The 111286-nt window shown below is 71.8% G+C and carries 92 protein-coding genes, 1 tRNA gene and 11 pseudogenes (1 of these 104 cut by a window edge); 61 read left to right on the top strand and 43 right to left on the bottom strand.

The genetic code is table 11. The features are described from left to right. The 5 genes and pseudogenes from A0130_17075 to A0130_17095 all read left to right on the top strand — a co-directional run. Positions 1-561, top strand: the 3' portion of a protein-coding gene (locus A0130_17075) for a transcriptional regulator (GenBank protein ANF33512.1). It extends 417 nt beyond the left edge of the window; 561 of the gene's 978 nt are visible here — the last part of the coding sequence; its start codon lies off the left edge, out of view; its stop codon occupies positions 559-561. A gap of 11 nt (positions 562-572) precedes the next feature. Further along, positions 573-1610, top strand: a complete 1038-nt coding sequence (locus A0130_17080; GenBank protein ID ANF33147.1) for a 2-deoxyribose-5-phosphate aldolase — start codon at positions 573-575, stop codon at positions 1608-1610. A gap of 18 nt (positions 1611-1628) precedes the next feature. After that, on the top strand, positions 1629-3125 hold the full coding sequence (locus A0130_17085) for a betaine-aldehyde dehydrogenase (GenBank protein ANF33148.1): 1497 nt from the start codon (positions 1629-1631) through the stop codon (positions 3123-3125). Continuing rightward, positions 3122-3981 (top strand): annotated as a pseudogene (locus A0130_17090) (aldehyde dehydrogenase). Before A0130_17085 ends, A0130_17090 begins: the two are co-directional and overlap by 4 nt. 136 nt (positions 3982-4117) lie before the next feature. Then, complete coding sequence (locus tag A0130_17095; GenBank protein ANF33149.1) at positions 4118-4711, top strand: hypothetical protein; 594 nt, start codon at positions 4118-4120, stop codon at positions 4709-4711. Between the two features lie 4 nt (positions 4712-4715). Here the strand turns inward: A0130_17095 and A0130_17100 are convergent. The 3 genes and pseudogenes from A0130_17100 to A0130_17110 form a co-directional block, all read right to left on the bottom strand. Then, positions 4716-5989: pseudogene (locus A0130_17100) on the bottom strand (acetylornithine deacetylase). A 56-nt stretch (positions 5990-6045) separates the two neighbouring features. Beyond that, a pseudogene (locus tag A0130_17105) lies at positions 6046-6575 on the bottom strand (RNase III inhibitor). Between the two features lie 4 nt (positions 6576-6579). After that, the gene (locus A0130_17110) at positions 6580-6858 is read right to left on the bottom strand and encodes a hypothetical protein (protein ANF33150.1); all 279 of its coding nucleotides are present in this window, start codon (positions 6856-6858) and stop codon (positions 6580-6582) included. 171 nt (positions 6859-7029) lie between these two features. On the opposite strand from A0130_17110, the gene A0130_17115 reads away from it, so the two are divergent. The 3 genes from A0130_17115 to A0130_17125 all read left to right on the top strand — a co-directional run bounded on the left by A0130_17115 (position 7030) and on the right by A0130_17125 (position 10246). Continuing rightward, entirely contained in the window at positions 7030-7458 is a 429-nt protein-coding gene (locus A0130_17115; GenBank protein ID ANF33151.1) for a hypothetical protein, read from the top strand. 173 nt (positions 7459-7631) lie between these two features. Continuing rightward, positions 7632-7916, top strand: coding sequence for a hypothetical protein (locus tag A0130_17120; protein ID ANF33513.1), 285 nt, complete (start codon positions 7632-7634; stop codon positions 7914-7916). A gap of 170 nt (positions 7917-8086) precedes the next feature. Next, positions 8087-10246 carry a helicase gene (locus A0130_17125; GenBank protein ID ANF33152.1) on the top strand — a complete coding sequence of 720 codons (2160 nt, stop codon included), beginning with the start codon at positions 8087-8089 and terminating at the stop codon, positions 10244-10246. 16 nt (positions 10247-10262) lie between these two features. On the opposite strand, the gene A0130_17130 is transcribed toward A0130_17125, so the two are convergent. Beyond that, entirely contained in the window at positions 10263-10451 is a 189-nt protein-coding gene (locus tag A0130_17130; GenBank protein ID ANF33153.1) for a hypothetical protein, read from the bottom strand. Positions 10452-10495: 44 nt separating this feature from the next. Further along, complete coding sequence (locus A0130_17135; protein ANF33154.1) at positions 10496-10888, bottom strand: hypothetical protein; 393 nt, start codon at positions 10886-10888, stop codon at positions 10496-10498. Positions 10889-10964: 76 nt separating this feature from the next. Between A0130_17135 and A0130_17140 the strand changes: the two genes are divergently transcribed. From A0130_17140 to A0130_17155, 4 genes are all read left to right on the top strand, one after another. Next, a complete protein-coding gene (locus tag A0130_17140; GenBank protein ANF33155.1) occupies positions 10965-11588 on the top strand; it encodes a CYTH domain-containing protein in 624 nt (207 codons plus the stop codon). A gap of 96 nt (positions 11589-11684) precedes the next feature. Next, on the top strand, positions 11685-12713 hold the full coding sequence (locus A0130_17145) for a 6-phosphofructokinase (protein ANF33156.1): 1029 nt from the start codon (positions 11685-11687) through the stop codon (positions 12711-12713). Positions 12714-12787: 74 nt separating this feature from the next. Beyond that, positions 12788-13711, top strand: a complete 924-nt coding sequence (locus A0130_17150) for a zinc-binding dehydrogenase (GenBank protein ID ANF33157.1) — start codon at positions 12788-12790, stop codon at positions 13709-13711. Positions 13712-13741: 30 nt separating this feature from the next. Beyond that, on the top strand, positions 13742-14149 hold the full coding sequence (locus A0130_17155) for a hypothetical protein (protein ANF33158.1): 408 nt from the start codon (positions 13742-13744) through the stop codon (positions 14147-14149). A gap of 58 nt (positions 14150-14207) precedes the next feature. Here A0130_17155 and A0130_17160 read toward each other — a convergent pair whose 3' ends face one another. Both A0130_17160 and A0130_17165 read right to left on the bottom strand, forming a co-directional pair. Then, the gene (locus tag A0130_17160) at positions 14208-15506 is read right to left on the bottom strand and encodes a lactate 2-monooxygenase (GenBank protein ID ANF33159.1); all 1299 of its coding nucleotides are present in this window, start codon (positions 15504-15506) and stop codon (positions 14208-14210) included. Positions 15507-15609: 103 nt separating this feature from the next. After that, positions 15610-16230 carry a LysR family transcriptional regulator gene (locus A0130_17165; GenBank protein ID ANF33160.1) on the bottom strand — a complete coding sequence of 207 codons (621 nt, stop codon included), beginning with the start codon at positions 16228-16230 and terminating at the stop codon, positions 15610-15612. Between the two features lie 33 nt (positions 16231-16263). Here A0130_17165 and A0130_17170 point away from each other — a divergent pair, with 33 nt between their 5' ends. Then, the gene (locus A0130_17170) at positions 16264-16653 is read left to right on the top strand and encodes a hypothetical protein (GenBank protein ANF33161.1); all 390 of its coding nucleotides are present in this window, start codon (positions 16264-16266) and stop codon (positions 16651-16653) included. Positions 16654-16670: 17 nt separating this feature from the next. On the opposite strand, the gene A0130_17175 is transcribed toward A0130_17170, so the two are convergent. Continuing rightward, positions 16671-17099 carry a hypothetical protein gene (locus A0130_17175; protein ANF33162.1) on the bottom strand — a complete coding sequence of 143 codons (429 nt, stop codon included), beginning with the start codon at positions 17097-17099 and terminating at the stop codon, positions 16671-16673. 29 nt (positions 17100-17128) lie between these two features. Between A0130_17175 and A0130_17180 the strand changes: the two genes are divergently transcribed. Next, positions 17129-18631, top strand: coding sequence for a short-chain dehydrogenase (locus A0130_17180; protein ID ANF33163.1), 1503 nt, complete (start codon positions 17129-17131; stop codon positions 18629-18631). Positions 18632-18692: 61 nt separating this feature from the next. Next, positions 18693-20657 (top strand): amino acid transporter, encoded by a 1965-nt coding sequence (locus tag A0130_17185; GenBank protein ANF33514.1) that lies wholly within the window; start codon positions 18693-18695, stop codon positions 20655-20657. A gap of 9 nt (positions 20658-20666) precedes the next feature. Here the strand turns inward: A0130_17185 and A0130_17190 are convergent, their stop codons facing one another. The 3 genes from A0130_17190 to A0130_17200 are packed head-to-tail and all read right to left on the bottom strand — an operon-like array spanning position 20667 to position 22197. Next, entirely contained in the window at positions 20667-20933 is a 267-nt protein-coding gene (locus tag A0130_17190; GenBank protein ID ANF33164.1) for a hypothetical protein, read from the bottom strand. Then, the gene (locus A0130_17195; protein ANF33515.1) at positions 20930-21655 is read right to left on the bottom strand and encodes an oxidoreductase; all 726 of its coding nucleotides are present in this window, start codon (positions 21653-21655) and stop codon (positions 20930-20932) included. The genes A0130_17190 and A0130_17195 overlap by 4 nt, the downstream gene beginning before the upstream one ends. Positions 21656-21693: 38 nt before the next feature. Further along, the gene (locus A0130_17200; protein ANF33516.1) at positions 21694-22197 is read right to left on the bottom strand and encodes a molybdopterin-binding protein; all 504 of its coding nucleotides are present in this window, start codon (positions 22195-22197) and stop codon (positions 21694-21696) included. Between the two features lie 137 nt (positions 22198-22334). Here A0130_17200 and A0130_17205 point away from each other — a divergent pair, with 137 nt between their 5' ends. Together A0130_17205 and A0130_17210 are read left to right on the top strand one after the other, a co-directional pair. Further along, positions 22335-23420 (top strand): cyclic pyranopterin phosphate synthase MoaA, encoded by a 1086-nt coding sequence (locus A0130_17205; protein ID ANF33165.1) that lies wholly within the window; start codon positions 22335-22337, stop codon positions 23418-23420. Then, entirely contained in the window at positions 23413-23658 is a 246-nt protein-coding gene (locus tag A0130_17210) for a molybdopterin synthase sulfur carrier subunit (GenBank protein ANF33166.1), read from the top strand. Before A0130_17205 ends, A0130_17210 begins: the two co-directional genes overlap by 8 nt. 72 nt (positions 23659-23730) lie before the next feature. Here A0130_17210 and A0130_17215 read toward each other — a convergent pair whose 3' ends face one another. The 9 genes and pseudogenes from A0130_17215 to A0130_17255 all read right to left on the bottom strand — a co-directional run bounded on the left by A0130_17215 (position 23731) and on the right by A0130_17255 (position 32195). Then, the gene (locus tag A0130_17215) at positions 23731-24750 is read right to left on the bottom strand and encodes a molybdenum ABC transporter ATP-binding protein (protein ID ANF33517.1); all 1020 of its coding nucleotides are present in this window, start codon (positions 24748-24750) and stop codon (positions 23731-23733) included. Next, a complete protein-coding gene (locus A0130_17220; protein ANF33167.1) occupies positions 24747-25574 on the bottom strand; it encodes a molybdenum ABC transporter permease in 828 nt (275 codons plus the stop codon). The genes A0130_17215 and A0130_17220 overlap by 4 nt, the downstream gene beginning before the upstream one ends. Next, positions 25571-26365: a molybdate-binding protein gene (locus tag A0130_17225; GenBank protein ANF33168.1), complete on the bottom strand. Its 795-nt coding sequence runs from the start codon at positions 26363-26365 to the stop codon at positions 25571-25573. The genes A0130_17220 and A0130_17225 overlap by 4 nt, the downstream gene beginning before the upstream one ends. After that, on the bottom strand, positions 26362-26766 hold the full coding sequence (locus A0130_17230) for a MerR family transcriptional regulator (GenBank protein ID ANF33169.1): 405 nt from the start codon (positions 26764-26766) through the stop codon (positions 26362-26364). Before A0130_17230 ends, A0130_17225 begins: the two co-directional genes overlap by 4 nt. Positions 26767-26821: 55 nt before the next feature. Beyond that, entirely contained in the window at positions 26822-27235 is a 414-nt protein-coding gene (locus A0130_17235; GenBank protein ANF33170.1) for a molybdenum cofactor biosynthesis protein MoaE, read from the bottom strand. After that, positions 27232-28236, bottom strand: coding sequence for a molybdenum cofactor biosynthesis protein (locus A0130_17240; GenBank protein ANF33171.1), 1005 nt, complete (start codon positions 28234-28236; stop codon positions 27232-27234). Before A0130_17240 ends, A0130_17235 begins: the two co-directional genes overlap by 4 nt. Further along, positions 28233-29462: a molybdopterin molybdenumtransferase MoeA gene (locus tag A0130_17245; GenBank protein ANF33172.1), complete on the bottom strand. Its 1230-nt coding sequence runs from the start codon at positions 29460-29462 to the stop codon at positions 28233-28235. The genes A0130_17240 and A0130_17245 overlap by 4 nt, the downstream gene beginning before the upstream one ends. A 33-nt stretch (positions 29463-29495) precedes the next feature. Next, positions 29496-30628: pseudogene (locus A0130_17250) on the bottom strand (molybdopterin biosynthesis protein MoeB). A 40-nt stretch (positions 30629-30668) separates the two neighbouring features. Beyond that, positions 30669-32195 (bottom strand): oxidoreductase, encoded by a 1527-nt coding sequence (locus A0130_17255; protein ANF33173.1) that lies wholly within the window; start codon positions 32193-32195, stop codon positions 30669-30671. Between the two features lie 151 nt (positions 32196-32346). Between A0130_17255 and A0130_17260 the strand changes: the two are divergent. The 3 genes and pseudogenes from A0130_17260 (at position 32347) to A0130_17270 (ending at position 36574) form a co-directional block, all read left to right on the top strand. Further along, a pseudogene (locus A0130_17260) lies at positions 32347-34886 on the top strand (DEAD/DEAH box helicase). A 144-nt stretch (positions 34887-35030) separates the two neighbouring features. Continuing rightward, a complete protein-coding gene (locus tag A0130_17265; protein ANF33174.1) occupies positions 35031-36245 on the top strand; it encodes a phosphate transporter in 1215 nt (404 codons plus the stop codon). Beyond that, entirely contained in the window at positions 36242-36574 is a 333-nt protein-coding gene (locus A0130_17270) for a peptidase (protein ID ANF33175.1), read from the top strand. Before A0130_17265 ends, A0130_17270 begins: the two co-directional genes overlap by 4 nt. A 78-nt stretch (positions 36575-36652) precedes the next feature. Here A0130_17270 and A0130_17275 read toward each other — a convergent pair whose 3' ends face one another. Beyond that, the gene (locus tag A0130_17275) at positions 36653-37930 is read right to left on the bottom strand and encodes a nitrate reductase (protein ID ANF33176.1); all 1278 of its coding nucleotides are present in this window, start codon (positions 37928-37930) and stop codon (positions 36653-36655) included. Between the two features lie 211 nt (positions 37931-38141). Here A0130_17275 and A0130_17280 point away from each other — a divergent pair, with 211 nt between their 5' ends. The 5 genes from A0130_17280 to aspA all read left to right on the top strand — a co-directional run bounded on the left by A0130_17280 (position 38142) and on the right by aspA (position 43918). Beyond that, positions 38142-39497: an MFS transporter gene (locus tag A0130_17280; GenBank protein ANF33177.1), complete on the top strand. Its 1356-nt coding sequence runs from the start codon at positions 38142-38144 to the stop codon at positions 39495-39497. A 68-nt stretch (positions 39498-39565) separates the two neighbouring features. Next, positions 39566-39859 (top strand): hypothetical protein, encoded by a 294-nt coding sequence (locus A0130_17285; GenBank protein ANF33178.1) that lies wholly within the window; start codon positions 39566-39568, stop codon positions 39857-39859. A gap of 135 nt (positions 39860-39994) precedes the next feature. After that, positions 39995-40678 (top strand): tRNA (guanine(46)-N(7))-methyltransferase, encoded by a 684-nt coding sequence (locus A0130_17290; protein ANF33179.1) that lies wholly within the window; start codon positions 39995-39997, stop codon positions 40676-40678. Positions 40679-40851: 173 nt separating this feature from the next. After that, a complete protein-coding gene (locus A0130_17295; GenBank protein ANF33180.1) occupies positions 40852-42231 on the top strand; it encodes an aldehyde dehydrogenase in 1380 nt (459 codons plus the stop codon). Positions 42232-42406: 175 nt separating this feature from the next. Further along, positions 42407-43918, top strand: coding sequence for an aspartate ammonia-lyase (aspA, locus tag A0130_17300; GenBank protein ID ANF33518.1), 1512 nt, complete (start codon positions 42407-42409; stop codon positions 43916-43918). 5 nt (positions 43919-43923) lie between these two features. On the opposite strand, the gene A0130_17305 is transcribed toward aspA, so the two are convergent. From A0130_17305 to A0130_17325, 5 genes are read right to left on the bottom strand one after another with little or no spacing between them, the layout of a single operon-like run. Continuing rightward, complete coding sequence (locus A0130_17305; GenBank protein ANF33181.1) at positions 43924-44208, bottom strand: hypothetical protein; 285 nt, start codon at positions 44206-44208, stop codon at positions 43924-43926. 60 nt (positions 44209-44268) lie between these two features. Continuing rightward, complete coding sequence (locus A0130_17310; GenBank protein ANF33182.1) at positions 44269-45183, bottom strand: alpha/beta hydrolase; 915 nt, start codon at positions 45181-45183, stop codon at positions 44269-44271. Between the two features lie 37 nt (positions 45184-45220). After that, on the bottom strand, positions 45221-46096 hold the full coding sequence (locus tag A0130_17315) for a 2-hydroxyhepta-2,4-diene-1,7-dioate isomerase (protein ANF33183.1): 876 nt from the start codon (positions 46094-46096) through the stop codon (positions 45221-45223). Between the two features lie 37 nt (positions 46097-46133). Next, positions 46134-46898: a hypothetical protein gene (locus A0130_17320; GenBank protein ID ANF33184.1), complete on the bottom strand. Its 765-nt coding sequence runs from the start codon at positions 46896-46898 to the stop codon at positions 46134-46136. A gap of 9 nt (positions 46899-46907) precedes the next feature. After that, positions 46908-48440: an AraC family transcriptional regulator gene (locus A0130_17325; protein ID ANF33185.1), complete on the bottom strand. Its 1533-nt coding sequence runs from the start codon at positions 48438-48440 to the stop codon at positions 46908-46910. 76 nt (positions 48441-48516) lie between these two features. Here A0130_17325 and A0130_17330 point away from each other — a divergent pair, with 76 nt between their 5' ends. Beyond that, entirely contained in the window at positions 48517-49911 is a 1395-nt protein-coding gene (locus A0130_17330) for an FAD-linked oxidase (GenBank protein ANF33186.1), read from the top strand. A gap of 202 nt (positions 49912-50113) precedes the next feature. Further along, entirely contained in the window at positions 50114-50488 is a 375-nt protein-coding gene (locus A0130_17335) for a peptidylprolyl isomerase (GenBank protein ANF33187.1), read from the top strand. Positions 50489-50555: 67 nt separating this feature from the next. On the opposite strand, the gene A0130_17340 is transcribed toward A0130_17335, so the two are convergent. Then, positions 50556-50996, bottom strand: a complete 441-nt coding sequence (locus A0130_17340) for an alkylhydroperoxidase (GenBank protein ID ANF33188.1) — start codon at positions 50994-50996, stop codon at positions 50556-50558. Between the two features lie 79 nt (positions 50997-51075). Between A0130_17340 and A0130_17345 the strand changes: the two genes are divergently transcribed. The 4 genes and pseudogenes from A0130_17345 to A0130_17360 all read left to right on the top strand — a co-directional run bounded on the left by A0130_17345 (position 51076) and on the right by A0130_17360 (position 55729). Then, entirely contained in the window at positions 51076-52530 is a 1455-nt protein-coding gene (locus A0130_17345; GenBank protein ANF33519.1) for a GntR family transcriptional regulator, read from the top strand. Between the two features lie 52 nt (positions 52531-52582). Continuing rightward, complete coding sequence (locus tag A0130_17350) at positions 52583-53350, top strand: hypothetical protein (GenBank protein ANF33189.1); 768 nt, start codon at positions 52583-52585, stop codon at positions 53348-53350. Between the two features lie 122 nt (positions 53351-53472). After that, a complete protein-coding gene (locus A0130_17355; GenBank protein ID ANF33190.1) occupies positions 53473-53742 on the top strand; it encodes a 30S ribosomal protein S15 in 270 nt (89 codons plus the stop codon). A gap of 208 nt (positions 53743-53950) precedes the next feature. Next, positions 53951-55729, top strand: a pseudogene (locus tag A0130_17360) (arabinan endo-1,5-alpha-L-arabinosidase). Positions 55730-55971: 242 nt separating this feature from the next. On the opposite strand, the pseudogene A0130_17365 reads toward A0130_17360, so the two are convergent. Beyond that, positions 55972-57194: pseudogene (locus tag A0130_17365) on the bottom strand (low temperature requirement protein A). Between the two features lie 6 nt (positions 57195-57200). On the opposite strand from A0130_17365, the gene A0130_17370 reads away from it, so the two are divergent. From A0130_17370 to A0130_17380, 3 genes are all read left to right on the top strand, one after another. Beyond that, the gene (locus A0130_17370) at positions 57201-57617 is read left to right on the top strand and encodes a hypothetical protein (GenBank protein ANF33191.1); all 417 of its coding nucleotides are present in this window, start codon (positions 57201-57203) and stop codon (positions 57615-57617) included. Then, positions 57614-58372 carry a fructosamine kinase gene (locus A0130_17375; GenBank protein ID ANF33192.1) on the top strand — a complete coding sequence of 253 codons (759 nt, stop codon included), beginning with the start codon at positions 57614-57616 and terminating at the stop codon, positions 58370-58372. The genes A0130_17370 and A0130_17375 overlap by 4 nt, the downstream gene beginning before the upstream one ends. A 295-nt stretch (positions 58373-58667) precedes the next feature. Next, positions 58668-60956, top strand: coding sequence for a polyribonucleotide nucleotidyltransferase (locus A0130_17380; GenBank protein ID ANF33193.1), 2289 nt, complete (start codon positions 58668-58670; stop codon positions 60954-60956). Positions 60957-61011: 55 nt separating this feature from the next. On the opposite strand, the gene A0130_17385 is transcribed toward A0130_17380, so the two are convergent. Then, positions 61012-61476, bottom strand: a complete 465-nt coding sequence (locus A0130_17385) for an AsnC family transcriptional regulator (protein ID ANF33194.1) — start codon at positions 61474-61476, stop codon at positions 61012-61014. A gap of 182 nt (positions 61477-61658) precedes the next feature. Between A0130_17385 and A0130_17390 the strand changes: the two genes are divergently transcribed. The 3 genes and pseudogenes from A0130_17390 to A0130_17400 all read left to right on the top strand — a co-directional run bounded on the left by A0130_17390 (position 61659) and on the right by A0130_17400 (position 65137). Next, on the top strand, positions 61659-62810 hold the full coding sequence (locus A0130_17390) for a pyruvate dehydrogenase (acetyl-transferring) E1 component subunit alpha (GenBank protein ID ANF33195.1): 1152 nt from the start codon (positions 61659-61661) through the stop codon (positions 62808-62810). After that, positions 62807-63817 carry a 2-oxoisovalerate dehydrogenase gene (locus A0130_17395; GenBank protein ID ANF33196.1) on the top strand — a complete coding sequence of 337 codons (1011 nt, stop codon included), beginning with the start codon at positions 62807-62809 and terminating at the stop codon, positions 63815-63817. Before A0130_17390 ends, A0130_17395 begins: the two co-directional genes overlap by 4 nt. Further along, positions 63817-65137: pseudogene (locus tag A0130_17400) on the top strand (branched-chain alpha-keto acid dehydrogenase subunit E2). The gene A0130_17395 and the pseudogene A0130_17400 overlap by 1 nt, the downstream one beginning before the upstream one ends. Before the next feature lie 199 nt (positions 65138-65336). Here A0130_17400 and A0130_17405 read toward each other — a convergent pair. Then, a complete protein-coding gene (locus A0130_17405) occupies positions 65337-66317 on the bottom strand; it encodes a 2,3,4,5-tetrahydropyridine-2,6-dicarboxylate N-succinyltransferase (GenBank protein ID ANF33197.1) in 981 nt (326 codons plus the stop codon). Positions 66318-66334: 17 nt separating this feature from the next. On the opposite strand from A0130_17405, the gene A0130_17410 reads away from it, so the two are divergent. Next, complete coding sequence (locus A0130_17410; protein ID ANF33198.1) at positions 66335-67432, top strand: succinyl-diaminopimelate desuccinylase; 1098 nt, start codon at positions 66335-66337, stop codon at positions 67430-67432. Next, entirely contained in the window at positions 67401-68675 is a 1275-nt protein-coding gene (locus A0130_17415) for a hypothetical protein (GenBank protein ANF33199.1), read from the top strand. The genes A0130_17410 and A0130_17415 overlap by 32 nt, the downstream gene beginning before the upstream one ends. A gap of 309 nt (positions 68676-68984) precedes the next feature. On the opposite strand, the gene A0130_17420 is transcribed toward A0130_17415, so the two are convergent. Then, positions 68985-69617, bottom strand: coding sequence for a methyltransferase (locus A0130_17420; protein ID ANF33520.1), 633 nt, complete (start codon positions 69615-69617; stop codon positions 68985-68987). Between the two features lie 97 nt (positions 69618-69714). Between A0130_17420 and A0130_17425 the strand changes: the two genes are divergently transcribed. From A0130_17425 to A0130_17435, 3 genes are read left to right on the top strand one after another with little or no spacing between them, the layout of a single operon-like run. Next, entirely contained in the window at positions 69715-70092 is a 378-nt protein-coding gene (locus A0130_17425; GenBank protein ANF33521.1) for a translocase, read from the top strand. A 43-nt stretch (positions 70093-70135) separates the two neighbouring features. Continuing rightward, complete coding sequence (locus A0130_17430) at positions 70136-71503, top strand: MFS transporter (protein ANF33200.1); 1368 nt, start codon at positions 70136-70138, stop codon at positions 71501-71503. Further along, positions 71490-72974, top strand: coding sequence for a pyridoxal-dependent decarboxylase (locus A0130_17435; GenBank protein ANF33201.1), 1485 nt, complete (start codon positions 71490-71492; stop codon positions 72972-72974). Before A0130_17430 ends, A0130_17435 begins: the two co-directional genes overlap by 14 nt. Before the next feature lie 160 nt (positions 72975-73134). On the opposite strand, the gene A0130_17440 is transcribed toward A0130_17435, so the two are convergent. From A0130_17440 to A0130_17450, 3 genes and pseudogenes are all read right to left on the bottom strand, one after another. Then, positions 73135-74286: a sodium:proton antiporter gene (locus A0130_17440; protein ANF33202.1), complete on the bottom strand. Its 1152-nt coding sequence runs from the start codon at positions 74284-74286 to the stop codon at positions 73135-73137. Beyond that, positions 74279-74803 (bottom strand): hypothetical protein, encoded by a 525-nt coding sequence (locus A0130_17445; GenBank protein ID ANF33203.1) that lies wholly within the window; start codon positions 74801-74803, stop codon positions 74279-74281. Before A0130_17445 ends, A0130_17440 begins: the two co-directional genes overlap by 8 nt. Then, positions 74790-76111: pseudogene (locus tag A0130_17450) on the bottom strand (magnesium transporter). Before A0130_17450 ends, A0130_17445 begins: the two are co-directional and overlap by 14 nt. Before the next feature lie 78 nt (positions 76112-76189). Between A0130_17450 and A0130_17455 the strand changes: the two are divergent. After that, a complete protein-coding gene (locus A0130_17455) occupies positions 76190-76813 on the top strand; it encodes a hypothetical protein (protein ID ANF33204.1) in 624 nt (207 codons plus the stop codon). Positions 76814-76889: 76 nt separating this feature from the next. On the opposite strand, the gene A0130_17460 is transcribed toward A0130_17455, so the two are convergent. Beyond that, on the bottom strand, positions 76890-78404 hold the full coding sequence (locus tag A0130_17460; protein ID ANF33522.1) for a Xaa-Pro aminopeptidase: 1515 nt from the start codon (positions 78402-78404) through the stop codon (positions 76890-76892). Positions 78405-78437: 33 nt separating this feature from the next. On the opposite strand from A0130_17460, the gene A0130_17465 reads away from it, so the two are divergent. Continuing rightward, positions 78438-79310, top strand: coding sequence for a phosphatase (locus A0130_17465; protein ID ANF33205.1), 873 nt, complete (start codon positions 78438-78440; stop codon positions 79308-79310). Between the two features lie 52 nt (positions 79311-79362). Continuing rightward, positions 79363-80490: a hypothetical protein gene (locus tag A0130_17470; protein ID ANF33206.1), complete on the top strand. Its 1128-nt coding sequence runs from the start codon at positions 79363-79365 to the stop codon at positions 80488-80490. Between the two features lie 80 nt (positions 80491-80570). On the opposite strand, the gene A0130_17475 is transcribed toward A0130_17470, so the two are convergent. Beyond that, positions 80571-82067, bottom strand: a complete 1497-nt coding sequence (locus A0130_17475) for an RNA helicase (GenBank protein ID ANF33207.1) — start codon at positions 82065-82067, stop codon at positions 80571-80573. A 125-nt stretch (positions 82068-82192) separates the two neighbouring features. On the opposite strand from A0130_17475, the gene A0130_17480 reads away from it, so the two are divergent. Then, positions 82193-82906: a hypothetical protein gene (locus A0130_17480; protein ID ANF33208.1), complete on the top strand. Its 714-nt coding sequence runs from the start codon at positions 82193-82195 to the stop codon at positions 82904-82906. A gap of 15 nt (positions 82907-82921) precedes the next feature. Here A0130_17480 and A0130_17485 read toward each other — a convergent pair whose 3' ends face one another. Together A0130_17485 and A0130_17490 are read right to left on the bottom strand one after the other, a co-directional pair. Further along, positions 82922-83224, bottom strand: a complete 303-nt coding sequence (locus A0130_17485; protein ANF33209.1) for a hypothetical protein — start codon at positions 83222-83224, stop codon at positions 82922-82924. 9 nt (positions 83225-83233) lie between these two features. Then, positions 83234-83458 (bottom strand): ATP-binding protein, encoded by a 225-nt coding sequence (locus A0130_17490; protein ID ANF33210.1) that lies wholly within the window; start codon positions 83456-83458, stop codon positions 83234-83236. A gap of 125 nt (positions 83459-83583) precedes the next feature. Between A0130_17490 and A0130_17495 the strand changes: the two genes are divergently transcribed. Together A0130_17495 and A0130_17500 are read left to right on the top strand one after the other, a co-directional pair. After that, positions 83584-86751 carry an ATP-dependent DNA helicase gene (locus tag A0130_17495; protein ANF33211.1) on the top strand — a complete coding sequence of 1056 codons (3168 nt, stop codon included), beginning with the start codon at positions 83584-83586 and terminating at the stop codon, positions 86749-86751. Continuing rightward, complete coding sequence (locus tag A0130_17500) at positions 86748-90116, top strand: ATP-dependent DNA helicase (GenBank protein ANF33212.1); 3369 nt, start codon at positions 86748-86750, stop codon at positions 90114-90116. Before A0130_17495 ends, A0130_17500 begins: the two co-directional genes overlap by 4 nt. Here A0130_17500 and A0130_17505 read toward each other — a convergent pair. Continuing rightward, positions 90047-91120, bottom strand: coding sequence for a macrolide 2'-phosphotransferase (locus tag A0130_17505; GenBank protein ID ANF33213.1), 1074 nt, complete (start codon positions 91118-91120; stop codon positions 90047-90049). The genes A0130_17500 and A0130_17505 overlap by 70 nt on opposite strands. 61 nt (positions 91121-91181) lie before the next feature. Between A0130_17505 and A0130_17510 the strand changes: the two genes are divergently transcribed. Both A0130_17510 and A0130_17515 read left to right on the top strand, forming a co-directional pair. Continuing rightward, positions 91182-92201: an NADH pyrophosphatase gene (locus tag A0130_17510; protein ANF33214.1), complete on the top strand. Its 1020-nt coding sequence runs from the start codon at positions 91182-91184 to the stop codon at positions 92199-92201. A 5-nt stretch (positions 92202-92206) separates the two neighbouring features. Next, positions 92207-94000 (top strand): ATP-dependent DNA helicase, encoded by a 1794-nt coding sequence (locus A0130_17515; GenBank protein ANF33523.1) that lies wholly within the window; start codon positions 92207-92209, stop codon positions 93998-94000. On the opposite strand, the gene A0130_17520 is transcribed toward A0130_17515, so the two are convergent. Then, positions 93945-94829 (bottom strand): hypothetical protein, encoded by an 885-nt coding sequence (locus A0130_17520; GenBank protein ANF33215.1) that lies wholly within the window; start codon positions 94827-94829, stop codon positions 93945-93947. The genes A0130_17515 and A0130_17520 overlap by 56 nt on opposite strands. Before the next feature lie 90 nt (positions 94830-94919). Next, positions 94920-96280 (bottom strand): annotated as a pseudogene (locus A0130_17525) (hypothetical protein). Positions 96281-96451: 171 nt separating this feature from the next. Between A0130_17525 and A0130_17530 the strand changes: the two are divergent. From A0130_17530 to A0130_17545, 4 genes are all read left to right on the top strand, one after another. Next, on the top strand, positions 96452-97591 hold the full coding sequence (locus A0130_17530) for an ATP-dependent serine peptidase containing a PDZ domain protein (protein ANF33216.1): 1140 nt from the start codon (positions 96452-96454) through the stop codon (positions 97589-97591). 150 nt (positions 97592-97741) lie between these two features. Next, positions 97742-100609 carry a hypothetical protein gene (locus A0130_17535; protein ANF33217.1) on the top strand — a complete coding sequence of 956 codons (2868 nt, stop codon included), beginning with the start codon at positions 97742-97744 and terminating at the stop codon, positions 100607-100609. Between the two features lie 149 nt (positions 100610-100758). Beyond that, a complete protein-coding gene (locus tag A0130_17540) occupies positions 100759-101928 on the top strand; it encodes a sugar kinase (GenBank protein ID ANF33218.1) in 1170 nt (389 codons plus the stop codon). After that, positions 101928-102401 (top strand): hypothetical protein, encoded by a 474-nt coding sequence (locus tag A0130_17545; protein ANF33219.1) that lies wholly within the window; start codon positions 101928-101930, stop codon positions 102399-102401. Before A0130_17540 ends, A0130_17545 begins: the two co-directional genes overlap by 1 nt. A 6-nt stretch (positions 102402-102407) precedes the next feature. Here the strand turns inward: A0130_17545 and A0130_17550 are convergent, their stop codons facing one another. Then, positions 102408-103562, bottom strand: a complete 1155-nt coding sequence (locus A0130_17550; protein ANF33220.1) for a hypothetical protein — start codon at positions 103560-103562, stop codon at positions 102408-102410. 202 nt (positions 103563-103764) lie between these two features. Here A0130_17550 and A0130_17555 point away from each other — a divergent pair, with 202 nt between their 5' ends. Continuing rightward, a complete protein-coding gene (locus A0130_17555) occupies positions 103765-104622 on the top strand; it encodes a hypothetical protein (GenBank protein ANF33221.1) in 858 nt (285 codons plus the stop codon). A gap of 76 nt (positions 104623-104698) precedes the next feature. Here the strand turns inward: A0130_17555 and A0130_17560 are convergent. Beyond that, positions 104699-104775, bottom strand: a tRNA-Met gene (locus tag A0130_17560). A gap of 119 nt (positions 104776-104894) precedes the next feature. Here A0130_17560 and A0130_17565 point away from each other — a divergent pair. From A0130_17565 to A0130_17590, 6 genes and pseudogenes are all read left to right on the top strand, one after another. Further along, entirely contained in the window at positions 104895-105974 is a 1080-nt protein-coding gene (locus A0130_17565; protein ID ANF33222.1) for a histidine kinase, read from the top strand. Continuing rightward, on the top strand, positions 105971-106984 hold the full coding sequence (locus tag A0130_17570; GenBank protein ANF33223.1) for a biotin carboxylase: 1014 nt from the start codon (positions 105971-105973) through the stop codon (positions 106982-106984). The genes A0130_17565 and A0130_17570 overlap by 4 nt, the downstream gene beginning before the upstream one ends. After that, the gene (locus A0130_17575; protein ANF33224.1) at positions 106981-107769 is read left to right on the top strand and encodes a histidinol-phosphatase; all 789 of its coding nucleotides are present in this window, start codon (positions 106981-106983) and stop codon (positions 107767-107769) included. The genes A0130_17570 and A0130_17575 overlap by 4 nt, the downstream gene beginning before the upstream one ends. Positions 107770-107916: 147 nt before the next feature. Continuing rightward, complete coding sequence (locus tag A0130_17580) at positions 107917-108318, top strand: AraC family transcriptional regulator (protein ANF33225.1); 402 nt, start codon at positions 107917-107919, stop codon at positions 108316-108318. After that, a complete protein-coding gene (locus A0130_17585; GenBank protein ANF33226.1) occupies positions 108315-110093 on the top strand; it encodes a PAS domain-containing sensor histidine kinase in 1779 nt (592 codons plus the stop codon). Before A0130_17580 ends, A0130_17585 begins: the two co-directional genes overlap by 4 nt. Further along, positions 110090-110880: pseudogene (locus A0130_17590) on the top strand (hydrolase). Before A0130_17585 ends, A0130_17590 begins: the two are co-directional and overlap by 4 nt. The last annotated feature ends 406 nt before the right edge of the window (positions 110881-111286 follow it).

The raw sequence follows: 111286 nt of genomic DNA on the forward strand, positions 1-111286 counted from the left end.
AACGGGAGTGTCTCGTCCACCCGTCAGGCCACCGCGGCCGCCGACACCGCCGTGGTCATCGCGCGCAAGGCGCAGGGCACGGCCACGCTGCTCCCCAGCCCCGCCATCTTCGAGCACGCCGCCACCCGCCGCGCGATCGAGGCCGATCGCTCGGTGCAGAGCGTGCTCGAACTCGCCCGCAACGCGAGCGCCTACCTGTTCAGCGCCGGAGTCGTCGACACCAGCTCGGTGCACGTCGACTCCGGCTACCTGTCGGTCGAGGATGTGGCCCGGCTCGCCGAGAAAGGCGCGGTCGGCGACGTCGTCGGCCGCTTCATCACCGACGACGGCCAGGTCGCTGATCCCGAGCTCGACGCGCGCACGCTGGGGCTCAGCCTCGACGAGCTCCGGGCAGCGCGCACATCCATCGCGGTCATCGCCGGGGAGGCGAAGCACCGGGTCGCGCACGCCGTCGTGGCGAGCGGCCTGTGCACCACCCTCATCACCGACGAGGCCACCGCCAACGATCTGCTCGGCCGCACCGCGCCGAGCGCCACGGCCGACCAGGTCGCGGCACAGTAATGGAGGACCACATGACCATCGAGACCACGCCGCCCGTGCGCACGCTCGCGCCGGCGGCCCGCGCCGTCGAGGTGCTCGGCGGCGACCTCACCGAGGGATCGCTGCGGCGCTACCTGGGCGGCATCCCGGGCGTGGACGCGGTCGGCCTGGAGCAGCGCGCCGCCGGCCTCGGCACGCGCTCGATCAAGACGACCAGCAAGAAGTGGGCCCTCGACACCGTCATCGAGCTCATCGACCTCACCACGCTGGAGGGCGCGGACACGCCCGGCAAGGTGCGCTCGCTCGTCGCCAAGGCGCTCACCCCCGACCCGTCGGACCTGACCGCTCCGCGTCCCGCGGCCGTCTGCGTCTACGGCGACATGGTCCCGTACGCGGTGGAGGCGCTCGGCGCGTCCCACGCCGGGGCGGTCCGCCGCGCCGGCGGCCAGGGTGGAATCAACGTCGCCGCTGTCGCCACCGCCTTCCCGAGCGGGCGCGCGTCCCTGAAGGTCAAGCTCGCCGACACGGCGGATGCCGTGGCCGCGGGCGCCGACGAGATCGACATGGTCATCGACCGTGGGGCCTTCCTCTCCGGACGCTACGGCCAGGTGTTCGACGAGATCGTCGCCGTGAAGGAGGCCTGCCGCCGCGAGGACGGCACGTACGCCCACCTCAAAGTGATCCTCGAGACCGGCGAGCTGAACACCTACGACAACGTGCGCCGCGCATCCTGGCTCAGCATCCTGGCCGGCGGCGACTTCATCAAGACCTCCACCGGCAAGGTGTCGCCCGCGGCGACCCTGCCCGTCACGCTGCTCATGCTGGAGGTCGTGCGCGACTGGCATCGGCTCACCGGCGAGGAGATCGGCGTGAAGCCCGCCGGCGGCATCCGCTCCTCGAAGGACGCCATCAAATACCTCGTCACCGTCGCCGAGACCGTCGGCGAGCACTGGCTGCAGCCGCACCTGTTCCGGTTCGGCGCGTCCAGCCTCCTCAACGACGTGCTGCTGCAGCGGCAGAAGCTGACGACCGGGCACTACTCCGGCGCCGACTACGTGACGATCGACTGACCCGAAACGAGAACTGACATGAGCTTCCTCGAATACGCCCCGGCTCCCGAGTCGCGGTCGATCCTCAACCTGCGCGACGAATACGGCCTGTTCATCGACGGCGAGTTCGTCGCCGGTCACGGCACGCCGTTCCAGACCATCTCCCCGGCCACCGAGGAGCGCCTGGCGACCATCGCGACCGCCGACGCGTCCGATGTGGACACCGCCGTCGCCGCCGCCCGCCGGGCCTACGACCGCGTCTGGTCGCGGATGAGCGGCAGCGACCGCGGCAAGTACCTGTTCCGCATCGCGCGGCTCATCCAGGAGCGCTCCCGCGAGCTCGCCGTCGCGGAGAGCCTCGACAACGGCAAGCCGATCAAGGAGAGCCGGGATGTCGACGTCCCGCTCGTCGCCGCCTGGTTCTTCTACTACGCGGGATGGGCGGACAAGCTGGAGCACGCCGGCCTCGGCCCCGCGCCCCGCGCGCTGGGTGTCGCGGCGCAGGTCATCCCGTGGAACTTCCCGCTGCTGATGCTCGCGTGGAAGATCGCCCCGGCGCTCGCAGCCGGCAACACGGTCGTGCTGAAGCCGGCCGAGACCACGCCGCTCACCGCGCTGCTGTTCGCGGAGATCGTGCAGCAGGCCGACCTGCCCGCCGGTGTCGTCAACATCGTCACGGGCGCGGGCGAGACCGGCCGCGAGCTGGTCGCGCACCCCGACGTGAACAAGGTCGCCTTCACCGGCTCGACCGCGGTCGGACGCGAGATCGCCCGCACGGTCGCCGGCACCTCCAAGAAGCTGACGCTGGAGCTCGGCGGCAAGGCCGCGAACATCGTCTTCGACGACGCGCCCATCGACCAGGCGATCGAGGGCATCGTCAACGGGATCTTCTTCAACCAGGGCCACGTCTGCTGCGCCGGCAGCCGCCTGCTGGTGCAGGAGAGCATCCACGACGAGGTCGTCGACCGGCTGAAGCGCCGCCTGTCGACACTGCGCCTCGGCGACCCCCTCGACAAGAACACCGACATCGGAGCCATCAACTCCGCCGAGCAGCTGCAGCGCATCCGCGAGCTGTCCGACATCGGCGAGGCCGAAGGCGCCGAACGCTGGACCGCCGACTGCGCCATCCCCGAGAACGGGTTCTGGTTCGCGCCGACGATCTTCGACAACGTCTCGACCAGCCACCGCATCGCCCGCGAGGAGATCTTCGGCCCGGTGCTGTCGGTGCTGACCTTCCGCACGCCGGCGGAGGCCATCGCCAAGGCGAACAACACGCCGTACGGCCTGTCCGCCGGCATCTGGTCCGACAAGGGCAGCCGCATCCTCGCCGTCGCCGACCAGCTTCGCGCGGGCGTCGTCTGGGCGAACACCTTCAACCGCTTCGACCCGGCGAGCCCGTTCGGCGGCTACAAGGAGTCGGGCTACGGCCGCGAGGGCGGCCGCCACGGTCTCGGCGCCTACCTGGTGCCCGGCCGATCGCTGCCCGCCGCGGCATCCATCCCCGCCCGCCTCGCTCGCAAGGGAGCATCCAAGTGACCCGGCTCGCCGTCCCCAAGACCTACAAGCTGTACATCGGCGGGAAGTTCCCGCGCAGCGAGTCCGGCCGCACCTACGAAGTCGTCTCGGCGAAGGGCGCGTTCCTGGCGAACGCCGCCAAGGCCTCCCGCAAGGACGCCCGCGATGCCGTCGTCGCCGCCCGCGCCGCGGTGTCGGGGTGGTCGGGTGCGACCGCGTACAACCGCGGCCAGGTGCTCTACCGCATCGCCGAGCTGCTGGAAGGGCGTCGTGCGCAGTTCGTCGACGAGATCCAGCAGGCCGAGGGCGTCTCATCCTCCGCCGCGACCGCCCAGGTGGACGAGGCGATCGACCGCTGGGTCTGGTACGCGGGATGGGCGGACAAGTTCGCGCAGGTCGCGGGCAACGCCAACCCGGTCGCCGGCCCGTACTTCAACATCTCCGTGCCGGAGCCGACCGGCGTCGTCGCGATCGTCGCGCCGCAGGACTCGAGCCTCGTCGGCTTCGTCAGCGCGGTCGCCCCGGCGCTCGTCGCGGGAAACACCGTCGTCGTGATCGCGAGCGAGCGGTTCCCGCTCTCTGCGATCAGCCTGAGCGAGGTGCTCGCGACGAGCGACGTCCCGGGCGGCGTGGTCAACATCCTGACCGGCTCCCCGGCCGAGATCGCGCCGTGGCTGGCGTCGCACGCCGACGTCAACGCGCTGGATCTGGTGGGCGCGGGCGACCTGGAGTGGATCGACCTGCAGATCGCCGCCGCGGACACCCTGAAGCGCGTGCTCACCCCGAGAACGGCCCCGACGCGGCCGCCCCCTCGCTCGACCGCATCGCGTTCTTCACCGAGACCAAGACGGTCTGGCACACCAAATCGCTGCTCTGACCCCGCGCGATTCGTGCCGAATGTGCGCTATTCGTGAGGAATGGCGCGCATTCGGCACGAATCATCGCTGGGGATTGCGTTTCTTCCGGTTCACAGGGTTGTGAGGGAGGATGGAAGGGACGAGACGGGAGGCGCCATGGGGGATGAGTGGAGACCGGAGCACGGTGAGCTGGCCCTCGTCGGCGACAGCCTGACGCAGGGCGGCGACTGGGATGCGCTGCTTCCCGGTGAGAGGGTCCGCAACTTCGGGATGGCCGGCGACACGACCGACGACGTGATCGCGCGCCTCGGCGACGTGATCGACGCGCGTCCGGCGACGGTGGCTCTACTCGTCGGGACCAACGACCTGGCCTGGCGCCGGTCGGTCGAGCACGTCGTCCGCAACATCGAGACCATGCTGGTGACGCTGCGGCGGGAGCTGCCCGACTCGCGCATCCTGGCCCAGTCCGTGATGCCGCGCGGGCACGAGTTCGCCGACCAGATCCGCGACATCAACCGCCACCTGTGGCAGTTCGCGCCGGGCGCGCATGCCGGCTGGCTCGACCTGTGGCCCGCGCTCGCGCTGGAGGACGGCGAGCTGAACCCCGCCTACACCGAGGACCGCCTGCACTTGAACGCGGAGGGCTACCGCGTCTGGGCCGGCGAGCTCGCCCCCGCTCTGGAGCGCATCCGCGAGCTGCCGCCGAACTCCCGCGCGATCACGCTCCCGTACCTCGGTACCGACTCCTGACGGTTCAGGAGGCGCGGAGCAGGCGCTCGTAGACGGCGATGCCGCGCAGCCAGGTTGCGACGTCGATGCGCTCGTCGCGTGCGTGCAGGGCGGCGCGTTCGTCCGCGCTCAGCTCGAACGGCGTGAACCGGTACACGGCCTGACAGATGCCGGTGAAGTGCCGGCTGTCGCTCGCGCCGAGCATGATGTACGGCGTCACCACCGCATCCGGATGCACCGCGGAAATTGCGCCGGCCAGCCGGTCCCACTGCGGTCCGTCGGAGGGAGAGACGGGCGACGGCTCGCTCGCGTCCACCGCCTCCACCCGCACGGCGTCGTCCCGGATCGCGCGGCGCAGGTGGTCCAGCGTCTCGGCGACCGACGAGCCGACCGCGATCCGGACGTTCACGGTCGCCTCCGCGGTCTCGGGCAGCGCGTTCGCCGCGAGGCTGCCGCGCAGCTGCGTGACCGCGGTCGTCGTGCGGACGATCGCCCGCGTCTCGTCGCTCAGCCTCCCGAACACCGTTCGCAGCACGGGCTGCAGGCGCCGGGCCCGCGTGAACACCGACCGCAGCGGGCCGGTCGCGTGCGCGCCCAGCGTCTCGACCATCCGCAGGTTCGTCTCGGACAACCGTGCCGGGAACGGGCGCGCGTTGAGCCGGGTGATCGCCCGCGCCAGCCGCACGGTGGCGGTCATCGGCGGGGGAGTGGATGCGTGACCGCCCTGCTGCTCGACCGTGAGCCGCACGCTGGTGATGCCCTTCTCGCTGACGCCGACCACGGCGATCGGCTTCGCGACGCCCGGGAAGATGCCCTCGACGACCGCACCGCCCTCGTCGAGCACGAGCGCGGGACGGATCCCGCGCTCGGCCAGCACCGCGGCGATCCGCGGGCGCCCGAGCCGACGGTCTCCTCGTCGTGCCCGAAACTCAGGTAGACGTCGTCGGCCGGCTGGAAGCCCGACCGCACCAGCGCCTCGACCGCCTCGAGGATGGCGACCACCGCGCCCTTGTCGTCGATCGCCCCGCGGCCCCACAGCAGCCGCTGCTCGCCGTCGCCGGTGAGCGTCGCGGCGAACGGGGGATGCGTCCATCCCTCGTCCGTGGCGGGGACGACGTCGAAGTGCGCCATCAGCACCGTCGGGGCACCCGATCCGCGGCCGCGCCAGCGGTAGAGGAGCGAGTGGCCGTGCCGCTCGCGTTCGAGGGTGTCGTGCAGCGCGGGGTACAGCCCGGGAAGCGCGTCCACGAACCGGTCGAACGCCTCCCAGTCGGTCTCCTCGACGGCGTTGCGCGACATGGTCGGGATGCGCAGCAGCGTCCGGAAGCGCTCCAACGCCTCGTCGTCGGCGCCGCTCACTCGCCGGCCGCTTCGCGGAAGGCGTCGAACGCCTCATCGTTGAACAGTACGAACCGCACGTGTTCGACCGACCCGACGCCGGACGACAGCACGGCGCGGACCGTGCTGATCGCGATGCGCGCCGCGTCGTCCATCGGCCAGCCGTAGATCCCGGCGGAGACCGCGGGGAACGCGACCGTGCGCGCGCCGAGCTCGCGCGCGACCCTCAGCGACGAGCGGTACGCGTTCTGCAGAAGGGGGTGCGGTCCTCGCGCGACGACCACACCGGCCCGACCGTGTGGATGACCCACTTCGCGGCGAGGTCGCCGGCGGTCGTGGCGATCGCCTGCCCGGTCGGAAGGCCGTCCGGCAGAGTCGTCGCGCGCAGCTCCTTCGTCGCCTGCAGGATGCTCGGGCCGCCGCGGCGGTGGATGGCGCCGTCGACGCCGCCTCCGCCGAGCAGCGAGCTGTTGGCGGCGTTGACGATCGCGTCCACAGACTCGTCGGTGATGTCGCCGCGGACGATGCGGATGAGTTCGTCGGCCATCCCCTCAGCCCCGGTTGTTCGAGAGCTCGTAGATCTTCAGGAGCTCGACGATCGCCTCGTCCGCCGCGTCGCCGCCCTCCTCGAACGCCTCGGTGACGTGCGTGCGGAGGTGGTTCTCCACCAGCAGGCGGTTGAGCGACCCGAGCGACTTCTGGATGGCGAGGGACTGCGTGATGATGTCGATGCAGTAGTCCTCGTTCTCGATCATCTTCTCGAGCCCCCGGAGCTGTCCCTCGAGGATGCGCGTCCGGTGCAGTGCGCGCTTCTTGATGTCGGCGATCATCCCCTCAGGATAAGCCCGTGGCCTTCATACCCCAGAGGGGTAGTTCGGCGCTCGCGGAACGAACGCAGTTCCCGGGATTGCCCCCGAACGGGGGATAGGGGTGGACATACAGCGGGGTCTATCCTCCAGGGAGGGGTTGAGAAATATTCGTTTAACAGGAAAGGCCCGACTTTGCTGAAGAACCTCAGCCCACTGCTGTCCGGCGCGCTCTTGAGCGCTCTCGACGCCATGAGAGATGGCGAGACGCTGACCCTCGTGGGCAGCGGCTATCCCGAAGACCGGATCACGTCGCCCGTCGTCCACCTCGGGGACGGCGTCACCACCGAGGCCGCCGCCGAGGCGATCCTCTCGGTGTTCCCGCTCGATCAGGAGGACGCCTCCCCGATCGTGTTCCTGGACCTCGCGGACGAGCCCTACGACGTACCCGACGTCGCGTTCGCGGTGAACGGGATCGCGTCGGACGCCGAACTCCGCCGCGTGCCCATGACCCGCCTGGAGCGCGAGCCGTTCCTCGAACTCGCGCGCGACTCCGCCGTCACGGTCCGCGTCGGCTCCGACGCGCCGCCGTGCGCGTTCCTCCTCCGCCGGGGGGTCCTCTGACCGGCAGCCTGCACCACAGCACCCGCACCACCACGTCGCCCGTCCGGGCCGGAGAGGACGTCTCCGATACCCGGGCGGGCGCACCATGTCCGGGCCGCGTAGAGTGGGATGCCGTGTCACGTCCCCACACCCCGCAGCAGCCCGCCTTCAACCGCGCGGCGCTCGCGCCCGGGATGCTCGGCGCGCTGATCCTGCTGTTCGGACTGGCACTCCCGGGGGATTGGTACCTCTACGTGCGCTACGCGGTCAGCATCCTCGCGCTCATCCTCTGCGTCTTCGCGGGGCAGGCGGGGCGCTGGTGGTGGCTGGCCGGCCTCATCCCGATCGCCGTGGTGTGGAACCCGGTCTGGCCCATCACCGCGATCGCAGGCGCGCTGCCGCTGTTGAGCCTCGCCGCGGCGGCCGTGTTCGTCGTCGCCGCGCTCACCATCAAGATCCCCGCCGACACTCGTCGCTGAACGGCCCCGCAGCCGGTAGAATGGATGCTGCGCGGCCTTCCTGTGTCGCGCTCCCGGCGTCACCGCGTCGAGCCCGGGCCACTCGGTTCCCGAAGCTCGCCGCCCCGCCGGCCTCATGACCAATGGCGTCGTGCCCGCAGTCCGCGCGCGGCGCCCTCCACTGGAGGACCATGTCTCGTTCCGGTCAGCGCACCAGTTCGACCAGACCGCAGCAGCGGAAGAACCGCCACGCCAACAACGACGGCCTCATCCCCGTCCTCGCCCGCAAGGTGCGCGAGGTCGAGGCGAAGGCCGCCGACGGCAAGAAGCTCGGGCCGACCAACCGCACCAAGTTCCAGGTGATCGCCTTCCTCATGCGCGAGGAGCGCGCCCGCGCGAAGGCCGACCCGGAGCTGAGCGACGCCGCCCGCGCCGAGCAGCTGAAGCGGCTCGACGGCATCGCCACCATCCTCGCCAAGACGGCGGCGCGCGACACGTCGCTCATCTCGCTGCTCGAGAGCGAGACCGCGTCGAGCGCCACCGCGCAGAAGATGCGACGCGACTGGCTGCTCGAGTCCGGCACGGAGCTGTCGCCGGACGACCTCATCATCACGATCGAGCGACCGACCCCGAAGCAGGACAGCGTCATCCCGCCGGAGCTGGCGGAGAAGCAGGTCGTGCCGCCGTCGGTGAAGGCGCGCCAGCTGTCCAACCCGTTCCTGGCGCCCGACCTCTCGCGTCTCACGCCCGCGGCGCCTACGCCGCGCCGCCGTCTGGACTCGTGGGAGCTGCTGGGCCCGCTGTTCAAGTCGTTCGAGTACGGCGCGGGCGGCCAGGCGGCCAGCATGGAGCTGCCGCCGGCGCCGCTGATCGACCGCTACTCGCCGAACGGCCTGGAGCTGATGCACCACCAGTCGCGCTTCATCGAGAGCGTGCGCCAGGGTCACCGCTCCTTCCTGCTCGCCGACGAGCCGGGCCTCGGCAAGACCGCGCAGTCGGTGCTCGCCGCCTCGGTCGCGGGCGCCTACCCGCTGCTCGCCGTCGTCCCGAACGTGGTCAAAATGAACTGGGCGCGCGAGGTCGAGCGCTGGACGCCGCACCGCCGCGCCACCGTCATCCACGGCGACGGAGAGGGACTGGACGCGTTCGCCGACGTCGTCATCGTCAACTACGAGGTCCTGGATCGGCACCTCTCCTGGCTGAGCACGCTCGGCTTCAAGGGGATGGTCGTCGACGAGGCGCACTTCATCAAGAACCTGCACTCGCAGCGGTCGCGGCTGGTGCTGGGACTCGCCGACGCCATCCGCCAGGCCACGCCCGACCCGCTGATGATCGCGCTGACCGGTACGCCGCTCATCAACGACATCGACGACTTCAAGGCGATCTGGCAGTTCCTCGGCTGGATCGACGGGAACAAGCCGACCGCACAGCTCATGGAGCACCTGGAGGAGACCGGGCTGACCCCGGCCGACTTCGGCTTCTACGCCGCCGCGCGCGAGTCCGTCATCGACATGGGCATCGTCCGCCGCCGCAAGATCGACGTCGCCGCCGATCTGCCGAGCCGGCGGGTCGTGGATCTGCCGGTCGAGCTGGACGACGAGCTCGGCCGCTCCATCCGCCAGGCGGAGAAGGAGCTGGCCGCGCGCCTGGTCGCGAAGTTCCACCGTGCCGCGGCCGCCGGTCGTCCGGACTCGTTCGAGGGCGACGACGAGGCGCACCGCCGCCACCTCATCCGTCTGGTCGCTCAGTCGGAGCTCGAGGAGTCGAAGTCGGCCAAGACCGGCGACAACGTCTTCACGATGGTCCGCAAGATCGGCCAGGCGAAGGCCGGGCTGGCCTCCGACTACACCGCCCAGCTGGCCCGCTCGGTCGGCAAGGTGGTGTTCTTCGCCAAGCACATCGACGTGATGGATGCGGCGGAGGAGGCCTTCGCCGCCCGCGACCTCAAGACGATCTCGATCCGCGGCGACCAGTCCGCGCTGGCCCGCCAAAAGGAGATCGACGCCTTCAACAACGACCCGGAGGTGGCGGTCGCGGTCTGCTCGCTGACCGCCGCGGGCGTCGGCCTCAACCTGCAGGCGGCCTCCAACGTGGTGCTCGCCGAGCTGTCGTGGACCGCCGCCGAGCAGACGCAGGCGATCGACCGCGTCCACCGCATCGGCCAGGAGGAGCCGGTCACCGCGTGGCGGATCATCGCCGCTCAGACCATCGACTCCAAGATCGGGGAGCTGATCGACGCCAAGCAGGGACTCGCGGCGCGCGCCCTCGACGGCAGCGATGTCGAGGTCGGCTCGGCCGACTCTGTGCAGCTCGACGCGCTCATCCGCCTGCTGGAGGATGCGCTGGCGTAAGCCGCGGCGGTAGCCGTCAGGCGATCTCGGCGTCGTCGGGGTCGAGCGGGACCGGGCGGTCGTCGTCGGGGAGCAGCTCGTCGTCCTCGTCGTCGACCACCGGGAGGTCTTCGGGGTCGTTAACGACGGGCTCGGGCTCGTAGTCGGTCTCCTGCGCCTCGCGGAAGTCGTCGAGGTCCTCGTCTCGTTCGGTCGGGTCGCTCATGCCCTGAGGGTACCGCCGGGCGGCGGACGCGTGAAGCGCCCGATTCAGTCGAGGTCGAACACGAAGAACGGCCCGCGCTCGTCGTGCACGATCCGCGCCGCGCCGCTGAATCCGGCGAAGTCGCCGGTGCCCGTTCCCGGCACGATGTAGGCGAATGCGCTGGGATCGTCGGGGTGCTGCAGCGCGCCGTGATGCACGGTGATCGAGCCCTCGCGTCCGTCGTCGAGCCGACCGGTGATCCTCTCGGCGGCGAGGTAGCCGCGGCCGCCCTCCTCGGTGCCCGACGAGACGAAGTGGGCGACGGACTCGCCGACCAGGCCCTCCGTGTACGTCTTGCGCATCACGACCGCGCCTACCCAGTCGCCGTCGATGCCGGGGAGCTCGGCCGGGTCCCAGCCGGTGACATCGAAGCGGGCGGTGATCGTCTCAGCAGTCATGCGTTCACCGTAGAGGAGTCCGCCGACAGCGCGCAGCGGATTTCGCGTCCGCGGAGATGTGGACTAGACAGGGTGGATGCCGGACCAGAACCACCATTCCCAGGTCGAGATCGAGCGCAAGTACGACGTGGAGGCCGACGCCCGGCATCCGCAGCTCGTCGGCGTGGGCGCGGTCGCCGTCCAGGGCGAGCCCGTCCGGCACGAGCTCGTCGCCACGTACTTCGACACCGCCGACCTGACCCTCGCGCAGCACCGGACAGCTCTGCGCGTCCGCCGCGGCGGCCACGACGCGGGCTGGCACGTCAAGGAGCCGGCCGACGAGGGCCGCACCGAGCGGCACTGGCCGCTGACCGACGACGACACGCCGCCCGCGGAGGTCCGCGAGCACCTGCGCCCGCTGGTCGGCGACGAGGCGCTCGTCCCGATCGCCCGGGTGACGAATCAGCGCGACAGCGTGGTGCTTCAGGATGCGGCCGGCTTCGACCTCGCCGAGCTGACCGACGACCACGTGCGCAGCGAGAACCTGCGCGCGGGCGGCGCACTGGAGTGGCGCGAATGGGAGGTCGAGCTGCTCGCCGGTGCGCCGGACAAGCGCGAGCGCCGGGAGGCGCTGCTCGACGCGATCGAGGAACGGCTGCTCGCCGCGGGCGCCCGCCCGTCCGAGAGCTCGTCGAAGCTGCAGCGCGCCCTCGGGCTCTGATCCGCCTACCACCGGTGGGCGTCATCCGTCCAGTGCGATTTTGTGCAGCCCGGCGCGGGCGGGCATGATTCAAGCACGGACTCGAAACGGAGCAGCATGAAGATCGGCATCCTCACTAGCGGCGGCGACTGCCCGGGCCTGAACGCGGTCATCCGCGGTGCGGTCCTGAAAGGCGACCGCGTGCACCACTCCGAGTTCGCCGGCTTCCGTTACGGCTGGCGCGGCGTGGTCGAGGGTGACATCATGCCGCTCGACCGGCACAGCGTCCGCGGCCTGTCCCGCCAGGGCGGCACCATCCTCGGCTCCAGCCGCACCAACCCGTTCGAGGGCGACAAGGGCGGCCCGGAGAACATCCAGCGCATGATGGACGAGAACGGCATCGACGCGATCATCGCGATCGGCGGCGAGGGTACGCTCACCGCGGCCCGCCGCCTCACCGACGCCGGCCTCAGGATCGTCGGCGTGCCGAAGACCATCGACAACGACCTCGCCGCCACCGACTACTCGTTCGGCTTCGACACCGCCGTCGAGATCGCCACCGAGGCCATCGACCGCCTGCGCACCACCGCCGAGTCGCACCAGCGCTGCATGGTCGTCGAGGTCATGGGCCGCCACGTCGGCTGGATCGCCCTGCACTCGGGCATGGCGGGCGGCGCGCACGCCATCCTCATCCCGGAGCAGCCGCAGTCCATCGAGCAGATCTGCGAGTGGGTGGAGTCGGTCCGAGACCGCGGCCGCGCGCCCGTCATCGTGGTGTCGGAGGGCTTCCACCTCGACACGATGGAGGAGGCGCACTCGCACAAGGGCCTGGATGCGTTCAACCGCCCGCGCCTGGGCGGCATCGGCGAGATGCTCGCCCCCATGATCGAGGAGCGCACCGGCATCGAGTCGCGCGCGACGGTCCTCGGCCACATGCAGCGCGGCGGCGTGCCGAGCGCTTACGACCGCGTGCTCGCCACGCGCCTCGGCATGGCCGCGGTCGACGCGGTCTACGAGGGCCGCTGGGGCTCGATGGTCTCGCTGCGCGGCACCGATGTGGTGAACGTCTCGATCGCCGACGCGACCGGCGGCCTCAAGACCGTTCCGGACGCCCGCTACGAGGAGGCAGCGCTGCTCTTCGGCTGAGCATCCGCTGCACCGCCCTGCCCGGCCGCGCCCGCCGGGGATAGGCTCCCTGGTACCAGAGGAAGGAGCCTGCAGTGCCGCGTTTCGTCCAGTTCGAGGAGTTCGGTTCCCGCGACTACCTGCAGGTGGTCGAGCGGGAGAGACCGTGGCCCGGCCCCGGCCAGCTCCTCGTGCGCGTGATGGCGGCGGGACTCAACCCGATGGACATCAAGGCCTACCGGTCGGAGCAGGCGGCGGCCCACATGGGCGTCACCCTGCCGAGCGGGATGGGGCAGGACTTCGCGGGCTTCGTCGAGGAATTGGGCGAGGGCGTCACGCGGTTCGAGATGGGGCAGGCCGTGCTCGGAACGGCGCCGTTCGCCGCGATCGCCGACTTCGTCGTGGTCCCGGAGGACGGCCAGGTGATCGCCAAGCCCGATCCGCTGACCTTCGAGGCGGCGGGGTCGCTGGGCGTCGTGGGGCGGACGGCGATGGCGACGGTGCGCGCGGCCGACATCCACGAGCGTGACACGGTGCTGGTGAGCGCCGCGGCCGGCGGAGTCGGCGTGCTGGCGGCCCAGCTGGCGGTGCGGTCCGGCGCCACCGTGATCGGCACAGCGGGGGAGGAGAACCACGAGTTCCTGGAGTCGCTGGGCGTCATCCCGGTGACCTACGGCGAGGGGCTCGCGGATCGGGTGCGCGACCTGATCGACGACGACCGCGTCACCGTCGTGCTCGACAACCACGGCGCGGACACCATCGAGGCGGCGCTCGAGCTCGGCGTGCCGATCGAGCGGGTGAACACCATCGCCGTCTTCGGGCCGGAGGCGCGCGGGGCACGAAGCGTCGGCGGCCGCGCCGCGGGCAACGACGAGCTGGCCGAGCTGGCCGACCTGCTCGCGGAGAACGAGCTGGTGCTGCCCATCGACTCCATCTTCCCGATCGAGCGGACGGTGGAGGCGTACGGGCGGTTGGAGGGCGGCCACGTGCGCGGCAAGGTCGTCGTCGTCACCGACTGAGCGCGGCCGCGGCCGCCGAGAGGAGCATCCATGATCGCAGAGGACATCGCCCGGCAGCTTCGGGCCGCGGGTCTGCGCTGGCAGCCCGCGTCCGGGGACACGTTCGCCATCGACCGGCCCGGGATGGAGGGCGAGCGGTTCACGGTCAGCGAGATGACCATCGAGCCGCACCACTTCGACACCGGCACGATCCTCGGGTTCAACGGGACGACCGAGTGGGCGCTTGACTCGCTGGCAGTGGAGGATGCGCTGTGGATCCCGCGCGAGGACCAGCTGCGCGAGCTGCTCGGCGGCAGCTTCCGCCACCTGGCGCGCACGCCCGACGGCTACCGCGTGACCGTGTTCTTCGGCGGCGAGGAGCGCTTCTACGAGCACGAGGACGCCGCGACGGCGTACGCGCAGGCGCTGCTGTCGCTGATCGGGGCGTCGGTCTCCTAAGCCTGCGTCTGGTTGACGCAACACGCCGCTCAGCCGGTGCCGGACGCGGCGTGTTGCGTCAACCAGGCACGGTGGCGACGGAGGCGGCGGCCAGGATGGACGCGTCCAACTGCTCCACGCTGCGGACGCCGGCGAGGCCGAGGGTGATGTCCAGCTCCGCGATCGTGTTGCGCAGGAGTTCGCGAACGCCCTCCTCGCCCGCCAGCGCGAGGGCGTAGGCGTAGGGCCGGCCGATCGCGACCGCGCGGGCGCCGAGCGCGAGCGCGACCACCGCGTCCGACCCGCTGCGGACGCCGCTGTCGAACAGCACAGGAAGGCGGCCGTCGACGGCCTCGACGATCGCGGGCAGCGCATCCAGTGCCGCGATCTCGCCGTCGATCTGACGTCCGCCGTGGTTCGAGACCTGCACCGCGTCCATCCCGGCGTCGATCGCCTGCCGCGCGTCGTCCGGATGCAGCACGCCCTTGAGCACGATCGGCAGGCGCGTGCGGTCGCGCAGGAAGGCGAGGTCGTCCCAGGTGAGGGACGGGTCGGCGAACACGTCGAGGAACGTCTCGACCGCGGCCAGCGGCTCGCCCGAGCGGAGGTTGTCCCGCAGCGTGCCGGGGTGGTGGCGCAGGATGCTCGCGAACGACGCGAGCGCGGCCGGCGTCGGGGTGGTGGCCGGGTGCCCGCCACGCGCCGCCCGCTCCTGGACCAGTTCCCGGAACACCTGGTCGCTGGTGTACTGCGCGATGCCGAGACCGCGGCTGAACGGCAGGTAGCCGAGGTCGAGGTCGCGCGGCCGCCAGCCGAGCACATGCGTGTCGAGGGTGACGACGATCGCCTCGCAGCCGGACCGCTCGGCACGGTCGACCAGGCTGGCGACGAGATCGCGGGACGAGCTCCAGTAGAGCTGGAACCAGCGCGAGGCGCCGGGCGCGACCGCGTCCATGGATGCGGCCACCTCCTCCATCGGCTGCGACGCCTGGGTGGAGAGCGTGACCGGGACGCCGAGAGAGGCCGCCGCCCGGGCTGCCGCCGCGTCGCCGCCGCGCCGGGCGAGCTCCAGCACCCCGATCGGGGCGAGCAGCAGGGGAGTGGGGCGGCGGACGCCGAACAGGTCGATCGAGAGGTCGCGGGTCGACACATCCCGCAGGACGCGCGGGACGATGCGGTGCCGCGCGAACGCGTCGAGGTTGGCCCGGGCGGTGCGCTCGAGCCCCGCAGAGCCGGCGATGTACGCGAAGGCCGCTCGGCTCATCCGCCGCTGGGCCCCGCGCTCCAGCTGCCGGAACCCGACCGGGATGCGGGGCCGCCGCCCGGAAACCCCCGCGCGATAGATCTCCGACTGGGCGTCTCTGCCGGCGCTGCTCATGCCCCCATTCTGCTCGCTGCGCATCGGCTCACCCGATCATCCAGGGACGCAACACGCCGTTATCCGCGCGGCATAACGGCGCGTTGCGACCCCTGGATGCGCGTCAGCGGCGGCGGGGCCGCTTGCCGCGGGCGCCGGGGGCGGGCTTGCGCGCGGGCGTCTGGCGGGGCGCGGACTCGCGGGCAGCGACCTCGGGGTTGCGGGAGGAGTGCGCGGTGCGGCCGCGCACGATCCCGATGAAGTCGTCGACCAGAGGATGCTGTCCCTCGCGCGGCCAGGTCAGGCCGATGCTGCTCGTCGGGGCGTCCTCGACGCGCAGGGCGACCACGTCCTTCCGGCGCAGCGCCTTCGCGACGGAGGCGGGGAGCAGCGCGATGCCGTCACCCGCCGCCACGCTGCGCATGAACGCCTCCGACGGCTCGCCGGTCACCCGCGGCTCGTCGGCCAGCTCCTCCAGGAACAGGTGCTCCTCCAGCGTCAGCAGGTGCTCGTGGTGCATGACCACGACCACGTCCTCCGCGTAGAGCGGGATGAGGTGCCGCTCGTCGTCGGCCGTGGCGTCGCGGGCGAACACCATGTCCGCGTCCCCCGCCGCGAGCATCCCCAGCGGGTCGTCGCTCGGCCGCACCACCAGCTCCACATCCGGAAAACGCTGCTCGAAGGTGCGCGTCCACTTTCCGACGGTGACGCCGAGCGGGAAGGCGAGCGAGAAGCGGGTGGACATCCCACGAGGGTAGCGAACGGTAGCCTGGAGGACATGAAGGCGCAGACCATGAAAGCGGCCACCGCGGCCAAGAAGCTCGGCATCTACCTGCCGGCGGCGCCCGACGACTTCCGCGACCGCGAGATCAGCCGCACCGAGCTGGACGAGCTGAATGCCGAACCGCTGGAGTGGCTGCAGTCCCTGCGGGCCGACGGGCCGCACCCGCGCGACGTCGTGGCGCGCAAGCTCGGGGTGTCCAACTCGGGGCTGGCCCGCGGCGGCGTCACGGAGGCGCTGACCACCTCCGAGATCAAGGCGCTGCTCGCCGACCCGCCGCAGTGGCTGGTCGACGAGCGGGCCACCCAGGCCGCGGTGCGCGCCGAGAACGCACGCGTCAAGCAGCGCGACGCCGAGCGCGCCGCCCGGCGGTCAGACGCCGAGTAGGGGCTGCACCCCTGGCGTCACACGCCGCTGGGCTGCTGGCCGCCGTCCGGCGTCCGCGTCGCCGAGCGGGCGGCGCGGGCGAGCGTCTGCGGTCCGTTGGTCAGCCGGGCGCGCTTCCAGGGAGCGACCCCGTCGATCTCGACCTGCAGCGAGAAGCTCAGGATGGTGCGGATCAGCACGATGATCGCCAGCACGATCGCGTCGGTCAGTGACGGCGTCGACGTGACCGTGCGGACCAGGTCCGCCGCGACCAGGATCTCGAGCCCGAGCAGGATGACGCCGCCGAAGCTCTCGCGCAGCGTGCGGAACGCCGCAGCCCCGCTGCGCTGACGCGTCCACGCGATGAGGGCCAGCGCGACGGCCACGAGCAGGCCGACGGCCATCACGGCCACCCCGGCGAACTCGAATGCCGTGCCGGTCGCCTCGAAGAACGCGTGCGCATCCATGGGTTCATCGTGCCACGTAGAATCTTCCGGTGCCTCCCGAAACCCCGGCCGCTCCCGGCCTCGATCCCGACGAGCTCGCCACGACCCTCCGCGTTCTGGAGCGGCTGCACGAGCTCGACAAGGACCACCCCGACTACGTGACCGTGCGCCGGGCGACCTCGCACATGTTCAAGGCGTCCAAGCAGGCGCGCCGCCGCGAGCTCCGCGCGCAGGAGCTCGCCGCCGACCGCGCCGTGATCGCCGCCACCGCGACGGGTGCGCCGGACCGCATCGACGACGAGACCCGGGGCCGCGAGCTGACCTCCAGCACCACCGGCTCGACCACCGCCGGCACCCTGCTCAACTCCCAGGCCTGCTACATCTGTAAGCAGCACTACACCGAGGTCGACTGGTTCTACCACCAGCTCTGCCCGTCCTGCGCGGCGTTCAGCCACGCGAAGCGCAACGCCCGCACCGATCTCACCGGCAAGCGCGCGCTGCTGACCGGCGGCCGCGCGAAGATCGGCATGCACATCGCGCTGCGGCTGCTGAGGGACGGCGCGCACCTGACCGTCACGACGCGGTTCCCGCGGGATGCGGTGCGCCGCTTCTCCCAGCTGCCGGACGCCGGCTCCTGGCTGCACCGGCTGCGCGTCGTCGGGATCGACCTGCGCGACCCCGCCCAGGTGATCGCGCTCGCGGACTCGGTCGCCGAGCGCGGCTCCCTCGACATCCTCATCAACAACGCGGCTCAGACGGTCCGCCGCTCGCCGGGCGCGTACTCGCTGCTCGCGGAGGCCGAGACGCAGCCGCTGCCCGACGGGCCGCTGCCCGAACTGGAGACGTTCGGCCACACCGCCGACCCGCATCCGCTCGCCCTGGAGCGTTCGGTCGCCGCCCATCCGCTGCTGTCGGCGGCGGACGTGCGCGGCACGATCGCCGAGCTGGCCGGAGCCGCGGCGCTCACCGCCGACGACCTCGCGACGGCCGCCATGAGCGCCGGGTCGTCATCGCTGGCGAAGCACGCCGACGGCACGGCCATCGACGCGGGCGGCCTCGTACCCGACGTCGCCCACGTCAACAGCTGGACGCAGGCGATCGGCAGCATCGACGCCCTCGAACTGCTCGAGGTGCAGCTCTGCAACCAGACCGCGCCCTTCATCCTGATCGACCGGCTGCGCCCGTCGCTCGCGGCCGCGGGACGTTCGTACGTCGTCAACGTGTCCGCCATGGAGGGCGTCTTCGGGCGCCGTTACAAGGGCGCCGGGCACCCGCACACCAACATGTCGAAGGCCGCGCTCAACATGCTCACGCGCACGAGCGCGGGCGAGCTGTTCGAGAGCGACGGCATCCTGATGACCAGCGTCGACACGGGATGGATCACCGACGAGCGCCCGCACCACACCAAGGTGCGGCTCGCCGAGGAGGGCTTCCACGCCCCGCTCGACCTGGTCGACGGCGCCGCGCGCGTTTACGACCCGATCGTCCGCGGCGAGGCCGGCGAGGACCTTCATGGGGTGTTCCTGAAGGACTACCGTGTCTCGGCCTGGTGAGAGCTACTCTGAGCACGTGAGTGAAGGCACGCCGCTGCCGCGGGTCACCCCGCGCGGCGAGATCACGGTCCCTGGGCAGGCCCGGCCCATCCCCTCGACGGCGAAGGGCGGCGCCCTCCGGCACTGGCTGCTCACCGGCCTGGTGGACGAGCGCGGCACCCAGCAGGGACCGCACGGCCGCAACCCCGAGCGCACGCACCCGTGGTGGCAGGTCATGTGCCTCACCGGTGTCGACTACTTCTCGACCCTCGGCTACCAGCCCGCCATCGCCGCGCTCGCCGCGGGCCTGATCTCGCCGTTCGCGACGCTGGTGCTTGTCGCACTGACGCTGCTCGGCGCCCTGCCGGTCTATCGCCGGGTCGCGCGCGAGAGCTTCAAGGGCTCGGGGTCGATCGCCATGCTGGAGCGGCTGCTGCCGTGGTGGGCGGGCAAGCTGCTGGTGCTCGTGCTGCTGGGCTTCGCGGCGACGGACTTCATGATCACGATCACGCTGTCGGCCGCCGACGCCTCGGCGCACGCGATCGAGAACCCGTTCGCGCCGGAGTGGTTCCACGGCAACAACGTCCTCATCACGCTGTTCCTGCTGGCGCTGCTCGGCGCGGTGTTCCTCAAGGGGTTCAAGGAGGCCATCGGCATCGCGGTCGTGCTGGTCGCCGTCTACCTCGCGCTCAACGTCGTCGTGGTCGGCGTCTCCATCGTGCAGGTGTTCGCGCATCCCACCGCGGTCACCGACTGGTCGGAGGCGCTGTTCCGGCAGAACGGCAATCCGCTGATCATCGTCGGCGTCGCGCTGCTGGTGTTCCCGAAGCTGGCGCTGGGCCTCTCCGGCTTCGAGACCGGGGTCGCGGTGATGCCGCAGATCAAGGGGCGCCCGGACGACGACCCCGCGTACCCGAAGGGACGCATCCGCGGCGCCGGCCGGCTGCTCACCACCGCCGCGATCATCATGAGCGTCTTCCTGATCACGTCGAGCTTCACCACCACGCTGCTCATCCCGCAGCGCGAGTTTCAGCCCGGGGGACAGGCGAACGGGCGCGCGCTCGCGTACCTCGCGCACGAGTACCTGGGCAACGGCTTCGGCACGGTCTACGACTTGTCGACCATCCTCATCCTGTGGTTCGCGGGCGCCTCGGCCATGGCGGGCCTGCTCAACCTGGTGCCGCGCTACCTGCCGCGCTACGGGATGGCGCCGCAGTGGGCGCGCGCGGTGCGTCCCCTGGTGCTGGTGTTCACCGCGATCGCCTTCCTGATCACGCTGGTCTTCGAGGCGAGCGTGGATGCGCAGGGCGGCGCCTACGCGACCGGCGTGCTGGTGCTCATCACGTCCGCATCCCTCGCGGTCACGCTCTCGGCGCGGCGCAAGCGGCAGCCGAAGCGCACGGTCGTTTTCGGCCTGATCACGGCGATCTTCGTGTACACGACCATCGACAACATCATCGAGCGACCCGACGGCCTGCGGATCGCGGCGCTGTTCATCCTGGGCATCCTCGTGGTGTCGATCGTGTCGCGCATCGGTCGGTCCTTCCAGCTGCGCGCCACCTCGGTGACCTTCGACGTGACGGCGCTCGACTTCATCCTGGAGGACGCGGAGGAGGGCGAGATCCGGATCATCTCGCACGAACCCGACGTCGACACGACCAAGGAGTACGAGCAGAAGAACAAGGACGAGCGGAAGTTCAGCCACATCCCGCAGCGGTCGCGGACCATCTTCCTCGAGGTGATGAAGTCCGACTCGTCGGACTTCGAGGAGGATCTGGTCGTGCACGGCGTCGTCAAGCACGGCTACCGGGTGCTGCAGGTGAAGAGCGGCAACGTTCCGAACACGATCGCGGCTGTGCTGATCGAGATGCGGGATGTGACGGGCGTCGTGCCGACGATCTACTTCGAGTGGACCGAGGGCAACCCGATCTCGAACATGTTCCGCTACCTGATCACCGGTGTCGGCGAGGTCGCTCCGGTCACCCGCGAGGTGCTCCGCGAGGCCGAGAAGGACGTCAAGCGCCGCCCCGCCGTCCACGTCTCCTGACGCGGCGGGCTACTCGACGGGGAACTCGAGCCAGGCGAGGCCGCGGAGGTCGAGGCAGAGGCGGCCGGCGCGTTCTGCGGCGACGGCGATGACGTCGCCGCAGACCGAGCAGCGGACCACGAGGCCGTGCTCGTCGACGTACACGCGGGCCCGCGCGACCACGGCCTCGTCGCCGCAGTTGGCGCAGCGTCCCACTGCGGTGGTGATGTCGGCGGCGAAGACCTCCGACAGCAGGCCGGCGGCCGCGTTGCCGTCGAGGTAGGTGAGATCGGTCATGGCGTGCCTCCGACTCCGCCGTAGCGCTCGGTGCGGACCCGGGCCGGGTCGTGGCCGGCGTCGACCAGCCAGCCTGAGACCGCCTCGACGAACGGCGTCGAACCGCAGATGAAGAAGGTGGGGGAGTCGGAGGCCGGCAGCACGCGCTGCATCAGGCCCTCGGCGGTCAGGCGGCCGGGCTTCGCGTCCGAGTCCGGCGGGGCCTGCCGCGTGTAGATGTAGTCGACCTCGAGCGGGGCCGCGTCGGTCGCCAGGGTCGCGAGCTCGTCCGTGTAGTACCGCGAGAACGGCGCGCGCACCGAGTACAGCATCCGGAACGGCGCCGTGCTCGCCGCGGCGGCGTGCGCCCGGGCCATGGACATCAGGGGCACGACGCCCGACCCGCCCGCGATGAGCTGCACGGGCGTCGTGTCGCCCGGCCGCCAGACGAACCAGCCGCCGACCGGTCCGCGCACCTCCAGCTGGTCGCCGTTCTGCAGGCCGCGGACGAGGTAGGGGGAGACCTCGCCGTCGGCGAGCTCCTCGACCGTCAGCTCCAGCTCGTCGTCGGGCAGCTCGTGCGGTTCGAGCGCGCCGCGGCCTCCGCCGGACGCGATCGAGTACGAGCGGACCGCCTGGTAGCCGTCCGGGGCCGTCAACCGGATGTCGACGTGCTGCCCCGCGAGGTGGCCGTGCAGGCCGGGGATGCGCAACCGGATGGTGCGGGCCGTCGGGGTCTCCATCCGCGTGTCGACGACGTCGGCCGCCCGCCATACGTTGCTCACCAGTAGCGCTGTTCCTTCCAGGGGTCGCCGTACATGTTGTAGCCGTTCTGCTCCCAGAAGCCCGGCTGGTCCTGCGGCAGCATCTGCAGCCCGTTGACCCACTTCGCGCTCTTCCAGAAGTACAGGTGCGGCACGAGCAGTCGGGCGGGGCCGCCGTGCTCCGGCTCGAGGTCTTTGCCGTCGAAGCTGTGCGCGACCCACGCCTTGCCGTTCAGCAGGTCGGCGAGCGGCACGTTCGTGGTGTAGCCGCCGTAGCTGTGCGCCATCGTGTACTCGAAGCTCGTGTCGACATCCTTGAACAGGGTGTCGAGGGCGACGCCGCGCCACGACGTCCCGAGCTTCGACCAGCTGGTGACGCAGTGGATGTCGGTGCTCACGTCCTCCTGCGGGAGGGCCATGAACTCATCCCAACTCCACCGGTGGACGTCGCCCTTCTCGGTGGTGATCGTGAACGCCCAGTCGTCCTTGGCGATACGGGGCGTGGGCCCGGCGCTGAGCACCGGGAAGCCCTCGGTCAGGTACTGACCGGGTGGGAGGCGGGGGTCGTCGGTCCTCCGACGGCCGAGGAAGCCGGACGAGATGATACCCATGTGCCGAAGCTTATCGACCTGTGCTCCGGCCGGTCTATGGTGAAGGCATGACCGCCGTGAATCTGGGACTCCCGTTTCGGGCGACCCTGCCGCCGGCGTCCCGGCCCGACACCTCCGACCGACCCGATGACGGGCGGCTGATCGACCGGTTCGGACGCGTGGCGCGCGACCTGCGCGTGTCGGTCACCGAGAAGTGCTCGCTGCGCTGCACGTACTGCATGCCCGCGGAGGGACTCCCCGCGATCCCGCGGGACGATCTGCTCTCGGCGGCGGAGATCGCCCGGCTGGTCGGCATCGGGGTGCGCGACCTCGGCGTACGCGAGGTGCGGTTCACGGGCGGTGAACCGCTGATGCGCGCCGACCTCGCCGAGATCATCGGCCTGTCCGCGGCCGCCGCGCCCGGCATCGACCTCTCGATCACGACGAACGGCATCGGGCTGGACCACCGTATCCACGCCCTGGTGGAGGCGGGGCTCACGCGCGTCAACGTGTCGCTGGACACGGTGGACCGCGAGCACTTCGCCCGCCTCACGCGCCGCGACCGGCTGCCGGCCGTGTTCGCGGGCATCCGCGCGGCGCACGAGGCCGGCATGACGCCGCTCAAGCTGAACGCGGTGATGATGCGGGACACCCTCGCCGACGCGCCCGACCTGCTGCAGTGGGCGCTGGAGAACGGCTGCCGGCTGCGGTTCATCGAGCAGATGCCGCTGGACGCCGACCGCTCCTGGCTGCGCGAGAACATGGTGCCCGCGGCCGAGCTGCTCGCCGTCCTGGGCGAGCGGTTCGAGCTGACCGAAGCGGGACGCGACGATCCCCACGCGCCGGCGGAGGAGTGGACCGTCGAGGGCTGGACGCTGAACGGCGCGCCCGCGACGGTCGGCATCATCGCCTCGGTGACACGGTCGTTCTGCGCGGCCTGCGACCGGACGCGGATCACCGCGGAGGGCACGGTCCGCTCCTGCCTGTTCGGCGACGACGAGACCGACCTGCGCGGGCTGCTGCGCGGCGGCGCGGACGACGCCGAGATCGCGCAGTGGTGGCGCGCGGCGATGTGGGGCAAGCAGTCCGGGCACGGGATGGACGCGGCCGGGTTCGCGCCGCCGGTGCGGAGCATGGGGGCGATCGGTGGCTGAGGTTCTGGTGCGCTACTTCGCGGCGGCGGAGGATGCGGCCGGGCGCCCCGAGGAGCGCGTCGAGGTCGCGGACGCGACGGTCGGCGGCCTGCAGGCGGAGCTCGTCGCCCGCTACGGCGAGCCGATGGAGCGCGTCGTCCGCTCCGGCTCCTTCCTCGTCGGCGGCGTCGTCTCCCGCGACCCGTCGCGCGAGCTGACCGCCACCGTCGACGTCCTCCCTCCGTTCGCCGGCGGCTGACTCCGCAGCCGTCGAGCACAGGAAAGACGTTCGTCCTCGGCTCTCTCGGGGACGTTTTTCCTGTGCTCGGGGCTAAGCGGGGTAGAGGGAGACGGCGTCGGGCGGGACGTGGAGGCCGATGGGGGCTCCGAGGCGGAGGCGGAGGTCGGCCACGACCGCGGGCGGGACGAGGGCGTCGAGGCGGTCGGTGCGGACGCGGACGAGGTCGGCCTGCGGTTCGAGGGCGGTGACGGTGCCGACCACGGCGGCGGCGGTCGGCGGCAGGAGGCGCACGGCCGACGGGCGGATGGCCGCGAAGACTTCTGCGCCTGGCGTGCCCGCTCCATCCGCGGTCAACCGCGTGCCGTCGGCGGTCTGCAGCCCCTCGGCGGTCCGCACGCCGCGCAGCAGCGTCAGCCCCGACAGCTCCGCGGTGAACGGGTGCCGCGGCTGCTCGAGCACCTGACGCGTCGGTCCCTCCTCCACGACCCGGCCGTCGTGCATGACGACGACGCGATCGGCGAGGAGGTACGCATCCAGGGCGTCGTGCGTGACCAGCACCGTCGTGCGGCCGCTGAGGACGTCGGCGAGCGTCCCGCGCACCTCGGCCGCGACGGACACGTCAAGAGCCGAGAGCGGTTCGTCCAGGAGCAGCAGGCTCGGCTCGGCGGCCAGCGCCCGGGCGACCGCCACCCGCTGCGCCTGGCCGCCCGAGAGCTCGTACGGGCGCCGGTCGGCGAACGCGCGGGTGCCGGTGCGGCGCAGCCACTCGTCGGCTCGGGATGCCGCCTCGGCGCGCGAGGCCCCGGTCGCCCGCGGCCCGAATGCGACGTTGGCCCGGACGGTCAGGTGCGGGAACAGCAGCGCGTCCTGCGCGAGCAGCGCCACCCCGCGGCGATGCGGAGGCAGCCACGCGCCCGGGAGGTCGAACAGCACCTCGTCGCCGAGCGTCGCGCGTCCGCTGTCGGGGCGGATGAGGCCGGCGAGCATCCCGAGCACGGTGGACTTGCCGGCGCCGTTCGGGCCGAGCAGGGCGAGCGTCTCGCCGCGCGCCACCGCGAGGTCGACGGAGACGTCCCGCGCCGCGTGGGTGGCGGCGAGCCGCAGACTCATGCGGCCGTCCGAGCGGTGGACGGCGCAGACCGCCGCCGCGCCCGCCATGGCTGCACCCGCTCGCCCGCGCCGTGCGCGACCGCGACGACCGCGATCGCGACGACGACGAGCACAAGCGAGAGCGCCACCGCCGCGTCCGGGTCGGTCTCACGCTGGAGGTAGATCTCCAGCGGCAGGGTGCGCGTGACGCCCTGGAGGCTCCCGGCGAAGGTCAGCGTCGCGCCGAACTCGCCCAGCGCCCGCGCGAACGACAGGATGGCGCCCGATACCACTGCCGGCAGCACCAGCGGCAGCGTGACCCGGAATAGCACGGCAGACGGACGCGCTCCGAGCGTCGCCGCGACGGCCTCGTACCGCTCGCCGGCCGACCGCAGCGCACCCTCCAGACTCAGCACCAGGAACGGCAGCGCCACGAACGTCTGCGCGATCACGACCGCGGGCGTCGAGAACGCCACGTCGAGCGCGCCGCCGAGCAGCCCGCGCCGACCGTACAGTGCGAGCAGCGCGAGGCCGCCCACCACCGGCGGCAGCACGAGCGGCAGCAGCACGATCGCCCGCACCACCCGCTGCCCGGCGAACGGGACGCGCGCCAGCACGATCGCCATCGGGATGCCGAGCACCAGGCATCCGGCCGTCGCGAGCAGGGAGGTGCGCAGGCTGAGCAGCAGCGCATCCACCGACGACGGCGAGGTGATCAGCGGGAGGAAGTGCGCCCAGTCGACGCGGAGCGCCATCGCGACGAGCGGGAGCAGCACGAAAAGCGCGCCGACGGCCGCGACGACGACGATCCAGCGCGGGACGCCCAGGCGCGCGCCCGCGATCACGGCGCGCCGAACCCGGCGGCGGTCAGCGCCTTCCGTCCGTCGGGACCGGTGACGAAGGCGACGAACGCTGCGGCGCCGTCCGCGTTCGGCGCCTTCGCCACCTTCGCGATGGGATAGACGTTGACCGTCTTCGCCGCCTCCGGGAACGGGACAGACTCGACCGAGGAACCTGCGCCCTTCACATCCGTCCGGTACACGATGCCCGCGTCCGCCTCGCCCGAGCTGACCTTGCCGAGCACATCCGTGACGGAGGACTCCTGGCTGACCGGCGTCAGCGTCACGCCCGCCGACTTCTCGACCTTCGCGGTCGCGGCGCCGCACGGCACCTGGGGAGCGCAGACGACCGTCTTCACGCCGGGCGAGGCGAGGTCGGCGAAGCTGTTCACGTGCGCAGGGTTGCCGGGAGGCACGGCGATCGCGAGCACGTTCGTCGCGAAGTCGACCGGGTCGCCGTCGATGACCTTCGCGTCGACGGCCTTGGTCATGTTCGCCTCGTCGGCGGACGCGAACACGTCGGCCGGGGCGCCCGCGGTCAGCTGCGAGACGAGGTCGGAGGAGCCGGCGAACGAGAACGCGACCTTCGCCCCGGGATGCGCGGCCTCGAACTCCTTCCCGAGCTCGGTGAACGTCTTCGTCAGCGAGGCGGCGGCGAAGACGGTCACGGTGCCGCTCACGGAATCGGTTGCGGAGGCGCTGGGGCTCGCGCTCGGGGCTGCGCCGGCCGAGCTGCACCCGGTGAGAGCCGCACCCGCGAGAAGGAGCGCGGCGGCGACTCGCACCCGGCGGCTCATCGCGCCACCGCCGGCGCCTCGACCATGACGTTGGTCGCCTTGATCACCGCGACCGCGACCGAGCCGAGCTCGAGTCCCAGCTCGCGCACGGCCTCGCTGCTGATCAGCGACACGAAGCGATGTGGGCCGCACTGCAGCTCGACCTGCGCCATGACGCGGTCGGCGACGATGTCGGTCACCAGTCCGACGAACCGGTTGCGGGCGGACCCGGCGACGCCGGACGGGTCGGCCGGCAGCACGGCGTTCTGCTTGGCCAGCTGTGCGAGCTCCAGGCCGTCGACCACCGTCCGTCCCGACCCGTCGTGCTGGCTGCTCAGGACCCCGGAGTCGATCCAGCGGCGCACGGTGTCGTCGCTCACTCCGAGGTAGAGCGCGGCGTCCTTGATCCGTATCTGCGGCATGAAACCCATCGTAGAGCCGCAGGTGCGGCAGGTCGAGGGCGCCAGGCCCGCAGGTTCAGAGACCGACCCACTCCGAGGCGCCGTCGGTGAAGTGCTGCCGCTTCCAGATCGGGACGCGCGCCTTGATGATCTCCACGAGTTCGGAGCACGCGGCGAACGCCTCCGCGCGGTGCGGAGCCGCGACCGCGGCGATCAGTGCGAGGTCGCCGATGGTCAGCGACCCGACGCGGTGCTGGGCGGCCACCCGCAGCCCGGTGGTCCGGGCGACCTCCTCGCAGCACTGCCGCAGGAAGTCCTCGGCCTCGGGATGCGCGCGGTAGTCGAGCGAGACCACACTGCGGCCGCCGTCGTGGTCGCGCACGATGCCCTGGAAGGAGACGACGGCGCCCGCCTCGGCGCGCCAGACGAACTCGTCGACGGTCGACGGCTCCAGCGGGTCCGGTGTGACGGTGGCGAGGATGTCGCTCATCGGTGATCCCCTCCGCGGAGCTGGTCGAGCAGGTGGGGGAGCAGGCCGTCCAGCACCTCGAGGCCGTCGCTCACGCCGCCGCGCGAGCCCGGCAGGTTGACGACGAGGGTGGGGCCGGCGACGCCGACGAGCCCGCGGCTCAGCACGGCGAGCGGGGTGGCGGCGGCGCCGCGCGCCCGCAGCGCCTCGGCGACGCCGGGCAGCTCGCGGTCGAGCACGGCGGCGGTCGCCTCCGGAGTGCGGTCGGTGGGGGAGACGCCGGTGCCGCCGGTCGTGATGAGGACGAGGGGACGCGCGGCGACCGCCTCGCGCAGGGCCGCGTCCACCTCGGCGTCGGGAACCACGCGGACGTCCGCGGGCAGGCGTCGCTCGGCCAGCCACTCGGCGATGACCGGACCGGTGGTGTCCTCGTACACGCCGGACGCGGCGCGCGTGGAGGCGACGAGCACGATCGCGCCGGACGGCGTCGAGCCCGCCGCGGGCGCCGCAGGCTCGCGTGCCGCAGGTGCCTCGGGAGCCGGCTCCTCGTCCCGTCGCCAGTCCCCCCGCTTGCCGCCGCTCTTCGCCACCAGCCGCACGTCCGTGAGGCTCGCCGCCGGGTCCACCGCCTTGACCATGTCGTGGAGGGTGAGGCCGGCGACCGCGACGGCGGTCAGGGCCTCCATCTCCACCCCCGTGCGACCGTGCGTGCGCGCGACGACCTCGATCTCGATCGCCCCGGCCTCCGCGTCCAGCTCGAAGTCGACCCGGACGCTGTTCAGCGGCAGCGGGTGGCAGAGCGGGATGAGCTCGCTCGTGCGCTTCGCGCCGCCGATTCCCGCGATGCGCGCGGTCGCCAGCACGTCGGCCTTCGGCAGGTCGTCGGCCGCGACGAGGCGCACGACCTCCGGGGTCGTCACGAAGCGTCCCCGCGCGACGGCCTCGCGGTCGGTTTCGGGCTTGCCTCCGACGTCGACCATGCGCGCGCGGCCGTCGGAGTCGAGGTGGGTGAGCTGGGTCATAGCGTCCAGACTGTCACGGCGGCGCCCTCGTCCAGGGCGTCCGCGTCGGCGGGGATGTCGATGAGCACGCCGGCCTGCGCCATCCCGGCGACGAGGTGCGACGACGGCCCGGAGACCGGAGCCACCCCGCCGGTGCCGTCGAGGCGTCCGCGCAGGAACTGGCGTCGCCCCGGCACGGAGACGACGCGGTGGGTGAGGGCAGCCTCGACCGGCGGGAGGGCGGGCAGTCCGGCGGCGGCGCGCAGCGGCCCGCGCAGGAACACCGCGAACGAGACCTGCGTGCTCACCGGGTTGCCGGGGAACGCGAACACCGGCACCCCGCCGATCACGGCGGTCGCCTGCGGTCCGCCCGGCTGCATCGCGACCGTGGTGATGTCGGCGCCATGGGGGTGCAGCACCTCCCGCACCACCTCGTACGCGCCGCGCGAGATGCCGCCCGAGGTGATCACGAGGTCGCTGCGGTGCAGCGCGTCGTTCAGGATGCGCTCGAACGCCGCGGGGTCGTCGTTGCTGCTCGCGCGCACGGACACGGTGGCGCCGGCCTCCTCGACGAGGGCGGCGAGCGCGATGCCGTTCGCGTCGTAGACCTGGCCGAAGGCTGGGACGGACCCGGTGACGAGCTCCGTGCCGCTGGTCAGGATGCCGACCCGCAGCCGGGCCCGTACGGCCACGGTCTCGACGCCCGCCGCGGCCAGCGCCGCGAGGTGGCGCGGGGCGAGCCGGGTGGCCGCCGGTACCAGCACCTCGCCGCGACGGAGGTCGCTGCCGCGCTCGCGCACGTACTCGCCGCGCTTCCGCGAGCGCCGGATCTCGACGATCGCGCCCGCGAGGTCGTCGTCGCGGCCGAGCACCAGCTCGGTGTCCTCGACCGGCACGATCGCGTCCGCGCCGGTCGGCACGGGCGCGCCGGTCATGATCCGCAGCGCCGTTCCGGGGATGAGCGACACCGGGCTCGCATGGCCGGCCGGGATGTCGCCGCTCACCTCGAGCGCGACCGGCGCGGTCCGCACATCGGCGGCCCGCACCGCGTAGCCGTCCATCTGCGAGTTGCGGAACAGCGGAAGGTCGACCTCCGACCGCACCTCCGCCGCGGTCACGCGGCCGAGCGCGCGGTCGAGCGGAACGGACTCGGTCATGGGCTCGTCGGTGAGCGGCTCGAGCATCCGCGCGACGACGGCGGCATGCTCTTCGACGGTCCGGCGCTCGTCGGCGGGGTCGCGTGTCATGGGTTCAGTATCCCGCGGTCGCTGCCGTCGCGCTCAGTACCGGACCATATCTGGGTCGACGTCGCGCGCCCACGCGTCGAGGCCGCCCGCGAGCACGACGCCGCGCATCCCCGCATCCGCGAGCAGCTGCCGCGCGGTCTCGGCGCGGATGCCGTGGTGGCACACGATCACCACCGGGTCGTCCTGCGGCAGGCGTGCGGCCACCCCGGTGGGATCGCGCTGCACGACGCCCAGCGGCACCAGGAGCGAGCCGGGCAGCTCGACGATGTCGGCCTCCCACGTCTCGCGCACGTCGAGGAGCGTGTGCGCCTCCCCGGCGATCAGGCGGGCGTGGAGCTCGGCGGGCGACATCGTGTCGGTGACGCCGCAGAACAGGTCGTAGTCGATCAGCTCCGTCACCGGGGCGGCCTGCGGGTCGCGCTCGTACGACAGCTCGCGGAACGCTCCGCGCAGTGCGTCATGGATGACCACCCGGCCGAGCAGCGGATCCCCGGTGCCCGTGATGAGCTTCAGCGCCTCGCCGACCATCAGGCCGCCGATCACGCCGCACACCGACGGCAGCGCCCCCGCCTCGGCACAGCTCGCGACGCTGCCCGGCGCCGGCGGCAGCGGGAACAGGTCGCGATAGGTCGGCCCCCGCTGCGCCCAGCTGAGCCCGGCCTGGCCGCCGGTCTGGTGCACCGCGCCCCACACCACGGGGACGCCCGCGAGGGTCGCCGCGTCGTCCACCAGGTACCGGGTGGGGAAGTTGTCGCTGCCGTCGAGCACGAGGTCGAACCCGGAGAGGATGCGCTCGGCGTTCTCCGAGGTCAGCCGCTCAGGAAACAGCCGCAGCTCGATCCCGTCGTCGAGCGCCCGGACGGCGTCGGCAGCCGACTCCACCTTCGCGCGCCCGACATCCGCGGGCGTGTGGATGCTCTGCCGCGGCAGATTGCTCGGCTCGACCCGGTCGTCGTCGACGACGCCGATCGTCCCGACGCCGGCGGAGGCGAGCAGCGGGAGCACGGCCGAGCCGAGCCCGCCCGCGCCCACGACGAGCACGCGTGCGGCGGCGAGGCGGCGCTGCGCGACCGGGCCGAAGCCGGGCAGCTGCGTGGTGCGGGCGTAGCGGGCGGTGCGCTCGGGGAGAGCTCGGGGCCGGGGGCGACGAGCGGCGGGAGGGCCATGTCCTCAGCCAATCACACCCGCGGCGCGGCCGCACCGGGCTCAGACGACCGTGACCTGGACTTCGTGCAGGCCGGTCGCGCCGTCGGGCACCACATCCCGCTGCGTAGCGGTCTGCACGAGGCCCTTGGCGTCGGTCGCCCGCACGCGGAGGGTGTGCGCGCCCGGCGTCGCCTCCCACGCGAAGCGCCATTGCCGCCAGGTGTCGGCCGAGATCGCGTCCGCGAGGGTCGCCTCCTTCCACGGCCCGTCGTCCACCTTCACCTGCACGGCGCTCACGCCGACGTGCTGCGACCACGCCACCCCGGCCACCGCGACCGTCCCGGCGTTCACCTGCCGCCCGGCGGCCGGCACGTCGATGCGCGACGACAGCTTCACCGGCCCGCGCTCGGACCAGCCGCGGTCGGTCCAGTACGCCGTGTGCTCGTCGAACCGGGTCACCTCCAGCGACACCACCCACTTGGTCGCCGACACGTAGCCGTACAGCCCGGGCACGACCATCCGCACCGGGTAGCCGTGCTCCAGCGGCAGCGGGGTGCCGTTCATCCCCACGGCCAGGATCGCGTTGCGATCGTCGGTGAGCGTCTCGAGCGGTGTGGACGCGGTCCAGCCGTCCTGACTCGTCGACAGCACCATGTCGGCGTTCGAGGACGGCTTCGCCCTGGCCAGCAGGTGCCGGATCGGGTAGCCCAGCCAGGTCGCGTTGCCGATGAGGTCGCCTCCGACCTCGTTCGAGACGCAGGTGAGGGTGGTGGTGGACTCCTCCAGCGGGAGCGCGAGCAGCTCGGCGAACGTCAGCTCGACCTCGTGCTCCACCATCCCGAAGATCCGCAGCTTCCACGCGTTCGCGTCGATGCCGGGGATCTGCAGGGCGGTGTCGATGCGGTAGAAGTCGGTGTTGGGCGTGATGATCGGCGACAGGCCAGGGATGTCGAACGAGGCTCCGGCCGGGATCGGCGATGCCGTCTTCGCCGGACGCGGCAGCTTGATCGCCGCCCGCGCCGCCGATGCCGCGCGGAAGCCGCCGGCGACCGTCTGGCCGATCACCAGCGCGAGCGCACCGGCCGCCGCCGTCGCCGCCGTCGTGCCGACGAAACGCCGCCGGCTGACCCGCCCCCGCGGGGTCGCCCGGGTCGGCTCGGTGTCGCGCAGCATCCGCATGAGCCAGCCCAGAAGCAGGATGGCCAGGGCCGCCGCGAGGACGGAGGGCAGCGCATCCACGATCCCGTTGCCCGCCCGGGTGACTGCCGCGAGCACGCCCACCGCACCACCCACGCCGATCAGGATGCGGCCGAGCGGCGGCCGTATCCGCTCCAGCCAGCCGGCCACGGCGGCGCCGGCCAGCACGACCACGGCGAGCGACACGATCAGGAACGCCTTGTCGCCGGTGCCGAACAGTCCGATGACGGCGTCTTTCAGCCACGGCGGCGCGAGGTCGATGAGCAGTGCGCCAACAGTGAGGATCGGGCTGCCGTTCTGCACCAGGAACGCGCTCAACAGCTCCGCGGCGCCGACCCCCGCCACGACGCTCGCCACGCCCGCGCCCGCCGGCCGCCAGAACTCCGCCATACCGCCAATTTAGGGCCGACGTCTGTGTACCGGCCCCCTGATTACAGCTTCGTAATACTCGGCTGAGCCCGCGCGCCGTCGGCTGTGAAAGGGTGGAGGCATCATGTCGGACTCCGAACCCTCCGCCCCACGCCGTTTGCGCGTCGAGGACATCCCCGGCTGGACCGGGCCCGGCTCGGTCTCCGAGGACGCCGTCTACGACACGTTCGTCGCATGGGTCGAGCGGGGCGGCATCCGGCTGTACCCGGCGCAGGACGAGTCGGCCATCGAGGTCGTCGGCGGCGCGAACCTCATCCTGAGCACCCCGACCGGCACCGGCAAATCGCTCGTCGCCGTCGGCGCCCACTTCGCCGCGCTCGCCCGCGGGGAGCGGACGTACTACACGGCGCCGATCAAGGCGCTCGTGTCCGAGAAGTTCTTCGCGCTGGTCGACATCTTCGGCGCCGAGAACGTCGGCATGACGACCGGCGACTCGGCCGTCAACGCCGACGCCCCCATCGTCTGCGCGACCGCCGAGATCCTCGCCAACCTCGCCCTGCGGCACGGCGACGAGACGCCGGTCGGCCAGGTCGTGATGGACGAATTCCACTTCTACTCCGACCCCGACCGCGGCTGGGCGTGGCAGGTGCCGCTGCTCACCCTCCCGAACACGCAGTTCGTGCTCATGTCAGCGACCCTCGGCGACGTGGCGGCGCTCGCCGCCGACCTGGAGCGCCGCACCGGCCGGCCGACGGCGACCGTCACCGGCGTCGAGCGGCCCGTGCCGCTGCACTACTACTACGAGGTCACACCCGTCCACGAGACCATCGAGGAGCTGCTCCACACCGGCCAGGCCCCGATCTACGTCGTGCACTTCTCGCAGCTCGCCGCGCTGGAGCGCGCGCAGTCGCTCTCCAGCGCCAAGATCGCCAGCCGCGAGCAGCGGGACGCGATCGCCGCGCTGATCGGCGACTTCCGCTTCACGACGAGCTTCGGCAAGACGCTCTCGCGGCTGCTGCGACAGGGCATCGGCGTCCACCACGCGGGATGCTGCCGAAGTACCGCCGCCTGGTGGAGCAGCTGGCCCAGCGGGGCATGCTGCGTGTCATCTGCGGGACGGACACGCTCGGCGTCGGCATCAACGTGCCCATCCGCACCGTCCTGCTCACCGCGCTGACGAAGTTCGACGGCACCCGGATGCGGCAGCTCAACGCCCGCGAGTTCCACCAGATCGCCGGGCGCGCCGGCCGCGCCGGCTACGACACCGCCGGAACCGTCGTCGCGCAGGCGCCCGAGCACGAGTCCGAGAACCTCAAGGCGCTCGAGAAGGCGGGCGACGACCCGAAGAAGCGCCGCAAGATCGTGCGCAAGAAGGCGCCGGAGGGCTTCGTCTCGTGGGGCGAGCCGTCGTTCCGCAAGCTCATCGAGTCGGAGCCCGAGACGCTGACGTCGTCGATGCAGATCACCAGCGCGATGCTGATCAACGTGATCGGCCGCGGCGGCGACGTCTACGGGCACGTCCGCGACCTCGTCTTCGACAACCACGAGCCGTGGAAGAGGCAGCTCGCCCTCGCCCGGCGCGCCATCGAGCTGTACCGGTCGCTCCTCACCGCGGGCGTTGTCGAGGCGGTCCGCAGCCACGACGGCGTCGAGATCCGGCTGACCGTCGACCTCCAGCCCAACTTCGCCCTCAACCAGCCGCTGTCGCCGTTCGCGCTCGCCGCTTTCGAGCTGTTCGACCTCGAGTCCCCGGTGTACGCGCTCGACATCGTCTCGGTCGTGGAGGCGACGCTCGACGACCCGCGGCCCGTGCTGTCCGCCCAGCAGTTCCAGGCGCGCGGCGAGGCCGTCGCGGCGATGAAGGCCGAGGGCATCGAGTACGAGGAGCGGATGGAGGCGCTGGAGGAGGTCACGCACCCGAAGCCGCACGACATCCTGCTGCACGAGGCGTTCGCCACATACGCGTCGAGCCAGCCGTGGGTCGTCGACTTCGAGCTGAGCCCCAAGTCGGTGGTGCGCGACCTGTACGAGCGGGCGATGACCTTCGGCGAGTTCATCGCGTTCTACAAGCTCGCCCGGTCGGAGGGCGTCGTGCTGCGCTATCTCTCCGACGCCTACCGCGCGCTCAACCAGACCGTGCCGCTCGACCTCCGCACCGAGGACCTCCGCGACATCGTCGAGTGGCTCGGCGAGCTCGTCCGACAGGTCGACTCGAGCCTGCTGGACGAGTGGGAGGAGCTGGTCCACCCGGATGCCGCCAAGCACGCCGCCGAGTCGTCCGAGCTGGCGCCGCCCGCACCGCGCAACGTCACCACCAACCGGCGCGCCTTCTTCGTGCTGGTGCGCAACGAGCTGTTCCGCCGCGTCCAGCTGGCCGCGCTCGACCGCGTGCACGACCTCGGCGTGCTGGAGGCGCAGGCCGCGGTGCTCGCCGACGGTGCCGCGCCCTTCACCGAGGCGCAGTGGGATGCGGCGCTGGAGGGCTACTACGCCGAGCACGACGAGATTCTCACTGACGCGTCCGCGCGGTCGGCGTCGATGATCCTGGTGGACGAGAAGCCCGACGGCGCCGAGGGCGTCTGGCGGGTGCGTCAGATCATCGCCGACCCCGAGGGCGACCACGACTGGGGGATCGCGGCGGACGTGCTGCTCGAGGACTCGGCGCGCGAAGGCGTTGCCGTGATCCGGGTCACCTCGGTCGGACGGCTCTGACGAGTTTGACCCGGCGCGGACGTCGTGTGAGTATCGTCACGGCGTCCCAACAGCGCCAGGTCCCTTGCGTGAACTCTTGATGAAGACTCAGATCGGGAGGGGACGCATCCGACACGCGACAGCGTCAACGCGAGAAAGAGAACGGTGGACCTCACCCTCATCGTCGTGCTGGTCATCCTGCTGGCGCTCTTCTTCGACTTCACGAACGGCTTCCACGACACGGCGAACGCGATGGCGACCCCCATCGCGACCGGAGCGATGCGTCCGAAGGTCGCCGTCGCCCTGGCCGCCGTGCTCAACCTGATCGGCGCCTTCCTGTCGACGGAGGTCGCCAAGACGATCTCCGGCGGCATCATCAAGGAAGGCGACGGCGGGGTCCAGATCACGCCGGTGCTCATCTTCGCCGGACTGGTCGGCGCCATCGTCTGGAACATGGTGACGTGGCTCTTCGGGCTGCCGTCGTCGTCCAGTCACGCGCTCTTCGGCGGCCTGATCGGCGCGGCCATCGTCGGCGCGGGCATCCAATCCGTCGACTTCCTCGTCGTGCTGGACAAGGTGGTGCTGCCCGCGCTGATCGCCCCGTTCACCGCGGGAGTGGTGGCGTGGAGCGCCACGAAGCTCGCGTACTGGATCACGCGGCGCTACGACGGACGGCCGGATGGACGCGGCGGCTTCCGCTACGGCCAGATCTTCTCGTCCTCGCTCGTCGCCCTCTCGCACGGCACCAATGACGCGCAGAAGACGATGGGCGTCATCACGCTCACCCTCATTTCCGCTGGGCTGCAGCCGCTCGGCTCGGGCCCGGAGATCTGGGTCGTCATCGCCTGCGCCCTCGCGATCGCGCTCGGCACGTACTCGGGCGGCTGGCGCATCATCCGCACCCTCGGCCGCGGTCTCACCGAGATCAAGCCCGCGCAGGGCTTCGCGGCCGAGACGAGCACCGCGGCGACCATCCTGGCCTCCAGCCATCTGGGCTTCGCCCTCTCGACCACGCAGGTCGCCTCGGGGTCGGTCATCGGCTCCGGACTCGGCCGCCGCGGCTCGTCGGTGCGCTGGGGGACGGCCGGACGCATCGGAATCGGCTGGCTGCTGACGCTGCCGTCCGCCGCGATCGTCGGCGCTGTCGCGGGCCTGATCGCGAACCTGGGGCCGGTCGGCGTCGCCATCGACACCATCGTCGGCACGGCCGTCGTCGTGTATATCTTCTGGCGCGCGCGCCGCAACCGGGTCACCAGCGAGAACGCGGTGAAGCCCGTCCCGCTGCAGGGCAAGAGCGAGGTCGCGCAGTCCGGCAAGGCGGTCAGGATCGAGAAGGTCAAGCCGCTGAAGCGGGATCGTCGGCGAAAGGAGTCCGCATGATCGACTGGGCAGCATTCGTCGTCGTCTTCGCGGCCGCGCTCATCGGCTCCTGCGTGGTCGTCGCGTCCTACGCGCTCGGCACGCGCCTGCTGGCGGTCGCCGGCCGGGCGCTGTTCGTCGAGCCGGTCGAGTTCACCGACGCGATCACGGTTCTGACGCCCGAGAAGGCCGCCAAGCTGCAGCGCAAGGCTGAGAAGGCCCAGCGCAAGAACCCGCTGACCGCCGGCCAGAAGCGCCTCGCCCTCACCGGGGCCTACGCGTGCTTCACCGTCTGCGCGCTCGCGGTGCTGTACGGGCTGTACCTGATCATCCCGTACTTCCACCACTGAGCGCCGCACCGTCGATGGGACGCGACACGCCGTTCCCGTCGAGCGGAGACGGCGTGTTGCGTCCCATTGATGACGCGCTCAGTCCGTCCCGCGCGCCCGGCCGATCGCGTTCATCACGTGGTAGACGACGATCGCGGCGATGGCGCCGAGCGCGATGCCGTTGAACGTCAGCTGGCCGAGGTTCAGCGTGAAGTCGCCGATGCCGATGATCAGCGCCGTCGCGGCCGTGAACTGGTTCTTCGGCTTCGAGAAGTCGACCTTGTTGTCCAGCCAGATCTTCACGCCGATGATGCCGATGAGGCCGTACAGCGCGGTCGTCACGCCGCCGAGCACGCCGGCCGGGATCGTGTTGATGACGGCGCCGACCTTGGGGGAGAGGCCGAGCAGGATCGCAACGATGCCCGCGACCCAGTACGCCGCCGTGGAGTAGACGCGGGTCGCGGCCATGACGCCGATGTTCTCGCCGTACGTCGTGGTACCCGAGCCGCCGAAGAAGCCGGCGACCGTGGTGGCGACGCCGTCGGCGAAGAGGGCGCGGCCGGTCAGCCGGTTCACCGCCGGGTCGGTGAGCTGCGCGACGCCGCGGATGTGGCCCACGTTCTCGGCGATCAGCACGAGCACGACGGGGAGGAACGCAGGCAGGATGCCCCACGTCGCGGCCGGGGCGGTGAACGGGTTCGCCGGGAGGGTGAACTGCGGCAGGCCGATCCACGCCGCCTTCTCGACGCCGCTGAAGTCGACCTGGCCGACGATCACGGCGAAGACGTACCCGACCGCGACGCCGAGGAAGATGCTGAGCCGGCCGAGCATCCCGCGGAACAGCACGGTGCACAGGATGACGGCGGCCAGCGTCACCAGAGCGGTCACCGGCGCCTTGGCGAAGTTCGCGCCGGCGGCCGGAGCCAGGTTGAACCCGATCAGGGCGACGATCGCGCCGGCGACGACCGGCGGCATGAGGCCGTCGATCCACTTGGTGCCGGTTCCGATGACGATCAGGCCGACGATCGCGAGCAGGATGCCCGTGATCAGGATGCCGAACAGCGCCGACGGCATCCCGTGCGCCTTCGTCGCCGCCACGATCGGGACGATGAAGGCGAACGACGAGCCGAGGTAGCTCGGCAGGCGGTTGCCCGTGATCACGAGGAAGAGCAGCGTGCCGACGCCCGAGAACAGCAGCGTCGTGGCGGGCGGGAAGCCGGTAAGCAGCGGCACCAGGAACGTCGCGCCGAACATCGCGACCACGTGCTGCGCGCCGAGCCCGATGGTCCGGGGCCAGGTCAGGCGCTCGCCGGGCAGGACGATCTCCTGCGCTCCCACCTTCTTGCCGTCGCCGTGCAGTGTCCAGGGCAGAGCCATGCGTGTCCTCACCAGGGTTCGAGTCGGAATAGGCTGGTGTCTGCGCATTCGCGCACTACCCGACGAAGCTGAACGCTCGCCGGGTCACCGCTCACAAAATCCTAAACGGGAGTCAACCATTTCCGCTTCGACCAGCGCGCCCACGACGGCCAAGGGGCGCCTCGACCGCTTCTTCGAGATCAGCGCACGCGGCACCACCTGGGGCACCGAGGTGCGCGGCGGCGTCCTGACGTTCGTGACCATGGCGTACATCGTCATCCTCAACCCGCTCATCCTCGGCGGCACGAAGGATGTGGTGGGCCACACCCTCGGGACCACCCAGGTCGCCGCCGTGACCGCGCTCAGCGCCGGCGTGATGACCCTCCTCTTCGGCCTGATCGCGCGCCTGCCGTTCGCGTTCGCCGCGGGACTCGGCATCAACTCGTTCCTCGCCGTGAACGTGGTCAAGGTCCTGACCTGGCAGGAGGCGATGGGCCTCGTCGTCATCAACGGCATCATCATCGTTCTGCTGTCGGCGACCGGTCTGCGCAAGCTCATCTTCAACGCCGTCCCGGCGCCGCTCAAGACGGCGATCACGGTCGGCATCGGCCTCTTCATCGCGTTCATCGGCTTCGTCGACTCCGGCTTCGTCCGCACCACGACGCTCTCGTCGCCGCCGGTGCAGCTGGGCGAGGCGGGCTCGATCGCGACCCTACCGACCATCACCTTCCTCATCGCCCTGGTCATCATGGGCGTGCTCATGGCGCGCAAGGTCAAGGGCGCGCTCCTCATCGGCATCGTCGCGGCCACCGTCGTCGCGATCATCGGCGAGGCGATCTGGCACGTCGGACCGTCCATGGGCAAGAACCCGGCCGGGTGGAACCTCACCGTCCCGCAGCTCCCGACCTCGCTCGTCTCTCTGCCCGACCTCAGCCTGGTCGGCCAGGTCGACCTGTTCGGCGCCTTCGGCCGCATCGGCGCCCTGGCCGCGATCATGCTGATCTTCACGCTCGTCTTCACCAACTTCTTCGACGCCATGGGCTCGATGACCGGCCTGGCGCGCAGCGCGGGCCTGGCAAACGACGACGGCACCTTCCCGCGCCTGCAGTCGGCGCTCATCGTGGAGGGCGTCGGCGCGATCGTCGGCGGCGGAACGTCGTCGTCGTCCAACACCGTGTTCGTGGAGTCCGCGTCGGGCATCGGCGAGGGCGCGAAGACCGGCTTCGCCAGCGTGATCACCGGCGTGCTGTTCCTGCTCGCCATGTTCTTCACGCCGTTGACGCAGGTCGTCCCGCTCGAGGTCGCGGCGGCGGCGCTGGTCGTCGTCGGTGCGCTCATGGTCGTGCAGATCCGCCACATCGACATGAGCGAGTTCTCGGTCGTGCTGCCGGTGTTCCTGACGATCATCGTCATGCCGCTCACCTACTCGATCGCGAACGGCATCGGCGTCGGCTTCATCAGCTGGGTCCTCATCCGCTCGCTCGCCGGCAAGGCGCGCGAGATCAGCCCGCTCCTGTGGGTGGTCGCGGCCGGGTTCCTGATCTACTTCGCCCGCGGCCCGATCGAAGGCCTGCTCGGCCAGGTCTAGTCAGCATCAGGGTGGAATCGGGGGTTATCCGGATAGCTCCTGGTTCCACCCGGCGCTTGACTGGATCCATGACCACCACTACCAGCAACCCGAACCTCGCCGCCGTGCCCGACCGCACGCTCAGCATCACCAGTTTCGCGCTCGGCATCGCGTCCATCGCCTTCGGCTGGACCCTGATCGCACCGATCGCCGGACTCGTCGTCGGCGTCATGGCGCTGAACCGGGAGCCCGCCGGCCGCACCTTCGCGATCTGGGGCATCGTCCTCAACGCGGTGATGCTCGCGGGCGTCGCGATCGGCCTCCTGTTCGCCGTCATCGGGCTCGGGATCGGGCTGGCGGCACTGCCGTTCGCCTGGATGTAAGTACCTCGGCGTTCCGTTACCTCGGTCGCAGGCTCCCTCGGCGCTGGGGTCGCGGCATCGCTCCGCGCTGCCCTGAGCTCCACCGCGCGCCTGGCTGTAAAACCACCTCCGCTGCGCGGCTGCGACAATGGGGGGATGGAACCATCCCCCCTCGTCCGGCCGCGCAGTTTCGTCGTCCGGGGACGCAAGACCGAGGCGCAGTCCCGCGCCATCGACGAGCTGTGGCCGACGTTCGGCCTCGAGTTCGACGGCTCGCCCCTCGACCTCGACGCCGCCTTCGGCCGCACGGCCCCGCGCGTCGTCGAGATCGGCTTCGGCAACGGGGAGAACCTGCTGACTCTGGCCGAGCGTCACCCCGACCGCGACTTCGTGGGCGTCGAGGTGCACGGCGCGGGCATCGGCCGCGTGCTCGGGGCGATGCGCGACCGGGGACTGACCAACATCCGGATCGTGCGCCACGACGCCGTCGAGGTCTTCGAGCGGGGGCTGGCCGCCGGGTCGATCGACGAGATCCTGATCTTCTTCCCCGACCCGTGGCCGAAGGCCCGGCACCACCGGCGTCGACTCATCCAGCCGGAGTTCGCACCGGTGCTGGCCCGCGCGCTCGCGCCGGAGGGCGTGCTCCGGCTCGCGACCGACTGGGAGCCCTACGCCGAGCACATGATCGAGGTGCTGGACGCCGAGCCCGCCCTGGTCAACCTCGCCGGCGCCGAGCACTACATCCCGCGTCCTGACGATCGCCCGGTGACCAAGTTCGAGCGTCGAGGCGAGCGCCTCGGCCATGCCATCTTCGACCTCGCGTACCGCCCCGTCCGCTGACGCCCCGGCCCCTCCTGCCCGGTCACCACGTCCCTCCCGAACCACGCGCGAGAGGGAGGAGAACGGACGCGACGCGCCGGCAGGATGCGACGAACGGAGGGGTTCGCACGAACACGTCCGCAGATCTCCTCCGTTCCGGACCTGCGCACCGCGGCGATCCCTAGGATGGGCGCATGACGCACGCCACGGTCGACGAGCTCCGGTCCGCTTTCGACGGAGGGCTCACCAAGCCGCTCGCCTGGCGGCTCGCCCAGCTGCGGGCGCTGCGCCGCATGCTCACCGAGCGCGCCGCCGAGTTCGAGGATGCGCTGCGCACCGATCTCGCCAAGAACCCGACCGAGTCGCAGATCGCCGAGCTCGGGTTCGTCGTCGGGGAGATCGACCACAGCCTGAAGCGTCTGCGCCGCTGGCTGCGTCCCCGCCGCGTCTCGGTGCCGGGCGCGCTGCTGCCCGCCCGCGCGTACACGATCCTGGAGCCGGTCGGCGTGGTCCTGGTCATCGCGCCGTGGAACTACCCCGTCCAGCTGCTGCTCGCCCCGCTCATCGGCGCGCTGGCCGCGGGCAACGCCGTCGTGCTGAAGCCGAGCGAGCTGGCGCCCGCGACCTCCGCGGCCATGGCCCGGCTCATCCCCGAGTACCTGGACTCCCGGGCCGTAGCTGTCGTCGAGGGCGGCGTCGAGGAGACCACCGACCTCCTCGCCCAGCGCTTCGACCACATCTTCTACACCGGCAACGGACGCGTCGGCCGCATCGTCGCAGCCGCCGCCGCGAAGAACCTCACCCCGGTCACGCTGGAGCTCGGCGGCAAGTCGCCGGTCTACGTCGACCGCACGGTCGATGTCGCGGCGGCCGCCCGGCGGATCGCGTGGGGCAAGTTCATGAACGCCGGCCAGACCTGCGTGGCCCCCGACTACGTGCTCGCCGACCGCGACGTCGCCCCACGGCTGGCGACCGCCCTGCGCGAGGCCGTGCGCGAGTTGTACGGCGACGACCCCGCGCAGAGCCCCGACTACGGCCGCATCGTCAACGACCGCCAGTTCGAGCGCCTGACCGGGATGCTCGGCTCCGGCACCGCGGCCGTCGGCGGCGACCACGACGCCCGCACCCGCTACCTCGGGCCGACCGTGCTGACGGATGTCGCGCCCGACTCGCCCGCGATGGCGGAGGAGATCTTCGGCCCGATCCTGCCCATCCTGCCGGTGGACGGGCTGGACGACGCGATCCGCTTCATCCGGTCCGGCGACAAGCCGCTCGCCCTCTACATCTTCACCTCGAGCGCGCGGACGCGCCGCCGCATCCTGACCGAGACGAGCTCCGGCGCGGTCGGCTTCGGGGTGCCCGCGGCGCACCTCGCGGTGGCCGGGCTGCCCTTCGGCGGGGTGGGGGAGAGCGGCGCGGGGGCCTATCACGGCGAGCGCTCGCTGCGGACGTTCAGCCACGAGAAGGCGGTGCTCAGCAAGCCGCTCAGCCCCGACACCCTGCAGCTGGTGTACCCGCCGTACACCGAGTCCAAGGACCGCTTCGCGCGCGGTCTGCTGCGCAAGCTGGGCTGATCGACATCGTGTACATGCGCACCCGGGAGGCCGGACAGTGAGTCCATCGGACGACGCCGACCCGGGGGTAGGCTCGGCACTGCCGGAGGCCACGAACTCCCGGCGACAGAAGCATGCCAACGCACGACGAGAGGCAACGGTGCCAACCGTGAACCCGACAGCAACCATCCCCGTGGTGACCGACGCGTCCGAGAACGTGTCGGACGTCCCCGCATCCAGCAGCGAGGGCCGACCCACCCGCATCGAGACCGACTCGCTCGGCGCGCGCGAGATCCCCGCCGAAGCGTACTGGGGCATCCACACGTCCCGCGCGCTCGAGAACTTCCCCATCGCGAAGCGCCCCATCTCGGTCTACCCCGACCTGATCGTCGCGCTCGCCAGCGTCAAGCAGGCCGCGGCCCGCGCCAACCTCGAGATCGGCGTCCTGGAGCCGCACAAGGCCGAGCTGATCGACCGCGCCTGCCAGCTCATCATCGAGGGCGGGTTCCACGACCAGTTCGTCGTCGGCGTCATGCAGGGCGGCGCCGGCACCTCCACGAACATGAATGCCAACGAGGTCATCGCGAACATCGCGCTCGAGCTCGACGGCCACCCGAAGGGCGACTACGCCCACCTCCACCCGATCGACGACGTCAACCGCAGCCAGAGCACCAACGACACCTACCCGACGGCCATCAAGATCGGCCTCACCTTCGCGCTCAGCCACCTGCTGGACGAGCTCGCTCTGCTGCGCGACTCGTTCGCGCACAAGGCGGACGAGTTCCGCAACATCCTCAAGGTCGGCCGCACGCAGCTGCAGGATGCGGTTCCCATGACTCTCGGGCAGGAGTTCCACGGGTTCGCCACCACCCTGACCGAGGACCACGCCCGCCTCACCGAGACCAAGTGGCTGCTCGCCGAGATCAACCTCGGCGCGACCGCGATCGGCACGGGCATCACCGCCGACCCCGGGTACGCCGCCGCGGCCGTCCGCCATCTCAACGCCATCACAGGGCTCAACCTCGAGACGGCCCCCGACCTCATCGAGTCGACCAGCGACGCCGGTGCGTTCATGTCGTTCTCCGGCTCGCTCAAGCGCAGCGCGATCAAGCTGTCGAAGATCTGCAACGACCTGCGCCTGCTGTCCTCCGGTCCGCAGGCGGGTCTCGGCGAGATCAACCTCCCGGCGCGTCAGGCCGGCTCCAGCATCATGCCCGGAAAGGTCAATCCGGTCATCCCGGAGGTCGTCAACCAGGTCGCCTTCTCGGTCGCCGGCGCGGACGTCACGGTCACCATGGCGGCGGAGGGCGGCCAGCTGCAGCTCAACGCGTTCGAGCCGGTCATCGCGCACTCCCTGCTGCAGAGCATCACGTGGATGGCGCAGGCCTTCCGCACCCTCCGGATCAACTGCGTCGACGGCATCACCGCGAACGAGGAGCGCCTCGGCGCGATGGTCGGCTCGTCGGTCGGCGTGATCACCGCCCTCACGCCGCACATCGGCTACGCGGCCGCGGCCGCGCTCGCCAAGTCGGCGCTGCTCACCGGCCACAATGTGGCCGACCTGGTGGTCGAGGCGAAGCTGATGAGCCGGGAGGAGGTCACCCGGCTGCTGTCGCCGGCACGCCTGAGCGGTCTGGAGACGATCACCACGGCCATCCCCGTGGTCGAGGCCGACGCGATCGCGGAGGCGCGCCAGGAGGGCGAGTAGCCGGACTACTCGGGCAGCCGCGGACCCTGTTCGCCCGGCTCCGTGCCGGTCACCTCTTCGGTGCTGACCGGCACGGTGCTGACGTACACGTAGACCGCCTCGGGCGGGATGTCGCGGCTGTGCGAGAACGCGTAGACGTCGAGCACGGCGGCGCCTCCCAACGATGAGGGCAAACGGACACGTGACGGCGGGGCGTCGCCGAGCGACGGGGCGGTGAGCACGGTCTCCTCGCCGTCATCCGAGATCAGCACGCAACGCAGCATCGACGACCCTGAGCGCTGGTAGGTCATGGGGAGAACCTTATTCCCCGCGCGCCGGTCCTCGCGATCCACCGACCGGGGGCGGAACGCTCAGTCGGCCTCTCGCGCCTCCGCCTCGCGGAACAGCGCGATCATGTCGCGCCCGAGCTGGTGCGGCGCGGTCTCGCACGGGCTGTGCCCGGTCCGGTAGACCGCCAGCCGTGCCCGGAGCGCCTGCGCGTTGGCGGCGTGCAGGTGGGTCGGCCAGAGGTCGTGATCGCCGGTCGCCACCAGGATCGGGATGCCGGTCGCCGCGACCCGGGCCCGCACATCCGGGACGTTCTTCATCAGGCCGACGATGTCGTCCACGCTGGAGCGGCGGGTCAGGGCGAACCGCGACTGCACGAACGCGAGACGGCTGTCGGACACCCGGTTCTTGTTGGTCGTGATGCCCCAGATCATCAGGGATGCGCCGATGTGGGGCGTGGCCACCCAGCTCAGCGGTCCGATGATCCGCACGCCGCGGAACGACTGTCCGGGCTCGGGCGGCGCGGTCAGCAGAGTGAGCGACCGGAAGAGCTCGGGATGCGTCACCAGCGCCAGCTGCGCCAGGATCCCCGCGAACGAGTAGCCGAGCACGTGCGCCGGGCCGCCGTCGCGCAGGAAGGCCACCACGTCCCCGGTCAGGAGCGGGTAGGTGTACTTCTCGCCCGGGGGCGGGCCGGCCTCGGCGGACTCGTACTGTCCGGCGAGGTCGAAGCTCTGCACGTAGTACCCGGCGGCGACCAGGATAGGCGCGAGCAGGTAGAAGTCCTCCTTCGAGCCGGTCACGCCCGGGATGAGGACCACGCGGGGGTCCTCCGGGTCGCCGAGCGCCGCGACGGCCAGCTCTCCGCTGGGCGACGCGAACCGCGAGAACACGGTTCCGACCGGCGCGATGGACCAGTCGATGTCGGGCAGCGCCGCGTCGAGGCGCTCCGCCTCGTCGCCGCCGCCCGTGACGGGTCGCCGCTCTCCGATGGACACGAGGCTACGCTAGACCACCCGGGTGCCCCGGCGCGCGTCATGTGACGCGGCAGAACGTGGTGAGGGAGCCGATCCCGCCGATGGAGACGGTGACGGTCGACCGGTCGCGCAGGAAGACCGGCGGTGTACGCGAGTAGCCGGCGCCGCCCGGGCTGCCGGTCGAGATCAACGTTCCCGGCGGGATGGTCGCCGAGCGCGAGAGGAACTCGATGAGCTCGGGAACACTGCGGACCATGTCGGCGGTGGAGGCGTCCTGCAGGATCGCGCCGTCGACATTGGTCGTGAGCCACAGGTCCTGCGGGTCGGGGATCTCGTCGGCGGTGACCACGACGGGGCCGGTCGGCGTGAAGCCATCGAACGACTTGCAGCGCGCCCACTGCGCCTCGGAGAACTGCAGGTCCCGGGCGGTGATGTCGTTGACGACGGTGTAGCCCCAGACGTAGTCGAGCGCGTCGCGCACCGGCACGTTGCGGGCGGGCTTGCCGATGATGACGCCGAGCTCCGCCTCGTAGTCGACCTGGGTGGAGAGGTCGGCGGGCCAGGAGGTGGTGCTTCCGTGGCCGGTGAGGGAGTTGGGCCACAGGTTGAAGACGGTCGCCGCCTTCTCGGTGCGCAGCTTCAGCTCGGAGGCGTGGGCGGCGTAGTTCGCTCCGATCGCGATGACGTGCGGCGGCCGCAGCACGGCCGACGCGTGGCGGAGCTCGTGCACGGACGGCAGCTCGACTCCGGCGGCCTCCGCCTCGGCGACGACGCCGCGCACCTCGGCCAGCCCCTCGTCTCCGCGCTCGATGAGGTCTTGCAGGTCTCGCGGCGGCCGGTCCATCACCTGGTCGAGGAAGAGGGCGCCGTCGCCGAGGACGGCGGCCAGGCGGGGATGGGGATCGGCGGCGCTGCTGAGGTGCGAGAATCTCACCGATCTAGGCTATCGGGCTTCGGTGTGGGCGGCCGAATCAGGCCACCGCTCCAGGCGCCCCACGCTCCTCTTCGCTCAGCCGCCGGCGCCGGGCGGTGCGACGCCGCCACGGGGACTGCTCGGGGAGGTGCATGGCGAGCGTCGTGTACGCCCAGCGGAGACGCCGGCCGAAGCCGTTCCAGGTCGAGAACGGCCGCGCGGAGATGCCGACCGTGAGCCGGTCGTCGTACCGGACGATCGTGGCCAGATCGAGGTGGAACGACAGGTCGAGATCGTCGTGGATGTCGCTCCGATCGCGGTGCACGCGCTCGCGCGCATCCCACCACACCTCGCGGCGCATCGCGAAGTTGGAGCCGAAGATCGGCGGGTTGCCGAGCCACACATCCATCGACCAGAAGTAGCCGCCGATGTAGAGCACCTGGCCGAGCCCGGCGACGACCGCGTTGCCGTCGTAGAACACCCCGCGCCCGGTGAGGACGCCGACCTCGGGGGAGTCGACCAGCTCCGCCTCGATGTGCATTAGCCAGTCGGCCGGGGGCCGCGAATCGGCGTCGAGCCGGGCGATGATGTCGCCGGTGGCGGCGTCGTAGCCCGCCGAGGCCGCAGGCCAGATGCCGCGGGTCGGCTGCTCGATCACGCGGGCTCCGGCGGCGCGGGCGACCTCCGGCGTGTCGTCGGTGCTCCCGTTGTCGACGACGACGATCTCGTCCGCCGGCCGCAGCTGCGCCGCGAGAAGCGCCAGACAGCGGGCGAGCATCTCGGAGTCGTCCAGCACGGGGATGACGACGGACACGGTGGGCACGTTTGGATCCTATGCGCGCGGTGAGGCCCAGAGGTGCAGACCCGCGTAGCTGCGCCACGGCGCCCACCGCGTGCCGTACTCCGCCAGGGCCCGCGGCTCGGCGGGGAGCCCGAGCCGGGCGGCGCCCTGCCGCAGCGCCAGGTCGCCGGTGAGCAGGATGTCGGGGCTGCCGAGCACCCGCAGCGCGATGTATCCGGCCGTCCACGGTCCGATCCCCGGCAGCGCAAGCAGCCGCTGCTCGAGGTTGTCGCGGGACTCGCCCACGTCGATGGTCAGGGTGCCGTCCGCGAGCGCCTCCGCGACGCCGACGATCGCGTCGATGCGCCGCGCCGGCCCCCGGAGCACCTCGTGCCCGCGTTCGGCGATCGCCGCGGCGGTGGGGAAGAGTCGCGTGAAGGAGGCGTGACCGCCGGGCGCGGCGAGGTCGATGGGCTCTCCGAGCGCGTCCGTCAGCCGAGTCAGCGACGTGCGCGCCGCCGCGACCGACACCTGCTGCCCGATCAGAGCGCGGAAGACGATCTCCTCCGGATCCACCGCACCGGGCAGCCGGAGGCCCGGAGTCGCGGCCACGCTCGGCGCGAGCGCCGGGTCGGCGGCGAGGACGGCGTCGATCGCCTCGGCGTCGGCGTCCAGGTCGAGCAGCCGGCGCACGCGGGCGACGAGCGGGGCGAGGTCGGCGACGTCCGCGAGCGCGGCGTCGCACTGGACGGCCGGCGCGTCGGGTGTCCCGGTCGGGATGAGGCGGACGGCGGCGGGGCCGTGCGGGAGGCGCAGCGCGCGGGCGTAGCCGGGTCCGGTCGTGGCCTCCACCCCCGCGATCGCGCGGGCGCCCAGGAACCCGAGCACTGAGTCCGCGTCGAAGGGCGCCCGGGCGGGCAGCCGCAGGCTCAGTGTCACGGCGCCCTCGGCCCGGTGGGCACCGGCGGCGGGGGAGCGGCGGGCGGATGCGCGGAGCGCTCCGGGCGTGAGCCGGTAGACCTCGGCGATCGTCTCGTTGAACTGGCGGACGCTGTTGAACCCGGCGGCGAACGCGACGTCGGTGATCGGGAGGTCGCTGCCGACGAGGAGCAGCCGTGCGGTCTGTGCCCGGTGGGCGCGGGCGAGGGCGAGCGGGCCGGCGCCCAGCTCCGCGGTCAGCACCCGGCCCAGGTGGCGCGGCGTGTAGCCGAGCCGTCGCGCGAGTCCGGGCACGCCCTCCCGCTCGACCGTGCCGTCGGCGATCAGTCGCATGGCGCGGGCCGCGAGGTCGTCTCGCGCGTTCCACTCGGGCGACCCGGGGACGGCGTCCGGCAGGCAGCGCTTGCAGGCCCGCAGCCCGGCCTCGTGGGCGGCGGCGGCGGTCAGGTAGAAGGTGACGTTGCCCGGCTTCGGCGTGACCGCGGGGCAGCTCGGGCGGCAGTAGATGCCGGTGGTGTGGACGCCGGTGATGAACTGGCCGTCGAACCGCGCGTCGCGGGCGCTCATCGCGCGGTAGCGCTCGGCGAAAACCGGGTCGGCGAGCTTCGCGTCGCCTGCGGATGCCGTGCGCTCGATCGTGCTCATACGTCCATCCTGACGCCCGCCGCCGACATCCGATAGCGGAAATCGGACATGAGCGCAGGACGGCTAGCCTGAGGACATGGACGTTCTGGACTGGCTCTCGGCGGCGCTCGGCGAGGAGGCCCTCGCCGCCGGCGTGCTCACGACCGACCCGGCGCTTCTCGACGCCGCCCGCACCGATCGCTCCGGGTGGGTCGCGCCGGGGGCGCCGCGGGCCATCGTGACCGCGCGCTCCGTCGAGCACGTGCAGGCCACGCTGCGGGCGGCGAGCGAGTTCCGCGTCCCCGTCGTCCCCCGTGGCGCCGGCACCGGGCTCGCCGGCGGCGCCAACGGCACCGAGGGGTCGCTGGTGCTCGACGTCTCCGGCATGAACCGCATCCTCGAGATCTCCGCCGAGGATCAGCTCGCGGTGGTGCAGCCGGGCGTCATCAACAGCGACCTCAACGCCGCGCTGGAGCCGTTCGGGCTGTTCTTCGCGCCCGACCCGGCCAGCAAGGCGATCTCGACCGTCGGTGGCAACATCGCGACCAACGCCGGCGGCCTGCTGTGCGCCAAGTACGGCGTGACCCGGGAGGCGGTGCTCGGCCTCACCGTGGTGCTCGCCGACGGCCGCGTCGTCCGCACCGGGCACCGCACCGTCAAGGGCGTCACCGGCTACGACCTGACCGCCCTCTTCGTCGGCTCGGAGGGCACGCTCGGCGTGATCGTCGAGGCGACGGTGCGCGTGCAGCCGATCCCGCCGGGCGAGCCGGTGACCCTCGGCGCCCTGTTCCCGGATGTCCGGACGGCCGCGCAGGCGTCCGCGCGGATCACCGCCGCGCAGCTGCGCCCGGCCGTCATGGAGCTGCTCGACGCCCCGTCGCTGGAGCGCATCGCGGCCTACCTCGGCGAGGAGCGCATCCAGGAGGCGTTCGGCGCGAGCAGCGGGGCCGCCTACCTCATGGTGCAGTTCGACGGCGCCACCGCGGCGTTGGATGCGACGGCCGCGGGCGAGCTGCTGGCGGAGACCGGCGGGACGGTCCGCGTCGCCGCCGACGCCGAGGAGGGGGAGCGCCTGCTCGCCCTGCGTCGCGCGTTCCACCCGGCGCTCGCGACGAGCGGCGAGGTCCTGATCGAGGACGTCGCGGTGCCGCGCTCGCGCATGCCCGAGATGTTCGCGGCGATCGAGCGCATCTCGGAGAAGTACGGCATCCCGATCCCGACCGTCGCGCACGCCGGCGACGGCAACCTCCACCCCAACTTCGTCTACAGCGGCGACGAGGTGCCGCCGGCGGTGTGGGATGCGGCGAACGACCTGTTCCGGACCGCGATCGAGCTCGGCGGCACGCTCACCGGCGAGCACGGCGTCGGCGTGCTGAAGCGCCGCTGGCTGGCGGACGAGGTCGGACCCGACTCGTACGAGCTTCAGGTCAAGCTCAAGTCGGTCTTCGATCCGCTGGGCATCCTCAACCCGGGCAAGGTCTTCGGGCACTAGAACCGCGCGGGAGGAGTCCGCTGAACAGTCCCCTTAACGGACTCGACCCCCGGTGGTGCGGCGATGCCTGCAGCTCTCCCGGGGGAACGAGTTATGGCTTAAAGGATGCCCCCGGCCCGCCACGAGCGCAACCCCGAATCCGCGGTGCGCGGTCAGCGAACGGGGTTTCCCGAATCGCCTCGCTCGCGGTTGGATGGTGGACATGGCAGAGAACACCAACCAGAAGCCCGAGGTCGACGCCCCCGAGGGCCCGGCCCCCGAGACGCTCGAGATCGTCGACATCGTCGAGGGCACCGGCCCGGAGGCGACCCCCGGCTCCAAGGTCGACGTGCACTACCTCGGCGTCGAGTACGAGACCGGCGAGGAGTTCGACTCCTCGTGGAGCCGCGGGCAGTCGATCAACTTCCCCCTGAACAACCTCATCAAGGGCTGGCAGGACGGCATCCCGGGCATGAAGGTCGGCGGGCGCCGCAAGCTCACCGTCCCGCCCGCGCAGGCGTACGGTCCGGCCGGTGGCGGTCACCCGCTGTCGGGCAAGACCCTGATCTTCGTGATCGACCTGCTCGGCGTCAGCTGAGCCGACACCTCGCGAACAGAAGCGCTCCCCCGGATTGATCCGGGGGAGCGCTTCGCCGTTCGGCCGGTCAGAGCGCCGCCGGCTCCATCCGGGTCGGGATGGCGATCCGGTTCCACACGTTGATGGTGGCGATGGCGAGGAGCAGGTTGGCGAGGCCGTCCTCGCCGAACTCGGCCAGCGCACGCGCGTAGAGATCGTCGGAGACGCCGCCCTCGTGGATCAGCGTGACCGTCTCCGTCAGCTCGAGCGCCACCCGCTCGCGGTCGGTGAACCACGGCGACTCGCGCCACGTCGTCACGGCGAACACCTTGCGCAGCGGCACCCCGCGGCCCTGGAGGTCGACCGAGTGCATGTCGACGCAGTAGGTGCAGCCGTTGATCTGGGAGGCGCGGAGCTTGATGAGGTCGCCGAGCGGCTCCTCGACGGCGCCGCCGACATAGCCGTCGAGGTTGACGACCTTGCGGTAGCCCTCCGGGGCCAGGGATGAGATCTGGATTCGTTCTGTCATGACCTCTACGCTAAGAAGCGGATCGGCTCGGTGTAAGCGCCAATCCGACGTAATCCGATCAGACCATTTCGGGAGCATCCTGGACCTTCACGTCGCCATCGGCGGTCGCGGCGACCGCGCCGACCGCATCTACCGGCAGCTGCGGGATGCGGTGCTCGACGGCCGCCTGCGCCGCGGCGAGCGGCTGCCCGCGACCCGCGAGCTCGCGGAGCGGCTGCAGGTGTCGCGCTCGACGGTCTCGACCGCCTACGAACGGCTCACCGCCGAGGGCTACCTGGAGGGTCGGGTCGGCGCCGGGACGTTCGTCGCGTACACCGCCGCCCCCGTCGCCGACGGCCGGCCCAAGCGCCGCAGCGCCGCGCGCCCCGCTCCCGGCTGGCGCGACCTCGACGATCCGCTCTGGACCGAGCCGCGGCCGATCGCATACGACTTCAGCGTCGGCTCGCCCGATCCCGCCCTCTTCCCGCTCGACACGTGGCGCGGCTACGTAGCCGCCGAACTGCGCGGCGGCTTCCCGCGCTCGTCGGGGTACGGCGATCCGGCGGGAGTGGAGCGGCTGCGCGCCGGCATCGCGCGTCACCTCGGCGTCGCGCGGTCGGTGGAGGCCGGCCCCGCGGATGTGGTGGTCACCAGCGGCGCCCAGCAGGCGTTCGACCTCCTCGCCCGCGTGCTGCTGCGCCCGGGCGACGCCGTCGCGATGGAGGACCCCGGCTACCCGCCGGTCCGCCAGTTGTTCGAATTGGCCGGCGCGCGCGTGGTGCCGGTGCCGGTGGACGAGCACGGCCTCCGCGTCGACCTGCTGCCGCCCGCGCGGCTCGTGTACGTGACGCCGTCGCACCAGTTCCCGCTCGGCGGTGTGCTGCCCCTGGAGCGCCGGGTGGCGCTGCTGGACTGGGCTGCTCGCCACGACGCGGTCGTGGTGGAGGACGACTACGACAGCGAGTTCCGCTTCGGTGCGCGTCCGCTCGACCCGCTCCAGCGGCTGGATGCGGAGGGCCGCGTCGTCTACGTGGGCACCTTCTCGAAGACCATGGCCCCCGCCCTCCGCCTCGGGTTCGTCGTCGCGCCGCCCGCCCTGCTCGCCGCGATCCGCCACGCGAAGCGGCTGACGGACTGGCACAACGACACCGTGACGCAGCGGGCGATGGCGCGCCTGCTCGACTCCGGGGGCTTCGCCCGCCACGTGCGCACCGCGACCCGCGTCTACGCCGAAAGGCACGCGGTGCTCGAGGAGGCCGTCGGCGCGCTCGCGCCCGACCTGCGGCTGGTCCCGTCGGCGGCCGGGCTGCACCTGGCGGTCCTCCAGGCCGAGACGGGTTCGTTCGACGCGCGTCGTGTCGCCGAGCGGGCGGCGGTCGCGGGTGTCGCGGTGCAGCCGGTGTCGCGGTTCCGCGTCGCGGCGCAGGGCGCCCCGGACGGTCTCCTGCTCGGGTTCGGCGGCATCCCGGCGGCGCAGATCCCGGACGGGCTCCGCATCCTCGTGGAGGCGATCGCCCGCGAGCGCGTCGGGCGCGGCGATCATCTCCGGATCTGACCGCGCCGATCCGAGCCTCGCCGACAACGTGCCCGGCGAGTAGCGTGGGCCCATGCCGATCGAAGACGTGTTCCTGCACGGCACTCCCATCTGGGTGGACCTGCAGAGCCCCGACCAGCCCGCCGCCGCCACCTACTACCGCGAGCTGTTCGGCTGGGACGTCGGGCCTGCGCTCGCCGAGACCGGCCACTTCTCGCTGGCCCGCGCGCGTGGCGTCGCTGTCGCCGCGCTCGGGCCGCTCCCGTCGGAGGACGTGCCCACCATGTGGACCGTGTACTTCGCCGTCGACGACCTGCCGGCGGCCGCGAGCGCTGCGGTCGACGCCGGCGGGACCGTGCTGCTGGAGCCGTCGGAGACGGTCCCGGGCATCCACCTGTCGATCGTCCAGGATCCGGCCGGTGCGGTGTTCGGCCTGTGGCAGCTGAAGGAGTCGAACGAGCCGTGGCTGCGCGACGAGCCGGGCGCCGTCGACTGGCTGGAGCTGGTCGCACCCGATCCCGCGTCGACGTTCGCGTTCTATGAGAGCGTGCTGGGCGTCGGAGTGAGCGAGATGCGCGTGGGGGAGGAGCCGTACGGGCTGTTCGACGTCGGGGACACCAGCGTCGCGGGCGCCTACCGGTCCGATGGCGCCGACGCCGCCGCCTGGCTGGTGTACTTCAACGTCGCCGACCTCGACGCGGCCGTGGTGCGCGCGACCGAGCTCGGCGGCACCCTGCGCACCGAGCCGAATGCGGCGCCGGGCGTCGGCCGCTGGGCCGAGGTCGTCGACCCGCAGGGCGCCGTCTTCTCCCTTCTGGAGCCGGAGCCCGAGCCCGTCTGAACGCCCTCCGGCACCCGACGGCTCTGGTAGACTCTTCCAGTTGCCGTCGAACGGCCGCGGATCAAGAGAGCCCAGGCATACGGCCCCGGGCACCGCGCAACGAGTAGGAAGGGGATCCCTCTATGGCACTGGATGCAGACGTCAAGAAGGCGATCATCGAAGAGTACGCTACCCACCCCGGTGACACCGGATCCCCCGAGGTCCAGGTCGCGATCCTGACCAAGCGGATCAAGGATCTCACCGAGCACCTCAAGGAGCACAAGCACGACCACCACTCGCGTCGTGGCCTGCTTCTGCTGGTCGGTCAGCGTCGCCGTCTGCTGGGTTACCTGGCGGACATCGACATCAGCCGTTACCGCTCGCTCATCGAGCGTCTCGGACTGCGTCGATAATTCGACCGCGAACTTCTTCACGACGGGCCGTCACCTCCGGGTGGCGGCCCGTTCTGTTTGCGCGCACTCGTTCGCGCGGACTCTTGGCAGCGGCTTTACAGCGCTGTATGGTGTGACGCACGCCACGACTCGAAGGGGAGTTCTCGTCATGCGTCATACGTCACGACCGATCCTCGCCGCGCTTACAGCGCTGGCGCTGGCTGTCGGCATCCCAGCGCTCGCGGCGCCGGCCTCGGCCGCACCAGCGGCTGCCCGGCCCGCACCTGCCGCCAGCGCGACCTACAGCAACCCACTCGACCTCGAACTCGGGAACGGCAAGCGTGCCGAGCAGTGCGCCGACCCCGACGTGATCCGGTCGCAGAGCCCGACGGATCCGGCCTGGTACCTCTACTGCACCCGCGACGTCATCGACTCGTCGCTGCGCAACCCGGACGGCTCCCTCGTCTTCTCGAGCATCCCGACCTACCGTTCCACCGACCTGGTGCACTGGACCTTCGTGCGGGAGGCGCTGCCCACCCGTCCCGCGTGGATCGGGAACGGCGACATGTGGGCGCCGGACGTCGCGTACGTGGGCGGCCGCTACCTGCTGTACTACACGGCGACCAACACGGTGACGCCGGGCGGCGGCTCCGCGATCGGCGTCGCGACGAGCGACAGCCCCGCGGGACCGTGGACGGACTCCGGCGGCCCGGTCGTCGAGCCGATGCCGTCCCCGGGCAACACCGACCCGAACGACCGCCGCTGGGTCTACGACCCTGAGTTCCTCTCCGTCGGCGGCACCAACTACCTGTACTTCGGCAGCTACTACGGCGGCCTCTCGGTACGCACGGTGAGCGCCGACGGCCTGCACTCCGACCCGGCCAGCCAGGTGCAGGTCGCCATCCCGAACCGATACGAGGGGACGCATGTCGTCCAGCACGGCGGCTACTTCTACCTGCTCGGCTCGGCGACGAACTGCTGCAACGGCCCGCTGACCGGCTACGGCGTCTTCGCCGGCCGTTCGACGTCGCCGACCGGACCCTTCGTCGACCGCACGGGGGCGTCCTTCCTCGACTCGCGCGTCGGGGGTACGCCCGTCCTGCACCAGAACGGCAACCGCTGGGTCGGGCCGGGTCACGTGACCAGCACCGTCGACGCCGCCGGCCAGGAGTGGATGCTCTACCACGCGGTCGATCGCACCGACCCGTACGTCGCGGGCGGCGGCACCTACACCAAGCGTCCGGTGCTCATGGATCCGCTCGACTGGAAGGACGGCTGGCCCGTCGTCCGTGGGGGAGCGGGGCCGTCCGACAGCCCGCAGCCCGCGCCGGTCGTCACCGCCGGGCAGCCGGCCGCCTACCATCCTGCGTTCGTCGGTCCGCCCGCGCGCGGGCCGAAGCTCCCCGCCTTCTCCGACGAGTTCGGCGGCCACGCGATGGATCCGGCCTGGACCTGGATCCGCGACCCCGGCCCGGCGACCCGATCCGTCTCGGGCGGCGTGCTGAACTGGCAGATGCAGGCGGCCGACCTCGGTCCCGATGCGGGCGCCGCCGGTCTGCCGGTGCGCGCCCTCCCGGCCGGCGACTACACCGTCGAGACCCGCGTGAAGACGACGGTCCCACGCGACGGCTGCTGCCAGAACTACGCGCAGGGCGGCCTCGTGATCTACCAGGACGACGCGAACTTCGTGAAGCTCGCCGTCACCTCCATCTGGGAGACCCGGCAGACCGAGTTCGGCAAGCGCGAGACGCCCGAGGGCCCCGGTTACCCGGGCTACGGCAACTCGGTCGGGGGACCCGTCGGCGAGTGGACAACGCTGCGGCTCACCCGCACGCACACGGCCACCGAGAACGTCTACACCGCGACCACGAGCAGGGACGACGGAGCGACCTGGGACACCGCCGGCACCTGGACGACGCCGCTGGCCGCGACCCCGCCGCGGCTCGGACTCGTGTCGATGGCGGCCGCCGGCTTCACGACGACGTTCGACTACGTCCGCGTCTACGGGGCGCCGCGCGGCCACGGCGGCTAGCGCGAGGTGCCGGTGCGCCCGGGCTCAGCGGTCCTTCGGATCGGAGCCCGGGCGCACCGTCGCGTCGTCCCGGATGTCGATGCGGCGGCGGCCGTCCTCGCCCTCGGACACGTCGATCCGGGGGTCGGCATCGCTCTCGTCGGCGGCAGGCGCGGTGGTCAGCTGATCGGCGCGGTCGTCACGTTCGGTCATGCCCCGAGCCAACCGCGCCGCGTTCGTCAGGGCAAGGGCCTGGACGCGGTCGGCTCCTTCTCGCGCGACCGCCCCGCGAGCGCCCGGTCGATCAGCGTGGTGGCGACCAGGGCCGACGCCACCAGCGCGATCCCGATCGTGACGCCCACCAGCCCCAGGAACGGGGACGCAAGCGGCAGCAGCAGGACCAGGCCGATCGCGACGCCGGTCTTGAGCGGCCGGATGACGACCTCGTCCACCAGCGGCGCGTGCAGGATGTACAGCATCAGCAGGAAGACGGCCACGGGCACGGCGATCGCGTACTCGACCGCCGTCTCCGACGTGTGCGCGTCCGCCGCGCCCGCCTGCACCGCGACCTCGAGCCCCGCCCGAGCGCCGCGAGGGACGCGAAGACGAAGTAGTGCCCGTACCCCCAGTAGAACGACCTCCCACGCTTGCTGCTCAGCCCCTCGGCCGCCGGCTCCAGGAAGTACAGCCACCACAGCGCGAACAGCAACACCAGCCCGGCGGAGGCGATCCAGACCAGGGAGGCCGAGAATCCGCTCGTCGCCAGCGCCTGCTGGACGCCGACCGCCGACGCCGACACCGATTCTCCGAGCACGATGATCGTGAACAGCCCGTACCGCTCGGCGATGTGATGCGGGTGCCACGACGTCATCCCGGTCCGCTCCGCCCACAACGGCACCGCCAGCTCCAGCGCCACGCCGACGGGGAAGAGCCAGACCGCGCTGTGCGGGGGGAGGAACCCCCACGCCACCCACAGCACCTGCACCACCGCGATGCCGCCCGCATAGCGGAACGCCGTGCGCCGCCCGGCCGGGTCCTCGATGCCCGCGCGGAGCCACTGCCCGACCAGCGCCAGCCGCATGATCAGGTAGCCGACGATGATCGCCGTGAAGTTCTCCTCGTCGAACGCCGCGGGCACGCCCGCGGCCAGCACCAGCACGCCGCCCATCTGCACGAGCGTCATCAGCCGGTACGGCACGTCATCGGTGTCGTAGGCCGAGGCGAACCAGGTGAAGTTCATCCACGCCCACCAGATCGCGAAGAACACCATGAGGTAGAAGGGCAGTCGTTCGAGCACCTGGCCCGCCTCGCTCGCATGTGCCAGCTGTCCGGCGACCTGGGCGATGGCCACGACGAACGTCAGGTCGAAGAGCAGCTCCAGGGGACTGGAGACGCGGTGCCGCTCGTCGGTGGAACGCCCGGTCATCGGGATGCGGAACGCACTGGTCATGTGCGCCAGCATAGGAGGATGCGCCGTCGTGCCGTGCTGCCCATCCTGACCGCCGTGTATCTGCTCGCGGTCGCGGTGATCACACTGGATCCGCGGCCACCGGCTCCGGCAGGAAACCCGCTGCTGCGCGCCCTGCTGCGGGCGGTGTCGTCGCTGCCCGGGTTCGGCTGGGTGGACTACGACGTGGCGGAGTTCACGGTGAACATCCTGCTGTTCGTCCCGATGGGGGTGCTGTTCACCCTGCTGCTCGGCGCCTGGCGGTGGTGGCTTGTCGTCGGCATCGGCGTCGTCGCGACCCTGGTCATCGAGTTCGTGCAGCTCTTCCTCCCCGCGCGGGTGAGCGATCCGCGCGACCTGGCGGCCAACACGCTCGGGACGCTGCTCGGCGTCGCGGTCGTCGTCCTCGGTCGTAGGGTGGCCGCGTGGAGACGGTGACCAAGGAGCGGGAGGACGCGCCCGCGCGCTTCTTCGAGGCGGAGGCCGCGGGGCTCGAATGGCTCGCCGCGGCGGAGCCCGAAGGCGGTGCCCGCGTCGTGCGCGTCGCCTCGGTGGGGCCCGGCTGGATCGAGCTGGAGCGCATCCACGCGGCGCGGCCGACCCGGGAGGCGGCGCGGTCGTTCGGGGCGGCGCTCGCCGCGACGCACGCGGCAGGCGCGTCGGCCTTCGGCGCCCCGCCCGAGGGATGGGACGGCCCGCTGTTCATCGGCCGGCGCCCGCTGCCGGTCGCCCACGAGACGAGCTGGGGACGCTTCTACGCGCGCGACCGCGTCCTCCCGTACCTCGACATCGCGGTGGAGGCGGGCACCGTCACCTCGGCGCAGCTGCCGGTGATCCGCCAGGCGGTCGACCGCGTGGACGCGGGGGAGTTCGACGACGACGAGCCGCCCGCGCGCCTCCACGGCGACCTCTGGAACGGCAACCTGCTGTGGGATGCGCGGGGCGCCGTGCTCATCGACCCCGCGGCGCACGGCGGCCACCGGGAGACCGACCTCGCGATGCTGGCGCTGTTCGGCGCGCCGTTCCTGGACGACATCGCCGCCGGATACGAGGGCGCCCGGCCGCTTCGCACGGGCTGGCGCGACCGCATCCCGCTGCACCAGCTCCACCCGCTGGCGGTGCACGCGGCCGGCCATGGACCGTCGTACGGGCACGCGCTCGCCGACGCCGCGCGGGCGACCCTCGCCCTCTGACGGCCGCCGACTGGTAGGATTGACGAGGTCGGCCGTGCGCCGACATTCCAACTCAATACCGAGAAGGAACCCGGAGCAGGCTGGCAGGAGCTGGTCCTCGGTGGTGGTATCCGGATGCGAGACAGTGCTGAAGAGGCGTCGCAACCGTGTATTTCTACTGATGGCCAGACGGGCTCAGCCCACGCACCCGCATGGGATGCCGCGTACACAGAACGTGTCGAACTGCCTGTTCCTGCTCCTTGGATGAAGTCGCGTCCACACGGGACCGCGACGTTAAACAAAGGAGACAGACCTCTTGGAAGGTCCTGAGATCAAGTTCGCCGAAGCCGTCCTCGACAACGGCCGCTTCGGCACCCGCACCGTCCGGTTCGAGACCGGACGCCTCGCCCAGCAGGCGCAGGGCGCCGTCGCCGCCTACCTCGACGAGGAGACCATGCTGCTGAGCGCCACCAGCGCCAGCAAGCACCCGAAGGACAACTTCGACTTCTTCCCGCTGACGGTCGACGTCGAGGAGCGCTCGTACGCCGCCGGAAAGATCCCCGGCTCGTTCTTCCGGCGCGAGGGCCGCCCCTCGACCGAGGCGATCCTGGTCTGCCGTCTGATCGACCGCCCCCTGCGCCCGTCGTTCGTCGACGGCCTCCGCAACGAGGTGCAGATCGTCATCACCGTCCTGAGCATCGCTCCGGACGAGTTCTACGACGCGCTCGCCATCAACGCGGCCAGCGCCTCCACCCAGATCTCCGGTCTGCCGTTCTCCGGCCCGATCGCCGGTGTGCGCCTCGCGCTCATCCCCGGCAACGGCCAGCACGAGGACCAGTGGATCGCGTTCCCGAAGGCCTCGCAGCTCGAGGAGGCCGTGTTCGACCTCGTCGTCGCGGGCCGCGTCCTCACCAACGAGGACGGCTCCGAGGGCGACGTCGCGATCATGATGGTCGAGGCCGAGGCCACCGAGAACAGCTGGAACCTCATCCAGGGTGGCGCCGTGAAGCCGAGCGAGGAGGTCGTCGCCCAGGGTCTGGAGGCGGCCAAGCCGTTCATCCGCGAGCTCGTAGGCGCGCAGAACGTGCTCGCGCAGCAGTCCGCCAAGGCGATCGCCGACTACCCGGTGTTCCTGCCCTACTCGCAGACCACGTACGACAACGTCGCCGGCCTCGCCTACGACGAGCTCGTCAACGTGTACCAGATCGCCGACAAGGTCGAGCGCCAGAACGCCGACGACGCCCTCAAGGAGCGCGTCAAGGCGGCCCTCGCCGAGAAGGTGGAGGCGGGTGTCCTCGAGCCTGAGGTCCTCACCCAGTTCTCCGCGGCGTACAAGTCCGTATCGAAGGTCGTCATGCGCGGCCGTGTGCTGCGCGAGGGCATCCGTATCGACGGTCGCGGTCTGACCGACATCCGTCCGCTCGACGCCGAGGTGCAGGTCATCCCGCGCGTCCACGGTTCGGCGATCTTCCAGCGCGGCGAGACCCAGATCCTGGGCGTCACCACGCTGAACATGCTCAAGATGGAGCAGCAGATCGACTCGCTGTCGCCGGTCACCAAGAAGCGCTACCTGCACCACTACAACTTCCCGCCCTACTCGACCGGTGAGACCGGCCGCGTGGGTTCGCCGAAGCGTCGCGAGATCGGGCACGGCTTCCTCGCCGAGCGCGCGCTCGTGCCGGTGCTGCCGAGCCGCGAGGAGTTCCCGTACGCGATCCGTCAGGTGTCCGAGGCGCTCAGCTCCAACGGCTCCACCTCGATGGGCTCCGTCTGCGCCTCGACCCTGTCGCTGCTGAACGCCGGTGTGCCGCTGCGCGCCCCGGTCGCCGGCATCGCCATGGGCCTGATCTCCGACGTCGTCGACGGCGAGACCCGCTACGCGGCGCTCACCGACATCCTGGGCGCCGAGGACGCGCTCGGCGACATGGACTTCAAGGTCGCCGGAACCAGCGAGTTCGTCACCGCGATCCAGCTCGACACGAAGCTCGACGGCATCCCGTCGTCGGTGCTCGCCGGCGCGCTGACCCAGGCGAAGGACGCCCGCACCACCATCCTGAGCGTGCTCAACGCCGCGATCGACCGTCCGGACGAGATGGCCCCGACCGCGCCGCGCGTGATCTCGGTCCAGATCCCGGTCGACAAGATCGGCGAGCTGATCGGCCCGAAGGGCAAGACGATCAACGCGATCCAGGACGAGACCGGCGCCGAGATCTCCATCGAGGAGGACGGCACCGTCTACATCGGCGCCACCGACGGCCCTTCGGCCGAGGCGGCCCGTGCCCAGGTGAACGCGATCGCGAACCCCACCAACCCGGAGGTCGGCGAGCAGTTCCTCGGAACCGTCGTCAAGATCGCCGCGTTCGGTGCGTTCGTCTCGCTGCTCCCGGGCAAGGACGGCCTGCTGCACATCTCCGAGGTCCGCAAGCTCGCCGGTGGCAAGCGCGTGGAGAACGTGGAGGACGTGCTCGGGGTCGGCCAGAAGATCCTGGTCGAGATCACCAAGATCGACGACCGCGGAAAGCTGTCGCTCGCGCCGGTGATCGCCGAGGAGGGCGCCGAGGCTCCGGCCGAGGCAGCCCCCGTGGAGGCTCCCGCCGAGGCGTAACGCTCTCGCACCACGAAGGCCGCGTCGACTCCCGGGTCGGCGCGGCTTTCGCGTCTTAAGCGTCGCGCGTGAGGAGCGGTCGCAGGCGGTAGGGGATGAGCTCGCCCATGTCGAGCGAGGTCTCGGCCCGGTCGACGCCCTCCGTGGACTGGATGATTCCGGTGATCCGGAACAGGTCCTCCGCATCCACGCACACCACCCGCAGCAGTAGGTCGGACGGGCCGGAGAGCCCGTGCGCCTGCACGATCTCGGGGATCGCGGCCAGGCTCTCCACGACCTCCGCCAGCCGCTGCTGCTGCACGTGCACGTTGACGAAGGCCGCCAGCGGGTACCCCGCCAGCCGTGCCGAGATCCGGCGTTCGAACGACAGGAAGGCGCCGCTCCGCTCCAGCTCGGCGACGCGCGCCTGCACGGTGTTCCGGCTGAGTCCGAGGCGGTCGGCGAGCGACACGTTGGTCGATCGCGGGTCGTCCGCGAGCGCCAGGAGGATGCGTCGGTCGGTCTTGTCGAAGCTGCGCATAGTGTGAAAAGTAGCAGGTGTTGATGTCGGTGCATAGTGCATCCTGCACGGCCGACACGCCGATGGTTGTGCGCGCTGATCCGGGAGCGTAGCCTTCCCTCAATTCCGGCAAGGAGGCCGGAAGCCGGTCGCGCGCGCCACAAGCTCGCCGTCCGGGCGCGAGAGTGAAGGTTGCGTGAACCGTGACGATCGACAATCAGCCCGCCACCCGTCGGAGTGGCTCCCACACGGATCTCGGGGGACTCGGCCTCGGCGTCATCGACGTCGTGAGTCTGCTGGACTCGGACGGCGTCCGCCACGAGGACGACCGCTACGACGCGTGGGTCTCGGACATCGGCACCGACCAGCTGCTCGCGCTCTACGAGGACATGCGCGTCATCCGGCGCATCGACGCCGAGGCGACCGCCCTGCAGCGTCAGGGCGAGCTGGGCCTCTGGCCCCCGCTGCTCGGCCAGGAGGCCGCCCAGATCGGCTCCGGACGTGCGCTGCGCTCCGACGACTTCGTCTTCTCCAGCTACCGCGAGCACGGCGTCGCCTACTGCCGCGGCGCCGGCCTCGTCGACCTGCTGCGCGTCTGGCGCGGCACGACGCAGAGCGGCTGGAACCCGTACGACATCAACATGGCGACCCCTCAGGTCATCATCGGCGCGCAGACGCTGCACGCGACCGGGTACGCGCTGGGCATCCAGGCCGACGGCACGGACGCGGTCGCCGTGGCGTACTTCGGCGACGGAGCGACCAGCGAAGGGGACGTCAACGAGGCGCTGATCTTCGCGGCGACCTACGCCGCGCCGGTCGTCTTCTTCTGCCAGAACAACCAGTACGCGATCTCCGAGCCCGTCTCGCTGCAGGCGCAGCGTCCCATCGCCGACCGCGCGCCGGGCTTCGGGGTGCCGAGCGTCCGCGTCGACGGCAACGACGTCCTCGCCGTGCTCGCCGTGACCCGTGCAGCGCTCGACCGCGCCCGCACCGGAGGCGGCCCGACCTTCATCGAGGCCGTCACCTACCGGATGGGCCCGCACACGACCGCCGACGACCCCACCCGCTACCGCGACGCGTCCGAGCTCGACCAGTGGCGCGGCAAGGACCCGGTGACGCGCGTCGAGGCGTACCTGAACGCCCAGGGCGCCCTCACCGACGAGCGGATGACCGCGATCCTCGCGAAGGCGGATGCCGTGGCCGCCGAGATGCGCGCGGGCATCACCTCGCTCGCCGACCCGGAGCCGCTGTCCGTCTTCGACAACGTCTACGCCGAGCCGCACACCGGCCTCGCACGCCAGCGGGACCACTACTCGCGGTACCTCCGCACGTTCGTGGGGAGCGACGGACGATGACCTCTCTCAGCATGGCCAAGGCGATCAACGCCGGCCTCCGCCGCTCGCTCGCCGCCGACGACCACGTCGTCCTGATGGGCGAGGACATCGGAACCCTCGGCGGCGTGTTCCGCGTCACCGACGGCCTGCAGACCGAGTTCGGCCCGCGCCGGGTGATGGACTCGCCGCTCGCCGAGTCCGGCATCCTCGGCACGGCGGTCGGGATGGCGTACCGCGGCTACCGGCCGGTGGTCGAGATCCAGTTCGACGGCTTCATCTACCCGGCCTTCGACCAGATCGTGAACCAGGTCGCGCGCATGCACTACCGGACCGGCGGCAACGTCCGGATGCCGATCGTCATCCGCGTCCCCTTCGCCGGCGGCATCGGCTCGGCCGAGCATCACTCCGACTCGCCCGAAGCGTACTTCGCCCACACGGCCGGCCTGCGCGTCGTCAGCCCGTCGGACCCGCAGGACGCCTTCACGCTCATCCAGCAGGCCATCGCCTCCGACGACCCGGTGCTGTTCTTCGAGCCGAAGCGCCGCTACCACGCCAAAGGCGAGGTGGATGAGGACGCCCCGCTCGCGGACGCCCGCCCGATGGGCACCGCACGCGTCGTGACGCAGGGCACCGATGTGACCCTGGTGACCTACGGCGGCCTGGTGCAGTTGGCGCGAGATGCCGCGGTCGCGGCGTCCGACGAGGGCGTCTCGGTCGAGGTCATCGACCTGCGCTCGCTGTCGCCGCTCGACCTGGACACGGTGGTCGCGTCGGTGAAGCGCACCGGCCGCCTCGTCGTCACCCACGAGGCCGCGCTGTCCGGCGGACTGGCGGCGGAGATCTCGGCGTCGATCACCGAGCGCTGCTTCTACCACCTGGAGCACGCGCCGGTCCGGATCACCGGCCACGACATCCCGTACCCGCCCGCACGCCTGGAGTCGGCTCACCTGCCCGACCTGGACCGCATCCTCGACGGCATCGACCGCGCGATGGACCGGCCGAACTCGCTGAGCGGGGTGGAGGACTGATGGCGGTCAAGGAGTTCGCGCTGCCCGACCTCGGTGAGGGACTGACCGAGTCGGAGCTGGTCGCGTGGAAGGTGGCGGTCGGCGACACCGTGCAGCTCAACCAGATCATCGCGGAGGTCGAGACGGCCAAGGCGCTCGTCGAGCTGCCGGCACCGTACGACGGTAAGGTGTCGCGGCTGTTCGTCGAGCCGGGCGTGACGGTGGCGGTAGGGGAGCCGCTGGTCGCGTTCGAGGTGGAGGGGCGGACCCCGGGACGGCGACCGAGTCGCCTGCGCCGGAGGCCGCGGAGGACCGGGTGGCGGACAGCCGTCCGGCGGACGCCCCGGAGCCGACGCTGGTCGGGTACGGCGCGCGGCCGGATGCGGCGAGCCGCCCGGCGCGGCGTGCGCGGCCGGGGCTGGTGGCATCGGGAGTGGGCGGTGGGGCCGCGTCGTCCGTCGCGTCTGCCACCGCGCTGGCCGAGCGGCCGCGGGCGACGCCGCCCGTGCGGAAGCTAGCGCGCGAGCTGGGCGTGGATCTCGCATCCATCGCCGGCTCGGGCGACCGCGGACTGATCACCCGCGCCGATGTGCAGTCGTCCGCCCAGGGCGGCTCCGCACCGACCACGCCGTCCGCCGGGGTGCGCGAGACGCGCATCCCGATCCGCGGCGTGCGCAAGGCGACCGCGGAGGCGATGGTCCGCAGCGCGTTCGGCGCGCCGCAGGCGACCGTCTTCCTCACGGTGGATGTGACGCCGACGACCGAGCTGACCGCCCGCTTGCGCGCGCGTCCCGAGTTCGCCGAGGTGCGTCCCGGGCTGCTCGCGGTGGTCGCGAAGGCGCTTACTCTCGCCGTCCGCCGGACGCCCGAGGTCAACTCCCGCTGGGACGACGCGGCGAACGAGATCGTGCAGGCGGAATACGTCCACCTCGGAATCGCCGCCGCCACCCGCGCGGCCTGATGGTGCCGGTCATCCGGGACGCCGACGCCCTGTCGCTCGCCGACCTCGCCGGCGCGATCCGGCTGCTCGCCGAGACCGCCCGGGCCGGCCGCACCGCGCCGGCCGACCTCAGCGGCGGAACCATCACGATCACCAACGTCGGCGTGTTCGGCGTGGACATCGGGACGCCCATCCTCACCCCCGGCGAGGCGGCGATCCTCGCGGTCGGAGCCGTGCGCAGGCAGCCGTGGGAGCACCAGGGCGGCATCGCCCTCCGCGACGTGCTCACCCTGGCGCTCACCTTCGACCACCGGATCGTCGACGGCGAGCAGGCCTCCCGCTTCCTCGCCGACGTCGGCCGCATCCTCTCCGACCCCGCCTCCGTCCTCACCATGGTCTGACCCGCTCTGCGTGACGCAACACGCCGCGCTCGCCCCGCGCCGCACGGCGCGTCGCGTCAACCACACGCATCCATGGGTCGCAACGCGCCGTCACGGCGCCCGCGTAACGGCGCGTTGCGTCCCACAGACGAAGGACTGGTCCCGACTCGCCGTTATGCGCGCCAGCGTAACGGCGTGTTGGAACCGGTAGGCGCCGCAGCTACGCGTGCAGCGCGGCGTTCAGCTCCACGCCGACGCCCGCGCGGCGCAGCACCTCGACGGCGCCGGTCAGCGAGTTGCGGCGGAACAGCAGCCCCGGCTGACCAGAGAGCTCGGCCGCCTTGACCGTCTGCGGGCGCCCGTCGGCGGTCGGCGCCTCGCCGACGAGCACGACCTTGGTCCCTGCGGTCACATACAGGCCGGCCTCGACGACCGAGTCGTCGCCGATCGAGATGCCGATGCCCGAGTTCGCGCCGAGCAGCGCGCGCTCGCCGATCGAGACGCGGTGCGTCCCGCCGCCCGACAGGGTCCCCATGATGGATGCGCCGCCGCCGATGTCCGACCCGTCGCCCACGACGACGCCCTGCGAGATGCGGCCCTCGACCATCGACGAGCCCAGCGTCCCGGCGTTGAAGTTCACGAAGCCCTCGTGCATGACCGTCGTGCCCGGCGCGAGGTGCGCGCCCAGGCGGACGCGGGAGGCGTCGGCGATGCGGACGCGGTCCGGCGTGACGTAGTCGAGCAGCCGCGGGAACTTGTCCACGCCCGAGACCTGGATGCCCGCCCGCTGCAGCCGCGGACGCAGCCGGTCGAGGTCGGCGGGATTGACCGGGCCCGCGTTGGTCCACGCCACGTTCGGCAGGTGGGCGAAGATGCCATCCAGTGACAGCCCGTTGGGCTGCACGAGCAGGTGCGAGAGCAGGTGAAGGCGCAGGTAGGCGTCCGGCGTCGAGGCAGGAGGCGCATCCAGGTCGATCTCGACCGTGACGATGTCGATGCGGACGGCGCGGCGCGGGTCCTCGCCCGCGAGCTCCTCGAACTCGGCCGGGGCGATCCAGCGGTCGCGGCCGGCGGGCAGCGTCCCGAGCCGGGGCGACGGGTACCAGGTGTCGAGCACCGTGCCGTCGGCCGCGACGGTGGCGAGGCCGTAGCCCCAGGCGGAGCGGGGCGCGGCGGAACTGTCAGGCACGTCTGAAGGCATGCCCCTAGGTTAGTAGGGTGCAGAACGACAGCCTCACCCTCGACCTCAGCGCCACGTCCATCGATCTGACCCGCCAGCTGTGCGACATCGAGTCCGTCTCGGGCAACGAGGGCTCCCTCGCCGACGCCATCGAGGCGTCGCTGGCGGGTCTGCCGCACCTCGAGGTGATCCGCGACGGCGATGCGATCGTCGCCCGCACGAACCTCGGCCGGGAGCGCCGCGCGCTGATCGCCGGGCACATCGACACGGTGCCGCTCAACGGCAACCTGCCGACGCGCTTCGAGACGCAGGACGGCATCCGCTACCTCTGGGGCCGCGGCACGGTGGACATGAAGGCCGGCGTCGCGGTCCAGCTGAAGCTCGCCGCCGAGCTCACCGACCCCGCCGTCGACGTGACGTGGATGTGGTACGACCACGAGGAGGTCAACGCCGAGCTGAACGGCCTCGGCCGCCTCGCCCGCAACCGGCCCGACCTGTTCGTCGGCGACTTCGGCATCCTGGGCGAGCCGAGCAACGGCGTCGTGGAGGGCGGCTGCAACGGCAACCTGCGCGTCGAGGTCCGCACCTACGGCCTGCGCGCGCACTCGGCCCGCGGCTGGGTCGGCGACAACGCCATCCACAAGGCCGCGCCGATCCTGGACATCCTGGCGGGCTACGAGGCGCGCGAGGTGGAGGTCGACGGCCTCGTCTACAAGGAGGGTCTGAACGCGGTCGGCATCTCCGGCGGTGTCGCGGGCAACATCATCCCCGACGAGTGCATGGTGCACATCAACTACCGGTTCGCGCCGTCGCGCAGCTCGCAGGAGGCGATCGAGCACATGCACGAGCTGTTCGGCGACTACGAGATCACGGTGGTCGACCGCGCCGACGGCGCCCGTCCGGGGCTGGATGCGCCGCTCGCGCAGGAGTTCGTCGCCGCGGTCGGCGGCGTGGCCAAGCCGAAGTACGGATGGACCGACGTGGCCCGCTTCAGCGCTCTGGGCATCCCGGCGGTCAACTACGGCCCCGGCGACCCGCTGAAGGCGCACGCCGACGACGAGCGTGTGGACGTGGAGCAGATCGTGGCGGTCGAGGAGGGGCTGCGTGCCTGGCTCACGGGTGCAGGCGCCCGCTGATTCCGTCGCGCAGAGCGACGCCGACGACGCGCCCCGCGAGGGCGCGGGCCTCCGCCGCGCCTGGTGGACGCTGTGGTGGGTGCGCGTGCTGGCCGTCTACCTGGCCGCGCGAGTCGTCACCACGGTGATCCTGCTCGCGTTCGCCGCCGCGGAGGCGAAGAACGCGTGGACGTCGGCCGCACCCGACTACTTCACCTTCGCCAACATCTGGGATGGCCGCTGGTACGAGATCGTCGCGGGCTTCGGCTACCCGGCGAGCTTGCCGACGACGGATGGCGTACACGTCAGCGAGAACGCCTGGGCGTTCATGCCCGGCTTCCCGGGCGTCGTCGACGCGGTCATGTTCATCACTCGGCTGCCGTGGCCGTACGCCGCGGTGCTGGTGTCGTTCCTGGCGGGAGCCGGCGCCGCCCTGGTGTTCCACCAGCTGATGCGGCGGGTCGGGCTCTCGCGGTCGCAGAGCCTCTTCGCGGTGGTGCTGTTCTGCGTCGCGCCAGTATCGCCGCTGTTCCAGGTCGCGTACGCCGAGTCGCTGTACATCCTGCTGCTGGTCACCGCGCTGCTGCTGCTCGTCGAGCGGAGGTACGGCTGGCTCTTCCCGGTCGTGCTGGCGATGGCGTTCACGCGTCCGAGCGGGCTGGCGTTCGCTCTGGCGCTGGCCATGCACGTCGTCTACCGCTGGGTGCGCCGGCGCGACGATCCCTTCCCGGTGCGCGACCGCGTCCTGAGCGTGTCGCTGACCGTGTTCAGCGGACTCGCCGGGCTGGCGTGGCCGGCGATCGCAGCCGTCGCGACGGGGTCGCTCACCGCCTACACCGACACCGAGCTGGCGTGGCGCTCCCCGTACATCGGCTACGTGCACCTGGTGCCGTTCGCGCCGTGGTTCCAGGGGGCCGACTGGTGGGCGAGCGCGATGCTCGGGCTGCCGGGATGGATCGGCGTGGTCGCCCTGGTGGTCATTCTGGCGGCGTTCGCGGTGCTGCTGTTCTCGCCCGCGGTCAGGCGGCTGGGCGTCGACCTGCGCTTCTGGGTGGCCGCCTACTCCCTCTATCTGCTCGCCGTGTTCTTCCCGCAGTCGAGCACCTTCCGCCTGCTGATGCCCCTGTTCCCGCTGCTCGGCGCTCTCGCTCTGCCGCGCAGCCGCGTCTACCGGGTGGCGCTGGTGGCGCTGTTCATCGCGCTCCAGGTGGGATGGGTCGCGATCTGCTGGACGATCGACGGATACGACTGGTCACCGCCGTGATACCCACGATTTCCGCAGGCCCACCAGGATGTCGGATAATAGGAGGACATCCACGAAAGGGGAGCTGCATGGCGGCCATGAAGCCGAGGACCGGGGACGGGCCTATGGAGGCTGTGAAGGAGGGACGGCTCATCATCGTGCGTGTGCCGCTCGAGGGTGGGGGACGACTCGTGGTCTCCGTCAACGACGCGGAAGCCAAAGAGCTCCACGATGCGCTTGCGAGTGTCGTGACCTCCGCCTGAAACAACGTTCTACCGAGAAGGGCCCCGGATCGCACCGATCCGGGGCCCTTCTCGGTAGAACCAGGCCTTACGGCGCGAGCTTGGTGATCTGCAGCAGCCCTTCTCCCGCGGGAGAGAGGGCGGCGATGACCGCGCCGGAGGCGGACGTCTCGGTGATGAGCGTCCGGAAGCCGGTTGCGACCTCATCCCGTGCCGCCGGGTCGGCGACGCGCCCGCGCCACAGCGCCCGGGCGACCAGCACGGTGCCGCCGGGGCGCACCAGACGAAGGCCGTGCTCGACGTACTCGATGACCGACTGCGGGTCGGCGTCGATGAAGACGATGTCGTAGGAGTTCTCGTTCATCCGCGGCAGCACCTCGAGGGCGCGACCGGGGATGAGGCGCACGCGGTTCGCGGGGACGCCCGCCTCGGTGAAGAACGCCCGCGCGTGCTGCTGGTTCTCGACCTCCACGTCGATGGACGTCAGCTGCGCCTCCGTCCCGCCGGTGAGCAGCCACAGGCCGGAGACCCCGACGCCGGTGCCGATCTCGACCACGTTCTCCGCGCGTGTTGCCGCGACGACGACGGCCGCCTGAGCGCCCGTCGCGGGGGAGATCGGCTCGATGCCCAGCTCCAGCGACTGCTGCCGGGCGCGGGCGATCACCTCGCTCTCGACGACGACGTCGTCGGCGAACCTCCAGTTCGAGTCCTTCTCTGACACAGCGCTCCCGTCGATCAGCTGCTTCTCGCGGCTTCTTCCGAGGATACGGTCGGCTGGCACGGCATCCGTGGAGGCACCGCCGCGATACCCTGGAATGGTGTTCGGGCTGACCTTCGACAAGCTGCTGATCGTGGCGGTGATTGCGGCGTTCGTCATCGGCCCGGAGCGCCTCCCGACCTACGCGGCCAAGCTCGGCCAGCTGGTGCGGTCTCTCCGCGACTTCGCGAACGGTGCGAAAGACCGCATGCGCGACGAGATGGGCCCCGAGTTCGACGAGGTCGACTGGAAGAAGCTCGACCCTCGGCAGTACGACCCGCGCCGGATCATTCGCGAGGCGCTGCTGGAGGATCCGGCGGCCGGGGCGGGCGCTGCGGCCGGCGGTGCGATCAAGCCGGTGACGCAGTCCGCGTACGCGCAGCGCAAGATGCCGCTGACGGCGGGCGCGGTGCCGCCGTACGACACCGAGTCCACCTGAGCCGCTGCGGGGCGCGCGGTCGCGCATCCACTACGCTGCGGACATGATCGCAACGGAGCTGTCGCTGACCCGGGCGACCGTCGCGCGGTACGCCGTCGGATCGCTGGGGACCGGCGGTTTCGCCACCCTCCCGGGCCTCGTCCTCGTCTACTACCTGACCGACTCGCTCGGCGTCGCCGCGATCGTCGCCGGCGTCGTGGTCACGGTCGCGAAGGTGTGGGACGTCATCATCGACCCGGTGATCGGCGCCCGGAGCGACCGGATGCTGGCGGTGCGCGGCTCGCGCCGGCCGATGATGCTGCTCGGGGCGATCGCCCTTCCGGTGTTCTTCCTGCTCACGTTCGCGGTGACGCCGGGGACGCCGGCCGGGGTCGCCGCGGTGTGGGTGCTGGTCGCCTTCGTGCTGACGGCGACGGCGTTCAGCCTGTTCCAGGTGCCGTACATCGCGCTGCCGGCCGAGCTCGCGTCCGGCTACGACCAACGGACGCGGCTGCTGACCTGGCGCGTCGTCGTGCTGACGTTCGCCATCCTGCTGTTCGGGGCTGGGGGACCGGCACTGCGGTCGCTCGGCGGCGGCAACGCGTTCAGCGGCTACCTGCTCATGGCCCTCGTCGCCGGTGTCGTGATCGGCGCCGGGATGCTCGTCTCCGCCTTCGTCGCGCCGCGCGGCCTGCCCGGTGCCGACGCGCCGCCGCGGGAGAGCATCCTCGTCACGCTGCGCTCGAACTACGCCGCCGGGGTGCGCGTCCTGCGCGACAGCCAGCCCTTCCGCGCCCTGCTGCTCGCCTTCCTGCTGCAGGGGCTCGCGACCGGGCTGATGCTGGCGGGCGCGAACTACGTTGCGACGTGGGTGCTGCACTCGGAGGACGCGGTGACGCTCCTGTTCATCGCCCTGATCGGCCCGGCGCTGATCGTCACACCGGTCTGGGGTGTGGTCGCCCGGCGCATCGGCAAGGAGCGCGGGTTCGCGATCGCGAGCATCCTGTTCGGCGTCGCCGCGCTGTCCATGGTCGCGCTGCTGTGGGCGCCGGGCGCCTGGGTGTACGCGCCCGTCGCGCTGGCGGGCGCCGCGTACGCGGGGATGCAGTCGCTGCCGATGGCCATGCTCCCCGACGTCATCTCGCACGACGCGCGCCGCAACGGCGAGGGCCGGGCCGGGACCTTCGGCGGGATGTGGACGGCAGGCGAGACCACCGGGATGGCGCTCGGCGCGACCGTGCTCAGCATCGTGCTCGCCGTGAGCGGCTACGTCTCGCGCAGCGCCGCCGCGGCCGATGCCGTTCAGCCGGGGAGCGCGGTCGCGGGCATCGCGCTGAGCTTCAGTCTTATCCCGGCCCTGATCATCGCGGTCAGCCTGGTGCCGCTCGCGCGGTACCGGCTGCGGAAGGGAGACATCGATGGCGTCGTTTGAACAGGCCGCGATCCTCGGGCGGCTCTCCACGCTGCGGGCGGCGGACGCGCCGACGCACGGCGGTCGCGTGCTCAGCTACGTGTACGACTCCGGGATGCCCGAGCTCGACGAGCTGGCCGCGGAGGCCATGCGCCTGGTGCAGCCGGTGAACGGCCTCGACCCGACCACGTTCACGTCGGTCGCGGTGATGGAGCGGGAGGTCGTGGCGTTCGCGCGCGAGCTGCTGCACGGCGGCGACGACGTGGTGGGATCGGTGACCTCCGGCGGGACCGAGTCGTGCCTCCTCGCCGTGAAGACGGCCCGGGATGCGTGGCGCGCGGAGGGCGGCAGCGGCACCCCGCGGCTGGTCGCGCCGGTGACCGTGCACGCGGCGTTCCAGAAGGCGGCGGCCCTCTTCGACCTCGCGCTCGACCTGGTGCCGGTGGACGCGGGCACCGGCCGGGTCTCCGCCGACTCCCTCATCGAGCGCATCGGCGCGGACGTCGCGCTCGTCGTCGTGTCCGCTCCGTCGTACCCGTACGCGACCCTCGACCCGGTGGAGGAGGTCGCGGCCGCGTGCGACGCCGCGGGCGTGGCGTGCCACGTCGACGCCTGCATCGGCGGCTGGGTGCTGCCCTTCTGGCGGTCCGCCGACGGGTCGGCGCTGCCGGCGTGGGACTTCCGCGTGCCCGGGGTCACCAGCGTCTCCGCCGACCTGCACAAGTACGGCTACGCACCGAAGGGCGCCAGCGTGCTGCTGCAGCGCGACCGTGACCGGCAGCGCCGGCAGTACTTCGCCACGACGGGATGGCCGGGCTACCCGGTCGTGAACGCCACGCTGCTCGGCTCGAAGTCGGCGGCGGCGCTGGCTGCATCCTGGGCCATCGTGCAGGCGCTCGGCGCGCGCGGCTTCGCCCGGCTTGCGGAGTCGTGCGGGAGGGCGACGCGTGCTCTGGTGGATGTGGTCGGCGACATCGAGGGCCTGCGGGTCGTGGGCGCGCCGACCGGTCCGTTGTTCGCGGTGGCGACCGACGAGTCCGTGCCGGTGGAGCGGCGCGTGGACCCGCACCACTGGGCCGACCGCGTCCGGCGCCGGGGATGGATCCTGCAGCTGCAGCCCGGCCTCGCGCAGTCCGACGGGACGCGGCTGCCGCACACCACTCACCTTACGATCACGCCCGTGACGGCGGGGCGGCTGGACGAGCTGGAGGCGGCGCTGCGGGGCGCGGCCGACGAGGCGCGCGGCGTCCCGCCGGTCGACCGCGCGGCGGTGCTGGGCGCCCTGCCGCCGGGGCTCGCGGACGCGGGCCCGCTCGACTCCGCGACGGCGGCCCGCATCCTGGGCGCGCTCGGCCTCACCGGAGGCGCGACCCCCGGCCTCCCCGACGACCAGGCCCCGCTGCTCGCCCTCGTGGAGGCGCTGCCGCGCCCCACCGCCGAGCGCCTCCTCGTCGAGCTGCTGGCCCGCGCGGTGGAGCCTCCCGACGCCTGACCCGGCCGCGAGTGGTGAGTAGATGCGCTCATCCGCACCGAGTGGCGACCAGATGTCACCACCCGGCGCCTCAGGGGCAGGTAGTTGCGGTCGACACGCCGTGCAGGTGCGCAACTACCTGCACTTCACGGACGGGGTAGAGCGGGCGCGCGGGGGCGCGTCAGCGGACGGAGAGGCCGAGCTTGCGGCCGGCGAGGCCGCGGGCGCGCATTGCGAGCCGGTCGGCGACCGCGCGGATCGCGGCGGCGGCCGGGTCGGCGGGGTCGGTCACCACGATCGGCGCGCCCGCGTCGCCCCCGGCACGCAGCGGGATGCTGAGCGGCACGCTGGCGAGCAGCGGCACCTCCTCGTCCTGCCCGGCCGACAGCCGTCGCGCGACCTCCGCGCCGCCCCCCGACCCGAACAGCTCGAGCACCGACCCGTCCGGCTGCACCAGCCCGGCCATGTTCTCGATGACGCCGATGACCTTCTGCCCGGTCTGCCGGGCCACGACCCCGCTCCGCTCGGCCACGTCCGCCGCCGCCGGCTGCGGGGTCGTCACGACGAGCACCTCCGCGGTCGGCAGCAGCTGCCCGACCGAGATCGCCACGTCGCCGGTCCCGGGCGGCAGGTCGAGGAGCAGCGCATCCAGGTCGCCGAAGTAGACGTCCGTCAGGAACTGCTGGATGGTGCGGTGCAGCATCGGTCCGCGCCACGCGACCGCCGCCGAGGCGGAGTCGACGAACATCCCGATCGAGACGACCTTCACGCCGTACGCGACCGGCGGAAGGATCATGTCGTCCACGCGCGTCGGACGCGGCGCGACGCCGTTCTCGTCGGTGAGGCCCAGGATGCCGGGGATCGAGAAGCCGTGGACGTCCGCATCCACGATCCCGACGCGCAGCCCGCGCTCCGCCAGGGCGACCGCGAGGTTCGCGGTGACGGTCGACTTGCCGACACCGCCCTTACCGCTGGTCACCGCGTACACCCGGGTCAGCGACTCCGGCCCGAACTGCTGCCCGCGTGCGGGGCGCCCGGCGCTCAGCTTCTCCGTCAGCGCGCGGCGCTCGGCCGGCGTCATCACCGAGACGTCCACCGCGACCGACGTCACGCCCGGCACCGCCGCCGTCGCCGCGCGCACATCCCGCTCGATCGCGTCGGCGGCCGGACACCCCACGATGGTCAGCTTGATGCCGACCGACGCGCGGCCGTCCGCATCCACCGCCACCGCGTCCACCATGTCGAGCTCGGTGATCGGCTTGCGGATCTCCGGGTCGAGCACCGCGGACAACGCGCCGCGGACCGCGCCGGACAGGTCGGACACGTCAGGCACGGGCCGCCTGTTCGCCCTCGCCCGACTCGGACTTCTCCAGGTCTTCGAGCAGCGACCTCAGCTCGGCGCGGATGAAGTCCTTCGTCGCCATGTCGCGCACGGCCAGCCGCAGCGCGACGACCTCGCGGGCCAGGTACTCGGTGTCGGCGAGGTTGCGCTCGGCGCGCTGCCGATCCTGCTCGATCTGGACGCGGTCGCGGTCGTCCTGCCGGTTCTGCGCGAGCAGGATGAGCGGGGCCGCGTACGACGCCTGAAGGGACAGCACCAGCGTCAGTGCAATGAACCCGAGTGCGGAGGAGTCGAAACGCCACGCGTTGGGTGCGAGCGTGTTCCAGCCCATCCAGGCGACGACGAAGATCGTGAGACCGAGCACGAACCACGGCGTGCCCATGGCGCGCGCGATCCACTCGGTGAACCGCCCGAAGCGGTCTCTGGACTCCACCGGCGTGCGCCGGAGCACCGGTGTCCGGAGGCCCTTGGGGGCGTCCAGCGCCGTATCCTGCCTACCTCGTGCCACTTCCGCCCCTCCTTCCGTTCACAACGCGGATGCTGCCGGTCTGGTCGGACGGCTCCGTGCGTTTCACGGGGTCGTCCTCGTCTTGACTTCGCCAGTCGTCGGGGAGCAGGTAGTCGAGGATGTCGTCGATGGTCACCACCCCGACGAGCCGGTGCTTGTCGTCCACGACTGGGACGGAGACGAGGTTGTACGAGGCCAGGATGCGCGACACCTCGGCCGCCGAGGTGTCGGCGGTCACGGGCTCCAGGCCCGGGTCGAGCAGGGTGCCGAGGCGGACGTGCGGGGGATAGCGCAGCATCCGCTGGAAGTGCACGACGCCGAGGAAGCGGCCGGTCGGCGCCTCGTACGGCGGCAGGGTCACGCAGACGGCGGCGCCGAGCGCCGGCGCGAGCTCGTGGCGGCGGATGAGGGCGAGGCCTTCCGCGACGGTGGCGTCGGCCGACACGATGATCGGCTCGGTCGTCATCAGACCGCCGGCGGTGTCCGGGTTGTAGCTGAGGAGCATGCGGACGTCCTCCGCCTCCTCCGGCTCCATCAGCTCCAGGAGGTGCTCGCCGCGCTCGTCGGAGAGCTGCGCGATGAGGTCGGCCGCGTCGTCCGGCTGCATCTGGTCGAGCACGTCGGCCGCGCGGTCGTCGTCGAGCTGGGCGAGGATCTGCACCTGCTCGCTCTCGGGCATCTCCTCCAGCACGTCGGCGAGCCGGTCGTCCGGCAGCTCCTCGGCGACCTCCAGCATGCGCTGCTGCGGAGGTCGAGGAGCGTGTTCGCCAGGTCGGCGGGTTTGAGCTCGGAGTAGGTCGCGATCAGCTGCTCGGCAGATTGCGCCTCGCCGCGGTTCTGCTTCTCGCGCACCTCGTTCCAGCTGACGAAGGTGGTCGGGCCCTTCCCGAACGGGGACGGACCGGTCTTCGGCTTCCGCACGAAGAGCTGGCTGATCGCCCAGTCGCCGGTGTCGCTGTCCTCGATCGCGACGTCCTCGATCGTCGCCTCGCCGCTGCCGTCGGCGAACACCACGCGCCGGCCGAGCATCTCGGCGATGACGCGCACCTCTCCGCCGCGCTGCTCGAAGCGGCGCAGGTTGATGAGGCCGTTGGTGATGATCTGCCCGCTCGAGATGCTGGTGACGCGCCCGATCGAGAGGAAGACGCGGCGCTTTCCCGGGATCTCGACGATGAGGCCGACCACCCGCGGCGGGTCGTTCTTGCGGTACACCACGAGGACGTCGCGGACCTTGCCGACCCGGTCACCGACAGGGTCGAACACGGTCGTCCCGGCGAGGCGGGCGACGAACACTCTCGTGGCACTCACCCTATAAACCTAAGCCCTCGCGGGTGAACGACAGCTGTTTCCTGTGCCGGGCACGGGCGGGGATGGAACAATGGCCCCATGAGCACACCCGGTCCGATGAACGCGCGCAACCGCATCCTCTTCCCGACCCTGCCGCGGGGCGAGGTGGTCTCCACCTTCGAGAGCTACCCGCAGGCACAGGAGGCGGTGGATGTGCTGGCCCGCGCGGACTTCCCGGTCGACAAGGTCTCGATCGTCGGCAGCGACCTGAAGAGCGTCGAGCGGGTCACCGGCAAGCTGACTTGGGGACGCGCTGCACTCGCGGGCGCTGCGTCCGGAGCCTGGCTCGGCCTGTTCTTCGGCCTGCTGCTCATCATCTTCTCGCCGACGGTCAGCCTGGCCTTCGTGCTCGCCGCGCTGCTGATCGGCGCCGGGTTCGGGATGCTGTGGGGCCTGGTCACGTACGGCGTGAACCGGCGTCGTCGCGACTTCACGTCGATCCAGCAGGTCATCGCCACCAGCTACTCGGTCGTCGTGGACAGCGAGCTCGGCAACCGCGCCCGCAACCTGCTCCAGGGCGGGGGAGCGGAGCAGCCGGCCGCCCCCACCGCCACCGCACCCGGATGGACGCCGCCGCCGCAGCCGCAGCACCCGTCCGACCCGCCGCCCGCACCGCCTGTTCCGTCCGCGGCGGACGACCGTCCCCCCGCGCCGCCGGCTTGAGCCGCCGAAGTGCAGGTAGTTGCGGTCGACACGCCGTAGGGCACCGCAACTAGCTGCACTTCACGGATGAAAAAGGTCAGCGGGAGAGGCGGCGCACCCAGGCCTCGACGTCGTCCGCCGTGCGCGGGATGCCGATCGACAGGTTCTCCGCGCCGTCGGCCGTGACCAGGATGTTGTCCTCGATCCGCACGCCGATCCCACGGAACCGCTCGGGCACCGTCAGATCGTCCGGCTGGAAGTACAGTCCCGGCTCGATGGTGAACACCATGCCGGGCTCCAGCACGCCGTCGAGATAGAGGTCGCGCCGCGCCTGCGCACAGTCGTGCACGTCGAGGCCGAGGTGGTGGCTCGTCCCGTGCACCATGTAGCGGCGGTGCTGCTGGTTCTCTTGCTGCAGCGCCTCCTCCGCGCTGACCGGGAGCAGCCCCCACTCGGCGGTGCGGCGGGCGATCACGCCCATCGCGGTGGCGTGGATCTCGCGGAAGCGGATCCCCGGCTTCACGATCGCGAACGCCGCGTCAGCCGCCTCGAGCACCGCCTCGTAGATCATCCGCTGCGTCTCGGTGAACGTCCCGTCGATCGGGAACGTGCGGGTGATGTCGGCGGTGTAGTAGCTGTCGAGCTCGACGCCCGCATCCATCAGGATGAGGTCGCCCGGCACGACCGGACCGTCGTTGCGCGTCCAGTGCAGGATGCAGGCGTGCGGTCCGCTCGCCGCGATCGTGTCGTAGCCGACCGTGTTGCCGTCGGCGCGGGCGCGTCCGTTGAACACGCCCTCGACCAGCCGCTCGCCGCGCGGGTGGGCGGTGATGCGCGGCAGGTCGGCGATCACGTCCTCGAAGCCGCGCGCGGTCGCCTCCACCGCCGCGCGCAGCTCGGCGATCTCGAAGTCGTCCTTGACCAGGCGCAGCTCGGAGAGGTCGCGGGCGAGCCGGTCGTCGTCCGCGTGGTCCTCGGCGTCCGCCGCGCCGGCGTCGTCGGCGTCGCCGAGCAGCAGACGGGCGGCATCCACTTCGTCGGTGAGCGCCGGGTCGGCCTCGCGGAGCACGATCGTGTCCGCATCCACCGCGTCGAGCACCGCCTGCACCTCGGCGATGCCGCGCGTGGGCAGCCCGAGGTCGCTCGCGACCTGCGCGAGGGACGGGCGCGGCCCGATCCAGAACTCGCCGATCTCCGGGTTGGCGTAGAACTCGTCGGAGTCGCGACCGGCGCGCTCCCGGAAGTAGAGGGTCGCGTCGTGGCCGGATGCTGTCGGCTCCAGCACGAGCACGCTGCCCGGCTCGGAGTCGGAGCCCCAGCCGGTCAGGTGTGCGAACGCCGAGTGAGCGCGGAACGCGTAGTCGGTGTCGTTGCTGCGCTGCTTCAGCCGCCCGGCCGGGATGATCAGCCGCTTGCCGGGGAAGAGTTCGGACACCCGTGCGCGTCGGGCGGCCGCGTACGCGGCCTGCGGCCGAGCACCGGGAAGCGCCTCCGGCCTGTCGGCCCACCCGCTGCCGATGTACTCCCGGAACGCGTCCGACCCCGGCGTGGTCGAGCGGTTCTGCGTGGCGCGCGGCGCCTGGTCGGTCGTGCTCTGCGTGGACTGCGACATGCCGACCATTCTTCCACTCCTAGGATGTTGACCATGGCTGAAGCGCGACGGTTCCGTGGTCCCGTCGACCTGCACACGCACTCCAGCGTCTCCGACGGCACCGAGACGCCGGCGGAGCTGGTGCGGTCGGCCGCCGCCGCGGGACTCGGCACCGTCGCCCTGACCGACCACGACTCGACCACCGGATGGGCGGAGGCGGCCGACGAGGGCGCGCGCTCGGGCATCACGGTCATCCCGGGTATGGAGCTCTCCACCCGCATCGAGTTCGCCAGCGTCCACATGCTCGGCTACCTGTTCGACCCGGCGAACGAGGCGCTCGTCGCCGAGACGAAGCGCATCCGCGACGGCCGCATGCGGCGCGCAGAGGACATGGTGCGCCGGATCTCCGCCGACTACGACATCACGTGGGACGACGTGCTCGCGCAGGCGACCGAGGGCGCGACCGTCGGCCGCCCGCACATCGCCGACGCCCTCGTCGCCCGGGGGCTGGCGTCCGACCGCAGCGCCGCGTTCGCGGGCATCCTTCACTGGCGCAGCGGCTACTTCCAGCCGCACTACGCGCCGGAGCCGCTGACCGGCGTGCGGCTCATCCGCGGTGCGGGCGGCCTTCCCGTGCTCGCGCATCCCGCGACCGGCGGTCGCAGCCGCGTCATCCCCGAGGATCGGCTCCGGCGCCTGGTGGATGCGGGACTCTTCGGCCTCGAGCTCGACCACCGCGAGAACACGCCCGACGGGGTGGCCCGGCTGCGGGAGCTGGCGGCGCGGTACGGGCTGCGGATCACCGGCTCCAGCGACTACCACGGCGCAGGCAAACCCAACCGTCTGGGCGAGAACACGACAGACCCGGCCGTCGTGGACGCGATGATCGAAGAAGCGACAGGCGCGGCGCCTTTCTACGCTCCGTGACCTCCACCCCGTAGCCTGGACCCCGGTCGGGGTTGAGAGACGAGGTGTGCGGGTGAGACGGTTCTGGCGAGGATCGGCGGTCGCGGCCGCACTGACGGCCGCCCTGGTGATCGCGGGCGGCGCCGCCCCGGCCAGCGCGGACACGTATCCCTCGTGGGACGACGTGCAGGCCGCCAAGGCCAACGCCGCCGCCGCCCAAGCCGAGGTGGACCGGATCAACGGGCTCCTGCAGAGCCTGCAGTCCGCGGCCAACGCCGCCGGCGACCTGGCCGTGAAGCGGCTCGGCGAGTACGGCGCGGCCGAGGACGCTCTGCAGAAGGCGACCGCCAAGGCCGACGACCTCGCCGCCAAGGCGCAGGATGCGACGGCGAAGGCCGACCAGCTCAGGGCGCAGAGCGGCAAACTGGCCGAGCAGCTGAGCCGCGCCGGCACCTCATCGGTGTCGCTGCGCCTCTTCCTCAGCCCGAATGCGTCGAAGTCCGACACCCTGCTCTACCAGCTCGGGGCCGTGTCCCAGCTCGCCGACCGCAGCAGCGCGCTGTTCGCCCAGGCCAACGCGCAGAAGAACGTGGCGTCGTCGCTGAGCACCCAGGCGGCGGGCGCCAAGACCATCCGCGACCAGCTGGCGACTGCGGCGAAGAAGGCGCTGGAGGCGGCGACCGCGGCGAAGCAGGCGGCGGATGCGCAGCTCGCCGACCAGAAGCAGCACGCGAACACGCTCTACGCGCAGCTCGCCGCCCTCAAGAACACGCAGGCGTCGGTCGAGCAGCAGTACGCGGCCGGACAGGCGGCGGCCGCCGCTGCCGCCGCTGCGGCGAACACCGGCGGCGGGGCCGACGGCTTCGCCCCGCCGCCCGGCATGGTGGTCGACCCGGCCGGCGCACAGGCGTACGCCGCGAGCCGTCTGGGGGCGTTCGGCTGGGGGAGCGATCAGATGCCGTGCCTGATCAAGCTGTGGAACCACGAGTCCGGTTGGCGCGCGGACGCCTACAACACGTCGAGCGGCGCCTACGGCATCCCGCAGTCGCTGCCGGCCAGCAAGATGGCGACCGCGGGCGCGGACTGGATGACGAACCAGAACACGCAGGTCAACTGGGGCCTGGACTACATCAACCGCGCTTACGGGTCACCGTGCGCCGCGTGGTCGTTCGAGATGAGCCACGACCCCAACTGGTACTGACACGCAGACGATCCCCGGATCCTTCCGGCTTCCTCAGCGGAAGCGGCCGAAGAATCCGGGGACCGTCGGATGCGCTTGGCTCAGCTCGCGGGTGTCGCGGGGGAGCCGCCGCGGGAGCGGCGACGACGGCGGCGCGGGGCGCTGTTGCCGTCGCGGTGCTGCTGTCCGCCTCCGTCGTGCGTGCCTGTTGCGGCCTTCGGCTCGCCGCCTTCAGCCGGGGCCGCCGAGGACTCGCCCTGCGCCGCGTTCCCCTGGGCCGATCCCGAACCCGAACCGCCGCGCGTGCGGCGACGGCTGCGGCCGGAACGCTCGCCGCCGTCGGGGCCGGTCGAGTCGGAACGGCCGCCGCGCGACGGCTGTGCGCCCTCAGCCTGCGGCGCCTTGACGGCGGGAGTCGCCTTCAGACGGCCTCGCACCCCGGCCGGGATGTCGAGGTCGCTGTAGAGGTGCGGCGACGACGAGTAGGTCTCCGTCGGCTCCGGCTGCCCGAACTCCAGCGCCCGGTTGATGAGGGCCCACTTGTGCAGATCCTCCCAGTCGACGAAGGTCACGGCGATGCCGGTCTTGCCCGCGCGACCCGTGCGGCCGGCGCGGTGCAGGTACGTCTTCTCGTCGTCAGGGATGGTGTGGTTGATCACATGTGTCACGTCGTCGACGTCGATGCCACGGGCGGCGACGTCGGTCGCGATCAGGATGTCCTTCTTGCCCGCCTTGAACGCGGCCATGGCGCGCTCGCGCTGCTCCTGGTTGAGGTCGCCGTGCACGGCGGCGGCGTTGAAGCCGCGGTCGTTCAGCTCCTCGACCAGCTTGGCGGCAGCGCGCTTGGTGCGCGTGAAGATGACGGTCTTGCCGCGGCCCTCGGCCTGCAGGATGCGTGAGATGACCTCGTCCTTGTCGAGCGAGTGAGCGCGGTAGATCAGGTGCTTGATGTTCGCCTGGATCTGGCCCTCGTCGGGGTCGGAGGCGCGGATGTGCACCGGGCGCGTCATGAAGCGGCGCGCGAGCGCGACGATCGGGCCAGGCATGGTCGCCGAGAAGAGCATGGTGTGGCGGGTGGCCGGTGTCTGCGCGAACAGCTTCTCGATGTCGGCGAGGAAGCCGAGGTCGAGCATCTTGTCGGCCTCGTCGAGCACCATCTCCTGCACGCCGGCGAGGCTGAGCATGCGCTGGCCGGCGAGGTCGAGCAGACGGCCGGGCGTGCCGACGACGATCTGGGCGCCCGCCTTGAGCTGGGCGACCTGACCCTCGTACGCCTTACCGCCGTAGATCGCGGCGATGGTGGTCGGGCGCCCGGCGGCGGCCAGCTCGAGGTCTTCGTAGACCTGGATGGCCAGCTCGCGGGTCGGCACGACGACGAGGGCCTTCACGCCGGGCTCCGGGTCGAGCCCGAGGCGCTGGATGAGGGGAAGGCCGAAGCCGAGGGTCTTACCCGTTCCCGTCTTGGCCTGGCCGATGATGTCCTGGCCGGTGAGGGCGAGCGGGATGGTCTGCGACTGGATGGGGAACGGCTCCACGATGCCCTTGGCCGCGAGCGCGTCCACCATGTCCTGGTCGATGTTCAGTTCTGAGAAAGTCACTGTGAGGTTTGCCTGTCGATTCGATCGGAAGGTCTACGCCTTGTTCTCTGTCGCAGGCGTAGGGCCGTCGATCCTGCGCCGACGGCGTTCCAAGCCTACTGGACCCGCCCGATACACTGCTGAGCATGTCCACGTGGTTCACCCGGCGCCGGCCCAACGTCGAGCTCCCGCGCCTGACGCCGCGTCGGCCTGTCACCACCGTCCGCGTCGACCTGCACGAGGTCATGCCCGACCTCGTGCCCTACCTCGGTCAGGCCGCGTACCTGCAGTTGGAGCAGTTCGAGACGCTCTCGCGCGTCGCCGCTGAGACCGAAGACCTGCACGCGAAGCAGCTCGTGTCGGCCGCGGCCGGGCATGCGCTCTCCAAGCACCAGGGCATCGTCGCCGAGCTGCGCCGCCGCGGCGACGACCCGGCGGCCGCGATGGAGCCGTTCGCGGTCGAGATCGAGGGCTTCAGCGCCCTCATCGTCGGCGCCGACTGGCGCGAGACGCTGCTGTCCGCGCTGGTGACCGGCGGCCTGCTCGACGACTTCTTCATCCGCCTCGCTGCCGGCCTCCCGGGCGACGTCGGTCCGCGCCTGGCGCACCTGCTCGGCTCGGAGTCGGGTCAGGAGGGCGTGCTGGAGGTTCTGCGAACCGAGATCGGCAAAGACCCCCGGCTGGCGTCACGCCTCGCGATGTGGGGCCGCCGCCTGGTGGGCGACACGCTGCTGGTGGCGCGTTCGGCGCTGCACCTCTCGGGCAACCGCGCCACCGACGAGGAGCGGATCGAGCCGATCTTCACCGAGCTGATCGCGGCCCACACCCGGCGGATGGATGCGCTGGGGCTGACGGCGTAGCGGCTCCCGGCGGCCTCAGCGCGCGACCGCGCCCCGGGTGAGCGTGTGCAGCATCCGGTCGTCGCCGGCCGTACGCGCTCGCCCGACCGCGAGGTCGACGACCGCGACGACGAGCGCCGTGCCGAGCAGGGTGATCCACCAGATCCAGCCGCCGTCCCATTTGAGGCCGGCCCAGGTCAGGCCGACCCAGAGGACGGAGGCGGTGATGACGCCGACCGCCGGGATCAGCACGGACCCGTGCGCGTGGCGGTACGGCAGAAGGTAGCGCCCGGCGAGCCCGATGATGGCTCCGCCGAGGACGACGAAGAGCAGTTCCACGAGTGGAGGCTAGCCGACGAAGCCGATCCGGCGCGATTCCTCGGTGCCGAACTCGACGTACGCGATGCCCGCCGTGGGGACGACGTAGAGGCGGCCCTTGTCGTCGTGGAGCTCGAGCACGCCGCCGCCGTTCGTCAGGGCGGTCTTCACCTGCCCGGTGAGCTCCTCGGCCGACTGCGACGTCTCGAAGCTGAGCTCGCGGGGGGCGTTGACGATTCCGATGCGGATCTCCACGACGGTACCTTTCAGGAGTTCTGGGCGTTCCGAGCCTGACCGGCCGGTGTGAGTTCAGACTACGGCACACGGCTCGCGGCCCCCGCTCGCGTTCTCTGTCGGCGGACGCCGATACCGTGAGAGGCATGAGCACCACAGGCTTCCGGATGCGCGCCGAGCGCACCCCCGCATCCGCCGGCCTGGCGCTCGATCCGGCCCAGGCGGAGGTGCTCGGACTGCCCGACGGGGCGTCCGCCGCGGTGCTCGGCGCGCCGGGCACCGGCAAGACGACGACGCTGGTGGAGGCGCTGGCCGAGCGCGTGCACGGGCGCGGCTACGGCACGGACGAGGTGCTCGCTCTGAGCGCCTCCCGCACCGCCGCGACGGCCCTGCGCGACCGCATCGCGTTGCGCCTGGAGGTGCCGACCCAGGGGCCGCTCGCCCGCACCGCCACCTCCCTCGCCTTCCAGCTGGTGGGGGAGCGCGCGCGGAGGCTCCAGCTCGACCCGCCCCGCCTGCTGACCGGTGGCGAGCAGGATCAGATCATCGCCGAGCTGCTCAGCGGCCACCTGGAGGACAACTCCGGTCCGGTCTGGCCGGAGCCGCTCGTCGAGGAGGTCCGCGTGCTGCGGGGGTTCCGCACCGAGCTGCGCGAGCTGATGGCGCGGTGCGCCGAGCGCGGAGTGACGCCGTCGCGGCTCTCCGAGCTCGGCGCGATCACCGGGCATGACGAGTGGCGTGCCGCGGCGCGCTTCATGGCGGAGTACCAGCTCGTGGTCGACAGCTACCGCGGCGGGTTCGTCGACTCCGCCGAGCTGATCGCCTCGGCGGTGACCGCGGTCCGCGAGGGCAGCTCGCTCGACCGGCTGCGCGCGGTGTTCGTCGACGACCTGCATGAGGCCACGGTCGCGACCCTGGCGCTGCTGCGGGCTCTCGCGGAGCGCGGCGTCGCGGTGGTCGCATTCGGCGACCCGGATGTCGCGTCCACCACGTTCCGCGGCGCGGAGGCGACCGCTCTCGGCCAGCTCGAGTCGCGACTCGGCGTGCCGGCGACCCGGTTCGTCCTGACCACCGCGCACCGGCAGACCCCGGCCCTCCGCGAGCTCACGGCGCGCGTGACGGAGCGCATCGGCGCGGCAGCCGCGGGGGTGCAGCGGATGGCATCGGCCGGGCGTCCCGAGCCGGTGGGAGGCTCCGCCGACACCGACGACCCGCGCCCGGAGATCGTCCGCTTGGTCGCCACCTCCGCACCGTCCGAGGCGGCGCGCCTCGCCCGCAAGCTGCGCGAGCGCCACCTGCTCGACGGCGTCCCGTGGAGCGAGATGGCCGTGATCGTGCGGTCCGGCGCCCACGTTCCCGCGCTGTCCCGCGCCCTGGCCGTCGCCGAGGTGCCGACGACGACGAGCATCGCGGGCCGTCCCCTCCGCGACGACTTCGCGGCTCGGCAGCTCATCACGGTGGCCGGCGTGCTGCTCGGCGCGGTCGAGCTGACGCCGATCGTGGCGAACGAACTGCTGCTCGGACCGTTCGGCGGCCTCGACAGCATCAGCCTCCGCCGTCTACGGCTGGCGCTCCGGCAGGAGGAGCTCGCGGGCGACGGCAACCGCCCCGGCGACGACCTGCTCGTCGAGGCGCTCCAGCATCCCGCGCACCTGGCGACCATCGACGCGTCGCCCGCGCGCCGCGCGGGCCGGCTCGCCGAGACGCTGCGCTCGGGCCGCGAGAAGGCCGAGCAGGGCGCCTCGATCGAGGAGCTGCTGTGGCACGCATGGGAGCGCAGCGGTCTGGCCGGGCGCTGGCTGGAGCACTCGCAGCGCAGCGGCATCGTCGCCGACGAGGCCAACCGCCACCTCGACGGCATCGTCGCCCTCTTCACGGCCGCCCGGCGGTTCGTCGAGCGGTACCCCGAGCGGCCCGCGTCCGACTTCGTGGTCGAGCTGCTGGGAGCGGAGGTCCCCGAGGACACCCTGGCCGCGCAGACGGCGGCCGACGCCGTGCTCGTCTGCACGCCGAGCGCCGCGATCGGCCGCGAGTTCGAGGTGGTCGCGGTCTCCGGGCTGCAGGAGAGCGTGTGGCCCAACCTGCGCCTCCGCGGTTCGCTGCTGCACCCGCAGGAGCTCGCCGACGCGGTGGAGGGACGCAGCACCGAGACCGAGGACCAGCGCGCCGAGGTGCTCGGCGACGAACTCCGGATGTTCGCCCTCGCCGTCTCCCGCGCCCGCTGTCAGGTGCTGCTCACGGCCACCGCGAACGACGACGAGCAGCCGTCCCCGTTCCTGCGGCTGGCGGGGGAGCTGGCCGTCGACGACGTCGACGAGGGCGCGCATCCACTGTCCCTGCGCGGCATGGTAGGACGTCTGCGCCGCCGGCTCGCGACCACCGGCTCCGCCGACGCCGCCGCGGCCCTCGCCCGGCTCGCCGACGCCGGGGTGGAGGGCGCCGATCCTTCGTCGTGGTACGGCCTGCTCGAGCCGTCCACGAGCGAGCCGCTGGTCGACCTCGACGACCCCGAGGCGGTCGTCCGGGTCTCGCCGTCGCGGCTCGAGACGTTCGAGAAGTCTCCGCTCGCCTGGTTCGTGGACACGATGGCTGCGTCGCCGAGCGGGCTCGCCGCCGGCATCGGCACGGTCGTGCACGCTGTGATGGAGGAGGCGAGCACCAGCGACGATCGCGACCTCAGTGTCGAGCGGCTCTGGCAGGGCGTCGAGAAGCGCTGGGGCGAGCTCGCCTTCGAGTCGCCGTGGCTGGAAGAGAAGGAGCGGCGGCGTACGCGCACGCTCACCGCCGGGGTCTCGGAGTACCTCCGGGACTTCGAGCGGGCGGGAGGCGCACTCCTCGGCTCGGAGGGCTCCTTCGAGCTGCGCGTCGGGCGGGCCCTCGTCCGCGGCACGATCGACCGCGTCGAGCGCACCCCCGACGGCACTGTCGTCATCGTCGACCTCAAGACCGGCAACCGCACGCCCTCCGCCGCCGAGGCGGCCGAGCACGCGCAGCTCGGCGCGTACCAGCTCGCCATGGAGCACGGCGCGATCGAGCAGGCGGGAGGGCTGCCGTCCGGGGGAGCGAAGCTGCTGTTCGTGGCCAAGGGCGTGCGCGGCAAGGGCTACCGCGAGGTGGCGCAGGACCGTGTCGACGAGGAGAGGCTGGAGCGCCTCCGCGAGCGCGTCACCGCTGCCGCCGCCGGCATGGCCGCCGCGACCTTCACCGGGGTGGTCGACCTCGGAGAACGCGACCCGCACGGGCGCTACGAGTACCGCATCCATCTGGTCCCCGCCGTCAGTGCGGGCGCGGGCAGTGCGGGAGGTGGCGCATGACCGACGAGGCGACGCACGTCGACGACGAGAGCCTGCTGGAGTGGGCGACCGAGCAGGCCGGGCTCGACCTGGTCGAGCAGGCGTTCTCCCTGGCTGAGGAGGAGTCCGCCGCGCCCGAGCGGCCCCGGCCGGCTCGCTCCCTCAGCGCCGCCGAGATCGCCGAGACGCTCGGACTGCCCATCCCGACCCCGCAGCAGCAGGCCGTCATCGAGGCGCCGCTCCGCCCCGCGATCGTCGTGGCCGGCGCGGGCAGCGGCAAGACCGAGACGATGGCGAACCGCGTCGTCTGGCTGCTGGCGAACGGGCATGTGCGCGTGCCCGAGATCCTGGGCCTGACCTTCACGCGCAAGGCGGCGGGCGAGCTCGCCGGGCGCATCCGCACCCGCATCGAGCAGCTGGTCGCCTCGGGCGTGACGGATGTCGAGTTCGATCCGTTCGAGGCGCCCGAGGTGGCGACCTACAACGCGTTCGCGAACGCGATCTTCCGCGAGAACGCGCTGCTGATCGGGCGCGAGCCGGAGTCCGCGGTGCTGAGCGAGGCGTCCGCCTGGCAGCTTGCGCGCCGGCTCGTGGTGACGAGCACCGACGACCGCCTGGTCGAGCTCGACAAGGGGGTGGAGGCGGTCACCAGCGCCGTCGTCGGCCTCAGCCGCGCGCTCAGCGAGAACGTCGCCGACGCCGACGAGGTCGAGCGGATGGTCGAGCGCTTCGGCCGCATCGCCGAGCTCCCGACCGGCAACGGGCGGGTCAAGGAGCTGTACGCCTCGGTGCGATCCGCGGTGGAGGCGGTCGGCTCGCTCCCGCCGCTGCTCGATCTCGCACGCGCCTTCGCCGACGAGAAGCGGCGCCGCGGCTTCGTAGAGTACTCCGACCAGGTCGCCCTCGCGCTCGCGGTGTCCGAGCGCCTTCCGGAGGTCGTGGCCGACTACCGCCGCCGGTACCGCGTCGTCCTTCTCGACGAGTACCAGGACACCTCCGTCGTGCAGACACGGCTGCTCTCGCGCCTCTTCGCCGGCCGGCCGGTCATGGCGGTCGGCGACCCGCATCAGTCCATCTACGGCTGGCGCGGCGCGAGCGCGGCCAACCTCGGCCGGTTCTCCGCCGACTTCACGGGCGAGCGTCCCGGAACGGAAGGCGCGGCCGACGAGTACGCGCTGAGCACGAGCTGGCGCAACCCGACCCGCGTGCTCGACGCCGCCAACGCCCTCGTCGCGCCGCTGACCGCCGCATCGCCGGTGCACGTCGAGCAGTTGCAGCCGCGCCCGGGGGCCGTCGCGGGCGAACTGACCGCCGCGTTCGAGCAGACCGTCGCCGACGAGGCCGAGACCGTCGCCGCCTGGCTGGGCGAACGGATGCGAGAGCGCGACGCCGACGGCGCGCCGCCGAGCGCAGCGCTGCTGTGCCGGTCGATCAAGAAGATCGATGTGTTCACCACCGCGCTCGCGCGCCACGGCATCCCGTACCACGTGCTCGGCCTCGGAGGGCTCCTGGAGCAGCCGGTGATCGCCGATCTGGTCAGCGCGCTCCGCGTCATGCACGACCCGACGGCGGGGTCCGAGCTCATCCGCCTGCTCACCGGCGCGAAGTGGCGCGTCGGCCCGAAGGACATCGCCGCCCTGCGCGACGTCGCCTCCTGGCTCGCCGAGCGCGACCACCGGCACCAGCGGCTTGACCCGGAGCTGCGGGACCGCCTGCGCCGCTCGGTCGCCGGCGAGGAGGGCGCCTCGCTGGTCGACGCGCTCGACTTCGTGCTCGAGGCGCCCGACGGCCACGGCCGCCTGGAGGGCTTCAGCCCCGTCGGACTCGAGCGGATGCGCGACGCCGGCCGCCGCCTCGACCACCTGCGGTCGCGGGTCGGGCTCGACCTGCTCGACCTGGTCACGCTCGTGCAGCAGGAGCTGCTGCTCGACATCGAGGTCGCCGCGAACGAGACCGCCCAGCTCGGTCAGGCCAGCCTCGACGCCTTCGCCGAGCAGGTCGCCTCCTATCTCGCCGCCGACGACCAGGCGACGCTCGGCTCGTTCCTCTCCTGGCTCGCCGAGGCCGAGCAGCGCGACAACCTGGCGCCGCGCAGCGAGGAGGCGGAGCCCGGCACGGTCCAGATCCTGACGATCCACGGTGCCAAGGGCCTGGAGTGGGACGTCGTCGCCGTGCCGCGGCTGGTCGACGGCGAGTTGCCCGGGCCGCCGCAGAGCCGCAAGGGCTGGCTGGCGTTCGGCCAGCTGCCGAACGAGTTCCGCGGAGATTCCGCCGAGCTCCCGGTGGTCGCCTGGCGCACCGCCGAGACGCAGAAGGACGTGCACGAGTCCATCGCCGCCTACGAGGAGGAGAACGTCGCCCGCCACCTCGACGAACAGCGTCGCCTCATCTACGTCGCGGTCACCCGTGCCCGGCGTCGGCTGCTGCTGACCGGCTCGTACTGGTCGACCCAGACGAAGCCGCGAGGACCCGGCGCCTACCTGCTCGAACTGCAGCAGGCCGGCCTGCTTCCGGAAGATGCCTTCCCGGACTGCGACGAACCCGACGAGAACCCGCTGGCGCTGACCTCCTCGAGGGTCAGTTGGCCGCTGGAGCCGCTGGGTGCGCGCCGCGGCCGTGTGGAGGCGGCGGCGGACGCGGTGCGCCGCGCCCGCGACCTCGGGCCGGGCGACGGCGGCGTGTACGCCCGCGACCTCGATCTGCTGCTCGCCGAGCGGGCGCGGCGCGACGAGGAGGCCGGACTGGTCGAGCTCCCGGCGCGCATCCCCGCCTCGCGCTTCAAGGACTACGTCAGCGACCCCGCGTCCGTCGCGGCAGCCCTCCGGCGCCCGATGCCGGAGCGTCCCTACCGGCAGACCCGGCTCGGCACACTGTTCCACACCTGGGTGGAGGAGCGGTTCGGCACGGTCGCGGGCTCCGCCGACGAACTGGATGCGTACAGCGCCGAGCTGGACCTCGCCGGCGACCTCCTGGAGGCCGAGCGCTTCGCCGAGCTGAAGGCGACGTTCGAGCGCAGCGAGTGGGCCGGCCGTGCACCGGAAAAGGTCGAGCTCGAGATCCACATCACGCTCGCCGGGCAGGTCGTCGTCTGCAAGCTGGATGCGGTCTACCGTGCAGAGGACGGCGTCCACGACTACCAGATCGTCGACTGGAAGACCGGCAAGGCGCCGCGGGACGCCGACGACCTCGAACGCAAGCAGCTGCAGCTCGCGCTCTATCGGCTCGCCTTCGCCCGCTACGCCGGCGTCGACCCGGAGCGGATCGACGCGGTGTTCTACTTCGTCGCCGACGACCGCGTGGTGCGGCCCGAGCGGCTCTACGCGGAGGAGGAGCTGACGTCGCTCTGGTCGTCGGCCACCGGCTTCATCCCACCCGAGCGGCGGTAGCCCTCGGCGCGGTCGCCGGGCGTGCGGTCGAGCATCGCCTCGACGTCGGTCACGGCCATGATCGGCCCGGTCGCGGTCGACAGGGGGTTCATCGAGTTGCTGTGCACCCGATCCACCAGCCCGTCGAGCATCTCGACGGCGTCGTCCACGATCGACTGGTCGCGCACCTCGCGGCCGTGCAGCAGCCAGCGGGCCACCTCCAGCTCCGCGTACAGCATGGCGCGCTGGGTGAACTGCCGGTCGGTCGCCACCTGCCGGGTGGAGGCGTAGGCGCCGAGTGCGCCGTCCGTCGCCTCCGGGTTCATCGCGAGCAGCCAGTGCAGGTCGCGCGCGGGGTCGCCGACGCGGAGTGCGGACCAGCCGAGCACGGCGGAGACCGAGTCGTCCTCGACGAGGAACGACTCGGCGGTGAGCGACCCGTTGATGACGGTCGGCTGGAACTGCCAGATGGAGTGGTCGGCCGCGGCGTCGCGCCAGCGGTCGCGCAGCGCGGTCGGCAGCAGGCCGGTGGAGGCGGCGGACTCGATCACCGAGTTGGCGGCGGTCAGGCACTCCGCGGCGGACATCACGGGCAGTCCGGCCTCGCCGACGAAGGCGGTGGGGAGGGCGTGGATGGCCGCGATCGCGTGCCCGATGGAGCCCGCGAGACCATCGCCCGGGGGCACGTCCTCGACCGAGATGTGGCGGCCGGGCAGGTACTCGTAGACGACGGCGCGTGTGCCGCCGACCGGCGCCTGGCCGAGGTAGTGGGGCACGTCGAAGGGCAGCCGGCTGCGGATGCCCGTCGTGAGCGCGCGCAGAGCCACGAGATCGGCGCTCTGCTCCGTCTCGGCGACCTGGGTGGTGGGGACGCGGACGATGACGGTCCGGCCGTCCCTCGTGCTCAGCAGCGCGGAGTCGAAGTCGCCGGACCCGCCGGCGCTGTGACTGCGGGCGCCGGAGACGTCGAGGTCGGGGACGGCCGAGGTGGCCAGCGCGGCTAGAGTGAAGTGGGATCTGGCCATGCACCTAGGCTAAACGGGCCTCACCTGCGTTCGGCCTCCGCCACGCCCCGAAAGGACCTCGATGTCGTCCGCCCCCACCTCCTTCCTTCCGCTCGCGGCGCTGCCGCTGTCGCGTCACGCGACCGACCGCGACCACGCGGCGCGCTCGCGCCCCGCCCTGTTCGACGAGCTGTGGCGTGAGCCGGCCACGCGGGTGCTGCCGCTGTGGAAGGGGCGCGCGCTGCTGACCGCGGAGAGCGTGGAGGCCGCCACCCCCGCCGCGGACGGCTGGTCGGCCCCGGATGCGGGACCGGCCGTGCTCGATCTGCTCCCGGTCGAACGCGTGACGTCGGCCCTCATCCGCGTCTACCTCGGCCGTACCACGGTCGCGACCGAGACCGAGCCCGTCGGAACAGCGGTCGTCCTGGAGGTGCTGACCGACGCCGCCGCTCAGGAGCTGGAGCCCGACGAGGCGCGTTGGGGCAACCTCCGCACCGTCGCGACGGCCTTGAGCGACCGCGACGCGGGCCTGTTCACCGAGGCGCTGGCCATGGCGAACTGGCACGCCTCGCACACGCACTGCCCGCGCTGCGGGTCGCCGACGGTGGTCGAGCAGGCGGGATGGGTGCGCCGCTGCCTCGAGGACCAGTCCGAGGTGTTCCCGCGCACCGACCCCGCGGTGATCGTCACGGTGCTGGACGCCGACGACCGCCTCCTGCTCGGCTCCAACGCCATGTGGGAGCAGTCCCGCTATTCGCTCCTCGCGGGCTTCGTCGAGCCGGGGGAGTCGTTCGAGGCCGCGGTCGAGCGCGAGATCTTCGAGGAGGCGGGCGTCCGGGTCGTGGATGCGCGCTACAAGGGGTCGCAGCCCTGGCCGTTTCCCGCCTCCGTCATGGTCGGGATGACCGCCCGGCTCGCCGACGACCAGTCCGCCTCCGCGCTCGACCCGGACGGCGAGGAGATCCTCGACGTGCGCTGGTTCAGCCGCGACGAGCTCTGGGCGGCGCGCGAGCAGATCATCCTTCCCGGGCGATCGTCGATCGCGCGCGCCCTCATCGAGGACTGGTACGGCGGCCCGCTCGACGAGCCGCCGGCCGCGTGAGCGCCGTGGAGTCCGCTGCGACGCCGGATGCGCTGCTCGCCGGGCTGGACGCGCAGCAGCGGGTGGCGGCGGAGGCGCTGGTCGGTCCGGTGTGCATCCTCGCCGGAGCGGGCACGGGCAAGACGCGCGCGATCACGCACCGGATCGCGTACGGCGTCGCCTCGGGCGCCTACGCGCCGAACCGCGTCATGGCGCTGACTTTCACGAACCGGGCCGCGGCCGAACTGCGCGGGCGGCTGCGCCAGCTCGGGGCGGCCGGCGTCTCGGCGCGGACGTTCCACTCCGCGGCGCTCGCCCAGCTCAATTACTTCTGGCCGCAGGTCGTCGGCGGCCAGCTGCCGTCCGTGCTCGACGGCAAGGGGCGCATCCTGGGCCACGCCGCGGAGACGCTCAAGCTGAAGGTGGACACCGCCACGCTGCGCGACGTCGCCGCCGAGATCGAGTGGCGCAAGGTGTCCGGCCTCGGCATCGACCAGTACACCGCGGCCGGGCGACCGACCCCGGGCACGCTGTCCGCGGAGCAGGTGGCCGACCTGCTGCAGCGCTACGAGGACCTCAAGGACGAGCGCAAGCAGATCGACTTCGAGGATGTGCTGCTCGCCTGCGCCGGGATGATCGAGAGCGAGCCCGCGGTCGCGATGCAGGTGCGCGAGCAGTACCGGTTCTTCGTCGTCGACGAGTACCAGGACGTCTCGCCGCTCCAGCACGACCTGCTCTCTCTGTGGCTGGGCACGCGGAACGACCTGTGCGTGGTCGGCGACGCCAGCCAGACCATCTACTCGTTCGCGGGCGCGCGCAGCGACTACCTCCTCGGGTTCGAGCACGAGCATCCCAACGCCACGGTCGTCCGGCTGGAGCAGAACTACCGTTCGACGCCGCCGGTCATCGACACGGCCAACCGGCTGATGCGCGGGCGGTCGGGCGCGCTCACCCTGCGCCCGGCGGAGCTCGCCGAGGGCCGCGACCGCGAGGCCGAGCCGGTCCCCGCTCCCGTCGGCTTCGAGGACGACCGTGCCGAGGCGCGCGCCGTCGCCGGCCAGATCGCCGCCGAGCTCGCCGCGGGCGCCCGCCCGGAGCACATCGCGGTGCTGTACCGCGTGAACGTGCAGGCCGCGGCGCTCGAGCAGGCACTCGGCGACCTCGGCATCAGCTACCAGATCCGCGGCGCGAAGCGCTTCTTCGACCTCCCCGAGGTGCGGCAGGCGGTCATGTCGCTGCGCGCCGCGAGCCTCGTGGCCACCCCGGACCCGCTGTTCAAGTCGGTGAGCGACGTTCTGCGCTCGCTCGGCTGGTCGGTCGAGCCGCCAGAGGCGCGCGGTGCCGTCCGCGAGCGCTGGGAGTCGCTGAACGCGATCATGGGCCTCGTCGACGAGCAGCCGCCCGGGCAGACGCTCCGCGGTTTCACCGATGAGCTGCAGGCGCGCCAGGCGGGCCAGCACGAGCCGACGATGTCGGCCGTCACGCTGGCCACCCTGCACGCCGCGAAGGGCCTGGAGTGGCCCTCCGTCTACCTCGTCGGCCTGAGCGAGGGCCTAGTCCCGATCAGCTACGCGACGACGTTCGAGCAGATCGACGAGGAACGCCGCCTCCTCTACGTCGGCATCACCCGAGCCCGCCGCCGCCTCCGCCTCAGCTGGTCGGAACGCAGCAACCAGCCCGGCCGCCCGAGCCTCCGTCAGCCCTCGCGCTTCCTCGCCGAACTGCGACCGCCCGCCGTCCGCGACTCCACGGCGCCCGCCGGGGTCACGGCGGAAGCCCCAGGCACCCGCACTCGGGATGGGGCTCCCACGCGCGGCTGACCCACTCCACCGCCCCGACGGCGAGGCGGGCGCTATGGGCACTGCGGCCGCCGCCAGCATCCGGGCCGTCGAGCTTGGGGGTGTCGACCGTGGGGCCGCGCAGCTCCGCCAACAGCACCGCCGCCGCGCGCGCCGCAGCAGCGCCCGCCGCGACTGCGGTCTCGCCGACCGGATCCCGCGTGTGCAGCTGCGTCGCCATGGCCGGCCACGCCGGGTCGGCGTCGGTCCGGTGGAGGTCCACGCAGCGCAGGCACGGACCGCGACCCGGACGCACAAGGGGCCCCACCGTGACCCCGCCGTCCCCGTACACGATCGGCAGGTGCGGCACGTCCCGGCGCAGCCAGCGCGCATGCCGCCGCGGCTCGACCGCGTACGACGCGACGATCACCACCGCATCCACCGCGCCGCCCACGCGACCCACCCCATCGGCCGCATCCGCCGCATCCGCAGCCTCGGACCACGGCGGCCACGGCGGACCCGATCCGACCTCGACCCCCGCCGCGCCCAGCATCCTCCCGAGCACCTCGGCCGTCTCCCCGCCTCCATCGACTAACACCCGCATCGGCGGCCTGGGCTCGCGTCGCCGCGGCCTCACCAGCACCGCCCGCACCCGCTCCAGCAGCGCCTCCACGTCGCCCGGCGACGCCCGCGCCTTCGCAGCGACCACGCGCAGCCCCTCGGCGGTCACTCCGGACGCCAGCGCGGCGAGCATCCGCTCCTCGGCCGGACTCACCCCCTCCAGCACCAGGACGGGCGACTCCACGCCGAACTGGATGCTGTCAGGGGTACGCCAGACGCGGGGGAGACGGGGATCGAGTACGTAGACCATTCCGCCAGCCTGCCCGAGCGCGCACGCAGATCAGCGGTTGTCCACAGGCTCGATTTCCGGCCGCGCACCCTCCACAGGGTGGGGACGGTTTCAGCCCTCGGTCGGGCGGTCCCGGTCGTCGCGCAGGAGGTCTTCGATCGCCTGGTCGAGGGCGTCCTGCTCGGGCGCCTGCCCGGTCGCCGCCGCGGTCAGCCGGGCGACCAGCGCCGACGGGTCGTCGAGGTCGGACGACTGGGGAGGAGGTCCGGGTGCGACCACAGGTCGTCGCGGGCGTCCATGCCCACGGCGTCGGACACGGCGCGCCACATGGCGGCCGCCTCGCGCAGGCGGCGGGGTCGCAGCTCCAGGCCGACCAGGGTCGAGAACGCCGACTCGGCCGGTCCGCCCGACGCCCGCCGGCGCCGCACGGTCTCGGCGATCGCGTCCGCCCGCGGCAGCAGCCGGGTGGCGTTGGCGGTGACCACATCCACCCAGCCCTCGATCAGCGCGAGGACGGTCTCGAGCCGGCCGAGCGCCTCCTGCTGCTCCTCGGTGCGCGGCGGGATGAGCCGCCCGCTGACCATGGCCTCGCGCAGCTCCTCCGGGTTGGACGGGTCGAAGTTCTCGGCCAGCGACTCGAGCGCGTCGGTGTCGATGGTGATGCCCTTGGCGAAGGCGGTGATCTGCGTGATCAGCTGCAGGCGCAGCCACTTGGCGTGGCGGAACAGCCGGGCGTGCGCCAGCTCGCGCACCGCCAGGTACAGCTGGATCTGGTCCTCGGGGATATCGAGCCCCTCGCCGAACTCGGCGACGTTCTGCGGGATGAGCGCGGCCTGGCCCTCGGGCAGCAGCGGGATGCCGATGTCGCCGCCCGATACGACCTCCTTGGAGAGCTGCCCGACCACCTGCCCGAGCTGCATCGCGAACAGGGCGCCCCCGATGGAGCGCATGACCTGGCCGGCGTTCTGCAGCAGCGCCTGCATCTCCTCCGGGGCCTGCTCCGAGAGCACGCGCGTCAGCGCGTCCGAGATGCTCAGGGCGACGGGCTCGGCGAGCTGAGTCCACAGCGGCATGGTCTGCCGGGCCCACTCGGCGCGGCCGATGAGCTCCGGGGTCGCGCTGAGACCGGCGACGCCGGTCGCCTGGTCGAGCCAGAGCGACGCCACGTGGAAGGCCTGGTCGAGCGTGGCGCGCTCCGCCGGGGTGACCGCGTGGGCGCCGTCGGACGCGAGCTGCCGCGCCTGCTGCGCGGCGATGTCCCAGTTGACGCCGCCTCCGGGGTTCATCAGCGCGTTCTGCAGCTGCCCGAGGAGCGCCTGGATGCTGGCCGGGTCGTTCGGCAGGCCCGCGGCGCCGGCCAGCCGGCTCGGGTCGATCGACGCGCCGTTCCCCGAGAGGAACTGGCTCAGCATGTCGCGGAACTCGTCGTCGTCGCGATCCGGGTCCCGGTCGTCGTTCCGGTCGTCGGCCATGGTCAGCGTCCCTCTTCTCGATGCGAGCCGGCCGTCGGGAAGGGCCGTCGGCGCGGCTTCAGGCTCGTTATCTACGCTAGCCGCTGCCGCCGGGGTGGCGGGTGAGAATTGGCCTAAGCTCGCCTTCGCACCGTGCGCCTGTGGCGAACACCGATCGAGAGGACCCGCCCCGTGACCCTGTTCGACGACGAGCGTCAGCCGCAGGCGGCCGGCGAACCGGTCCGGGTCGCCCCTCCGCGGCGCGTGATCGCCGGGTGGATCGCGATCGGCGTGGCCGTCGTGCTCGCCCTCGTGCTCGCCCTCGTGCCCGCGCCCTTCGTCATCGAGCAGCCGGGTCCGGTGTTCAACACGCTCGGCACCGATCAGCAGGTCGGCGCCCCGCAGAGCGGCGATGCGAAGCAGCTCATCAGTATCCCGGACAAGAAGACCTACCCGACCTCCGGCTCGCTCGACCTGCTGACCGTCTCGGTCGTGGGCAACCCCGACCAGCGCCCGAGCTGGTTCGAGATCGCGGCGGCCTGGTTCCAGCCGAGCAAGGCGGTGCTGCCGCTCGACGACGTGTTCCCGCCCGGAACCACCACCGAGCAGTCGAACGCCGAGAACGCGGCCCTGATGGTGGACTCGCAGCAGGATGCGATCGCCGCCGCGCTCAACCAGCTCGGCTACACCTTCCCCGAGAACGTCGCGGTCAAGCAGCTGATCAAGGGCACCCCGGCCGCGGAGGTGCTGAAAGTTGGCGACGAGATCACCTCGGTCAACGGCGAGAAGATCTCGAGCGTGCAGGAGCTGCGTGATGCGGTCAAGGCGAACGGCACCGGCAAGGCCGCCGAGCTCGGCATCCTGCGCGACGGCGCCGCCTCGACCGTGTCGATCACCCCGACCGAGTCGCAGGGCCAGGTCGTGCTCGGGATCGGAGCCGGGATGGACTACACCTTCCCGTTCGACGTGAAGATCCAGCTCGACAACGTGGGCGGTCCGAGCGCCGGCCAGATGTTCGCCCTCGGGATCATGGACAAGCTGACCCCGGAGTCGCTGAACGGCGGCAAGCGCATCGCCGGAACCGGCACGATCGACAACACCGGCCAGATCGGGCCGATCGGCGGCATCCGCCAGAAGATGTACGCGGCGCGCGACACCGGGAAGGCGGCCTACTTCCTCGCACCGGCGTCGAACTGCGACGAGGTCACCGGCCACATACCGGCCGGGCTCACGGTCTTCGCGGTGAAGACTCTGTCCGATTCGCTGAAAGTCCTGGAGGCGGTGCGCGACGGATCCAGCACGGCGGGTCTTCCCACCTGTCCTGCAGGCTGATCACCGCCGGGCCGCAGCAATCTCGCAGCGTCCACTGCCTAGGATGGTTCTCGCCCCCGCCACGCGAGACCAAGAAGGCCATACGTGAGTTCAACAACCGCAGTTCGACCCGCAGGCCGCCGGCGCGCGGCGATCTGGATCACCCTCGGTGTGATCGTCGCGGTCGTGATCCTGTTCTTCGTCTTCGCGGGGCTGTACGCCGACGTCCTCTGGTACAACCAGCTCGGCTACCTCAACGTGCTGACCACGCAGTGGTTCGCGGGGATCGCGATGTTCTTCATCGGTTTCTTCGGCATGGCGCTGCCGCTGTGGCTGTCGATCCAGCTGGCCTACCGGCTGCGTCCCGTGTACGCCAAGCTCAACTCGCAGCTCGACCGCTACCAGCAGGTCATCGAGCCGCTGCGCCGCCTGGCGATGTACGGCATCCCGATCGTCTTCGGCATCTTCGCCGGCGTCTCGACGGCCAGCCGCTGGCAGACCGCCGCGATGTGGCTGAACGGCACGGCGTACGGCAAGACCGACCCGCTGTTCCACCTCGACATCGGGTTCTACCTGTTCGCGCTGCCGTTCTACCGCAGCGCCGTCGGCTTCGCCTCGGCCGTCGTGCTGATCTCGCTGCTCGCGACGCTCGCCACCAGCTACCTCTACGGGTCGATCCGCGTGAGCGGCCGCGAGGTGCGCATCTCGCGCGCCGCGCGCGTCCAGATCTCGGTCATCGCCGCGCTCTACCTGCTCCTGCAGGGCATCAGCATCTGGCTCGACCGCTACGCCACCGTGACAGACTCCAACGTCAACGACATGATCAACGGCGCCGCCTACACCGACGTGAACGCGACCATCCCGGGCCGCGCGATCCTGGCCGGTGCGGCGATCCTCGTCGCGCTGCTGTTCGTGCTGACGGCGTTCATCGGGCGCTGGCGGTTCCCGATCGTCGGCACGGCGCTCCTGATCGTCGCGGCGCTGGTCGCCGGCGCGATCGTGCCGTGGGTGATGCAGCGGTTCCAGGTCGACCCGAGCCAGAAGACGCTCGAGACGCCGTACGTGCAGCGCGGGATCGACTCCACGCGCGAGGCGTACGGCCTCACCGACATCGAGACCATCCCGTACAACGCCAAGACGACCGCCGAGCAGGGCGCGCTCCGGCAGGACGCTCAGACCACCGCGCAGATCCGCATCCTCGACCCCGCCGTGGTGTCCCCGTCCTTCCGGCAGCTCCAGCAGTTCCGGCAGTACTACGCGTTCCCCGAGAAGCTGAACGTCGACCGCTACGAGATGAACGGAACGCAGCAGGACGCGGTGGTCGCCGTCCGCGAGCTGCAGCAGTCCGGTCTCGGGAGCGCCCGCAACTGGTTCAACGACACCATCGTCTACACGCACGGCTACGGCCTCGTCGCCGCCTACGGCAACCAGCGCTCGCCCGACGGCCAGCCGGTCTTCATGGAGTCCGGCATCCCGACCACCGGGACGCTGGGGGAGTATCAGCCCCGCATCTACTTCGGCGAGCAGTCACCGACGTACTCGATCGTCGGCGCTCCGAAGGACAGCAAGGCGGTCGAGCTCGACTACCCGGGCGGCTCGGACGGCGCGCAGCAGACGTACACGACGTTCAGCGGCAACGGCGGTCCGAAGCTCGACAACATCTTCAAGCGGCTGGTCTACGCGCTGAAGTTCCAGGACGAGCAGATCGTGCTGTCCGACGCCGTCAACAACAACTCGCAGATCCTCTACGACCGCGACCCGATCAAGCGCGTGCAGAAGGTCGCGCCGTACCTGACCCTCGACTCGCAGGCGTACCCCGCGGTCGTCGACGGTCGGGTCAAGTGGATCATCGACGGCTACACGACGAGCGACCAGTTCCCGTACTCGCACGTCGGCAGCCTGAGCGAGGCGACGGCGGACAAGGACACCCCGAAGCCCGCGTACGCCTTCGACGACATCAACTACATCCGCAACTCGGTGAAGGCCACCGTCGACGCGTACGACGGCTCCGTGACGCTCTACGCGTGGGACACCACGGACCCGGTGCTGAAGACCTGGGAGAAGGTCTTCCCGACCACGGTCAAGCCCGTCAGCGACATGAGCGCCCAGCTCATGAGCCACGTGCGCTACCCCTCCGACCTGTTCAAGGTGCAGCGCTCGGTGCTCGGCCAGTACCACGTCGACGACGCGGGCTCGTTCTACTCGCGTGAGGACGCCTGGACCACGCCGAACGACCCGACCTCGCCGTCGAGCAACCCGGCCCTCCAGCCGCCCTACTACCTGACGATGAAGATGCCCGGCCAGGACAACCCCGCGTTCTCGCTGTACTCGACCTTCATCCCGGCCGGAACGAGCGAGTCCAGCCGATCGGTGCTCAAGGGCTACCTGGCGGTGGATGCGGACGCCGGCAGCACCAAGGGCAAGGTGTCGTCGGGCTACGGCAAGCTCAGACTCCTGCAGCTGCCGTCGAGCGACACCATCCCGGGTCCCGGCCAGATGCAGAACCAGTTCGACTCCGATCCGACCGTCTCGCAACAGCTGAACCTGCTGAGACAGGGTAAATCGGAGGTCATCAACGGCAACCTGCTGACCCTGCCGGTCGGCGGCGGCCTGCTGTACGTGCAGCCGGTCTACGTCCGATCGTCGGGCGAGACCAGCTACCCACTGCTGCAGAAGGTGCTCGTCGCGTTCGGCGACAAGATCGAGTTCGAGGACACGCTCGACCAGGCGCTGGATGCGCTGTTCGGCGGCGACTCGGGCGCGACGGCGGGCGACAACAACGTCCCGACCACGGGTGGGAGCACCGGCGGCCAGTCCGGCGGCGGCCAGACCAGTGGGGGAGGCTCTAGCGGCGGCAGCAGTTCCGCCGGGTCGAACACGGCCCTGCAGGAGGCTCTGCAGCGCGCCAACCAGGCCCTGTCCGACAGCCAGGCCGCGCTCAAGGCCGGCGACTGGAACGCCTACGGCGAGGCACAGAAGCGCCTGCAGCAGGCGATCTCCGACGCCGTGGCCGCCGAGGGGCAGCCCGCCGCCAAGTAGGCCCGGCTCAGCGAAACGGCCCGTGCATCGCGCACGGGCCGTTTTGCTATGTTCGGAGCCCATCGGAAGTGAGCCCCGCCGTCCGGCGCGCGCAGAAAAGTGATGCGAAACAGTTGCCAGGACTTTGATTGTCAGCTTTACTAACAAACATGGTGATCGACCAGGGCACGCGCCAGCCCGACCGCGGACTCGTTCCCGGACGCGCGCTGCGACCGCACACGAAGGTGCTGCCGGAGCACGCGCGCGGGCACAACCGCTCCCTGGTGCTGCAATCCCTCTATCGTTCGGGCCGCGTCTCCCGCGCCGACCTCGCGCGCACGACGGGGCTCACGCGCGTCACCATCTCCGACCTGGTCGGCGAGCTCATCGCCGAGGGCCTGGTGGTGGAGCTCGGCCAGCGCGATGACGCCCGCCCCGGCAAGCCCGCCGTGCTGCTGGATGTGAACCGCGGCGCGACGCAGATCATCGGGGTGGATCTCAGCGAGCACGCCGTCTTCCGGGGCGCAGTCCTCGACATGGACGGCCGCATCCTGAGCACCGTGGAGGTGGAGCTGGCCGGAAGCCGCGGCGAGGAGGCGACCGCGAAGGTCCTCACCCTCGTCGATCGCCTGGTCGCCGCGACGACGGCGCCCGTGCTGGGGATCGGCATCGGCTCGCCCGGCATCGTGGATGCGGAGGGCACGGTCGGCGCCGCCCCGAATCTCGGGTGGGTGGACGAGCCGCTGCAGCGCCGCGTCGCCGAGCGGACCGGCCTGCCGGTGTTCGTCGCCAACGACGCGAACGTCGCGGTGCTCGCCGAGCACGGCTTCGCCGACGCGCAGGGGGACATGATGCTCGTCAAGGTCGGCCACGGTGTCGGCTCCGGCCTGCTGGTGGCCGGCGCGCTCGTCTTCGGCAGCCGCTTCGCCGCCGGTGAGATCGGCCAGGTCATGGTCGGCACCGACGACGGCCCGGAGGCGCCGTACGACCGCGAGCGCTGCCTGGAGGCCTGGCTGGCCGTCCCGCGCCTCGAGGCGCGTGTGGCCGCGGCCGAGGCTGCGGGCGAGCCCGTCGGCCCCGTGCTGCGGGAGGCCGGTCAGCGTCTCGGCGTCGCCCTCGCCCCGATCGTCGGCGCGCTGAACCTCTCCGAGGTCGTGCTGAGCGGACCGGAGGAGCTGATCGACGGCGTCCTGCTCGACGCGGTCGGCGAGACCCTGCGTAACCGCACGATGGCGGGCTTCCACTCGGGCGTCGCGATCCGGATGACGGGTCTCGGCCGCGACATCGTGCTGCGCGGCTGCGTGGTGATGGTGCTGTCGGCGCAGCTGGGGGTGTCCTGATGACCATGGTCGTGGAGCCGGAGGCGCGGGCGGAGACGCTCGTGACGTTCGGCTTCGCGCCGGGTGTGCGGGAGTCCCTCGGGCGCTTCGGCGGTCGCTGCACCGTGGTGCGGCTGGCGACCGTGGACAACGACGTGCTCGGCGTCCCGCGCTGGTACACGCTGGGGGAGGCGTGGGCCGAGCCGGGCAGCGCCGTCGCATCCCGCTGGGGCGGCAACCCGGTCGTCATGGTGGGTCCCGGCGACGACCCCGAGCTCGTGCTCGCCACGTCCACGCCGGTGGTGGTGCTGGGCGCCGACAACGCCGCGGCGCGCTGGACGCGCCGGGTGGTGGACGCGGTGCGCGCGACCTGCCACAACGTCCTGGTCGTCGACATGGGCGCGCACCCGGATGCGTCCTACGCCGATATCGCCACCTTCGGCCACGACCGCGCCCACGGCGCCGCCCTCCTGACGCTCCTCACCGCCCCCTGACTGAGGCTAGCCGGCCCAGGTGACGCCGAGGGTGGAGCGGAGCGCGTGCTGGGCGGCACCGCGGTAGGGCTGCTCCTGCGCGACCCGGGCGTAGCGGAAGCCGAGCGGCATGGCCGCCTTCACGGGATGCCGTGCCGCCTCCGCCCGCAGGTGCCCGATGAACTCGGGCCCGAGCTTCGGCGCTGCGCCACCGAGCACGATGGTCGGCACGTCGAGCGCGGCCCCGACGAGCAGCAGGGCGCGGGCGAGCACGCGGGCGCCGTCGGCGATCCGCTGCCGCGACTCGGGGGTGGCCGCGAGCGCCGCGAGGTCGAGGGCCTCCAGGTCGGTGCCGTGGGGGAGGCCCAGCAGGCTCGTCACCGACACCACCTCCTCGAGGCAGCCGCGGTTGCCGCAGGCGCACACGGGCGCCTCCGGGCCGAACAGCACGGGGACGTGCCCGATCTCGCCCGCCCGATGCGACGCCCCGGTGACGACCTCGCCGTCCAGGATGACGGCCGCGCCGACGCCGGTGCTGAGCGAGACGAACAGCTGGCTGGCCCCGAAGTCGTCGGCGCCGGGTTCGTCGGACGCGGTGGACTCGGCGATCGCCTCAGCGTCCGCGTCGTTGATGAGGTGGATCGGCGCGTCCACGATGCCGGAGAGCTCGCGCGCGAGGTCCACATCCGTCCAGCCGAGCTGCACCGACTCCCGGATCAGCGGCCCGTCCGCGATGCCGGGCACCTGGACGCCGACCGCCACGATCCGGGCGGCCGCCGCGCCGACGAGCTTGCGGACGACCGCGCGGACGTCCTCCAACGAACCGGGCGTCGCCGGACGCTGCGACACCGTCGCGATCTCGCGTCCGAGCAGGTCGAGCACGCCACCGCGGACGAGGCCGGGCTGCACGATCAGGGCGAGCAGCACATGGTTCTCGGCGGCGACCCGCAGCGTGGTCGCGCGCTTGCCGCCGGTGCTCTCGGCCAGCTGACCCTCGATGACCAGCCCGTCGGCGATCAGGTCGGCGAGAAGGGACGACACGGTCGCGCTCGTGAGACCGGTACGTCGGGCGATCCCCGCGCGCGTCGCGGTCCCGTTCCCGGAGAGGACGAGCTGCAGCGCCGTGGTCAGATTGCGCTCGCGGACGGCGGCCTGGGTCGCCTTGCCGTGGTCCTCCATCACCGCCGCTCCTCTGCTGCTCGCGTGTTGTCAGCACGACCCTAGCGAATGGGTCGCTGCGACCGGATGCGTCCGCAACCGGTGTCCGGACCCCGATTTCCGGTAGCGTGACCGCCGGGGGCGATCGCTCCCGTTTTCGAGGGGAAGGATGCGGCGCGTGGCTGCTGGCAGGGGAGCGAGTGCGATCGGGGCGTGGGCGCTCAGGGTGCTCATCGGAGTGGTTGTCCTGGCGGCGCTGCTGTCCATCGGCTTCGTGCTGTTCGGGGTGAGCGGGGAGACGCTCGGCCGCGTGATCAGCACCAACGTCGCGCTGGTGGTGTTCGCCCTCCTGGTGTGGGTGGACTCGGTCATCGGCCGGTACCGCCCGGACTGGTTCGAGCTGTCGTCCCTGGCGCTGGACGCGTACCTCCTGCTGCTGTGGATCGGCGTGATCTGGTTCGGCTCGTACTCGGCCGGTGACATGGTCGCGGCGTTCTTCCTGGGCCTGGGAACGCTGCTCTGGGTGCGCGCGATGATCGGGCTGGGCGACCTGCTGCGGCTGCTCTGGAACCGCTGGCGCTCGCAGGCGACCGACATCATCGCGATCATCGGTCTGGCGGCGATCGCGCTGGTCGCCGTGCTGGTGACGCTGCCCGCCCCGCAGCCGTTCCACGACTTCTGGGACCTCGACTACTACGGCCGCGTCATCGGCGCGATCAGCATCGTGGCCGGGGTGTGCTTCGTGCTGGTGCCGCTGTGGGGCCTGGTGAGCTCCCGCGGGCAGCGCCCCGCGGCGCCTGCGCCGGCGTTCGCGCCGCCCGCTGCGCCTCCGACGCCCGCCGCCTCTCCGGCGCCGGCCCAGCCCGCGCCGGTGGTCGCTCCCGCTCCGACCTTCGCGCCGGCTCCGGCCGCAACGCAGCAGCTCGCCTGGCCGCGCCTGCTCGACGGCCGCCCCGTCCCGGCCGGCCCGGACGGCCGACCCGACTTCACCGCGCTCGCACCGACGGACCGCCTGGCATGGCCGACCTTCGTGGACGGAACCCCCGTCCCGGCCGCCCCGGACGGCTCCCCGCTCTACCGCTGAGCGCACAGCGCTCGCGGTCGAAGCCAGGCACAAAAAAGGCCCTCTGATCAGAGAATCCCTGATCAGAGGGCCTTCGTGGTTGCGGGGACAGGATTTGAACCTGCGACCTCTGGGTTATGAGCCCAGCGAGCTACCGAGCTGCTCCACCCCGCGGCACAAGATGAAACACTAGCACGGCTTTCGAGGCGCGTGAAATCGCGAACACCGCCCGGGCGCGTCCTCTCGTGTGGACCGGTCGTCCTACTAGAGTCGTGTCCAGAAAAGGGGATGCGATGGCGAGTGCCGTGACGAAGTTCCGGGTGGTGGTGGTCGAGGACGACCCGGACGTGGCCTTCTTCATGAAGACCGTGCTGGAGAAGCGCGCGGACGCGGTGGCGATCGCCGTCACCGATCCGTCCATCGCCCTCGGGACGATCGACGAATTCGAGCCCGACCTCGTCATCACCGACATCGAGATGCCCGGCATCTCGGGACTCGACCTCCTCAAGGAGCTGCGCAGCCAGCATCCGGGCCTGCCCGTGGTCGTGATGACCGCCCACGTCTCGGTCGACTACGCCGTCTCCGCGCTGCGCGCCCAGGCGGACGAGTTCCTGACGAAGCCCGTCGCCTCCGCCGAGCTGGTGTCGATCGTCAACCGCCTCGCCGCCGAAGGACGTGTCAAGCGCGCCGCGCAGCGTCAGCAGGTCGTGCTGGCCATCGGCGCGCATCCCGACGACGTCGAGATCGGGGTCGGTGGCATCCTCGCGGCCCACCGCGACGCCGGCAACCAGGTCGTCATCCTCACGATGTCACGCGGAGCCCGTGGCGGGGATGCGGACGACCGCCAGCACGAGTCCCTCGCTTCGGCCGAGCTCCTGGGCGCCCGGCTGTTTCTCGAGGACCTCGAGGACACTCAGATCTCCGCCGCCGACCCGACCGTCGGCATCATCGAGCGCGTCGTCGCGGAGGTGCAGCCGGACATCGTCTACACCCACTCGTCGCACGACCGGCACCAGGACCACCGTGCTGTCCACGCCGCCACGAATGTCGCGACCCGCAGCGTTCGCACGGTCTGCTGCTACCAGAGCCCGTCCGCCACGATCGACTTCCGGCCGACCCGGTTCGTCCCGATCGACGGTTTCACCGAGACGAAGCTGCGGCTCATCGACTGCTTCCGCTCGCAGACCGAGCTGCGCGCCTACCTCGAGCCGGACTTCGTGCTCGCCACCGCACGCTACTGGTCGCGCTTCGGCGGCGGCAAGAACTGCGAGCCCCTGGAGGTGATGCGCGACACCGCGGACATCTCGGTGCCCGCCTCCTCGCTCGAGAACTCCGCCCGCTACCCGTCCCGACTGAACAGGACAGCCGAATGACCGACACCGAACGAATCCGCGTCCTGGTCACGGGCGCCGGCGGCCCCGCCGGCGTCGCGGTGATCCGCTCCCTGCTGGCGCGGGACGACGTGGATGTGTTCGCCGCCGACATGGACGGCTGGGCCAGCGGCCTCTACCTCGTCGCCGCCGACCGCCGACGGATCGTGCCGCCCGGACGCTCCGACGGGTTCGTGGATGCGCTCATCGGCATGAGCCGCGAGGACGGCATCGACGTGCTGTTCTCCACGGTCGACGTCGAGCTGCCCGGCCTCGCCGCGCGACGCGACGAGCTGGAGGCCGTCGGGACGAAGCTCGCCGCGCCGACCCTCGACACCCTTGTCACCTGCCTCGACAAGTTCGCGCTGGTCCAGCGGGTCGCGGGCAAGGCGCGCATCCCTGAGACCCGGCTGCTGAACCCGGAAGGCGTGGCCGCGGACTGGACGTTCCCGGTCATCGTGAAGCCCCGCTCCGGCGCCGGTTCGCGCGGTGTGCGCCTCATTCCGGATCGCGCCGCCCTCGAGGCGCTCGGCACCGACGAGAGCATCATCATCCAGGAGAACCTGCCGGGTGAGGAGTTCTCGGTGGACGTGCTCGCCGGCCTCGACGGCGAGGTGATCGCCGCCGTGCCGCGCTCGCGCGAGCGGGTCGACTCCGGCGTCTCGATCGCGGGCCGCACCGTCCGCCGGCCTGAGCTCTCGGACACGGCCGCAGCCGTCGCGCGGGCGATCGGGCTCACCGGCGTCGCCAACGTGCAGCTGCGCTACAGCACCGAGGGCGTGCCCGCGCTGCTGGAGGTCAACCCGCGCTTTCCCGGCGCCATGCCGCTGACGATCGCGTCGGGGGTCGACATGCCGTCGCTCCTGCTCGACCTGGTGCTGGGCCGCCCGGTGTCGTCCGCGGTCGACTTCGAGGAGCTCGCCAACGTGCGCTTCCTGGAGGACGTGTTCCTGCGTCCCGCCGACGTGCTGGTCTCCGAGAACGCCGCGCACACGGAGGGACCCGAGGAGTGAGCGGGACCGAGGCCGACCGCCTTCCCGCCCTGCTGCTGGGCGACTTCCACGTCCACTCGACGTTCTCGGACGACGCGCAGAGCACACTCGCCGAGAACATCGCGGCCGCCTCGGCGGCGGGTCTCCGCACGGTGCGGCTCACCGACCACGTGCGCGCCTCGACGACCTACGTTCCCGAGTTCCTCGCCGCCGTCGCCGCCGAGCGCGTGCCCGACGGGCTGACCGTCCTCACCGGAGTGGAGGCGAAGCTGCTGGACGCGTCCGGCGCCGTCGACACGCCCGCCGACCTGGTCGTCGGCCCGGGGGGAGTGGACGCGGTCGTCATCGGCGACCACCAGTTCCCCGGCACCGACGGGCCGTGGTCGCCGCGAGCGACCCGCGAGAAGCTCGACGCGGGCCTTTCGGAGGACGACGTGCTCGACCTCCTCATCGAGGCGAGCATCCGGGCGATGGAGCGGACCCGGAACGCCCAGCTGGCGCACTGGTTCTCGATCCTCCCCAAGATCGGGCTGGACGAGGCGCAGCTCGGCCCGGAGCGCCTGCTCGCCTGGGCCGAGGCCGCCGCCGCCACCGGCACGATCGTCGAGGTCAACGAGAAGTGGGCGTGCCCGGGGCCTGCGGCTATCGCAGCACTGCTGGACGCCGGTGCGCGTATCGTTGCCTCCACCGACAGCCACGTGGCGTCCGACGTCGGACGCTACGAGCGCGTCCCCGCCCTGTTGGAGGCGGCGGCCGCGCAGGTGGGCGCCGAACGGCGTCCCACGCAGCAGGAGGGAGCACGATGAGTCCCGTCGAACCGTCGTCCGAGCTGCGCGAGCGCATCCAGGACGAGCTGGAGCGCAATCGGCGCTGGGAGTTCCGCCTGCCGCTGTACGCCGGGATCGCGGTGCTGGTGTGCGCGGCGATCATCGTGGTGCGGGTGGTGTTCCTCCATGTCTGACGCCGACGCCCGCGCCAAGCGCGTCGTGATCGCGGACGACGACGACGACATCCGCGGGCTCATGACCATCGCCGCCACGCGCGCCGGCGTCGAGATCGTGGCCGCCGTGGACAACGGCCGCGCGGCGCTCGACGCGGTGCGTGCGGGGGATGTGGACCTCGCCGTCCTCGACATCTCGATGCCCGGCCTCAACGGGGTGGAGGTGGCGGAGGCCATCCGCTCGGACGAGTTGACGCGGTCCACGCTGATCCTCATGGTGTCCGCCTCGGTGCAGCTGCTGACCGACCACGGCGTGGTGGCCGACCGCTCCGACAGCTTCATCGTGAAGCCGTTCAGCCCGCGCGTGCTGTCGGCCCGCATCCGCGAGATGCTCGAGCTGGAGGAGCCCGCATGACCATCGACCGCTGGCTGAGTCGCATCCCCATCGACTCGCCGTCGGCGTTCATGAAGCAGGTGCCGACGATCGCCGGCTTCGCGATCGCGGCGATCATCGCCCTGATCCCGAACGGCGTGCCCGTGACGAACGTGCCGCTGTTCTGGGGCGGGATGGGGCTCGTCGCCATCGCGTCCGTCCTTGCTGCGGTCGTGCCGTGGCGCCGGTTCCACAGCGAGTGGACCGTCGTGGTGCCGGTGCTGTCGCTGCTCGCGGTCGCCCTGCTGAGACTGGGGACGGGCTCGTCCGTCTCCCCGTTCGCGGTGCTCACCCTGCTGCCCTTCGTCTGGATCGCGACCGAGGAGGGGAGGGTCAACATCCTCATCGCGGCGGTCGGCACGTTCATCGTGCTGTTCGCTCCGCTGGTGATCGATGGCGGTGCGCGCACGCCGGGCGATGTCGTCCGCGCCTTCTTCTCCCCGCTGATCTACCTCATCGTCGCGATCGTCATCAACGAGATCGCGCACCGGATGCGGCTCCAGGTGAAGGCCGCGCACGAGTCGGCGGAGCAGCAGCAGGCGCTCCTGGCGCAGGCGGTCGTAGCGCAGGACGAGTTGGTGCTGAACGAGGCGCGCCTCAAGACCGCGAACCGACTCATCCAGAGCATCTGGAACGCCGTCACCGAGCAGTCCGTCATCGGCACCGACCTCGACGGCCTCATCGACGTGTGGAACCCGGGCGCCGAGAAGATGCTCGGCCTGACCGAGAAGCAGGTGCTCGACGGCAAGCACCACGTCATCGACTTCCACCTGCACGAGGAGCTGGAGCAGCGCCTCCAGGAGATGGACGCGCGGTTCACGACCGTGTCGAGCATCGACGACTTCTCCGCGCTGGTGGACACGGTGCGTGCCGGATCGGCGGACGTGCGCGACTGGACGTACGTGCGTCCCGACGGCAAGCGCGTCGCCGTGCAGGTCGCCGCGACGCCGCGCCTGGACGAGAACGGGCACCGCGTCGGCTTCATCTTCGTGGCCACCGACATGACCCAGGCGCGCGAGTTCGCCCGGCTGAAGGACGAGTTCGTCGGGCTGATCTCGCACGAGCTGCGCACACCGCTCAGCTCGATCCTCGGCTATCTGGAGCTCATGCGCGACGACGACGAGTCGCCGCTCTCGGAGGAGCAGCTTCAGTACCTCGGCGTCGCGGAACGCAACGCGCACCGTCTGCTGCGCCTGGTCGGAGACCTGCTCTTCACGGCCCAGGTGGAGTCGGGGCGCTTCCCGCTGGAGATCAAGGACGTCGACCTCGGCGGCGTCGTGTCGACCTCCGTCGAGTCGTCGGCTCCGGTGGCCGCAAACGCGGGCGTCACCCTGGTGAGCGAGGTCCCGGATCGGCCGGTGGAGGTGCGGGGCGACCCGGTGCGACTCGGGCAAGCGGTCGACAACCTCGTCTCCAACGCGCTCAAGTTCACACCACGCGGCGGAACGGTCACCGTGGCGCTGCGGCCGGACGGCGAGCAGGCCGTGATCGCCGTGACCGACACCGGCATCGGCATCCCGGCGGTGGAGCTCAGCCAGCTCTCGCAGCGCTTCTTCCGCGCCTCGACGGCCACCCGCAACGCGGTGCCGGGCGTCGGGCTGGGCCTGACCATCACCAAGGCGATCGTCACCGCCCACGGCGGCCGGCTCGACATCGCCAGCGAGGAGGGCGTCGGCACCTCGATCAGCATCGTGCTGCCGGTGGAGACGCCGCAGCCGGTGACCGAGGCGATCCCGCGGGCCGAGGTGACGAAGTGAGCGACGACCGTCCGGCCGAGCTGACGATCGACGACCGGACGATCGCCGTAGCGGTGGTGCAGTTCGCGCCGGGGGAGGACCGCGTCCACAACCGGGATGTGGTGTCGGGCTGATCGCGGTCGCGGCGCGGCGGCGCGCGCGTGGCTGGTACTCCTCCACTTCGTCGACCGCTGGGGGCGTCTTCGCCCGCAACGCCGAGACACGACGGCGACTTCGTCGGCGCGCTGGCGCGGCGGCGCGCGAGCACGACCTGTGGGGTGGCGGCCGGCGAGAGACCGACGTGCCCCACAAGTTCTCCAACACCCTGGTCGCGGTCGATCCCGCTGGGGATGTGGTGGCGACCTACCGCAAGCAGCACCTCTACGACGCGTTCGGCGCGCAGGAGTCGGAGTGGGTCGTCCCGGGACCTGGACGCGCCCCAGACCTTCGCGGTCGACGGGATCGTGGGCTCCAGACCTGCTACGACCTGCGGTTCCCCCAAGCGCGCGCCTGCGGACGCAGGGGCGGAGCTCGCGGTCCCCGCCGAGTGGGTCCGCGGCGAGGAGCACGGACGACCCTCCTCGCCGCCCGCGCCATCGAGAATACGCTCTACGTCGCAGCGGCCGACCATCCGCCCGCGATCGGCGTCGGCGCGAGCGCCGTCATCGACCCGATGGGCGTGACGATCGCGGGCTTGGGCGAGACCACAGGCGTCGCCGTCGCCGAGGTGTCGTCCGCGCGGGTGCGCGAGGTGCGCGAGCGCAACCCCGCCCTGAGGCTCCGCCGGTACGGCGTCACGCCGCTCTGATCGCCGCCAACCGCCGCGCGGCCTCCTCCAGCACCTCCGTGCGCTTGCAGAACGCGAAGCGGACGAGGGATGCGGTGCGCGCCGCGTACTCGTCGCGCGCGAACGCGCCGAGCGGGACGGCGACCACGCCGGCCAGCTCCGGCAGCGCGCGGCACAGCTCCACCGCGTCCGGGAACCGAGCGGCGCCGCATCCGCCACGACGAAGTAGGTGCCGTCGGAGGGGAAGACTCCGAATCCGGCGGCGCGCAGCCCGTCGGAGAGCAGGTCTCGCTTGTGCGCGAGCGCGGCCGCGATCCCGGAGAAGTAGGAGTCCGCAGCCGCAGACCGGCCGCGATCGCCGGCTGGAAAGGGGCGCCGTTCACGAACGTGAGGAACTGCTTGACCGCCAGCACCGCGGTCACGAGCT

Origin of the sequence: Leifsonia xyli (genome assembly GCA_001647635.1) — a bacterium.
GTDB classification, from domain to species: domain Bacteria; phylum Actinomycetota; class Actinomycetes; order Actinomycetales; family Microbacteriaceae; genus Leifsonia; species Leifsonia xyli_A.

What these genes read in the sequence shown, in the direction of transcription:
- A0130_17080 (ANF33147.1), top strand. Translation starts at nt 573, where the DNA reads ATGACCATCGAGACCACGCCGCCCGTGCGCACGCTCGCGCCGGCGGCC.
- A0130_17085 (ANF33148.1), top strand. Translation starts at nt 1,629, where the DNA reads ATGAGCTTCCTCGAATACGCCCCGGCTCCCGAGTCGCGGTCGATCCTC.
- A0130_17095 (ANF33149.1), top strand. Translation starts at nt 4,118, where the DNA reads ATGGGGGATGAGTGGAGACCGGAGCACGGTGAGCTGGCCCTCGTCGGC.
- A0130_17110 (ANF33150.1), bottom strand. Translation starts at nt 6,858, where the DNA reads ATGATCGCCGACATCAAGAAGCGCGCACTGCACCGGACGCGCATCCTC.
- A0130_17120 (ANF33513.1), top strand. Translation starts at nt 7,632, where the DNA reads ATGCTCGGCGCGCTGATCCTGCTGTTCGGACTGGCACTCCCGGGGGAT.
- A0130_17125 (ANF33152.1), top strand. Translation starts at nt 8,087, where the DNA reads ATGTCTCGTTCCGGTCAGCGCACCAGTTCGACCAGACCGCAGCAGCGG.
- A0130_17130 (ANF33153.1), bottom strand. Translation starts at nt 10,451, where the DNA reads ATGAGCGACCCGACCGAACGAGACGAGGACCTCGACGACTTCCGCGAG.
- A0130_17135 (ANF33154.1), bottom strand. Translation starts at nt 10,888, where the DNA reads ATGACTGCTGAGACGATCACCGCCCGCTTCGATGTCACCGGCTGGGAC.
- A0130_17140 (ANF33155.1), top strand. Translation starts at nt 10,965, where the DNA reads ATGCCGGACCAGAACCACCATTCCCAGGTCGAGATCGAGCGCAAGTAC.
- A0130_17145 (ANF33156.1), top strand. Translation starts at nt 11,685, where the DNA reads ATGAAGATCGGCATCCTCACTAGCGGCGGCGACTGCCCGGGCCTGAAC.
- A0130_17155 (ANF33158.1), top strand. Translation starts at nt 13,742, where the DNA reads ATGATCGCAGAGGACATCGCCCGGCAGCTTCGGGCCGCGGGTCTGCGC.
- A0130_17160 (ANF33159.1), bottom strand. Translation starts at nt 15,506, where the DNA reads ATGAGCAGCGCCGGCAGAGACGCCCAGTCGGAGATCTATCGCGCGGGG.
- A0130_17165 (ANF33160.1), bottom strand. Translation starts at nt 16,230, where the DNA reads ATGTCCACCCGCTTCTCGCTCGCCTTCCCGCTCGGCGTCACCGTCGGA.
- A0130_17170 (ANF33161.1), top strand. Translation starts at nt 16,264, where the DNA reads ATGAAGGCGCAGACCATGAAAGCGGCCACCGCGGCCAAGAAGCTCGGC.
- A0130_17175 (ANF33162.1), bottom strand. Translation starts at nt 17,099, where the DNA reads ATGGATGCGCACGCGTTCTTCGAGGCGACCGGCACGGCATTCGAGTTC.
- A0130_17190 (ANF33164.1), bottom strand. Translation starts at nt 20,933, where the DNA reads ATGACCGATCTCACCTACCTCGACGGCAACGCGGCCGCCGGCCTGCTG.
- A0130_17195 (ANF33515.1), bottom strand. Translation starts at nt 21,655, where the DNA reads ATGGAGACCCCGACGGCCCGCACCATCCGGTTGCGCATCCCCGGCCTG.
- A0130_17205 (ANF33165.1), top strand. Translation starts at nt 22,335, where the DNA reads ATGACCGCCGTGAATCTGGGACTCCCGTTTCGGGCGACCCTGCCGCCG.
- A0130_17215 (ANF33517.1), bottom strand. Translation starts at nt 24,750, where the DNA reads ATGAGTCTGCGGCTCGCCGCCACCCACGCGGCGCGGGACGTCTCCGTC.
- A0130_17225 (ANF33168.1), bottom strand. Translation starts at nt 26,365, where the DNA reads ATGAGCCGCCGGGTGCGAGTCGCCGCCGCGCTCCTTCTCGCGGGTGCG.
- A0130_17230 (ANF33169.1), bottom strand. Translation starts at nt 26,766, where the DNA reads ATGCCGCAGATACGGATCAAGGACGCCGCGCTCTACCTCGGAGTGAGC.
- A0130_17235 (ANF33170.1), bottom strand. Translation starts at nt 27,235, where the DNA reads ATGAGCGACATCCTCGCCACCGTCACACCGGACCCGCTGGAGCCGTCG.
- A0130_17240 (ANF33171.1), bottom strand. Translation starts at nt 28,236, where the DNA reads ATGACCCAGCTCACCCACCTCGACTCCGACGGCCGCGCGCGCATGGTC.
- A0130_17245 (ANF33172.1), bottom strand. Translation starts at nt 29,462, where the DNA reads ATGACACGCGACCCCGCCGACGAGCGCCGGACCGTCGAAGAGCATGCC.
- A0130_17255 (ANF33173.1), bottom strand. Translation starts at nt 32,195, where the DNA reads ATGGCGGAGTTCTGGCGGCCGGCGGGCGCGGGCGTGGCGAGCGTCGTG.
- A0130_17270 (ANF33175.1), top strand. Translation starts at nt 36,242, where the DNA reads ATGATCGACTGGGCAGCATTCGTCGTCGTCTTCGCGGCCGCGCTCATC.
- A0130_17275 (ANF33176.1), bottom strand. Translation starts at nt 37,930, where the DNA reads ATGGCTCTGCCCTGGACACTGCACGGCGACGGCAAGAAGGTGGGAGCG.
- A0130_17285 (ANF33178.1), top strand. Translation starts at nt 39,566, where the DNA reads ATGACCACCACTACCAGCAACCCGAACCTCGCCGCCGTGCCCGACCGC.
- A0130_17290 (ANF33179.1), top strand. Translation starts at nt 39,995, where the DNA reads ATGGAACCATCCCCCCTCGTCCGGCCGCGCAGTTTCGTCGTCCGGGGA.
- A0130_17295 (ANF33180.1), top strand. Translation starts at nt 40,852, where the DNA reads ATGACGCACGCCACGGTCGACGAGCTCCGGTCCGCTTTCGACGGAGGG.
- A0130_17305 (ANF33181.1), bottom strand. Translation starts at nt 44,208, where the DNA reads ATGACCTACCAGCGCTCAGGGTCGTCGATGCTGCGTTGCGTGCTGATC.
- A0130_17325 (ANF33185.1), bottom strand. Translation starts at nt 48,440, where the DNA reads ATGAGCACGATCGAGCGCACGGCATCCGCAGGCGACGCGAAGCTCGCC.
- A0130_17330 (ANF33186.1), top strand. Translation starts at nt 48,517, where the DNA reads ATGGACGTTCTGGACTGGCTCTCGGCGGCGCTCGGCGAGGAGGCCCTC.
- A0130_17335 (ANF33187.1), top strand. Translation starts at nt 50,114, where the DNA reads ATGGCAGAGAACACCAACCAGAAGCCCGAGGTCGACGCCCCCGAGGGC.
- A0130_17340 (ANF33188.1), bottom strand. Translation starts at nt 50,996, where the DNA reads ATGACAGAACGAATCCAGATCTCATCCCTGGCCCCGGAGGGCTACCGC.
- A0130_17350 (ANF33189.1), top strand. Translation starts at nt 52,583, where the DNA reads ATGCCGATCGAAGACGTGTTCCTGCACGGCACTCCCATCTGGGTGGAC.
- A0130_17355 (ANF33190.1), top strand. Translation starts at nt 53,473, where the DNA reads ATGGCACTGGATGCAGACGTCAAGAAGGCGATCATCGAAGAGTACGCT.
- A0130_17370 (ANF33191.1), top strand. Translation starts at nt 57,201, where the DNA reads ATGCGCCGTCGTGCCGTGCTGCCCATCCTGACCGCCGTGTATCTGCTC.
- A0130_17385 (ANF33194.1), bottom strand. Translation starts at nt 61,476, where the DNA reads ATGCGCAGCTTCGACAAGACCGACCGACGCATCCTCCTGGCGCTCGCG.
- A0130_17395 (ANF33196.1), top strand. Translation starts at nt 62,807, where the DNA reads ATGACCTCTCTCAGCATGGCCAAGGCGATCAACGCCGGCCTCCGCCGC.
- A0130_17405 (ANF33197.1), bottom strand. Translation starts at nt 66,317, where the DNA reads ATGCCTTCAGACGTGCCTGACAGTTCCGCCGCGCCCCGCTCCGCCTGG.
- A0130_17430 (ANF33200.1), top strand. Translation starts at nt 70,136, where the DNA reads ATGATCGCAACGGAGCTGTCGCTGACCCGGGCGACCGTCGCGCGGTAC.
- A0130_17435 (ANF33201.1), top strand. Translation starts at nt 71,490, where the DNA reads ATGGCGTCGTTTGAACAGGCCGCGATCCTCGGGCGGCTCTCCACGCTG.
- A0130_17455 (ANF33204.1), top strand. Translation starts at nt 76,190, where the DNA reads ATGAGCACACCCGGTCCGATGAACGCGCGCAACCGCATCCTCTTCCCG.
- A0130_17460 (ANF33522.1), bottom strand. Translation starts at nt 78,404, where the DNA reads ATGTCGCAGTCCACGCAGAGCACGACCGACCAGGCGCCGCGCGCCACG.
- A0130_17465 (ANF33205.1), top strand. Translation starts at nt 78,438, where the DNA reads ATGGCTGAAGCGCGACGGTTCCGTGGTCCCGTCGACCTGCACACGCAC.
- A0130_17480 (ANF33208.1), top strand. Translation starts at nt 82,193, where the DNA reads ATGTCCACGTGGTTCACCCGGCGCCGGCCCAACGTCGAGCTCCCGCGC.
- A0130_17495 (ANF33211.1), top strand. Translation starts at nt 83,584, where the DNA reads ATGAGCACCACAGGCTTCCGGATGCGCGCCGAGCGCACCCCCGCATCC.
- A0130_17500 (ANF33212.1), top strand. Translation starts at nt 86,748, where the DNA reads ATGACCGACGAGGCGACGCACGTCGACGACGAGAGCCTGCTGGAGTGG.
- A0130_17505 (ANF33213.1), bottom strand. Translation starts at nt 91,120, where the DNA reads ATGGCCAGATCCCACTTCACTCTAGCCGCGCTGGCCACCTCGGCCGTC.
- A0130_17510 (ANF33214.1), top strand. Translation starts at nt 91,182, where the DNA reads ATGTCGTCCGCCCCCACCTCCTTCCTTCCGCTCGCGGCGCTGCCGCTG.
- A0130_17520 (ANF33215.1), bottom strand. Translation starts at nt 94,829, where the DNA reads ATGGTCTACGTACTCGATCCCCGTCTCCCCCGCGTCTGGCGTACCCCT.
- A0130_17540 (ANF33218.1), top strand. Translation starts at nt 100,759, where the DNA reads ATGGTGATCGACCAGGGCACGCGCCAGCCCGACCGCGGACTCGTTCCC.
- A0130_17545 (ANF33219.1), top strand. Translation starts at nt 101,928, where the DNA reads ATGACCATGGTCGTGGAGCCGGAGGCGCGGGCGGAGACGCTCGTGACG.
- A0130_17565 (ANF33222.1), top strand. Translation starts at nt 104,895, where the DNA reads ATGGCGAGTGCCGTGACGAAGTTCCGGGTGGTGGTGGTCGAGGACGAC.
- A0130_17570 (ANF33223.1), top strand. Translation starts at nt 105,971, where the DNA reads ATGACCGACACCGAACGAATCCGCGTCCTGGTCACGGGCGCCGGCGGC.
- A0130_17580 (ANF33225.1), top strand. Translation starts at nt 107,917, where the DNA reads ATGTCTGACGCCGACGCCCGCGCCAAGCGCGTCGTGATCGCGGACGAC.
- A0130_17585 (ANF33226.1), top strand. Translation starts at nt 108,315, where the DNA reads ATGACCATCGACCGCTGGCTGAGTCGCATCCCCATCGACTCGCCGTCG.